Here is a 115343-nt window from a genome sequence, read left to right as displayed (position 1 = left end):
CGGCAAGCAGTATGTCGCGATCGTGGTCGGACGCACCGCGGCGCTGCCGGCCTTCCTCGGCGACATCGGCAAGAAGATGGTTGCGGCGGCCCCCGAAGGCGGCTCGCTGTTCGTGTTCGCCCTGCAGTAAACGATCCTCGAAAGGAGGCAGCATTGTCCGTGTCCTGCATCGTCCGAAACGAACTGCGCACCCCCTCGCGCAACACGCGGTTGGAACATGCGATCCGGACCGTGCTGCTCTCCGCCCTGCTGATGGCGCCGGCCCTCGCGGCCGGCGCCGGCGAGACAAAGCCGCCGCTGCGGCTCTGCGCCGACCCGACCAATCTGCCGTTCTCGAGCGACGATCCGGGCAAGCCCGGCCTTTATCTCGAGATCGGCCAGGCGGTGGCGCAAAAGCTCGGCCGCACGGTGAGCACCAATTGGTACAAGTCGTATTTCGGCAAGCGCACCGTCCGCGAGACGCTGCTGAGCAAGCAGTGCGACGCCATGGTCGGCCTGCCGCTGATCGACGATTTCATGGGACCGGCCGTGATCTTCTCGAAGCCGATCGCCCATGAAGGCTATGCGCTGGTCGGCGCCAGGGATCGCAAGCTCGCCGGCATCGACGACCTCAAGGGGTTGCGCGTTGCGGTGCAGTATCAGTCGACCCCGCAAAACCTGCTGGCGTCGCGCGATGAGATCCAGAAGGTCACCGTGCTCAGCCCGGACGAGGGCATGGCGGCGCTCGAACAGGGCAGGGTCGACGTGGCCTTCATCTGGGCGCCGGTGGCCGGCTGGCTCAACAAGACCGCCTATGGCGACAAGTATCAGGTCGTGTCGACCGCAGGCGACGGCCTGCTCTGGGCAACGGCGATCGGCTTCGCCAAGGCGTCCGGCGCGTTGCGCGATGAAGTCGATGCCGTGCTGCCGTCGCTTCAGTCGGATATTTCCGCCCTGTTTGCCAAATACGGGGTGCCGAACGGCGCCCCGGTGAAGTTCGGTGAGGCCGATCGGGCGACGACGTCATCCGTCGGAGCAAAGGAACCCGTCACGGTCGGTCAGGCGGCCGCAGCCGAGAAGCCGGTTCAGACCGCGGCCACCGCCGGGGATGCCACGACGGGGCGGGAGGTCTTCAACGGTACCTGCGCCCATTGCCATGGCCCGGACGCCGTGCAGGCCGAGCGCAAGATCGACCTCAGGCTGCTGAAGAAGCGCTATGCCGACGACATGGAGTCGACCTATTGGAAGACCGTCCACGACGGCCGGCCGGCCAAGGGCATGCCGGCCTGGAAGGACGTCTTCAGCGACGATGAGCTGCGAAACGTGTATGTCTATCTGCAGACCGTGCAGGACACGGGTGGATCGAACTAGCCGCGGCCGTCGGCAACCAGCTGTGCGAGGGTCCTGATGATGGGGTTCCTGATCATCGACGATCACCCTCTGTTCGGCGAGGCGCTTGGCAACGCCATCCGCATCTCGCATCCCGATGCACGCATCTATGAGGCCACCTCGATCAAGGGCGCGCTCGGCATCCTCGCCGCCGAGCCGAGCATTGACCTCGCGCTGCTCGACCTGTTGCTGCCCGATGTCGTCGGCTTCTCGGGCTTCCAGAAGATCAGGGATCGCTATCCGCGCCTGCCGATCGCCATCGTGTCGAGCGAAGAGGACAAGCACACGATCCGCGAAGCGCTGGAAATGGGCGCGGTCGGCTATCTGCCCAAGTCGACGTCGCTCGGCGAGCTCTCGCAGGCGATCGCGCGGGTGCTGAGCGGCTCGGTCTCGGCACCGCGGGATTTCGTCGCGGCCGGCGCCCTGGACCAGTCCGAGACGGCGCGAACGCTGCGCGAGCGGATCCAGAAGCTGACGCCGCAGCAGATCCGGGTGCTGCATTTGATCGTGCGCGGCCTGCAGAACCGCGAGATCGCCGCGGAGCTCAAGCTTGCGGAATCCACCGTGAAGGCGCACGTCACCGAGATCCTGCGTAAGTTAAAACTGTTCAGCCGCAACAAGGCGATCATCGAGCTTGGCAAGATCACGCTCCCGGTCGCGGAGACCTGTGCGGGCGCGAAGCAGGACAAGGGGCCTTAGGCGCGCGGCGCCGCGCGGCGCGCACAGAAGGCGCTGACCATGGGCTGCCGCTGTATTTTTGGATAACGGTGTCGCACAATGGCTGTCATCGGTGACCCCAAAGAGGACGGCGCAGCATTGACCACGACGATGCCCCCGGCAGACGAGCCGCCGCCCGGCAAGGCGGCCGTGCTTCGGCTGCTGATCGTCGAGGATCACCCGCTGTTCCGTGCCGCCCTGGTCGGCGTGATCGGCGCCGAGTTTCCCGATGCCGAAATGTTGCAAGCGACTTCGATCGATGGCGCGCTTGACGTGATTGCCGAGCGCGACGCTCTCGATCTCATCCTGCTCGATCTGTCGATGCCGGGGACCAAGGGCTTGCTCGGCGCCTATCGGGTGCGGGCCGCCGCACCGCGCAGTGCGCTCGTGATCGTGTCAGCGCATGACGATCCCCGAATCGTCGGCAGCGCGATCGCGCTCGGCATTTCCGGCTACATCCCGAAATCGACGCCGAAGGCCGAGCTGGCGCGCATGCTGCGCGGCATCCTCGAAGGCGAGGTATGCCTGCCGACCCGGTTCCGTGACCGCGCCGCTGCGCGGCAAGGCCAGGCCGACGCGCAGCAGCTGATGCAGCGCCTCGGCCAATTCACGGCGCAGCAGCTGCGCGTGCTCGACATGATCTGCCGCGGTCTGCAAAACAAGCACATCGCCTACGAGCTCAATATCTCGGTCACCACCGTGAAGGTCCACGTCTCGGAGATCCTGCGCAAGCTCGGCGTGCGGAGCCGGACCGAAGCCATCATCGCGCTGTCGAAGCTCGACTTCGGCAAGCACGACCACGCGGCGGTGACGGCCTCGCCGCCGCGCGGCGCCGGGTCATAGCCGGGCCGACTGCTCGGCCGCCAAAAGGAACGACAGCAGCGAGCGCATCTCGGCCGGCTTGATCGGCTTCTTCAACAGCTCGTGGCCATACGCCGAGACGTCGGAGGCGGCCTTGGCGGAGTAGTCGGCGGTGACGATGATCGCCGGAACCTTGGTGTTGATCGCGCCGCGGATGACGTCGACCGCCTGGATTCCGGTCTCGCCATTGTCGAGATGAAGGTCGGCGATGATGGCGTCGGGAATGCCGTCGAGCGCGTGGATGCGTTCGAGCGCCTCGCTCTTGGAGATCGTCACCGCGACGTCGCAGCCCCATTTTTCCAGCAGGTGTGCCAGCCCCTCGGCGCTCGACAGGTCGTTCTCGATCAGCAGGATCTTCGCACCTTCCATGCCGCCGTAGCGATAGTCGACGCTGGCCTGCTCGCGCATCGGGATCGCGACCGGGTCGAGCGTGCGCGGCACCGTGACCGAGAACACCGCGCCCTTGCCGGGCCGCGAGGTCAGCCTGATGTCGTGTTCGAGCAGGTCGGCAAACCGTCGCACGATCGAAAGCCCGAGTCCGATGCCGGCCTTGTCGCCGGCGCTGGTCTCGCCGCGCTGGAATTCGACGAAGATGGCTTCGCGCTGGGCTTCCGGAATGCCGGGCCCGGTGTCGTGCACCTCGATCCGGATATCGTCGCCGTGGCGCCGGCATCCCATCAGCACGCTGCCGCGATGGGTGTAGCGCAGTGCATTGGCCAAAAAGTTTTGCAGGATCCGGCGCAGCATCAGCGGATCCGAGCGGACCACCGCAGACGACGGCATGATCCGGAAGCCGAGGTTGCGCCTGGCGGCGGTCGCGGAAAATTCCTGCTCCAGCGCCTCGAACAGCGAGGCGATCGCGACCGGTCCGAATTCCGGCTTGAGCACGCCCGCATCGAGCTTGGAGATGTCGAGCAGCGTCCGCAGCATGTCCTCGAGCGTCGCCAGCGACCGGTCGATCTGCTCGGTCAGGGCGACGCCCTTCGGCTCGCTCGTCATTTCGGCCAGCGCGGACAGCGTCAGCCGCGCCGCATTCAGCGGCTGCAACAGGTCGTGGGTCACCGAGACCAGCACCGACGATTTCAGTGAGCTGGCCGCCTCGGCCTGCTGCTTGGCCTGCAGCAGCCGTCCGTTGGTTTTCTCAAGCGATTGCAGCGCCTGCTTGAGCTGCTGGGTGCGGTCGCGAACCTGCTGGTCGAGCGCAATCGCGGTCTCGAACAGGGAAAAGGCGTTGAGCTGCTGGTCGGTCGAGCGCTCGACGCGCGACATCAGCGCCGCGTTGATCTTGCGCAGCTTCTCGGCCTCGCGTTCGAGCGCCATCAATCGCGTGGTCTTGCTGTCAGTCATTGCGGCGCGACGCCCCGCTTGCCGATGGCGATCCCGGTCAGCGTCTGGTTGACATGCATGGAGCGGTACTGCTCGCCATAGGTCTGAAAGCCAATCACTTTGTTGCTGCGATAGAGCTCCGACATCTCCCGCGACAATTGGCGCTGCTCGACATCGAGCCGGCGCAGCACGCATTCGAAGCCGATGAACATCGAGACCTCGCCGAGATCGTCGGCGAGTTCCTTGAGCAGGCGGCTGGTCACGTCGATCGGATCGCGCTCGCGCGCCACCGTCAGCACCATCCCCTCGTCGATGGCGCAGAAGAATTGCAGCGATCCGTCCGGGTTGGTGCGCTGGATCGACCGCGCGTAATAGGCGCCGCCGACGCGGACGAGGACCGGGTGAGCCGCGAAGGAAAACAGTTCGAGCTTGCTCTCGCTGAGGCCGACGGCGCGGGAATATTCCAGCGCGGCCGGTTCGGCGTTCAACTCCTTGACGATGCGGCGCTCGATATCGGCCTCGGTCACCACCATCTTGGTCGAGGTCGGCTCGAAATGGTCGCACTTGAACAGGCGAAACGGCAGACGTGTCCGGATCAGGATCAGGACCGCGGCGTCAGTGTAGGCCTCGCCACCATGGAAGACCCAGGACCGCTCGAAGCGCAGGCCGTCGCCGGCGGAGCCGCCGACCACCGGGATATCTTCGAGCGATGCGTAGATCGCCGACATGATGGTTTCTTCGCGCTGGCACAAGCCGTCGATGAACAGTAGCCCGAACGATTCGTCGGTGTGATCGCAATGCTCGGTCCGCTCCGCGAATTCGTGCTGCAACTCGGTGCAGATCGAGCGGCCATGGTCGACCCGAAACGTCGCCAGATCGAACAGCGGCCGGGCCGCGATGACAAAATCGGCGGCACTGAAACCCATCGCGACGACGCTGTCTTCGTCCCAGCCGCCGGGCGACAGCTCGCCGGCCGTGGTGCAGCCGAAGATCGGAACGTCGGGCATCCGGCCGGACAGCTCCGCGATGAAGGTCTGGGGGTCGTAGAACGGCGAGACGAACACCACGAGCATGGCGAGATCGGCCGCCGCCAATTGGCGCACGATCTCGTCCGCGGCTTGCCGCGGTCCGTCGGTCTTTGCCTGCACCACGACGATGCTGTCGGTGGCGCTTGCCTGCTTCTCCGCCAAAGGCGTTCTCCCTGACCAGAATTTTTTTGCTTTTCTTGGTACGGTTTTCTTGGCGCGGCCGGTGCCCGCGCGGGTCGTGAGCGTGTTCAGGTCATGCCGCGATGGCTCGCGTTTCGGCCTGCATAGTCCAGATCGTGAGGGGAAATGTCATTGGCCCGGCTGCGCCGCCGGCGGCCATGCTCGCCGCAAGCACGAGCGGCGTCTTGCGACGCGATGACATGGGACTCCTCCCGATGTGTTCTCCCGGCCCGGGCAGGGACGGGTTTGATCGGTTCTAAACTATCGGGCCGGACCTGCGCGTCAATCGCCAAGCCCAGCCTCCTAGACCGACCAAGGTAGTAGCGTGCCGAACCCGTCGGCCGCTGCTCATTTACCGAGCCTTATCGATTCTGCCTTAGTTTTGCCCTCCGGGGTCTGGGGCGGGTTGCTGCCGGACCCCGCGTGGTTTTCAGAATGAAGACGGGGGTTGGAATGCCGGGACTCAAGCGATCGCTCTCGATCAGGATCCCAACCCTCAGATTCCGCGCCAAGATCATGCTCGGCTTTGCCGTGACGCTGGCGCTGTCGGCGGGCACCATGGCCTTCGCCTATCTGGGCTTCGAGCGGGTTTCGACCGGGGTCGGATCCTACCGCCAGAGCGTCGCCGAGGCCGACCTCGCCCGCAACATCGACCGCGAACTGATCTCCTACCGTTCGCTCGCACGTTACTTCGTGGTGACCGGCAAGGAGGATGACGCCAAGGCGGCGCAGGCCGCGGAGGCCAGCCTGAAGGAGGCCATCCTGGCCTCGATGAAGGGCACCACCAACCCGGCCCGGCTCGAGCAGATCACCAAGCTGGAGCGTGAATTCCGCGCCTTCACCAAGATCTTTGCCGAGATCGTCAAGATCAAGGACGACAGCGCGCAGACCGCGCAGAACCGGTTGATCCGCAGCGCCACCTCGATGCGCTACAAGCTCGACGATCTGCCGAGCAATGCCGATGATTCCGAGCTGCAGTCGATCCAGTTCGGCACCAAGAAGGTGTCCGATCAGCTGCAGTCGATCACCGGCGCCGTCAACACTTTCGTCGTCAATGGCGACAAGTCGGTTGCCGCCAGCGCGCTCGCCCGGCTCAAATTTGCCGACAATCTGGTCAAGGCGATCACCTCAAGCAACGAGCGCATCACACAGGGCGTGAAGGACGTGAGCGCGCTGCTCGACGAGTACCGCGCGGCGCTCGCCAAGCTGATCGAGAACGCCAAATCGATCGACGAACTGACCGTCGAGATGACGGAATCCGCGGCGGCCATCAGCCAGGGCGCGGCCGCGATGAAGTCCGACCTGCTCGCCGACCAGAAGCGGCTCGAGACCGAATCGCAGGCCACGATCGGCGACACCGAACGGCTGATCCTGATGCTGGCCGCTGGCAGCTTCGTGCTCGGGCTCTTCTGGGCATTCCTGCTCGGCAAGGGGATTTCGCGGCCGATCGCGGCGATGTGCGGCGCGATGCGCGAGCTCGCGGCGGGCAATTTCGACGTCGTGCTGCCCGGCCTCGGCCGCCACGACGAACTCGGCGAGATGGCCGGCGCGGTGGAGGAGTTCAAGCTCCAGGCGATCGCCAAGGCCGAACGCGATGCCGCGAGCCAGGAGGCGCAGAACAAGGCGAGCGCCGCGGCGCGGCGCGCCGAGCTGATCCGGTTCGCCGACGAATTCGAATCCGCCGTCGGCTCGATCGTCTCCAACGTCTCGGCCTCCGCCGTGCAGCTGGAATCCTCGGCCGGCACACTGACGCGGACCGCGGAGACCACCCAAAACCTCTCCAGCCAGGTCGCCGGTGCTTCCGAAGAGGCCTCCAGCAACATGCAGTCGGTGGCTTCCGCGACCGAGGAGCTGTCGGCCTCGGTCGACGAGATCGGCCGCCGCGCCAAGGAATCCAGCCAGATCGCCGACGCCGCCGTGCGTCAGGCCGAGCAGACCGACGCGCGGATCGGCAAGCTCTCGCGCGCCGCGCAGGAGATCGGCGACGTGGTAAAGCTGATCACGGCGATCGCCGAGCAGACCAATCTGCTGGCGCTGAACGCCACCATCGAGGCGGCGCGCGCCGGCGACGCCGGCCGCGGTTTTGCGGTGGTCGCATCCGAGGTCAAGTCGCTGGCGAGCCAGACCGCCAAGGCTACCGACGAGATTTCCAACCACATCGCGGGCATGCAGGCGGCGACCCAGGAATCGGTCGCCGCGATCAAAGAGATCGGCGGCACGATCGGCCAGATCTCCGGCATTGCGACCAACATCGCAAGCTCGGTCGAGCAGCAGAGCGCGGCGACGCAGGAGATCGCCCGCAGCGTGCAGAACGTCGCGATCGGCACCCAGGAAGCCGCCGCCAGCGTCACCCAGGTCAACCGCGGCGCGACCGAGACCGGCGCCGCCTCGGAAGAGGTGCTGAACTCGGCGCGCTCGCTGTCGGTCGAGAGCTCGCGGCTGCGCGAGGAGCTCGACCGTTTCATGGCCAACATCCGCGCGGCGTAACGTCACTCTCGTCGTCCCGGCGCAGGCCGGGACCGATACGCCGCGGCTCGTGAAACGGGCAAGCGGCCAATTATGCGCCCACCAACGAACAGTTGTGGTTATGGTCCCGGCCTGCGCCGGGACGACGCCGTTGGTTGGTGCGGCGCAATCAATCGCGGCCGAACTGGTGCCTTAATTCGACCTTGGCGCGTTCCAGCCGTGAGCGCTGGGTCTTCGGCAAGGTCTTGCCGGCGCGGTTGATGTAGAAGGTCAGCATCGACAGCGCGGAGCGATAGGCGCCGCTCTTGCGTCGCGTGCTGTGTTCGGCGGATGCCTTCAGCGACGCCGCGATCTTCTTGGCGCTGGTCAGCTTGAATACGCCGCGCTGAAGGTCGAGCGCATCGCTCTCCTTCGTCACGCGCTGCGACCAGCGCTTCGATGCCGCTTTCTTCGCTCCGCGCTTGCGGCGCGCTGTTCCCGACGTGGATTTTTTGCGTGCGCTGTTGCGCGCTGCCGTTTTGCGTGCCGCCATCATCGCCTCCATCGCTTTTGAGCCGAACCGCCTGCAGCTGGCGCAGTTCCTATCCTGCATTGCGGGAACCGCAGCGCAGCGCCGGCGTTAGCATGCGGTGGCGGGCAATCCGTTTGCCGCAATCCTGGGAACCAAGAACCTTGGAGCAATCCGTTCCGGGGTCTTTCCCATTGGTCCGATCTGATGAGCCTGCAGCAGACACAGCCGAACTCTGCGACGACCAACGACGTTACGGCTGCGGCCGCACCTAGCGATGAACGCATCATCGAGACCTCGATCCCGCTTCGCCTCGATGATCTGCACTGGAGCGGTTTTCACACCCGTGTCGTCTTGGCGCTCGGCATCACCTGGATTCTCGACGGGCTCGAAGTAACATTGGCCGGCGCCTTGTCGGGCGCGCTCAAGGACAGCCCGACGATGGGCTTCTCCAATGCCGATGTCGGCTTCGCCAGCAGCGCCTATCTCGCCGGCGCGGTGCTCGGCGCGCTCGGCTTCGGCTGGCTCACCGACCGGATCGGGCGCAAGAAGCTGTTCTTCATCACGCTCGCGCTCTATCTCTCGGCAACAGCCGCGACCGCGCTGTCGTGGAATGTCGCGAGCTATGCGCTGTTTCGTTTTCTCACCGGCGCCGGCATCGGCGGCGAATACACCGCGATCAATTCGACCATTCAAGAGCTGGTGCCGGCGCGCTATCGCGGCTGGACCGATCTCGTCATCAACGGCAGCTTCTGGCTCGGCGCCGCGATCGGCGCCGTCGGCGCGATCGTGCTGCTCGATCCCGCAGTGCTGGCGCCCGATCACGGTTGGCGGATCGCCTATTTCATCGGTGCCGCGCTCGGCCTCGTCGTGCTGTTCATGCGGATGTGGATCCCGGAAAGCCCGCGCTGGCTGATGATCCACGGCTACCCCGACCGCGCCCACCAGATCGTCGCCGACATCGAGCGATCGGTGCTCGGCCATGAACAATCCAGCGAAAATTTTCCCAAGGTCAAGCTGCGGATGCGCGACCACACGCCGCTGCGCGAGGTCGCGGCGACGCTGTTTTCGACCTATCGGCAGCGCTCGCTGGTCGGGCTGACGCTGATGGCGGCGCAGGCCTTCTTCTACAACGCGATCTTCTTCACCTTCGCGCTGATCCTGACCGATTTCTTCGGCATCCCCTCCAGCGATGTCGGCTGGTACATCCTGCCCTTTGCCGCCGGCAACTTCCTCGGTCCGCTGCTGCTCGGCCGCCTGTTCGATACGCTGGGCCGCCGCACCATGATCACGGTGACCTATGGTGTGTCCGGCGTGCTGCTGGCGCTGTCCGGCTATCTGTTCTCGATCGGCGTGCTCAGCGCGCAGACCCAGACCATCGCCTGGATGGTGATCTTCTTCTTTGCCTCGCCGGCCGCGAGTGCGGCCTATCTCACCGTCAGCGAGACGTTTCCGCTCGAGGTCCGCGCGCTCGCGATCGCCGCCTTCTACGCGATCGGCACCGGCATCGGCGGCGTGATCGGGCCGGCGCTGTTCGGCGTGCTGATCGACACCGGATCGCGCAACAGCGTGTTCGGCGGTTACCTGTTGGGAGCCGCACTGATGATCGCAGCGGCCGTGGTGGCGTGGCGCTACGCCGTCGCGGCCGAGCGCAAATCGCTCGAATCCGTGGCGCGGCCGCTGGCATTTCTGGAGTAGAATGACATGACACATGATGTGGCTGAGAAGCCCGGCACAATGGACAACGATATCGCCCCTGACGACGCGCCGGACAGTGCGGCCGCACTGGCCTCGCTGATTCCGCCGCTCGACCAGACCGCCATCCTGCTCGATATCGATGGCACCCTGCTCGATTTCGCGCCGACGCCGCGCGAGGTCTGGGTGCCGCCGGAGCTGGCGGTGACGCTGAAGCAGTTGCACGCGCGCTCCAATGGAGCACTGGCGCTGGTCAGCGGACGTTCCCTGAACGACATCGACCTGATCTTCGCGCCGGACCTGTTTCCCGCCATCGGCGGCCACGGCGCCGAGATGCGGCTGCAGCCGGACAGCGAGGCGGTCGCCACCCATTCGCCGCCGCTCGACAAGGAATTGAAGCGCCGGCTGGCCGCAATCGCAAAGCTCAGCCCGGGCATCCTGCTCGAGGACAAGGGCTACTCGCTGGCGCTGCACTATCGCCTCGCGCCCGCGGCGGAGAAGGCGATCTATGAGGCGGTGTCGCTGATCCGCGCCGAGCTGCCCAATGCGCCGATCGAGGTGCTGCCGGGCAAGAGCGTCTGCGAGATCAAGCATGCCGGCTTCACCAAGGCGAGCGGCGTGCGCGAATTGATGACGCAGGAGCCGTTCAAGGGCCGGCGTCCGTTCTTCATCGGCGACGACGTCACCGACGAAACCGTGTTCGCGATCATGCCCGACTACAATGGGCTCGCATTCTCCGTCGGCCGCCGCGCGCTTGGTGTGGCCGGACAATTCGGCACGCCGGACGACGTGCGCGAATTTCTCGCGCATCTGATCGACGGTAAGGGGACGTGAGACTGTCCTAATCGGGCCACTTTTCCTGCAGCCAAACTGAATGCGGTGCTTTTGCGTCGTGGCGTGTGCCTCGCGCGCATTTTTCTTTTCGCGAGTTCCCGCGAGTTCCGTGCGCAATTGCCAGAATTTGGTTTCAATTGGGAGATTCCTTGATCAGGAACCATCTTGATGAATGGTTGTTAATACGCGAATTGACCAACAGGAGGGGACCTGGTGAACCTCGTCGTCGTATCTAACCGCGTTTCGCGCGGAAAACCCAATGAACCCATGACGGGGGGGCTTGCAGCGGCATTGTTGCCGGTGGTGGAAAAGACAGGAGCGATCTGGGTTGGTTCCAGCGGACGGGTTCGCGACGGAAACCTGAAGGAACCCTTTGCGGAGGTTGAAGCGCTCGGCGCCGGTGCGCTGGCGATGCTCGACCTGCCGGCCGCGCATTACGGCGGCTACTATGAGGGCTTTGCCAATTCGGCGCTGTGGCCCGCGCTGCATTCGCGCGCCGATCTGATTCGTGCATCCGGCGAAGACTATGCGAGCTATCGCGAGGTCAACGCGTTCATGGCGCGTGCGTTGCTGCGATTCCGCAAGCCCGACTCGGTGTTCTGGATCCAGGACTACCATTTCCTCGCACTCGGCGCCGAGATGCGCGATCTCGGCGTGACCCAGCCGATCGGCTTCTTCCTGCACACGCCATGGCCGGCGCGCGCGCTGATCGCGGGCGTGCCGCATCATCGCGCGCTGATCGAGGCGATGCTGGCCTATGACCTGATCGGCTTTCAGACCGAAGAGGATTGCGAGAATTTTCTCGCCTATGTGAAATGCGATCTCGGACTCGGCGTGCAGGACGGCGTTATCATCTCGCCGTTCGGCCGCACCCGCGCCGCGGTGTTTCCGATCGGCATCGATCCGGATCGCTTCGCGCAGCAGGCCACCAAGGCGATGACGCATCCGGACGTGACGCGGCTGCGGCGCAGCCTCAACGGCGAGAAGCTCGCGATCGGCGTCGACCGGCTCGACTACTCCAAGGGCCTGGTCAACCGCATCAGGGCGTTCGACCGGATGTGGATGCTGCATCCGAGCCTGAAGCGCGCGGTGTCGCTGCTGCAGATCGCGACCCCCTCGCGCGGCGGCATCGAGGCCTACGGCAATCTCGCGAGCGAGGTCGCAAAGCTCGTCACCGACGTCAACGGCGTGCATGGCGAGGTCGACTGGACGCCGATCCGCTATCTCAACAAGGGCTTTGGCCAGGGTGTGCTCGCGGGTCTCTACCGCACCGCGCAGGTCGGCGTGGTGACGCCGCTGCAGGACGGCATGAACCTGGTCGCCAAGGAATACGTCGCGGCGCAGAATCCGGTCGATCCCGGCGTGCTGGTGCTGTCGAAATTCGCCGGCGCCGCCAACGAGCTCGACGCCGCGCTGCAGGTGAATCCGCATGACATCGACGGCATGGCGCGCGCGGTGGCGGCGGCGCTTGCGATGCCGCTGAGCGAGCGGCGGATGCGCTGGGAAGCGATGATGGACAAGCTCAACCGCGGCACCATCCAGCAATGGTTCGCCGACTTCATCGAGGCGCTGCAGGACACCCATGGTCCCGGCCATGCGACGCTGCCCGAGGCCGCAACACCGTGGCGGCGCCGAACCGCGGATCGCGCGGCGCGATATCACTGAGCCGGGTGGAATCGCGCAACAACACGATGTCGTCCTGGCGGAAAGCCAGGACCCATTACCCAAATATCAATTGCTGCGCGACGGTGGGCCGCGGTCCCGTTCACAACCAAATGCAGTGGTTATGGGTCTTGGCTTTGTCCTGGCTTTCGCCAGGACGACATCGAATGTGTTGCGCGGCCGGTGAGTCATAGATTCGGATACCCGTGAGCACTTGACCTACCCTAGGGGCAAATCAGTTCGTTCGTAGGATGGCCGCGCGGCGCGCCGCCGAAGACGCCGGGGATGGCGTGGAGAGGCGTCGCGCAGCACCGCGGACAGGCATAAATTTCATAATAATTTCAATGCATTGTGGAAATTTCGTACACAAGCCCCGCGCTCCCTTGCAAAATCCGCTTCCGCCCTTCAAGAGAGGGCCTCCCGGAGAGATGGCCGAGTGGCTTAAGGCGCACGCTTGGAAAGCGTGTGTGCGGGAAACCGTACCGTGGGTTCGAATCCCACTCTCTCCGCCATTGCGCGATTTTCTACGTCAACTGCAAGGAGCGCCGGCTTTCCGGCACTACGCCTCGAGCTTGCGCGCGGGTAGATGACGGACGCAGCGGACGCGGTTGGGTCGTCCCGCCAATGGAGCCACCAATCGTCCGCGCGCCACGGGGAACGCCTCCTCGCATTGGCGGGTTATCGCCTATGATACACGCTCTCAAAATCCTTGCGGTGATAGTCACATCCATTCCGATGGGGCTATCGTTGGCTCATGCGCTGGAGCTTCCCGGCAAATATCGCCTGGATCGCGATAGCTATCTGGCAATGCAGTCCGTCTACTATCCCGGCTTCACGGTCGGCGGCGCCGCAGAACCGTTGAGCATTCTTATCGTACTGGCAGTCGTGCTGATGCAGTCGCAGATCGCGGTACCTTGGCTGGCGGTCCTCGCGCTGATCTCGCTTATCGTCATGCACGCGATATTTTGGACCGTGACGCAGCCGGTGAACCGGTTCTGGCTGACTGGCGCAAATTTGAGCGGACTCGGTGCAAGCATTTTTGCCGGAGCTCCCGCAGCGGAGCGAGATTGGATGGTTCTGCGCGACCGCTGGGAGTATTCGCACCTTGCTCGGGCCGTTTGCGCCGCCATCGCTTTCGTCGCTCTGGTGATCGATTCGACGCTCTAGAGCATTTTCCGACCTGGCGGAATCGAAAGGGATTCCCTTCCGGGGCAAATCGTGATTCACCCTGAGGGCTGGTGATGGAGGCCAGCCCCCATGGCTAAACCCCTCTCGCCGGACCTTCGCCTTCGCATTGTTCGGGCCGTGGAAGATGAAGGCATGAGCTGTCGGGGCGCCGCCGGCCGGTTCGGCGTGGCGCCGTCGACAGCGATCGAACTGGTCAGCGAGTGGCGAAGCACCGGCGCCTGTGAGGCGGAAGCGCAGGGTGGCGACCGGCGTTCGGCTCGGATCGAGGGGCATGCTGCAGAGATCCTCTCCCTGGTCGAGGCTACGCCTGACATGACGCTGGCCGAGATCGCCGATCATCTCTTCAAAGTCCACGGCGAGCGTTTCGCGCCGAGCGTGGTCTGGCGGTTCTTCGATCGCCGCAACATCACGTTCAAAAAAAACATCGCACGCCAGCGAGCAGGATCGGCCGGACGTCGCCGCTGAACGCGCGGCGTGGAAGGCATCCCAGCCTGAGATCGACATCCACCGGTTGGTATTCATCGACGAGACCGGAGCCTCGACCAAGATGGCGCGGCTCTATGGCCGTTCGCCGTACGGCCAGCGCTGTGTTGCAGCGCTCCCGCATGGTCATTGGAAGACGACGACCTTCGTCGGCGCGCTCAGGGCGACTGGCATGACGGCGCCGATGGTCCTCGATGGCCCCATGGATGGTTCGGCGTTCGAGGCTTACGTGACGCAAGTCCTCGTGCCGACACTCAGGCCCGGCGACATCGTGGTGATGGACAATCTCGCAGCACACAAGCGGACCGAGGTCGGCATCGCAATCGATGCAGCGGGCGCTCGGCTCCTCTATCTGCCGCCTTATTCGCCCGACCTCAATCCGATCGAAATGGCCTTCGCCAAGCTCAAAGCCGCCCTTCGAAAGGCGGCCGCCAGATCTATCGAGGCTTTGGTCAACGCTATCGCCCTCGCCTTGGCCGCCTTCACCGCCCAAGAGTGTCTGAACTTCTTCGCCGCTGCCGGCTATGATCGCGTCTGATCAGAATCTGCTCTAGATGATCGCGGAGACCATGAAGCGGCCGCCATGGTCAGTGCGCTCGGTAGAGCGCTGATCGATCCAGCGTACAAGCCGCCTTCGCATTGACCGTGGATTTCCGCACGCTCAAGACGCATGGAGGGCGCCATCATGCGCGCAGTGTCCGCGCGGAAGTACAAGAGACCTTGAAAAGCAGCTGTTGAACAGGTCCGTGGGCGTTTCAAAGCGCCCGACGAGCTGATCTTATCGATCACATTGCAGCCAGAGCCGCGCTTCATCGCCTTCGTCACTTAGTTCGGGCCGCACGGCATTGCCAGACGAACCAACCTTCGGAATTGAAGAGATGATGCAACGCGTCAGCAATCACCCCTCCTTGGTAATCAGAACCTACGCCAGTGGCACCAATCGCCCGTGACGCTTCGCGGTCCGCAATTGGTTGCGGGTTGATCTGAACCTACCGGGCCAAGCAATTGGATTTGTTAATGCGCGGCTCAGACTGAAAAACGAAACCCAAGCAGTTAATTGATTGCTTGCTTTTTTCATTCTCTTCGTTGCGGGGAGGCGCAACCACCGATACCGACATTCGGTCCTGCGATCTGACTGAGGGATGCCATGCGTCCCGAACGTTATTCGATGTGGTACAGCATCTTCAACAAGCGGCAACAATCCCGAACTCATTTTTCGATCGAAGTGCAGCTCCTTCTGACCGAGCTCCGCTTGGCGGGCCCGAAAGCCCGCCTCTTCTCGTGGTTACGCTACAGCGCGTCATTAGCTAGGGATTTGCCATATGCGTTGCCTTTCTGTCGTGCAGTTGCGGCCAGCACCAGCATAAAGGAGGCCGCCGTCATTAACGTCGATATCGCTGCAATCGTGGGATCGATCTCGTCGCGAAGCGCAGTAAACATGCGCTTGGTCAACGGCTGGTACTGGCCGCCGGAGATGAACAGCGCGATGATAGTCTCGTCCATGGCCGAGATGAACGCGAAGATGCCCCCGGCGACCACGCTGGACTTGATCTGAGGCAGCGTTACCGCGAAGAAGCTGCGCAGGCGGTTCATGCCCAGGCTGCGCGCCACCATCTCCTGCGCGGGATCGAAGCTCTGCAGGCCGGCGAGCACGGAGATGACGACATAGGGCAGGCCCAGCATCACGTTCGCGAGTACGAGGCCGGGCATGGTCGCGACCAGGCCGACTTTGGCGTACACGAAGAAGATGCCGACCGCGGTGATGATGATCGGTACCACCAGCGGCAGCAGCAGCGCCATGTGGATCAGCCGCATGATCCGCAGCTTCGACTGGCTGATGGCGTAGGCCGCGGCCGCGCCGAACGGAGTCGCGATCACGACGGTCAGCAGCGCGACCGTGAGCGTCACCCGCGTCGCCTGCATCCAGGCGGAGTTCGAGAAATATTGCTGGTACCAGCGCAGCGAGAAGGACGGCGGCGGAAAGGTCAGGAAGCGCGCGCTGGAGAACGAGATCGGCGCGATGATCAGGACGGGGATGATCAGAAAGACCAGCACCAGCGCGCTGATCACGTAGAGGGCAATCCGTGCGGGTGAGGCGCGCATCATTTCTGCCCCAGCACGCGATCGAGCGAGATGAAGCGGCTGACGACGAAGAAGATCGCGAGCACGCAGAGGAGCAGCACCACGGCAACCGCGCTCGCAGCCCCAAACTGGTTGTAGAGCTCGACATTGCGGCTCACCAGCATGGACACCATGACGGTGCGGCCGCCGCCGAGCAGCTCCGGCGTGATGTAGAAGCCGAGGCAGAGCACGAACACCATGGTGCAGCCCGCAAGCACGCCCGGCAGCGACAGCGGCAGGAACACGCGCATGAAGGTCAGCGACGGGCTCGCGCCGAGGCTGGCGCCGGCCTGCATCAGATCGCTCGGAATCTTCTGCATGGTGGCGTAGAGCGGCAGCACCATGAACGGCAGCAAAATGTGCACGGTCGCGACCACCGTGCCGAAGGTGTTGTGGACCAGCGCAAGCGGCTCGGAGATCACATCGAGATAGCGCAGAAACTGGTTGATCACGCCGGTGCGCTGCAGCAGCGCCAACCAGGCATAGGCGCGGACAAGAACGCTGGTCCAGAACGGCAGCACCACGAGCGAGAGGATGAGGATGGTCCACCCTTTCGGCACCGAATTGGCAAGATAGGCCACGGGATAACCGAGCAGCAACGCGATTCCCGTGACCGCGAGGCTGATCTCGAAGGTCAGCACAAAGCTGCGCCAGTAGACGTCTTCTGTGAAGACGCGGCGATAGTTCTCAAGCGTGAAGCCGTCATGATAGATCGACTGCCAGGCGAGCCAGCCGACCGGCAGCACGATCAGAGCCAGGATCACCAGCAACGCCGGCGACACCAATGCCAGCATCAGGCCGTGCTCGCGGCGCTGATGCTTCTGGGCGGGATCTGGCACGGATGTCGTCAACGCTGCCTCGCCTTACTTCTGCATGAACGACGCCCAGCGCTTCTCGGCGGCTTCGCCGGCCGGAGAGGACCACCAGGTGTAGGACATCAGTGCCTGCTTCGCCGCATTGGCCGGCTCGCTCGGCAATTGCGCGGCGCGCTCGGGCTTGATCACGCCCGTCTCGAACGCTTTGGGGTTGCCCGGACCATAATCAATGTGCAGCGGCAGATTGGCCTGGTGCACGGGATCGACGGCCTCGTTGAGGAACTTCACCGCGGTTTCCAGATTCGGCGCGCCCTTGAGGATGCACAGCGAGGTGCTCTGCAAAATGCCCTGGTTGTAGGTGAAGGCGACCTTGGCGCCCTCCTTCGCGACCGCGCTGACGCGGCCGTTCCAGGCCATCTCCATGTCGACCTCGCCATCGTTGAGCAACTGAGCCGACTGCGCGCCCGAGGTCCACCACACCGTGATGTGCGGCTTGATCTCTTCCAGCTTCTTGAAGGCGCGGTCGACATCGAGCGGATAGAGCTTGTCCGGCGCGACGCCATCGGCCATCAGCGCCGCCTCGAGCGTCGCGAACGGATGGTTGCGCAGCGCGCGGCGGCCGGGGAACTTCTTGACGTCCCAGAAATCGGCCCAGCTGTTCGGCGCGTCCTTCGGGAAGGTCTTCTGGCTGTAGGACAGCACGCTTGAATAGAACTCGTAGGACACCGAATAGGGACTGCGATAGGCCTCCGGCATCGCCGCGCCGTTTGGAATCTTCGAAAAGTCGAGCTTCTCGATCAGCCCCTGCTCGCCGCCACGCAGGCAGTTGCCGGTCGGGGTGTCGACGACGTCCCAGATCGGCTTGCCGCTGCCGACTTGGGTCTTGATCGCGGGCCAGGCGTCGGGAATGGAGTCCTGGTTGATGGTGATGCCGAGCTTCTTGGCGGAGGGATCGAGGATCGCCACCGTCTGCGCCTGCTGATAGGCGCCGCCCTGCGAGACGAAGGTGATCTGCTCGGCGGCATCAGCCGCACTGATCAATCCGATCGCGCCCAGCAGCGCGCAACCCAATCCCAGACTCTGCTTCATCGTCGTCCTCGCCTCTCCAAATAGAGCTCACTGACCGATCGCATCGAGAAACTGGTACCAGCCGGCGACCATGCGCACGGCGGGCTCACGCAGCGGATAGAACGGAATCGCCTTCATGCGCCGCGCGTCGAGCAGGCCGACGTCGGGCGTCTCGCCGCGCGCGAAGGCGGCGAGATAGCAGCCCATCAGGCTCGACATCGCAACACCGGCACCGTTGTAGCCGACCGAGAACAGCGTGCGGTCGTCGAGCCGGCCGATATGCGGCACCGAGTCCAACGTCATCGCAACGAGGCCCGACCATTTATATTCGAGCGGGACATCGGCGAGATCGGGAAAGATGCCGACCATCGCCTTGCCCAGCGCATCGAAGGCGGCTTGCGAATCCTGCTTGCCGAAGGCGCCGCGGCCACCAAAGATCACGCGGTTGTCGACCATGCGGAACCAGCGCATCATGCGCTTGGTCTCGGTGTAGGTGCGCCCCGTCGGCATTAGTTTTCCCGCGAGATTGCCGGGGAGTCGCTCGGTTGCGACCATGGCGCTGCGGAACGGGATCAGCATACGCTGCAGATGCGCAGTGGCGCCGGTCAGATCCGAATAGCTGTTGGTGGCGATGATCGCCTGCTTGGCGCGCACCGTCCCTCGCGGTGTCTCCGCGATGATACCGTCCTTCTCGCGGCGAAGCTTGACGACCGGCGATTCCTGGAAGACAGGCACGCCGCGGCGCGCCACGCCGTCGGCGAGGCCGCGCAGATAGTTCAGCGGATGGATGCCGCCCGAGCCGGGATTGAGCACGCCGCCGACGAAGCTGTCACAGCCAGTCTCCTCGCGCACGCCGTTCTTGTCGAGGATGCGCACCTCGGCTGAGCCCATCTCGCGCGTCATCCAGTTGGCTTCGTCAATCGCGGCCTTCAGCGTCGTCTCGTTATGGGCAGCCTTGACCTGCCCGGTGCGGGTGAGGTTTGCGCTGGTGATGCCGAATTCCGAGACGAGCTCCTCGACCATGTCGGTCGATTCATGCGCGATCTCGTACATCCGCCGCGCCATGGCGCGGCCGTGCATGGCGGCGATCTCGCGGAATGAGAGGCGGAATTTTGCGGTGATCACTCCGCCATTGCGCCCGCTCGCGCCCCAACCGGGGCGGTTGGCCTCGAGCACGACGGGGCTGAGCCCGCTCCTGGCGATGTGGTGCGCGGCGGAAAGACCGGTATAGCCGGCTCCGACGATCACCACGTCCGCCTGTTGCTCGCCCGACAGCAGGGGAAAGTCGCGCGCCGGGACCGCCGTGGCTTCCCACAGCGAATTGACCGATGGCGGCGCGCTCCAGTCCCGTGTCATGCCACAGCTCTCCGTTACGCCGCCGACCCGATCGCAGCGTCGGCCAGCGCCTTCAGCGTCGGGAAATGGAAGTCCGGCTTGGTCAGCGTCTCCACCGCGGGCGTGCCGCCGAAGCCGGCGATGCCCTGGCGGCGCTCGATCCAGCACACCTTGTAGCCGAGCTTCCGCGCGATCCCGATGTCGTGATACTGGCTCTGCGCGACGTGCAAGATGTCGGACTGCTTGTAGCCGAAGGCGGACTGCCGGCCCTTGTTATAGGCGAAGAATTCCGGGTTCGGCTTGGCCACACTGGTGTCGTCGGCGCAGACGGTGTCGTCGAAGGGATTGCCGAGCGCATGCGCGTAGCACGACAGCGCGACGCGGTCGGCATTGGTCATCGCGACCAGGCGGAACTTTGTGCGCAGCCGCTTGAGCGCCTCGACCGAATCCGGGAACGGGCCCCAGCGCAGCACGGCGAGCTGGAACACGTTGCAGGAGGCATCGTCAGCCGGCAGCCCGAGCTCCTTGGCGAGATAGCGGTAGACGTGGAACATGACCTCGCTCGAACGCTCGTAGTGCTTGTCGCGGCCGCGCTTGTAGGATTCGAAGATCTGGTCGTCGCTGAGCTCGGCCGGCGTCTTGCCCGAAATCTTGCGCACCGCGGAGAGCACGCCGGTCTCGAAATCGATCAGGGTACCGACGACGTCGAAGGTGAGGACCTTGAAATTGCTGAACGCGGCTTCGGTCGACATTTTGGTTTCTTCTCTCGGGTTGGATGAGGCTTGAGTTCAGTCCCCCACCTGGGGCACGACGATGGTGTCCTCTGGGTGGAGAGTGACGGTGAGGCTGCCGCCGAGCGGCGGAATGCGGTGATAGGCCTGGTGGTAGCTCGGCTGGCGCAGGCTAAGCGCAATGCCATCGGCGAGCGCGAGAAAAATGCGCAGGCTCTCGCCCTGGTAGACGATGTCGGTGACGGTCCCGGTCATCCGGTTGCAGGCGGCATCCTGCGCGCCGTCATCGATCAGCAGCTTCTCGCTGTGCACGGCGAGCATGAGCGCATCGCCATCGGGAATGGCGCGCGCGCTGCGCAGCAAGGCATTGCCGAGCACGACGCTGGAGGCATCGACCCGACGGACCGGCAGCATCGTGGCTTCGCCGATGAAGCTCGCGACGAAGGAATCGGCGGGATGATCGTGCAGCCGCGCCGGCTCGTCGATCTGGACCAGCCGGCCATCCTTCATGACGGCGACGCGGTCGCTCATGGTCAGCGCCTCGCGCTGGTCATGGGTGACGTAGATGATGGTGGCCTGGATGCGCTTGTGCAGCGCCCGCAGCTCGATCTGCATGGATTCGCGGAGCTGCTTGTCGAGCGCGGAGAGCGGCTCGTCCATCAGGATCAGGCGCGGCTCGAAGATCATGGCGCGCGCCAGCGCCACGCGCTGGCGCTGGCCGCCGGAGAGCTGGGCAATGCCGCGCTCTTCATATCCGGCGAGGCCGACCATGCTCAGCGCCGCGCGCACCTTGTCCGGCCAGGAGGATTTCGACAGGCGCCGTGCACGCAGCGGAAAGGCGACGTTCTCGCCGACGCTCATATGCGGAAACAGCGCGTAGTTCTGGAAGACAACGCCGATCTCGCGCTTGTGCGGCGGCATCCACGTCACGTCGCGGCCGCCGAAGAGAATTGTGCCTGACGTCGGCAGGATGAAGCCGCCCAAGATACCGAGCAGCGTGGTCTTGCCGGAGCCGGAGGGGCCGAGCAGCGAGACGAATTCACCGGCGCCGACAGTAAGCGAAACGTCGTCGAGGGCGCGAACGGCACCATAGGCCTTGCTGGCGGACCTGATCTCGACGCTTTCCGCTCGCCTATCCAACGATCGACCTCGCCATGTCCCTAGCTGGCGTGCCTCGCTGCGCGCCATAAGCCAGCTTTATAGACAGGGGTTTGGAGCAATCACGGCTGAAGCGTGCGCTGCACCAAGTCTCCGCTCGGAGTCCCTGTCTTTGGGCTGTCATGTCGATGACACCAGACTTGCGAAAACTCGGCAATTGCCAAATTCTCACCGCGCCCATAACATCACGTTATGCCAGAGCTCCGCCGCATGCTGCCCTCCAGCAACGCCCTGTTCGTCTTCGACGCAGCGGCGCGCAATGGTAGCTTCACCGCAGCGGCGGCGGAATTGAACGTGACGCAGCCGGCGGTGAGCCGGATGCTCGGCCAGTTCGAGGAGCATCTCGGCGTCCGCCTGTTCGATCGCAAGGCGGGCCGTGCCGTGCTCACGGAGGAAGGTGAGCTCTTGTATCGCCGCGTGCTCGAAGGCTTCCGCAGCATCGAGAGCGGGCTCGTCGAGATCGAGCGGCGCCGCAAGGGCACCGAGACGGTGACGCTGTCAGTCTCCTCCGCCTTCACCACGCACTGGCTGATGCCGCGCATCGACAAGCTGCAGAAGCAGTTTCCGCAAGTGGATTTGCGTTTCCAGCTCATCTCCGGCGCGCTGCGCGGACCGGTGGAGAATGTCGACCTCGGCATGCGCTTTCGCGACCGCGACGAGCCGTCTTCCGGCGGCACGCTGATCATGAAGGAAGTGATGCTGCCGATGTGCAGCCCCGGTTATCTCGGCGAGACCGATCCTGCCGAAGGCAACACCATCATTCGCCTTGCCGAGACGCCCGGCGACTGGGCCGTGGATTACACATCGCTTCTCACTGGGCGCCGTGGGGCGGCGAAGGCACTCAGCTTCACCGATTATGCCGTCGTGGTGCAGGCAGCCCTGCTTGGCCAAGGCATTGCGCTCGGCTGGCTCACGGTGACCTCGCATTGGTTACTGACGGGCGCGCTGGTGCCAGCCTCCGATACTCTTGCCATCACGCGCCGCCTCTGCGAGTTCATGCCGCCGCGAAACCGTACCATGCGGCCTATTGCGGCCGAGATCCGGGATTGGATCATCGCACAGATGCGAAACGAACTGGCCGCAGTCGATCGGCTATATCCGCGACTTGGATTGATGCCTGCATGCTACTGAGGATCAGGAATGGAATGGTTTTCTTGGCGGCCGGCTCATCCTATCCGATTGAGAATTCGCTCACCAAGCGATACCGCACCTCAAAGGGATACGACTTTGAAACCGGCTTTGGCGGCGAGGATCAACTCAAGGTCCCGGCCGGGTCGAGCAAGGGGCCGATCTCTTCTCGTTGGCGGAAATCGAGATGCCGACACCGATTTCGACAATCGACCGCGCGATTTGCGCGTCAATCAGATCCTGCGCTCATCTCTGGTGCTTTGGTCATGTTCTCGCCTGACCTACTCACGGTCTCATATTGGGCGACGCAGGATTTTTCTTGATCTCCCGGTGCACACGTCGTGCACACCAGGCCTCCCAACCGATTGAAAAACTTGAACCCTCGCTCCAATCCACCATGGGCTAGTTTGAGCCAGTTCCAGCCAAACTACAGAAATTAGAATAATCTTCAGGAAAAAGCCGCTGCACAGATCGGGAGCATTGATACTCTGACAGCCTATCGGGGCGTCAAGTCTCGGATCCGCCACATCGCGAATTGCGGAAGCCCTGTTTCTTTGTCGAAGGACAGCTAGCTTGGAATTCGGTGTCCTGGCAGTAACTCGCCCTTTGTCCACTATCTCTCGCCGCCCAGCAGCAAGCCTTGTCCTCGAGGCGCAACATCCAGTTGATAGGATTGATTCAATCACGACACGCTGGCCGACCAGTACTCGGACCGGCGCGAAATATGTGGGGCCAACGATGGATGAAAAGCACGATACCGAACATCCCGCGATATGAATGGCGCGACGCGTCCTTAACGCAAAGGCATTAGCGCGCGGCTTCGAATCCGCCGAGCACCGCGGTCAGATTGGCGCCGAGGATGTCGGAAAGATAGCCGCCTTCCTGCACCAGCACCGTCGGCAGTCCAAACCGGGCCAGCCCCTCGCTGATCCGGCGAAAGCCGTCGGTGGTGACGGCGAGACCGGCGAGCGGATCCTTCTCGGAGGCGTCGAGGCCGAGCGCGACCACCAGCGCGGTCGGCGCGAAGGCGCGGATCGCCCTCTCCGCCGCCGCGAGCGCCTTCATGTAGTCGTCGTCGCCGGTACCCTTGGCCAGGGGAATGTTGAGATTGGCGCCCAGGCCGGGTCCGGCGCCGCGCTCATGCGCGTAGCCCCAGACGAACGGATAGAAGAACGACGGATCGGCGTGGATCGAGACGGTGAACACATCCGGCCGCTCGTAGAAGATGCCCTGGGTGCCGTTGCCGTGGTGCACGTCGACATCGAGGATGACGACGCGCTCGTGCTTCTGTCGCAGATGCTCGGCCGCGATCGCGCTGTTGTTGAGGAAGCAGAAGCCGCCGGCCATATCGCGATAGGCGTGGTGGCCGGGCGGACGGCACAGCGCGTAAACCGCATCCTCGCCGTCCAGCACCATCTGCGCGGCGGTGACCGCGACGTCGCTCGACGCGCAGGCGCCGGCCCAGGTGCCCTTGCCGATCGGCGCTGCGGTGTCCGCCGTGTGCCAGCCGAGCTTGCCTACGATATGGGTCGGATAGGTGGCGGCGTTGCGCACCGGGTGGATGTTCGCGATCATCTCCGGCCCGGCATCGCCGAGCGCGGTCCATGCATCCCAGGCCTCGGCGAGAAAGCTCAGATATTCCGGACTGTGCACGCGCGCCCGCGGCCCCTGCCCGAATTTGGTCGGCTCGATCAGCGTGTGCTTGCCGGCCTTCAGGCCTGCCAGCAGGCGATCGGCACGCTCGGGCTGCTCGGTGGTGCGCTGGACCACGCCGCGGACCAGGAAGAACTGCGGATCGTGGCTGCGGTGCAGATCACTGTAGACGGCCTTCACGGGACACTCCTGTTGGATGAACAAGTGAGATGGATCGCACGATTGCGCCTGAGCAAGATCACGCGCGTCTATTTCGCCGCCGCCGGCCACGGAGGAATCTCGCGCACCAGCCGTCCGACTTCGCGCCAGGCATGACCGATGTGGTAGTCGACATGCGCGACGATGCGTTCGGGATGACCGGCTTCGATCGCAGCGAGCACCGGCTCATGTGTACGCGCGATCTCGTGCGGATCGTCATAGAGGCGGCCGATCAGGCCGATCACCATGCGCAACTCCGAGGCGAGATCGTCAAACAGCCGCAGCATCCGCCGGTTACCGGCGATCTCGCAGATCAGGCGATGGAAGCGGTAGTCCTCCTCGACCTGCCGCGCCGGATCGTCGAGATCGGCGGTCTCGTGCAGCACGTCGATCTGCCGGCGCAGCTTGTCGCGTGTCTCCGGCGTCAGGTTGCGCGCGGCGAGCACCGCGGCATGACGCTCGACACAGAGACGCAAGTCGTAGATCTCGTCGATATCATCGGCGGCAAACTGCCGGACGAAGAAGCCGCGGCGCGGATTGGCGACGAGCAAGCCCTGTTGCTCGAGCAGCCGCGCGGCCTCGCGCACCGGCGCCCGGCTCACCCCCAGTTCGCGCGCGATTCCGGCTTCGACGACCTTTGATCCCGGCGGCAGCCGCCCTTGGACGATGGCTTCAGTCAGGCGACGGGCGACTTGGCCGACAAGGTCGGTCTCGTTGAGGGCCGGCAAGCCGACCGGAGGGGAAATCGTGCGCATCAAAAGGGTCCGTTTCGACCCTTGTACATTATTTAATCGCCGATTGTCGACAGTTTAGACTTGATCAACTCTTAGATTGTCGACAGTTTAGTGGCGCGGGCATTGCGACGCAACAAAAACGGCCCGCGGACAGGGACTAAGCAGCAACGATGACGACGCATGTGCGGCCCGACGCCGTGAAGGACCAGAACCAGCAATTCCGCATCGACCTCGCCGCGGCCTACCGGCTGGTCCACCGGCTCGGGCTCGATGACAGCATCTACACCCACATCTCGGTGCGGCTGCCCGGCAGCCACGACCGCTTCCTGATCAATCCCTACGGCATGCGCTTCGAGGAGGTGACGGCGTCCAACCTCGTCACCGTCGATCTCGACGGCGTCGTGATCGACGATCCGCTCGGGCTCGGCATCAATCCGGCCGGCTTCACCATCCACAGCGCGGTGCATGCGGCCCGGCCGGACGTCGCCTGCGTGCTGCACACCCACACCGTGGCCGGCGTTGCGGTGTCCTGCCAGAAGCAGGGACTATTGCCGCTCAATCAATGGTCGATGCAATTCACCGGCTGCCTCGCCTATCACGATTACGAAGGCATCGCGCTCGATCTCGATGAACGCGAGCGCCTGGTCGCGGACCTCGGCGACAAGTTCGTGATGGTGCTGCGCAATCACGGCATGCTGACCTGCGGCCGCTCAGTCGCCGAGGCCTTCAAGCTGATGCACAATCTGGAGCGCTCCTGCCGCGCGCAGCTCGCGATCCAATCCGCCGGCGCCGAGATCGCGCCGCTGTCGGATGCAGTCGCGCGCAAGACCGCCGGGCAATATGCAACCTTCTACGACAGCATCGAGACCAACGGCGTGCCCGACACCGAGTGGGCCGCCTTCAAGCGCATGCTCGCGCGGACCGATCCGGATTTCGTGAACTGAATCGTTTTCGAACAAGAGAGCCTGAACATGTTGAAGCGAGTTCTGTTGAGTCTTTTGGTGGCGAGTGCCCTGAGCACCGCGGCATTCGCCGAGGAGCCGAAATCCGGCGGCGTGATCAACGCGGTGATCCAGCCGGAGCCGCCCGGCCTGATGATGGGCCTGGTGCAGAACGGCCCGACCCAGATGGTCGCCGGTAACATCTATGAAGGCCTGCTGCGCTATTCACCGAAACTCGAGCCCCTGCCCGGTCTCGCCGAAAGCTGGAGCGTCAGCGAGGACGGCAAGACCTATACCTTCAAGCTGCGCAAGGGCGTCACCTGGCATGACGGCAAGCCGTTCACCTCGGCCGACGTCGTATTCTCGATCGAATTCCTCAAGCAGACCCATCCGCGCGCGCGCAGCAATTTCGCGCAGGTCGACAAGATCGAGACACCTGACGACAACACCGTGATCTTCAACCTAAAGCAGCCGTTCGGGCCGTTTCTGGGCGTCTTCGAAGTCGGATCGCTGCCGATGATCCCGAAGCACATCTATGAAGGCACCGATTTCAAGACCAACCCCGCCAACAATACGCCTGTTGGCACCGGCCCCTTCATGTTCAAGGAATGGCAGAAGGGCTCGTTCATACGCCTGGTCAAGAATCCGAGCTACTACATCAAGGGCAAGCCCCACCTCGACGAGATCTATTGGCACGTGATCCCCGACGCCGCCGCACGTGCGGTGGCGTTCGAGACCGGTAAGGTTGACGTGCTGCCAGGCGGCTCGGTCGAGAATTTCGACGTACCCCGCCTGTCCAAACTGAAGAATGTCTGCGTCACCGGCGCCGGCTGGGAGTTCTTCAGCCCACTGTCATGGCTGTGGCTCAACAACCGCTCCGGCCCGACCGCGAACAAGAAATTCCGCCAGGCGGTGATGTACGCGCTCGACCGCAATTTCGCGAAAGACGTGATCTGGAACGGCCTCGGCAAGGTCGCGACCGGCCCGTCGAGCTCGTCTATCAAGTACTACAGCAGCGACGTGGCGAAATACGACTACGACCCGGGCAAGGCCAAGGCGCTGCTCAAGGAAGCCGGCTACAACGGCGAGAAGGTCCGCCTGCTGCCGCTGCCCTATGGCGAAACCTGGCAGCGCTGGGCCGAGGCCGTGAAGCAGAACCTGCAGGATGTCGGCATCAACGTCGAAATGGTCTCGACCGATGTCGCAGGCTGGAACCAGAAGACCTCGGAATGGGACTACGATATCGCCTTCACCTATGTCTATCAGTACGGCGATCCCGCGCTTGGCGTCGGCCGCACCTATGTCTCCAGCCAGATCGTCAAGGGCAATCCGTTCAACAACGTCGAAGGCTATTCGAACCCGGAAATCGACAAGCTGTTTGCCGACGGCGCGGTCGCCTTCCCCGACTCGGCACGCAAACCATTTTATGACAAAGCGCAGAAAGTCCTTGTCGACGATGTGCCCGTGGCCTGGCTGCTTGAACTGCAATTCCCGACCATCACCCGCTGCAACGTCAAGAACCTGATCACGACCGCGATCGGCGTCAACGACGGCTTCCGCGACGCCTGGCTCGACAAGTAACGACGCTTCCCACCGCGGCGCCGTCCGGCGCCGCGGCTTCACCGTTTCCTCGAACGCAACGACCTCACCGATGCCCGCATTCATTGCCCAGAGACTTGCCAAGGCCGTCGTCGTGCTGCTCGCGATCGTGGTCTTCAACTTCATGCTGATCCGCATGGCACCGGGCGACCCGGCGATGGTGATGGCGGGCGAGGCCGGTGCCAGCGACCAGATCTTCGTCACCCAGTTGCGCGAGAAGTTCGGGCTCGACCAGCCGCTGCCGGTTCAGCTCTACCGCTACGTCAAGGGCATCGTGACGCTCGATCTCGGCTTCTCGTTCCGCCAGCAGATGCCGGTGGCCAAGCTGATCGCCGAGCGGCTGCCGGCGACGCTGCTGCTGACTGTCACGGCCTTCGTGATTTCGTTGCTGATCGGCGTTTTGTTCGGCACGCTGGCCGCGCGCTTTGCCGGCACCTGGGCCGACACCGCGATCACGATACTGGCGCTGATCTTCTACGCCACACCGCTGTTCTGGGTGGCGCTGATGGCGATCCTGCTGTTTTCGGTCTCGATGGATTGGCTACCGAGCTTCGGCTACGAGACCGTCGGCGCCAATTACACCGGCTTCGCCCATGTGCTCGACGTCGGCGCCCATCTGATCTTGCCGGCAACGACGATGGGCCTGTTCTTCATGGCGACCTATGCCCGCATGACCCGCGCCTCGATGCTCGAGGTGAAGCGGCATGACTTCGTCAAGACCGCGCGCGCCAAGGGCCTGCGCGACGCCGTGATCCAGCGCCGCCATGTGCTGCGCAATGCGCTGCTGCCGGTGGTGACGCTGGCGGGCTTGCAGGCCGGTACGCTGGTTGGCGGCGCCGTGCTCACCGAGACCGTGTTCGCCTGGCCCGGCATCGGCCGGCTGATGTACGAGGCGCTGCTGCAGCGCGACTACAATCTGCTGCTCGGCGTCTTCGTGGTGTGCTCGGCGATGGTACTCGCCTTCAACCTGATCACCGACCTGATCTACCGCGCGGTCGATCCCCGCATCGAGTTCGCCTCATGAGCAAGTTCTGGCGCACGATGCTGCGCAACCCCGGCGGCGTGATCGGTGTTACCATCCTGGTGCTTGCGATTGCGATCGCAATCTTCGGCCCGTTGCTGTTTCCGACCTCGCCGTGGCGCATGGTGCAGCGGCCGTTCCTGCCGCCGTTCACGGTGCCCGGCCTGCCACTCGGCACCGATGCGCTCGGCCGCGACGTGCTGGCCGGCATCATCTATGGCGCCCGCGTCTCGCTGCTGGTTGGCCTGGTCTCGACCATGGCCGCGCTCGCGGTCGGGATTCCCGTCGGCGCCCTCGCCGGCTATTTCGGCGGCAAGGTCGGCGACGCCCTGATGCGCTTCACCGAATTCTTCCAGACTGTGCCGAGCTTTGCGCTCGCCATCGTGCTGGTCGCGATCCTGCAGCCCTCGATCGTCTCGATCGTGCTGGCGATCGCGATCGTGAGTTGGCCGCCGGTCGCCCGGCTGGTGCGCGGCGAGGTGCTGTCGCTGCGGACGCGCGAATACGTCCAGGCCGCGATCGTCACCGGGCAGTCGCACAGCTGGATCATCTGGCGCGAGATCCTGCCCAATGCGCTGTCGCCGGTCATCGTGCTGGCCTCGCTGATGGTCGCGACCGCGATCCTCTTGGAATCCTCGCTCTCCTTTCTCGGCCTCGGCGATCCCAATTTGATGTCCTGGGGCTACATGGTCGGCGCCGGCCGCACCGTGATCCGCCAGGCCTGGTGGATCACGCTATTCCCCGGCATCGCGATCCTGCTCTCGGTGCTGGCGCTGAACCTGATCGGCGAAGGCCTCAACGACGCGTTCAATCCGCGCCTCCACAAGGAAGGACGTTGACGCATGTCGGCCTCACCCGTCGTCTCCATCAAGAACCTGAAGCTCGCGTTGCCGTCGGGCTCCGACCGCCCCTACGCCGTCGACGGCATCTCGTTCGATCTCGTGCCCGGCAAGATCCTCTGCGTGGTCGGCGAGTCCGGCTCCGGCAAGTCGATGTGCGCGCACGCGCTGCTGGGCCTGTTGCCGGACACCATCATCCGCGAGGCCGGCGAGATTGCGTATGACGGCAGGAACCTGCTCACCCTCGACGACACCGGCTGGCTTGCGCTGCGCGGCCGCCACATCGCGATCGTCTTCCAGGAACCGATGACTGCGCTCAACCCCTTGATGCGGATTGGCGACCAGATCGCCGAAATGTTCGAGGCGCACAATCTGTTGACGCCGCGGCAACGCAAGCAGAAGGCATTGCAGCTGCTGCACGAAGTTGGACTGCCCGAGCCCGAGCGTTCGGTGCGCGCCTATCCGCATCAGCTGTCCGGCGGCCAGCGCCAGCGCGCGATGATCGCGATGGCCCTGGCGCTCGAACCAACCATCCTGGTGGCGGACGAGCCGACCACCGCGCTCGACGTCACCACACAGGCGCAGATCCTCGAGCTGATCCGCGACTTGCAGCGCCGCCGCAACATGGCGGTCATGTTCATCACTCACGATTTCGGCGTCGTCTCCGATATCGCCGACCGCGTCGTCGTGCTCCAGCACGGCAAGGTGGTCGAACAGGGCGCGGCCGACGACGTGTTTTGGCGTCCGCAGCATCCTTACACCTGCGCGCTACTCGCGGCGGTGCCCTCGATGCAGCCGCCACCGCGGGCGCCACTTGCGGATCGCGCCAGGGCCGTCGAAGTCGTGGGCCTCGACAAGACCTATGTCAGCGGCGGCGGCTGGTTCCAGCCGGAACGCCGCGTCCAGGCCGCGAAGCAGGTCAATTTCGACATCCTGCAAGGCGAGACCGTCGGCCTGGTCGGCGAATCCGGCTCCGGCAAATCCTCTGTTGCCCGGCTGGTGATGCGGCTGATCGAGCCCGACCAGGGCACGGTGCGTCTCGGCGACACCGACTTCACCCGCATCGCCGGCAAGGCGCTGCGCCGGGAGCGCAGCCGCATTCAGATGATCTTTCAGGATCCGTTCGCCTCGCTCAACCCGCGCCGCAAGGTCGGCAACATCATCGCCGACGGGCCGATCGCCCACGGCACCGATCCGGCGGTTGCACGTCAGCGTGCCACCGAGTTGCTCGGCCTGGTCGGCCTCAATGCCAGCGCGATGGAACGCTATCCGCACGAATTCTCCGGTGGCCAGCGCCAGCGCATCGGCATTGCGCGCGCGCTTGCGCTCGAGCCGGAAATCATTGTCGCCGACGAAGCTGTCTCGGCGCTCGATGTCTCGGTGCAGGCACAGGTGCTGAACCTGCTGGAAGACCTCAAGGCTCGGCTTGGCCTGTCGATGCTGTTCATCACCCACGATCTGCGGGTGGCGGCGCAAATCTGCGACCGGATCGCGGTGATGCAGCGCGGCGCGATCGTCGAGCTGAAGCCGACCGCCGCCCTGTTCTCGGCCCCCGAACATCCCTACACCCGCGAGCTGCTCGCCGCGGTGCCCGGCAAGATTTCCTCTTCGCGTGCGGCCTGAGCGATGCGTTGCGTCCTGATCAGCAGCAGTCTCGATCTGCGCGACTATTTCGGTGCCGAATTGGCGCGCATTGCGCCACGCGTCGAGGTGGTCGATCACGCCGGCGGTGCCGCGGATGTCCGTCTCGCCTTGGCCTGGCATCCGCCCGACGACGCGTTCGAACGCTATCCCGATCTGCAGGCGGTATGCTCGATCGCTGCCGGCGTCGATAACATCGTGGCCTGCCCGAGCCTGCCACCCAGTGTCGACGTGGTGCGCGTGGTCGATCCCGGACAGGGGCAGATGATGTCGGGCTTCATCGCCTGGCATGCAATTGGGCATCAACGCGGCTTTGCCGCCTTCAGCGCCCAGCAGCGCGACCGGATCTGGCAACGCCGCGCGCAGCGGCGCGCAAAGGATGTTCCGGTCGGCATCCTCGGCAATGGCGAGATCGGACGGCGCGTCGCCGTCGACCTCGCACATCTCGGTTTCCCCGTGATGTCCTGGAGCCGGACCGCCAAGGCCATTTCATCGGCGAGCCGCAGCTTCCATGGGCCGGCCGGTCTTGCCATGATGGTTAGCGAGACCGAGGTGCTGGTCAATTTGCTGCCGCTGACGCCGGAGACGCGCAACATCCTCAATGGTGATCTGTTCGGCAGGATGCGCCGCGGCGGCTACCTGATCCAGGTTGGCCGCGGTGAACATCTGGTGGAGGCGGAACTGCTGGCGGCACTCGACAGCGGTCAGCTGGCCGGCGCGGCGCTCGACGTCTTCGCGACCGAACCGTTGCCCGCGGCGCATCCGTTCTGGCGCCACCCGCGGATCGCCATCACGCCGCATGACGCCAGCGACGTCAGCATCAGCGCCGTTGTGACCACGCTTGCCACGACGGCGGACGCGATCCGCGCCGGACGGCGTCCTCCGCATGCGATCGACCGCGCGCGCGGTTATTGATTGCGACACGGAGGAGGGTCAGATGCAGAACTCGCGTTGGTGCGCCGATGCCGCTCACCCGCTCGACGGGCTGCGCGCCGCCGGGCCGATTGCGGAGGCGCAGGCGCAGACGCTGGCCAGGGACTATTACGGCCTCGCGGCTGAGATCCGCCGGCTTGATAGCGAGCGGGACCAGAATTTCCGGCTGCGCACGCAGGACGAAGGCGAATACGTCCTCAAGATCGCCAATCCCACTGAGGATCGCGCCGTCACCAATCTGCAGACCGAAGCGCTGCGCCACATCGCGGACCGTGATCCGCTGCTGCCGATCCCACGCGTCATTCCCGCACAGGACGGCGCGGCCGAGCTCGAAATCGGCTTCGACGACGGCTCGATGAGGGTGGTGCGCCTGCTGTCGTTCCTTGCGGGGACACCCATGCATCAGGCGCCGCCGTCGGCGACGTTGCGCAGTGATGTCGGCCGCTGCGCGGCGCGGCTCGCCCTTGCGCTGCGCGACTTCGTTCATCCCGCTGCGGACCACAAATTGCTCTGGGACATCCAGCATGCCGCCGAGCTGCGGCCATTGCTCGGCGCGGTCCCGTCTGCCCAGCGCGAGCTGGTCGAACGCGTCCTCGATGATTTCGAAGCCGACGCCGTGCCTGTGCTGGCGCAGCTTCCAAAGCAACCTCTGCACAACGATCTCAATCCGCACAACATCCTCGTCGACACCACCTCGCAGGCCCGCGTCTGCGGGATCATCGATTTCGGCGACATGACCGCGACGGCCCGCATCAACGACCTGGCGATCGCAGCAGCCTATCAGGTGACCGACAGCGACGATCCGCTGGCGTCCGCGCTCGATCTGGTCGGGGCCTATCATGCGGTCTCGCCGCTCGAGGCGCGCGAGCGCGGCATCCTGTTCGACCTGATCGCGACCCGCATGGTCATGACGATCGTGATCAGCAATATCCGGGCCGCTCGCTATCCGGAGAACAGCGCGTATATTCTGCGCAACAACAAGCAGGCGTCGGCCCGGCTCGCCCGGATCGCGACGCTGACGCGAGCACAGGCCGCACAGCAGATCGAGCGTGCCTGCCAGGGGGAGTGATACAATGCCGGCCGAAGCCTCGACCCAGGAGCTGATCGCACGCCGAAACCGTTTGCTCGGGCCCGCCTACCGGCTGTTCTACGAGCAGCCGGTGCATGTGGTGCGTGGCGAAGATGTCTGGCTGTACGACGCCGCAGGCAACCGATATCTCGACGCCTACAACAACGTCGCCTGCGTCGGCCACTGCCATCCGCATGTCATCGAGGCCATCGCGCGGCAGGCCGCGGTGCTCAACACCCACACCCGCTATCTGCACGAGACCATCCTCGACTACGCCGAGCGGCTGCTCGCGACCTTTCCGGTCGACCTCGGCCAGGTGATGTTCACCTGCACCGGCAGCGAGGCCAACGATCTGGCGCTCCGCGTCGCCCGCACCTGCACCGGCGGGACCGGCGTCGTCGTCACCCGGACCGCCTATCACGGCGTCACCGGCGCGCTCGCCGACTTGTCGCCGTCGCTCGGCCTGCCCGAGCCGACCGCTCCCCATGTCCGGTTGGTGTCTGCGCCGCACTCCGCCGACGATGACACGGGCAAGATCTTTGCAAGCCACGTCCGTGCAGCATTCGAGGATATGGCACGCAGCGGCATTCGCCCGGCCGCCCTGCTGGTCGACACGATCTTCTCCAGCGACGGCGTATTCGCCGATCCGCCGGGCTTCCTGCGGCCGGCGGTGGATGCCGCGCGTGCGGCCGGCGCACTGTTCATCGCCGACGAGGTGCAGCCCGGTTTCGGCCGCTGTGGCGAGGGCATGTGGGGCTTTGCCCGCCACGGCGTGGTCCCCGACATGGTCACGATGGGCAAGCCGATGGGCAACGGCCATCCGATCGCGGCGATGGCGGCGCGACCGGACCTGCTCAAGGAATTCGGCGCGCGCTCACGCTATTTCAACACCTTTGGCGGCAATCCCGTGTCCGCCGCCGCCGGCATGGCCGTGCTCGACGTCATCGAGCGGCAACGCCTGGTCGAGAACGCCAGGCGCACCGGCACTTATTTGCGCGAGCGGCTCACCGCGCTGCGCGCGAGGCATGAGCTGGTGGCGGAGGTTCGGGGTGCCGGTCTCTTCATCGGTGTCGAGCTTCGCCGCGGCGCCTCGCCCGCCGCGGGTGAGACGACAAAACTGGTCAATGCAATGCGCAGACGGCATGTTCTGATCAGCGCGGCCGGTCCCGGCGCCAATGTGCTGAAGATTCGTCCGCCCCTGACATTCGGCATGGAGCACGGCGATCTACTGGTCGAGGCGCTCGATCAGGCGCTACAAGAAAATTCGATTAACTGACGATCTCGCGGATTGCTGGTCTTCGGCAGCAGCGGGCAATACCTTCATGCCGCCCTTCAGCCTTACCCCGCTGATACTGGTCGAAGCCGGCACTATCGGAGGGGACTTAGGACCAACATAGACCGAGCTACGCAATCCGACGCAGAGCTATGCCGCCTCCACGGGGCCTCAACGGAGGCGGACCTCCGAGTCCGGGAGAACCTCCTGCTGGCATCGGAGGCGCTCCCCCATCGACCGAGGCGGTGGGAATTGCGCAAACGCCGCGCCTGGTACCTGCGAAATCGCTGCGAACGTCGCAGCCAGCGTCATCGGTTTCTTTCGGGACATAGCGTTTCCTTTGCTAGAATTGCGGCTCAAGCGTCGGCGCTGACGCATCGCGTGCGCAACTTCGCCCGGGCTCGGGGATTTCGTGCACCGGAACATCGGCCCCATTCAGTTGATCGCCGCGATCAGGATGAATTCTAAACCACGCCACATACAGCGCCGGCAGAAACAGCAGCGTCAGCAGCGTGCCGACGATGATGCCGCCCATCATGGCAAACGCCATCGGGCCCCAGAAAATTTCCCGCGCGATTGGAATGAGCGCGAGACTCGCGGCGGCCGCGGTCAGCAGGATCGGCCGCATGCGGTGCTCGGTTGCTTCTACGACCGCAGCCCAGGCGGGCCTGCCTTCTTTCTTGAGGTCCTCGATCTGCACGATCAGGATCACGGAGTTCCGGACCAGGATGCCGATGAGGGCCAGCACGCCGAGGATAGCCACGAAGCCCAGCGGCGCGCCGCTTGGCAGCATGGCCATGACAACGCCGATCAGCGCGAGCGGGGCGACAGCGAACACGAGAAACAGGCGCGAAAAGCTCTGCAGCTGCACCATCAGCACGGTGGCCATGACGAACAGCATCAGCGGCACCACCGCGATGATCGGCCCCTGGCTCTTGGCACTCTCCTCCACCGAGCCGCCGATCTTCACCGAGTATCCCGCGGGCAGCTGCTTCGCAAACTCCGCCACCTCCGGCGCGAGCTGGTCGACGATCGTCTTCGGCTGAACGTTGCTGACGACGGCGGCTTTCAGAGTGATGGTCGGAATCCGCGCGCGGCGCCAGATCGTGGGCTGCTCCAGCTCATAGCGCAGATTGGCGACGGCGCCGAGCGGTACTGATTGGCCGCCGAGCCCTGTCAGTTGCAGGTCGCGCAGCGTGTCGATCGAGGCGCGCTCCGGCGCGGTCGCGCGTCCCGTGACATTGACGAGATAGATGCTGTCACGCACCTGCGTCACCTGCGAGCCCTGGAGGACCGAGTTCAGGGTGGTGGCGATGTCTTCCGAGGTCACGCCGAGCTGGCGCGCCTTGTCCTGGAGCACATCGACCTTGACGACGCGCGCCGGCTCCATCCAGTCGAACACCACGTTGCCGAGATCAGAACTGCTGCGGATGACGGCGGCAAGCTTCTGCGAGAGGTCGCGGACCTCAGCGATGTCAGGACCACTCAGGCGGTACTGCACCGGACGGCCCACGGGAGGACCGACCTCGAGCAGCTTGACGTAGGTGTCGGTGCCAGGGAACGTCTTCCTCAAATAATCCTCGAACCGCGACTTGAGCTTGTCGCGCGCGGCGATGCCGCCTTTGGTCACGATCACGTGCTGGCCGAACCAGGTGTTGGCGCTCTGCACGTCGAACGACAGCACGAAGCGCGGCGCGCCGGTGCCGACATAGGTGGACCAATGCTCGACGGAGTCATTGCCCCGCAACTGCTCGCGCTCGAAGCGCGCCATCTGGGTGTTGGTCTCGGTGATCGAGGCATTCTGCGGCAGGTTCCAATCGATCACGAGCTCGGCACGGTCCGACGAAGGAAAGAACTGCTGCTGCACGAACTGCAAGCCGAACAGGGCGAGCAGGAACGCGCCGGCCGTCACGGCGACAGTGCTCCAGCGGTGATGCATACAGAACAGCAGCAGGCGCGCGAACATCTGCGCGACACGCCCCTTCTGCTCGTGATGTCCCTTCATTTTCGCGGGCAGAATGGTGACGCCGAGCAACGGCGTGAACAAGACGGCCACGATCCAGGAGACGATCAGGGAAACCGCGATCACCACGAACAGGGTGAAGGTGAACTCGCCGGCATTGCTGCTGTTGAGCCCGATCGGGATGAAGCCGGCCACGGTGACCAGCGTTCCCGTCAGCATGGGAAATGCGGTCGACGTATAGACGTGGGTCGCCGCCTTCTCGAGGGGATCGCCGAGCTCGAGCCGCGCCACCATCATTTCGACCGCGATCATGGCGTCGTCGACCAAGAGGCCAAGCGCGATGATCAACGCCCCGAGCGAAATGCGCTGCAGCGAGATGCCGCAATAGGCCATCACGACGAAAGTGATCGCGAGCACGAGCGGAATGGCGATGGCGACGACGAGACCCGCCCGCATGCCCAGGCTCAGGAAGCTGATGCCAAGCACGATAATGACGGCCTCGAACAACGCCTCGGTGAAGCCGGAGACCGCATGTTCGACCACGACGGGCTGGTCGGCGACGAGGTGCACGCCAACGCCGATCGGCAGGTCGGCGATGATCCTGGTCATCTCCTTCTTCAGCGCCTCGCCGAACTGGAGCAGGTTGGCGCCGGACTTCATGCCGATCGCGAGCGCGATTGCCGGCTGACCGTTGTATCTGAACAGGGTTGATGGCGGATCCGCGTAGCCGCGCGTGATGGTCGCGACATCGGTCAACGGGAAGAAGCGATCGTTGATGCGCAGATTAACCGCCTTCAGGCTCGCCTCGGAGGTGAACTGGCCGTTGACGCGGACACTGATCCGCTCCGGCCCCTCCTGGAACACGCCGGAGGGCGCCACCGCGTTCTGGCCCTTCAGCGAATTCATGATGGCGTGAACGTCGAGGCCGAGGGCCGCGACCTTGCGGGTGGAGAATTCGAGGTAGATGACCTCGTCCTGCGCGCCGAGAATGTCGACCTTGCCGACATCGGGCACAGTCAGCACCTTGGCGCGGATGTCCTCGACCTGATCGCGAAGCTGCCGCTGGCTCAGGCCGTCGCTGGTGAAGGCATAGACATTGCCGAAGACGTCGCCGAAGCGGTCGTTGAAGCCGGGGCCGATCACCCCTTGCGGGAAATCGCCCTTGATGTCTGCGATCATGTTGCGGACGCGCACCCAGGTCGGCTTGACGTCTGCCGCCTTGGTCGAATCGCGCAAGTAGACGAAGACGGTGGTCTGGCCCGCGACCGTCACGCTCTTGGTGTAGTCGAGCGATTCCAGCTCCTCCAGCTTCTTTTCGATCCGGTCGGTGACCTGGCGCGTCATCTCCTCGGGCGAGGCGCCCGGCCACTGCGCCCCGATCACCATGGTCTTGATGGTGAAGTCAGGATCCTCCTGTCGTCCTAGCTGGAGATAGGCAAACAGGCCGGCCGCCATGAAGGCGATCATGAAATACCAGACGAGCGACCTGTGGCCGAGCGCCCAGTCGGAGAGGTTGAACGACTTCATGGCTCTTGATCCTGTTGGATGCGGACGTGCTGGCCCGGCTTGAGACTGTGAATTCCGGCGGTGACGACCCGAGTGCCTTCGGCAAGCCCGCCCGTGACACGGATGCCCGCCTGTTCGGCGACACCATCGATCTTCTGCAGCGAAACGGTGCCGGCGGACTGATCGACCACCCAGACGAAATCGGCGCCGTCCCGGGCGAGCACCGCGGATGCGGGCAGGCGCAAGACCTTGCTCTGGTCCTTCCCGAGCTTTGCCGTGACGGTCGCGCCAAGACGGAAGCTTTCGGGCGGGTTGTCGAGCGCAATCCGGACACGTCGCAGCCGCGTCACCGCATCGGCCTGCGGTGCGATTTCGCGGATGCTGCCCTCGACCTGAACCGCGGGAAGGAGCTGCAGGCTGACGGTGAACGGGAGACCGACTTCGAGCGGCGCAGGCAGGTCTTCCCCGATATCGACGACCGCCTCGCGAATGTCCGGCCGCGCGAGCGTCACTACGGTTTGACCGGGCGAGACCACCTGGCCGACTTCCGCGCCGACGGCGGTGACGACGCCCCCGAAGTCGGCCTTGATCTGGGCATAGCCGAGTTGCTCGATCGCCTTGGTCAGGTTCGTCTGCTCCTGCGCGACGCTTGCCTCGGCGCCGGCGCGTGCCTGCTCGGCATTGTCCAGCGTTTGCCTGGTGGTCGCATCGCTGGTGATGAGCGTGCGTTGCCGCTCCTCCGTGGCCTTGGCCGTCGCAAGCTGCGCCTCGGCCTTCGCAAGCTGAGCTTTGGCCGCGCGAACGGCGAGATCGAGTGCGGTGGTATCAATCGTCGCGATGATTTGTCCTTCGCTGACGATGTCGCCAACGTAGACCGGGCGCGAAGTCAGCCGTCCGAGCACGCGAAAACCAAGGTTGGTCTTGTAGCGCGGCTCGACGACGCCGACGGCAACCGTGCTGTCACCACTGTTCGGCTTGGCCACCATTGAGAGCACGGGGCGCACCGGCTCCGGCGCGTTCGTCTCCTGCTGACAGCCGGTGAGCAACGAAGCCGCCGCGAGCGTGCCAGCGATCATCATGACCTGTCGCTTCATGACTGACCTCCCTCCTCAGTGACCGCCTGGCCGACGCTCAGAAGCTTGCCGCCGTCGACGACGACGCGCTCGCCGGGCTCGAGGCCTGCCTTGATCAGCACCTGACCGGCTTCATAAGCGCCGACCGTGACGGGCTTCAGCGACGCTGTCTGCGTTTTCGGATCGACGGTCCAGACGGCAGGCTTCCTGCCCGCAGCCATCAGCGCGCTCCAGGGCAAGGTGATGTCCTTCTGAGCTTTCGTCTTGACAGTTCCGGCGACGGAGCTGCCCAGCGTCATCGCGCCCGGCGGATTTTCGATGGACACCTTGACGCGGATCGTGGAGCTCTTCGCGTCGATCGCCGGTGAGATCTCTCTCACCTCACCCGTCGCAGTCACGCCGGGATGGGAGACCAGCGCCAGCGTGACGCGGCGGCTGTCGGCCTCGCCAAGAAATACGGATTCATAGACCTCAAAGACGGCATCCCGCTCCCCATCTTGGGCAAGCGAGAACACAGGTTGGGCAGCCGGAACGATCTGGCCGACCTCGAGGTTTCGAGCGGTAATGACACCGTCGGCTTCAGCGCGCAGGACGGTATATCCGAGCGCATCCTTGGAGGTGCCCAGTTGGGCCTTGGCGGCTTCCAGCATGCCCTCCGCGGTTCGCAGACCTTCCCGGGCCTGGTCGTACACCGTCCGGGTGGTGAAGCCGCTTGCGATGAGCGCTTTCTGACGTTCGAACGTAGCCTTCGCCACGCGCAGCTGGGCTTCGGCCGAGGCCACTGCCGCGGTCGCGGCATCGACGTCGGCTTGTTGCTCCGCCGGATCGAGACGGGCGAGAACGTCGCCTTTGTTGACGTGAGCACCGACGTCCACGGTGCGGGCAACCACGCGTCCGTTGACGCGGAAAGATAGATCGGCACGGAAGCGCGCCTGGATTTCCCCGGTCAGCGTGAGGGAGGCTTGCCGGTCGCGCGGCTGCACGATCGTGGTCCGGACCAGCGTGGCGCGCGTGGCCGTCTGCGCCGCGCGGTCGTTGCAGCCGCTCAGCGCGACGCCGGCAAGCACGGCGGCCGCGACGAGGGCCTTGGCCGCAGGGAGCGTCCGAAGCGGATCGGTCGGATTGGAAGATTGGGTTGTCATGACGCGTCCGTAGGATGGGAAGGCGACAGCAGCACGCCAAGGACATCGGCGGACTGACAGGGCACGACCAGGTCGCGGTCGTGCTGGCACAGCAATCCCGCAAAGGGGTCAATCGCAGCGGTAGGCCCGCATTGATCGGCCGCTGCGCTGGCGTTGAACGCCGCTTTGTCTGGAGCGGCAGTTCTCGTGCGGCGCGGAATCCTCATCTGGCGCGTCGCGATTGACCGGTTTGGACCCTGTTCGCGCTCGCTGAGCGGAAACGAGAGGACAATCGAGGTGAATTCGGCGCCGAAGCCCTGCTCGATCCGGCCGCCGAGCGCCCTGGCGAGATCTCTCGCTGTTCGCAATTCGCGGTCAGAGACGTCGCGCGCTGGGCGCGAGCCGTTGTCCAGGACGACGCAATTCACCAGGGTGCCGACGCGCGTCAGCTTGACCTTGATCTGCCCGGCCCGCGCATCGAAGCAGGCGTGCTGTGCCGCGTGCATCACGAGTTCATGGACGATCAGCCCCAGGTGCCAGCAGCGCTCCGGCTGAAGCGCGAGACAGTGGGTCGCTAAGGCCAGTTGAATGTTCATCCGGTCCAGCAGCGCCCGGCGCATGCCACGTCCCAGTTTGCCAATGTAGGTGGCGGCGTGAATCAGCGTATCTCCCGCAGGCATCGCCAGAGCGCGATGCACGTCGGCATAACCGTGCAGCAGTTCCACGACATCGCTGAGTGCGCTTTTGGCTTCCTTCCCCTCAACCCGTATGGCGGCGGCGGAGACAAGATCGATGGCGAAGGCAACCCCGTTGGTGACCCTGTGGTGCAGTTCGCGCAACAGAACGCGCTCCGGCAAGCCGGACGGGTCTGGGCTCAAGACAGTCACGACACTCTCCTCATTTCGCTCGGACGATTGGGCTCGAACGCCCCACTCTGCGAGCCTGATCGCCGCAGGAGCATTGCCAGGCCCGCAAGCCGCTTTAATAAACTATACCGTATATTTTCTTTTTATTGCCTTTCTTCGCGGCCCGTGTCAAGTGGGAAAGCGACGCGCACAGACTCGTGATTTTGGAGGTTCGAGAATGAAGAAGACGAAGCGAGGCAGACCGCCCAAGGATCTTGCCGGCGACGCGCCGGCGCGAATTCTCGATGCAGCCCAGCAACTGTTTCTCGAAAAAGGCTTCCGCAGCGCAAGCATCGACGACATTTCCGAACTTGCTCCCGCGAGCAAGCCGACCATCTATGCTCATTTCCCCGGCAAAGAAGCACTGTTTGCGGCCGTGGTGGCTCGCAGCATCGACGGGCTGACGGATTTTGAAGGCTTCTCGCCCGAAGGCCGCACCATCGAGGACAAGTTGATGAGCCTTGGAACAGCCCTTATCGACAGGGTTATCGAGGAGTCGCTCGGCATGGTGCGCGCGACGATCGCCGAATCTCAGCGGTTTCCCGAACTAAGCCGCAACGTCCACGACGCCGCGCGCGATCGCGCCCTCGCTGCGGTGTCGCAGTTGCTGGATAACGCCACGCAGAAGCTCGCCCGTTCACCAAGGGGACCGTTCAGCGCCAAACGAAGCCGCGCCACGGCGCAGATCTTCCTCGACCTGATCCTGCTGCCGATGCTGTTTCGCTCCCTCATCGGCGAAACGCCGAAAGACCTGAAGAAGGAGCTTCCCGGGTTCGTGCGCGAACGGGTCGGCTTCTTCCTGGCGGCGTGCGAGTCGGATTGGTAGCACTAGTTGCAGGCTTGCCGTCTGATCGCGGGGCGCCGGAGCCGATCCGTCAGCGGCCTACCGTCAGTTCCAGCTGCGATGCCATATCGAGCGCTTGCACCGACGGCGTGCGGCGCAACGCACCCGTACAGAAACTCAACATTTCCTCGAAGCTTGGCCGAAGCCTCGTCACACCGGTCCGCGAGGGATTGAGGTAGATGTCCATGGCTTCCAGAAGGCAGCAGGTTAATACCATCGGACTGCCGCTCCGCAATTCCCCATTGTCTTGCCCGGTGCCGATAACTGGTCGGACCAGCCCTCTGATCTGGTCTTGGTAGACGAGGACGACGGACCAATTCTGCCGAAAGGCCAACGCCACAAGGTCCTGCAGTCTCCGGTCCTTTGCAGGTCGACCTTCGTTACATTCGGCAATCGCTTTCAGGATTGTGGTCAGGCGCCGCAGCGCCGACCCGCCGCTGCGCCCCGCCTCGGCTGCCGCGCTCAGGATGTCGTCGAGCACTTCTCCTACGACGGCCTCCTCGATCGCCCGCTTTGAGTGAAAGAAGCGATAGACGTTGGCTGAGGACATCGACAAGCTCCGCGCGATGTCGGCCACGGTGGTCTTGTTGTGACCGATCTGACAATAGAGAGCATTGGCTGCCTGCACGATTCTGCGGCGCCCGTCCGCATTCCTGGTCCGGTCGTCAATCTGCTGGCGCATCATGTTTCTTACCGCGTCGGAGGGTTCATCAGTTCGCAGCGGCAGGCCTCGCCGAAATCGCGCAATGGGTCTATTTCCTCAATGAAGTTTGGCAGATCGACAAACGTGCGATTTGGCGACAGGTAGGTTTCGATGATCAGACGCCCGGTGCGCTCGGCGGCCTGAACGACCTCGTTGCTCGAGAGAATCCGCATTCGTCCCACCAGCGTATAGAGACTCACGAGCTGCGGAATTTCTGCCTGATCATTGATCAGGGCCTCGGCGTAGAGCCGTGATGCCTCCTCGATGAAGCTGCGATACAGCCGCTCACGCTTCGAGAACGAGCGGGCGTGATGACGCTCACGCGATCTCCGTCGTCGGCTGAACCATCCACTCACGATGGTCGAGACCGATCCGAAGGCAGAGCCGCCGAAGGCGGCTAAAGCCGGTATGTACATGGTACTCATGATGTCGCTCCTGTTTCCAAAAAGTTTGATGCAATCAACGCGGATCTGATTTCGCCCATGCGAAGCTGCTTCTATTTGGCCCTGTCTGATCCGGTGCTCGCCTGCTCGAACAGTGTTTTGCACGCTTCGCTTAGATCCGACTTTCTGAGCCGCAGACACGCTTCTACTCCCGACGGATCGGGAATGTAGACACTGCACAGACGGAAGGCGTCGGGCGCACAGGCGGCCCTTTGCTCCGGAGTGCCGCGGTTCTCCTGGGCGGACGCGGCTGCGCTCGCAGCCGCGGCCCCTGCGCCGATGAACAGCGCCAGCGTCAATCTCATCATGTCGAATCCTTTCACCGCCTGAAGCTTCTGGTTCGCCGGAGCGGAGCCTCGCTTGCCGTAACGCGCTTGTGAGGCCCTTGCCTTGACATCAACCGTGAAGCATGGTTTATATGAAATATACGGTATAGTTTATTAATGAGGCCGAAAATGTCAACTCTTCTGTTCGCAGGGATGCGCGAAAACCCCTTACCAGGGCTCGCCGCGGCGTCGCTGAACGTTGTCCTCGCTTTGTGTCTCGTGGCCCTGAGCCTGGTGCTTGGCATCACGATCTCGATGGTCGCCTGGGTCCATACCCTCGGCGCCCGTCGGCTCGGTACCGTCAGGCTCCGCCAGGAACGGAGGACATCCGCATGACCCCGGCTCTGCTGATCGCCCGGAACAGCATCATTTACTGGGTCAATGTCTGGCTTGCGCCGCTTGAATGCATGTTCGACATGATCGAGTCCGAATTGGCGCGCAGAGGCGTTGCGCCCGACGAAATCGACTATGTCCCGCACACGGCGTGAGACAACGTCCGGGGACCTCGCGTGCTGAACTTCCCCGAAATCTCGAAACTGCAAACGGCATCGCGCCTTTTTGGAGTATCTGACAATGAGACCGACTCGTTCCGCTGCCAGGAGACCCTTGCCGTGAACCGACGATCCCTCGAGTTCACGCGCGCGAGCCGTTCGGCTGATCACGGCCTTCCCTTGCGCGGCTATTTTCTCACGGTCGGCAGCGTACTGGCGTACTTGCTTATGGCGACCGGCTGGGTGCTGCCGGCGCAGCTGCCGAACCGCTTTGCAGAACCGGATCCTGTACGGCCTTCAATTCGTATCCACTCCGGCCTCAAGGGACCGGAGCGCGTCGTGATCGATACCAATCAGCGCCTGCCGGCATCCGCTGACAAGGAGATCGCCGCAGCCACGTCGCGGCCGGACCATGCACCCGACGCGAGCACGGGCTCGGATGCGCCAACCGATGAAGACGAGGTTTCTCCCGTGACGTTGCCCCCAGGGGTGCGCAACAGTCTTGCACAGTCGGCGGTCGAGGACATCTCCCGAAATTTTATTGCATTGGCTTCGCCGGAGATAACCCACAAGCTTTCTCACCTCTCTGCTGAGAAACGACATCGAGCCGCGCGGCGCGCGACACCGCATGGCCGTTGCGACTCGGCACCCCACAGCTCTTGCAGCGATACGTTCGCTCTCACTCGCCTTTGGTAGGCGATCGACAATTTAAACGAGGTTCACCAATGTCGAAGAAGCATTTGTTTGCCCTGATTGTATGGTCCGCCGCGCTCACGGCGACCGGCGCCGTTGCCGACGTGGCACAAAATCCTGCGGACGCGGACAGGCCGAGCGCGGCGGCGCAAAGCGAAGCCGAGGACGCTGCGATCCGGCGCGTGCTCACCGAATTCCGCACCATACGAGTCCCGCTCAGCCGGGCAATGGAGATCGCCGAGCGCCTGCATGACGGCTCGAAGACTGCCGACATCAGCTTTGAACTCGCCAACCCGCCCGTCTACCGCGTTCGCACCATGAGAAATGGAAACGTGTGGGAGAACGCCATCGATGCAAATACCGGAAGCGTCACGGGCAAGGAGCTGGCGTCTTCCCTGAAGGAACTCGATCGGGACGATCTCGCCAAGATGACTGCCTTGAAATGGAGCAAGCAGGAAATGTCGGATGCGGTGCAGGTCGCCGAGAGAGCTGCGGCCGGCAGTGCGCTCGCCGGAGGTCTCGTGAGACAAGAAGGCAAACTGAATTTCGTGGTCGTCGTCGCCTCCGGGGACCATTTGAAAGAAGTGATGCTCGAGCCGCCCAAAGTCGGAAAGCAGAGCGCAAGCCAGCGCTGAAACATGTGTTCACATCGCAAAAACTCAAGAGCAACCGCACCATGAACTTCCAGCCTCGATCCGAGCTCTTTTCCGCGCAACGACGGCTTCCGTTTGATTGCATCGCGCTGCTGTTGCAAGGCGGCGGCGCGCTCGGCGCCTATCAGGCGGGCGTGTACGAAGCCTTGGCCGAAGCCAGCATTCATCCCGATTGGGTCGCCGGCATTTCGATCGGAGCCATCAACGCCGCCATCATCGCGGGCAACCCGCCTGAGTCCCGTGTCGAGCGCCTGCGCGACTTCTGGACCCAGGTCACTTCAACGGCGCCATGGGACTTATCCGGAACACCTTTCCTTGATTGGGCGAAGAGCGACAACACGCGCAACCTCATCAATCAAGTGAGCGCCGGCCTGGCGGCGACGTGCGGCGCAACCGGATTTTTCTCCGCCCGTCCCATCCCGCCCTGGCTGCAGCTCGGCGGAGCCAACGATGCAACCAGCATTTATGACACGCGCGCGCTCAAGACCACGCTGGAGCGCCTGGTCGACTTCGATCGTCTCAATGCCGGAACGACGCGCTTCAGCGCGGGCGCGGTCAACGTGCGAACCGGGAATTTCGTCTATTTCGACAACACCATCCATACGATCCGGCCCGAGCATATCATGGCGAGCGGCGCGCTGCCGCCGGGCTTCCCGGCCGTGGAAATCGAGGGGGAGCACTATTGGGACGGCGGTCTCGTCTCCAATACGCCGCTGCAATGGGTGATCGAATCAGATGCCCCGCAGGACATGCTTGCGTTCCAGGTCGACCTCTGGAGCGCACGCGGTCAACTTCCACGCAACATGGCTGAGGTCGTCACGCGGCACAAGGAGATCCAGTATTCCAGCCGCACCCGCGCCAGTACCGACCAATTCAAGCGCGTGCAGCGCCTGCGGCGGGCACTCACGGATCTGCTTGGCCGACTGCCTGACGATCTCAGCCAGCACGAGAACGTAAAAATCCTCAGCACGGCAGTGTCGCGCAACGTCTACAACATCGTCCATCTGATCTATCGCGCTCGCAATCACGAGGGGCATTCCAAGGATTACGAGTTCTCGCGCCTTTCGATGCAGGACCACTGGCAGGCTGGCTACCACGACGCGCTGCGCACACTGCGCCATCCCGAGGTGCTCGCGCGGCCTTCGAGCCCCGACGGGGTCTTCACGTTTGATCTCGAACAAGACGGCCGCGAGTAGGCCCACCCCCAACCGCCTGGAGAGCACAAATGCGCGAGATTGACGTGAAACAACGAGCCTTTGCGATGCCGCTGACCAACCCGGCCTATCCGCCCGGGCCGTACCGGTTCGTCGATCGCGAATACCTGATCATCACCTATCGCACCGATCCGGCCAAGCTCCAGGCCGTGGTCCCGGAGCCGCTTGAGGTCGACGTGCGAGAAGCTCTGGTCAAATATGAATTCATTCGCATGCCGGACTCGAACGGCTTTGGCGATTACACGGAAAGCGGACAGGTCATCCCCGTCTCCTTCCGCGGACGCAAGGGCGGCTATACGCATTGCATGTTCCTCAACGACGAAGGCCCCATTGCGGGCGGGCGCGAGCTATGGGGCTTTCCGAAGAAGCTCGCCCAGCCGACATTGCGGACCGAGATCGACACATTGATCGGCACGCTGGATTACGGCCCGCTCCGGGTTGCGACCGGGACGATGGGCTACAAGCACCGCGCGGCCGACCCGTCGAAAATCAAGGCGGCTCTGAACGAGCCCAACTTCCTGCTCAAGATCATCCCGCACGTCGACGGCAGTCCCCGCATCTGTGAGCTCGTCGAATACCATCTTGAGGACATCGTGCTGAAGGGTGCCTGGACCGGACCCGCAGCCCTCGCCTTGACACCGCATGCCTTGGCCCCCGTTGCCGACCTGCCGGTCCTGGAGATCGTCTCTGCCGTCCACATCCGCGCCGACCTTACGCTCGGCCTCGGGACAGTGCTGCACGATTATCTGCAACGGCCGGCTCGCGGCTCGATCCGAGCTGGTGAGAAAGCCCTGGTCTTGTAGATCCAACTGGGCGTCGCGATCTCCGGCCAGCACCCATCGCATTCGCATTTGTAAGAAGAAAATGTACGAGATGGGAATTCTCAACGGAAGGACAGCTGTCGTCACCGGCTCGACCAGCGGCATTGGCCGATGGGTGGGGGCTGGACCGTCGCCTAGCCAGCCCAATTGACGGCCCCGCGGATGTCGGCGCCGAGTTGAGCGCCCAATTGGTCCGACCCGTCACCGATCTCTGGGAGCGGCGCAATGGCTATGCTCTCTGCACGCGCCAGGGCCTGGACCTGATCACGGATCATCTGCGCGCCATGGGCCCCGGACTGGCTGATGCGCTTGCCGGCAAGCTGCGCATCGGCATTCATCGCGACGTCGAGGTGACGGATGCGCCGAGCGCACCAAGGCCTGTAGTGAGCCAGGCTTTCTGCTCAGCGTTGCCCGTCGCGTACGGCAGTGCGCCGCAGCAGCACTGGTCAGCATTCGCGCAGTTGGTACTCGATGCCGCCTATGAGGCAACGATGCTTGAGGCAGTGATCAACTGCCGGCGCGGGGCATCGAACATTCTGTTGCTCACTTCACTTGGCGGCGGGGCGTTCGGCAACGCGCCCGTGTGGATTCACAGTGCCATCAGGCGCGCTGTGATGAAGGTCCAGCGCTTCGATCTGGATGTGCGGCTGATAAGCTATGGACGGCCATCGGTTCAGACACGCGAGCTGGTGAAGGAACTGGCTTGGTGTGTTGGAGTGTACCTGGGATCGCCTCGACCAAGTGGTAGAGAGGGATGGATTCGCGGTAAACGCGAAATTGTGTATCAATTACTTACGAAATTCACTCTCGCTCCCGTTCGAGACTAGAGCGATCTAGCCTGGACGACGATTTCGTGCCGGCTACCAGTCAGTCGAACCAACGTCGTCGCTCGACCTTGGCAGAGCAAAACGATCTTGTCTCGAACGTTGATCTTGTTGGCTTAAGCAGCGACCTACGGTTTAGGAAACCGCTTTCGAACCATTGATATCAAGGCGCTAGGGCCGCCGTGTTGCAAATGTGTTGCGTGCACATCGGCAACAGGCGAGACGAACACCAGATTCGTAGTCTGGGCGGGTACATCGAAAGCGTTGAGGTTTGCTACCGTAAGTGGCCGTACGCTCATCTCGAGGCCCGAAAACGAAGACGTTTTTCAGGGGACACCGTTACCGGGAAAGCATAGGTCCATGTCGCCACTTTCATCTCTCGTCCGCGTCAACTGCCTCTGCCGGACCACATCACCGGCCGCGCAACCACAAGCGCTGCGAGTGCCGCTGGCAGCGACCAAGCCCATTCGCCCATCGTGGAAATCGCCATAGCGGCAATGATGCATCCCAACAGAAAGCCAAACAGAAGATACAGCGATCGTCTCAATCGACCGTCGTCGGCACTCATCAGCGGGTGGCCGAGCGATATCGCGTCCATGATCGAAAGAACGGTATTCGTAAGATTGCCGGTCATGACGGCCGTAGAGATTGCTTTGGGCAACGCCAGGCGGAGCAGTGCGTACTGACACGCCATGGCGGTGACTGCTATGAGGCCGGCGATAAGGGCAAGCATCCCGTGGGGATTGCTCGAGGGTTTGGCAGAGACGCAGAATACCAGCACCGCCGCAAGCAGCAGGGATTGCAAGACCAGCAGCAGCCGTACAAGGGAGGATCCCCTTCGCCTGGAGAATTCCGCAATGAGCCAAACCAGCGCCAGGGCGATCATGAAGACCGGGATCGCCAGCAATTGAGCCAGATTCACATGGCCTCCGCGCACCACTAGCGCGCTCGCGACCACGAGGTTGCCGGTGATGTGCGCCGTGAAGATATTGCCCAGCATGAAGAACCCGGTCAGATCGACCATGCCTGCGATGACGCTGAGCACCGGCGGCAATTGCTCCTCCATCCGGAGCAAGACGGCCTGTTCATCGGACGGCGCGATCGAATTACTCGCTACCTCCGAGTTTCGCGCGTATATGAGCATCTTCAACTCCTTCGAGCGCGCCAGTCCCCAAAACGGTCGATCGCCATTTTCGGCACGATCAAGCCGAGACTCATGGCCAGTATGACCGCGACCGCCGTGACACCGTCGGCGATTGTGGCGCCGACAAGCTCCGATGTCGCTTGCGCCGTGTCGGCGATCTGCATCAGCCCGCTCATCATCCTGAAGACGTAGACGCCAGGTATCATCGAGACCACGGAAGCGAAGCCGATGGCCGCGAACGGCAAGTGGTAACGACGCGATACCGGCGTGAGCAGCAAGCCCACGACGACGCAAGCCACCAGAGCCCCGGTTGCCGCGCCGGCCCCAAGGTCGGTCATGGCAACCCAGCGCGACGCATGCGCCAGCATGCCGACCGCGACGGGCCATGGCAGCATGCGCGGAGGTGTCGAGAAGAAGACGCTGTAACAAGCCACCGCCACCCCGGCCGCGATGACGTCGAGCCAGAGCGGCACCCCTTGACCGGGCGGATCGATGGGCAGCGATGCGCCCGTCAGCACGAGGCCCAAGAGCAATCCGGTCGAGATCGCGACCACGATGAGGCCGGCATATATCAGGCGTGCGCTCCCCAGATGAATCCGCCCGGCGACCAGGTCGAGCGTGCCGTTGAGAATGTGCGGCCCCGGAACCAGCACCATGCAGGGGCACACTACGACGAGCCGCAACGCGGTGCTCAACTGATAGCGGATTGCAAGCCCGCCGATCAGACCAGCAAGCAGCGCGGCGCAGAACGGCTGAAGGAGGATATTTGTGCTCACTCGGGCAATGGCTCGGCGAAGGAATGCGCCGGCACCGGAGCTCAGGAAGATCAATAGCGCGGTTAGTTCGTGCTGGATGCCGAAGATGATCGCGAGCGCGACTGCGCCAGCGGCTGCGGCCAGAGCGAAAAGCCAGGCGGGCGCGGGCGGCGCCTTGGCGACGGCCTCGATCCGTTTGCTCGCTTGCTCCGGCAAAAGCCGGCCTGTCTCGATGTCGGCGACCGTCTGCATCGTGGAAATGACGCGATCCATATCAACCCCGACCGGATCCGCCTCGACGGAGGTGATCTGCGGCGCCCCGTCGTTCTCCGAACTCAATTGGAGTTCGCCCCAACGTGGTAGCAGTTCCGCTTTCAGACCGAGCTTGCTGGTGAGCCGTCGGATAGCGGCGACGATCTGATCGGTTGCCTGGCCGTTCACGAAGAGAACTCTCGCGAAGGCAAGGCTCAGTTCGGAACGCTCTTCGGTCATGGCCCCAGCTCCAGAGGGCTGGCATACGGGACCGCGAGGGCCGAGGTCGAGACCCGGCCCTCGCAGCAGAACAGGCGTTTACGCGGCCGTGGAGGTCGCGGCGCTGGCTACATAGGGCTCAACCATCTTGGCCGGATCCACGACGCGGTTGAACTCGTCCTCGCTGACGAAACCGAGCTCGAGCGCGGCTTCCTTGAGCGTGAGATCGTTGTCCATCGCGTAGTGCGCAATCTTCGAGGCCTTGTCGTAGCCGATCACGGGTGACAGCGCCGTTACCAGCATCAAAGAGCGGTCGACATACTCGTTGATCCTCTTCAGGTTTGGCTTGGTCCCTTCCACCAGGAACTTGCGGAAATTGACGCAGCCGTCGCTCAGGATCGTGATCGAATGCGTGATGTTGAAGATCATCAGCGGCTTGTAGACGTTCATTTCGAGGTAACCGCCCGCCCCACCGAATCCGACCGCCACATCGTTGGCCATCACCTGGACGGAGATCATGGTCAGCGCCTCGCACTGGGTGGGATTGACCTTGCCAGGCATGATCGAGGAGCCCGGCTCATTTTCCGGTATCGACAGCTCGGCGAAGCCCGCGCGAGGCCCGCAGGACATCAGCCGAATATCGTTGGCAATCTTGTAGAGCGAGACCGCAAGCGTGCGCATCGTACCCGACAATTGCACCAGCGCGTCGTGAGCGCCTTGGACGGTGAATTTGTTCGGCGCGGTCACGAATGGCAGGCCGGTGAGCTTGGCGATTTCGGCCGCGGCCGCTTCGGCGAAGCCCGGCGCCGAGTTGATGCCGGTGCCGACCGCAGTGCCGCCGAGCGCCAGCCGATAGACGCCCTGCAGCGCCGCTTCTATCCGTTCCAGGTCGTCCGACAGCATGCCGGCGTAGCCCGACCATTCCTGGCCCAGCGTCAGCGGGGTCGCGTCCTGCATATGCGTGCGGCCGATCTTGACGATGTTGTCCCATTCTTTCGATTTGGCGGCGATGGCATCGCGCAATTCCCTTACCGCCGGAATCAACCGTTGTTTGACGTTCACCCCGGCCGCGATGTTCATCGTCGAGGGAAACGAGTCATTCGACGATTGTGCCATATTCACGTGATCGTTGGGATGAACCGGCCTATGGCTGCCGAGGGCCGTGCCGGCCAACTGGCTGCAGCGGTTCGAAATCACCTCGTTGACGTTCATGTTGAATTGCGTACCGCTGCCCGTCATCCACACATGCAGCGGGAACATGTCATGGTGCTGACCGGCCAGGATTTCGTCGCAGGTCTGGACGATCAGTTTATATCGCGTATCGTCCAGCCGCCCGCTCGCAAGGTTTGCCGCCGCCGCGCCCTTCTTCAGGATCGCGTATCCCGTGATCATTTCGCGGGGTATCAGATCGGTACCGATGCTGAAATGCTCGAGAGAGCGCTGGGTTTGCGCTCCCCACAGTTTGTCTGCAGCCACCTCGACCACGCCGAGGCTGTCACTTTCCTTGCGAGAATCGGTCATGTGCGCTCCTTGCTTCTGATTTGCTACAGATGTAGAGGGCCAATTGACTGCCCATCAGGTCCACCGATGTCCATGACCGGTCGGCGAAGGCTTGCGAACTTCCTGCGTCAGTTTTCGTGTCCGATCCCGCCCTTGATCAGACGGTGTTCTATCGAGACGCTGGGCTTAAGGTGCGACGCGCCGTTCAAGGATCAATTCGGACAGGGTTGCCCGGCGGCTCCCCACAGGGCCATGTCTTTGACGTGATCCTCGAAGGTGCCCGGAGGCGTCGTGCGGCCTGCTCCGGGCTCCCACCCCCGAGGGATGAAGCCGCTCAACGACGCATCGTGCCGTAGGTGATTCAGGAGGCCGACTGCGTCGCGTCCGCCGTTACGTTTGGGATCCTTCAGCTGCGCGCAGATTTCGGCGCCGCTCTTGCCGAACCAGATGAAGTCGACCGGAGCAAGCTGCCAATCGATGCCAGCGCGCGGCGGTTCCGGTGCCGGATCGTTCGCCTGTGTGGACGTCATGTGACAGGTCGAGCAGCGGATCGCCTCGGCCCCGATGCGACTCTCTCCGCCATGAATGTTCATGCCATGCACCCGAGGCTTGGTTTCGCCCGCCGGCGTCCATATCGGGATCGCCTTGGCGTCGACGTGGCAGTTGGCGCAGCGTGGATGCGTCACGACGGCCTCAATCCGCTTCCAGGCCTCCAACCCCTCGGCGTGGCTGACGCTGCCCGGCGGCAGCGCGTCCTTGGCGGCCTCGTCCTTGGCCGCGACGATCCCCGCAAAGGTCGCAATCGACGAAGCCGCGATCACCGCCGCGATCAAAGAACTCTTCATGGATCGGCCCTCACACGAAATCGATGAACTTGTTGAAGGGCATTTCGCGGATCCGCATTCCAGTCGCCGCGAAGATCGCGTTGGCGAGCGCGGGCGCGGCGGGCGGAACGGGCGGCTCGCCGACGCCTCTCACTTTGGGATCATTCTCGAGTCCGCGAACTTCGATGACCGGACATTGATAGATCCGCATAGCTTCGTGGTGGTTGTAGTTGGTCTGCTGCACCGCGCCCTTTGCGTAAGTGAGTTCGCAATTGATGGCGTGGCCGAGCCCCCAGACCACACCTCCCTGTACCTGGTTCTCGAAATTGATTGGATCGACGACCTTACCTACGTCGACCGCGACCCAGACCTTGTCGATCCTAACGCCTTTGTCCGTCATCGTGACTTCGACGACTTCGGCCGTCGGCGTGCCGAACGCCTCCACGAACGCGACGCCCCGTCCTTTGCCGTTGCCGAGCGGTCCCTTCCAGTCCGAGATCTCCGCGAGCGTCTCCAGCAACTTGCGGTAGGTCGGAACCGCGCACATCTCGATGCGCGCCTTCAATGGATCGAGACCGGCCGCATGGATCAGTTCGTCGATGAAGCTTTCGGTGAAGAAGCCGGCAGTCGAGGCTCCGACGGACCGCCACGTGGTGCACGGCGATAGCCCTTTCGCCTCATAGGTTGTGGCCCGAAAGTTCGGGATGTCGTAGTAGACGTTCCACAGGCCGGAGGCCAATTGAGCATCGGGTTCCTTCGAGGGTATGCCCGAACGCTCGAGCAGCTCCTTCAACGGAGCCGTCGAAGCCAATTGCAGGTCGGCCGCGACGATCTTCCCCTTGTCGACGCTCCCCTTATGTCGGGCGATCGCAATCTGTCGCGGAATATCCTGGAGAAAATCCTCCTCGCGCGAAAACACGAGCTTGATCGGCGTCCCGCGCATTTGGTTTGCGATTTCGGCCAGGACACGCACGTTCTCGTATTCGAGACGGTGCCCGAAACTTCCGCCGGTCCATTGATTGTGAAAGGTCACCTGTTCCGGCTTGAGGTCGATCGCCGCCGCCGCAATGGACTGCACGAATTGAGGGCTCTGATGGCCGACCCAGATTTCCATCCCGGCTTCGGATACAATGCCGATCCCGTTGAGCGGCTCCAGAGGCTGATGTGCCACATAAGGCGCGCGGTACTCGGCCTCGATCAGCCTGCCACTCTTCAACCCGGCGTCGACATCGCCGATTTTCCGCCACTCCTTGCCCAGGAATTCAGGCTTGAACGACGCTTCCAGAATCTTCCAATGGTCGGCTTGTTCCGCGGGATAGGTCGATGGCGCCCACTCGCAATCGATCGCTTCGACCGCCTTCATTGCGTACCAGCTATTCGTGGCGATCACCGCAACGCCATTTTTTACTTCGAGGATCCTTTTGACCCCGGGCATCGACCGCGCCTTGCTTGCGTCGTACGATTTCAGGGGCTGACCCTTGTTGGGGTTCAGCTTGACCGAGGCGTACATCATGCCGTCCATCTTCAGATCGATGCCGAACTTCAGCTCCCCCATGACCTTCGATCGAACATCGAGGCGCGTCATGGGCTTTCCCAGCATTCGCCATTTGGACGGATCGCGCAGCTTGACATCGAGCACCGGCGGAATCTTCGCGGCTTCCGCCGAGAGTTCGACATAGGGAATTTTGGTTCCGTCGGGCAGGATCACATGACCGGATTGGGTACGAATGTCAGCTACGGGGACGCCTGAACGTTTGGCCGCCGCGACCTTCAGTGTCTCGCGCGCGACCGCGCCAGCAATGCGCAACTTTTTGTACGTGTCCGGCACCGCGCTTGACCCGCCCGTCTGCTGCAGGCCGGACTTTCTAAGAGATTCGAGCTCGGCGGCGCGTGCTGCTTCGGCGGCCGGGCTTTGGTCCGCGGCAAGGAACGGCACAAAGTCATCCGCGAAGCCGCTATTAAAGTAGGCGGGACTGGGCCCTGCGAATCGAATTTCGAATTGGCCGGGATCGAGGTCCATCTCTTCGGCAATCATGATCGGCTGCACCGAACCGACGCCCTGACCGATGTCGACGTGTTGAGCGATGAGCGTTATTTTTTCAGGGCTGATCTCGACCCAGGGATTGAAGCTTACGGAGTTAGGCCCGAGGCCGGCGGCCAATGGATTGCCATTGCCGGACGTAACAGCCGGTTCGGCACTGCTGTAGGAGCCAAACGCGATGCCGCCGGCTAGGGCGGCGGAGCCGAAAACGAAGGCCCGACGGGATATGCTGTGTATGTCGCCCATCTCACTTCTCCGCCATCTTTGCAGCTGCCGCGTGGATTGCAGTGCGAATGCGTGGATAGGTTCCGCAACGGCATAGATTGCCGGACATCACCTCGTTGATGTCCTGGTCTGTCGGCTTGGGATGAAGCTCAAGAAGCGAAATGGCCTGCATGATCTGGCCGGTCTGGCAATATCCGCACTGCGGAACCTGGTGTTCGATCCAGGCCTGCAGAACAGGGTGCTGGGCTCCATTCTCGAGTCCTTCGATCGTGACGACAGATTTGCCGGCGAGGTCGCCGATATGCGCCTGGCAGGAACGGACAGCCGCTCCATCTATTTGGACGGTGCAGGCGCCGCATTGCGCGACCCCGCAGCCGTACTTCGGACTGGTGATGCCGAGTTCGTCGCGCAACACCCAAAGCAAGGGCATCTCGGGGATTACGTCAACTTGGTGTTTGATCCCATTGACCGTGAGCTCGATCATGTCGGTATCCCTTCGCGACGTTGTCTCCTCACTTCCGAAATCTCCGGTCCAAGCGCGGCTAGGCCGTCAGACCGACCCTATGAGACCACATCCAAAGGGCGCGACGTGACGGCCGTGCGGGTAGCGAGTTCGTTGATCCTGGATGTATAATTTCGGAAGTGCGGCGTTGCCCTGTGGGCCTGCACGGAATCGATATCGCTGTAGAGCTCATCGATGATGAAGGTTGTCTCGTCGTGCTGATCTTGCCAAAGGTCCCATCGAAGGTTGCCCGGCTCAGACCGGCTGTTGCTGGCCAAGCTGCGCAACAGAGCGATCAATTCGCCTTCCTTACCGGGCCGGGCCTTCAGTAACGCCGTCGTTTTCATGTGAGTCGCCATAACACTTCTCCTCCCTGGGCTCTCAATTCCGAACGATGAACGCTTCGACCATCCGGCACTTCGCCTCTTGATCGACGGATCAGCTAGTCAGGCGTGAGTCGCCACATTGGGCCGACGTTGAGAGTTTGTCTCATCAAGCGCCTTGACCAACGCTTCACCGACCGAATGATCGGAGCGCGGGTTTTGGCCTGTGATGAGCTCGCGATCGACGATCACATGGGGTTCGAAGTCGCGCTTCGCCGTGGCCACGTCGCCTCCAGCTGCGCTGAGCGCCTGCGGCATGGTGAAGTACATCTTTCCGTGCAGGATTTCCTTTTCGACCCACTTCTCCTCCGAAGCGGAAAAGATGGTCATCCGATAGCCGACATACGGCCAACCCTCGGCTAACTCCTTCGCGCTCGACTCGTCTCCGGCGATCAAGGCCGCGCGAAATTCGCGCGCACGCGGCATGGCCGAAACGAGCGCGATCGGACCATGACAGAGCAGCGCCGTCGGTTTTGCTCGACCGTGGAAGTGACGAAGGATCTCACCCATCTGCGGGTCCTGCATCAAATCGACGACCGGCGCCTGGCCACCCGGCACGAATACTCCGGCGTAGTCATCCAGTCCTTTCTCGATCACCGCACCCAGGGGCAGGACCTGGTTCATCACGGGATCATCGGTCCAGAAGGACCTCGCGCGGCTATAGGCGGCCGTGTCACCGCCAAAGTGCATGGCCGAGTCCGAGGCTTTGTCCATATGAGGCTTCGTGCCGTCGGGCGTGGCGAGCTGAACGTCGTAAGTGGCTCGGATCAACGCCATGACCGGGACGACGGTTTCGTTGAGATAATTTCCGGTGGGCCCCCATTTGCCGCCCTGCACTTCGATCTGGGTCGCATTGGATCCGACGACAAGCACCTTTGCCTTGCTCATGTTATCAGCCTTCCGTTCGTTCCTGGAGTGCCGCAACAACTCCGCGCCGAAGTGCCAATGAGCACCGGCAGCCGATGCTTCATTGCGAATGAGCTCGACCACGCGGGTACCGTTCTCGCCGTCAAACCTAGTCGGAAGCTCGCGCCGAAGCCCGTAAAGAGATGTAAAACATCGGACAGCGGGAGTGTCCTGTAGACCCCCACGTCACGGCCTCCCGTTGCGTTCGCGACAATCCGATTTTCCTCAATTTACAAATCACTATTAGTCAGCCGCGACTCCGCAACATACGATCGTGGGTGTGGCGCTCTTGCCGCGCGAATCCGCGCACCAGCGGCAACGCGAACATCATCGTCACCGGAGGTTCATATGAGAATCAGGGAATCACTCTTGGCCGGTCCACTAGGGTTTGGTACGGCGCCGCTCGGCAACATGTTTCGAGATATTCCCGAGGATGAGGCGCTCGCAACTGTCGATGCAGCCTGGGACGCGGGCACGCGCTTTTTCGATACTGCGCCGTTCTACGGAGCCGGGCTCGCGGAGATCCGCCTCGGCGAAGCACTCTCCAGGCGACCGCGCAGCGACTACGTTCTCAGTTCGAAAGTCGGCCGGCTCATCCTCGACGAGATCGAGGATCCGAGCGGGCGAGACCATGGCGAGAAAGGCGAAATCTTCAAACATGGTCGCCCCAACAAGATCGTCCCCGATTATACGGCCGACGGCACCATGAAATCGATCGAAGACAGCCTCAAGCGCATGAAGGTTGACCATATCGACTTCGTATGGGTCCACGATATCGCCCAGGATTTCTACGGCGATCGCTGGCTTGCGATGTTCGAAACCGCGCGAACGGGGGCTTTCCGAGCTTTGTCGAAACTACGCGACCAGGGCGTAATCAAGGGCTGGGGCCTCGGCGTGAACAAGGTCGAACCCGTGGAGCTTCTGCTCGGGCTTTCCGAGGCAGACCCGGACGCCACCTTGCTCGCCGGCCGGTATACGCTCCTCGATCACGAGATGGCACTGCAGCGGCTGATGCCCGCCGCACAGCGCAAGAAAGTCGATATCGTGATCGGCGGCCCCTATAGCTCCGGCGTGCTCGCAGGCGGACGTCACTTCGAATACGGGGCGGTGCCGCCGGCTATCGCCGCCAAGGTCGAGAAACTCTCCGCCCTCTGCACAGAATACAAGATCCCCATCAAGGCGGCGGCGTTGCACTTCTCGCTGGCGCATCCGGCCTCGGCCGCGGTCATTCCCGGGGCCAGCAGGCCCGCACGCATTCTCGAAGACCATGCGGCGCTCAAGACCAAGATTCCCGCTGCGTTTTGGCAGGAGCTGCGAAAGAGAGGGCTTGTGGCCGAGGCGGCGCCGCTGCCAATCGACAGATAGACCGTCTGGATTCACGATACTGATCCACGCCGGATAAATTTGACACCATGCGAGATTTTACACGCCCTTATGCCGGGTTAATCGAGCCCCCTGTGCGGTTATATCGTCGCAGCCAGTTCAGAAATGCCTGACGACTTTGGCTTCGAGAAAGTCTGTCCTATCAGCGCACGTCTTTCCAAAGCCAAATGCCATACGGATGGCAGTGCGCCATGCGCAGGTCGGGGCGCGCGCCGCCCGAGTCCTCCCCCGGGGCGCCCCGATCGTCCTTTTTCACTACATTCCATTACGGCCCGCCGCATGAAAGTCAGGAGATGACAATGATTCCAGCTCGCATACCAACGCCTGATTCCCTATCAGCCGTGGCTGCCATTGTCTCTGGCTTCTTCGACAAGCACTTTCGCTTCCCGGAACGCAGAACCAGCGCGAAAATTGTCTTCACGGAGCTCGGCGAGCATGTCGTCGGCGGGTACAAATTCGGCATCATTGTCTTTGATAGTCTGCCGGCGAGCGAAGTCTCCGATCGATCGTAGGGTGGTATTGCCCGTCTTGCGAAGCCGTTCGGCGATGTCGTCGACAACCGAGAAGATCTCCGTCGCCTGCTCGTCCAGCAATAGGTGGTAATCGCGGAAGTGCGGCCCGGCCATGTGCCAATGAAAATTCTTGGTCTTGAAATAGAGGGCGAGCATATCCGCCAGGATCGTGTTGAGCGCGTCGGCGGCCGTAGTGGTGTTGCGCACACTTCGGGACTGCTCGACGGCTGGACTGACCAGGCAGAGGGGCGGGCCTGGTTCCTCTTCGAAGCCACGCCTCGAAGGCCAAGAAATGGTACAGGGCAAGCGCCGTTTCCTCCTACACAACCTCGGCTAGGCCAAGGAGCCGACCTGCGCACGGTCATCGCCGCGAGCATCAGGCAGATCGGCAGGACGCGTGGTTCTCCAGTCCCGCCCCTTCATCGACCCCGCCGGCAAAATCCGTTGTGCGTCAGCGCAGTCGAAAAACAATCTCCTCAAGCCTGAGATCTGCGATCTGAAGAGTCGGCATTGACCGGAGCCGCGCGCAGCTTGACGCATTCCAACAGCATCAAGCCGCGCCAAGCGAGCGCGGCTCCGTTCGTGCATTTTGGCAGAAGGCCCACTGGTTCTTAGAACGGCGTTTCATTACTGCGCCGCCTTGATGATCAGCTCGGAGACTTCCTTCGGGAACGCCAACATCGCGACGTGGCTCGATGGCACCTCGATCGCGGTAGCCTTGGCCGCCTTCACCTGGTCCATCTCCATTTGCGGCGGAATGATCGCGTCCTTGGTCGCAACGACCATGAAGGTCGGCTTCTCCCGCCACGCGGCCCGGCTTATCGGAGCGCTAAGCGTCCTGATGTGGAAGGGTCCCTGCGTCGCGGCTACCACGGCCTGCTCCTTGGGCGAAAGGTCGGCCGCGAAATATTTCTTGATGCCCTCCTCGCTGATCGTGAGATAGCCGTCCGGGTCCTTGACGAACGTTTTCAGACTTTCGGGATCCGGATATTTCGAAGTGGCGCTCTTTACCGATTCGCCCCTATCCGGCGCGTAAGCCGCCACATACACCAGCGATTTGACCTTTTCGTCGTTTCCCGCTTCCGTAATGACGGCGCCGGCCCATGAATGGCCGACCAGGACGACAGGACCTTCCGCGTTCCGGATCGCGCGCTTGGTGGCGGCGACGTCGTTGTCGAGGGAGTCGAGCGGGTTCTGGACTGCAACGACCTTGAGCCCGGCCTGTTCGAGATAGGGAATGACTTTCTCCCAGCTCGACCCGTCCGCGAACGCACCATGGACAAGGACTGCGGTCTTGGCTTTCGGCTCCGCAGCCAGGACTGGCTGGCCGAGCGCAACCATCGCGGTCAAGAAGCTCAGGCCCAAAACGTCTTTGTACGATTTCATAGCTACGTTCCTTCATTGGTCGGGATCTTGGTGTTGCCAGTTCACAGTCGACACGAATCAATCGAACGCTGCGGGCAGCAGCCCGAACCGCGGTCCCCTACAGTTCTTCGATGAGGACCGTCTTGATGTTGCAGAACTCTCGAATGCCGAACTCCGACACCTCTCGTCCGTAGCCACTGTTCTTGACGCCGCCGAATGGCAGCCGGGGATCCGACCGGACGTTTTGATTTACGAACGCTGCTCCTGCATCCAACTCCTCGCTCGCGATGCGCTCGCCACGTGCCGTATCGGCGGTTATCACGGCCGATCCCAGTCCAAACTCGCTCGCATTCACGATACGAATCGCGTCCTGCTCATCTTTGGCAGAAATGACCGCAGCAACGGGCCCAAACAGTTCCTCATCATGCGCCGCTTGGCCTGGGAGAACATTCGTCAGAATCGTTGCCGGAAACCATGCACCCGCGCGCTTGGGTGCCTCGCCGCCCAAAAGCACTTGAGCACCATTTTCGATGCTTTGCCTGACCTGATTCGCGATCTGATCTCGCGAATGCACGCTTTCCATCGGCCCAAGAACGGTTTTCGGATCGTTTGGATCACCCATCTCGAAACGCCGCATCTCCTCGACCAGAGCGCGCTCGAACGCCTGCCTTGCGCCCTCGACCACAACAAACCGCTTGGCAGCGATGCAGCTCTGGCCGCCGTTCACCATGCGCCCTCGAACACAGATCTTGGCGGCAGAGACGGGATCGGCATCTTCGAGCACGATATAACCGTCTGAGCCGCCGAGCTCGTACACGCCCTTCTTCATTACTGCGCCGGCGATCGCGGCGACCGACTTTCCGGCTGCAACGCTGCCGGTCAACGTTACCGCGGCGATATGCGGATCTTCGATAAGCGGTCTCAGATCCTTGGATGAAAGCAGCACAGTTCGGAAGAGCTCAAAAGGGAATCCCGCCAGCCTAAAGATCTCCTCCAGAGCCAATGCACATCCCGGCACGTTGGAAGCGTGCTTCAAAACGCCGCCGTTCCCCGCCATCAGATGCGGCGCTGCGAACCGGATGACCTGCCAGAAGGGAAAATTCCATGGCATTACCGCGAGGATGACGCCGAGGGGATTGAAAGCTGCAAAAGCCTTAGGTGGCGCGCCGGATCCCGAATAGCCAACGCTCACATCGAGCGGTATCGGCTTCAGAAATTCGTCCGACATCTCGGCGAAATACTCACAACACGACGCACATTTCTCAAGCTCGGCAAGGCCGTCGGTAATCGGCTTTCCCATTTCATCTGTCATGAGCTTCGCGTACCGCAAGCAATTGTCGCGAATGACCTTAGCTGCGTTCTTCATCAAGGGAGCGCGCTCCTTAAAGCCCGTGCGACGCCAGGCACTCTGCGCCCGATGAACATCGGCCGCAATCGACAACGCCTGATCGACAGAATGTCCTTGATACGCCGCCCCCTTCTCGCCAGTCGCGGGATTGACCGTCTGAAAGAGATTTGGTGTGGCTACTGCAAGCGCCGCTGCTTCCGCCATCTCTCGCGCTCCTACCATCTCGATTGAGTGAGCCGCTCAATCCGCCAAAGTTGGCCAACCCTTGTGGATGAGCAAGTAAAGAGAGGTAAAAAATTGACGTCAGGCGGCCGCAAGCAATTCGCAGCGCGCTTTATCCCAATCCTGATAAGCCAGGCCACCGCCTCAATTCCTGGCCTACGAGCGCGGTTTACCGCACGGTTTCGCTTGCATTGATAAGCACCGCCGAGACAATCACGTTTGTATCATAGAATTCGAGACCAAGTCCGAGGAGAGCCCTGTCTTCATTTTTACAACCTTTAATTTCCGCTTGCCGACGTCGTCGCGCATGGTTGCCTCGCTCGGCGCGAGTGTCCGGTCGCACGCCATTTCTTGCGTCCCAAACATCTGGCACGCAGCGTCCGAACATCGGACACAGGTAATCTCGTTTTTCGCATTCACCGGCTTCGTACCAGTCATACTGGCCTATGTCAGCTTCAGCTACTGGATGTTTCGAGGAAAGGTCGGCGCCCCATGGACCAGGGAAGCCTTCGGCGTCGTCGCTCTGAATGAAATCCCTCGCGCTTAGGCCGGTACCGGCCCCGTGAGCAGCAACCGCGCCTGGCTGTTCAGTCGGAACAACGCTTACCACCGAGGAAAATTCCAATGAAGCATCGCCCTGCCCTCTTTGAACCTATTCGGGTCGGCTCGCTCGAATTGTCAAACCGGATCGTTATCGCACCAATGTGCCAATATTCAGCAGAGAATGGCTGCATGAACGACTGGCACCTAATCCACCTAGGTCACCTCTCCATCTCCGGAGCGGCTCTGCTGACGATCGAGGCGACAGCCGTGCTCCCGGATGGTCGCATTACCTGGGCTGATGTGGGCCTGTGGAGCGATGAGACCGAAGTGGCGATGAGTTCTACGCTGGATCGAATCCGACGGTGGTCCGGCATACCAATCGGCATTCAATTGAACCACGCTGGCCGCAAGGCTTCCACTGAAGTGCCCTGGGTTGGAGGGGCTCAGATCGCATCAAGCGCGCCAAATGGCTGGCAGACGGAAGCACCTTCGTCCATACCTTACTCCGAAGGTCAGATGTCGCCGCAGACGCTCAGCCGCGATAGACTTCGAGACATACGAGATGCATTCGTATCATCGGCTCAGCGCGCCCGGCGTATCGGCGTCGACCTGATACAGCTCCACTGCGCGCATGGCTACCTTCTGCATCAATTCCTATCACCGCTTTCCAATCAACGTGACGACACGTATGGCGGATCTTTGGAAAATCGCATGCGTTTTCCACTTGAGGTATTCGAGGCAGTGCGGCAGTCGATCCCCGACAGGCCTGTCACCGTACGCTTATCCGGCACCGACTGGGTGGACGGAGGCTGGGACATCGAACAGACTTGCGCCTTCGCCGCGATGCTCGAAGCCGCCGGCTGCGACGCCTTCCATATTTCAAGCGGCGGTCTCCATCCCGCTCAGCGAATTCCCGTGGGGCCAAGCTATCAGGTGCCGTTGGCTCGGGCCGTCAAAATAGCCGTTGGAATTCCCGTCGTTGCCGTCGGGCTGATCACCGGCTTTGACCAGGCCGAGGCGATCGTGGCGACTCGAGACGCCGACATGATCGCGCTGGCACGGACGATCCTTTATGATCCTAGATGGCCTTGGCACGCCGCGGCCGAATTAGGCGCCCAGGTCCAGGCGCCGCATCAATACCTTCGGTCGCAGCCTCGACGATTTAGGGATCTTTTGGTGGCTAGTAGTAGCCCGAAGACTTCCGAGCCGTCTTCGGTTCGCAGTTTACGAGCTCTTACATCGTAACGGACGCTGAGCTTGGCGGCTGCTCAAGTGCGAGGTCTTACATGTCGATCAGTCACGGCTCCGCGCCTACTGTCGCAGGTTTTCTCACGCACAAGCCGCCAATTCGCGGCATGGAGGCGCCCAGTGTCAGACTCCTGCTCTCATCATGACCTAATCAGGACCGTTACGCCGAGCGCGCTAGGGTGCGAGGAATGCCTGAAGAGCGGGAGTTGGTGGGTACACCTGCGTATCTGCCGTTCATGTGGCCACGTCGGTTGTTGCGACCAATCGCCCGGCAAACACGCCACCAAGCATTTTCAGGCGAGCGGACACCCGATCATCGAGGGTTACGACCCGCCAGAGGGTTGGGGCTGGTGCTATGTCGACGAGACATTCATCGAGCTTGATCACCCCACGCCACAGCTCGGTCCGATACCGCGGTTCGCACCATGAAGGCGGAGCTCGCTCGATCGCGAATTCTCCGAAAACACCATACGTTTGTCCCACGACTCATCGATGCCCAGCAAGATGCTTTCTCGATCTGTGGATGCTCCGAGTACGGCGCACTGCCAGTACGGCAACGAGGCTCCCGGCCGCAGAACCGATCGCGGTTCATCTGCTCTGGAGAAATAAAAAGATGTAAAATTTTGGCCCGCGCACGGGCTCCACAAACAGGGCGTTGCGGCATTTGCTAAATTTTACCAGCCTTAACTTCGCCCCGGCAGGGAACGGGTTATCGTTGGCTTAGGCTAGGCAGGCTTTGAGCTCACGTGAGCTGTTCGACCTGCTGCGGGACAGACTTGACGCGCTGCCCCACGACCGATCGAGTTGGCGAGTCATTCCACAACGCGGCGAACAGAGTTCCGTCGCACGGCGGCACCGAAAATGGAGACGTAGGGATGAGCACCGCACTGGAGCGTCGCAATTCACCGCTCGCAACTCCGTCCAATCTCGGCGCAAACGCAGTCCGTGACGTCAGCGGCGCCCTCACCATGCTGCTGGCCGACGTTTTTTCGCTCTACCTCAAAACCAAAAACTTTCACTGGCATATGTGGGGCCTGCACTTCCGAGACTATCATTTAATGCTAGACGAACAGGGTGACCAGATTTTTGCGATGACGGATGCAATCGCCGAGCGCGCACGCAAAATCGGAGGCCGCACCATCCATTCGATCGGCGACATAGGCCGCCGGCAACGCCTTATGGACAATGATGCCGACTACGTCACGCCGGATGACATGCTGGCCGAGCTGCGCGACGACAATCTACGCCTTGTCGAGTTCATGCGCGAAACCCATTCGCTCTGCGATGAGCATGGTGATGTTGCAACTGCCGGCTTGTTGGAAAACTGGATCGATGAGACGGAACGCCGGGTCTGGTTCTTGTACGAGACCGCCCGCGACTAGACGTCGGGCATCGAAAGCGCCTTCGTTAAGCCTCTATCATCAAGTCTACGCCGGGGTTTTGCGGAGATCCTCGATCACCGCGCGAGCAGACTTCAAATCAACAGTCTCGAACCCCTCGCTGAACCGACCGTAGACCGAAGAGAGAAGTTCATCAGCTCCAGCGGTCCTGCCTTGTTGGTGCCAGAGCTGGGCCAGGCTCGTCGCGGCACGCAGCTCCCATGACAATGCTTGCTGCCGGCGCGCCCATTCGAGTGCCTGCAGATACTGTTCCTCGGCCGTCTGGGCCGCAGAAGCCGTTCCCTCCAATCGAACGAGCTCGCCATTGATGCGCAGCAATTCTGCCAAATACCAGCGCTCTTCGCTGCGTTCTGACCAGTCGAGCGCTTCCTCGATCGCGGCGCGGGCTTCCTTCATGCGCCCAGCAGCACCCAACCCCTGGGCGAACGTGCCGAGATAAGCCGAGTATCGCAGCCCGAACCTCATCTCGCGAAGGTCGTCCAGAGCACTTCGGAGAAGCGGCAAACCGGTCATATCGCCCTGCTTGACGAGCAGGGTGCCCTGCAAACAAAGTCCCAACGCGTTCCAGACGGTTAGCCCGTGCTTCTCCAAATGATCCAGGAGCATCGCGAGCAAGCGTCGCGCCCCCACCCAATCGCCAACGTACAGAGCAATTGGACACGCCGCGTGGCCCAGCGCATTATACAGAGAGAGAGCATGGTCAGTGGCTCTGGCGGCCTCGAGAGCGCTTTGCGCCATGCGGACCGCCTGATCCGGGAATCCCTGCAGCCAAAGGATGTGCGAGAGCGTACTCCGCGCCGCCACACGCTGATCGAATTGGAAGCGGGCGACATGTGATCGGTGAGGGGGCGAAACGTATTGACTGAGCATCCGCTCGAGACGCCGTCGCGCGCCCGTCTGATCCCCAGTATAGTGTAGCGCGGTCGCCATTAGTCTATCACAGCTCAGCCGATCGGCCGCGTCGCCGTTCTCGTTCGCGACGGTTTGAAACCTTTTCGCGAACCAAAGTGCTGCTCGATAATCGCCGATATAGACGCGATAGATGGATAGACCCCAGAGCACCCGCAACTGATACTTGCTGTCGGCGAGGTGTTCTGCAATTCGAAGCGCTTTCGTCCAGGCAACGTCTGTTTCGGGCAGCGGACCTCTCGCATACAGAAGCGCCGCCCCAAGTGCGGCATAAAGCTTCATCTCGTCATAATCGTCACGTACTCGTTCGGTGGAACCGCTTGCGAGCGCGCGTTCGACGCATGCGCAACATTCGTCCATCAGCGATAAGTGCATCCACAACGGAATTGCAGCAACTGTGAGCGCCACGCCAATCGAGGCATCGCCGCTCGCGGAATACGTCCAGCTCAGAGCACTGCGGACCTCGTCGATCTTGTGCCCATAGTTGGCCTGCCACTCGGCGGTAGGGCGCACCTCCCACTCGGCTTCCGCCTGCTTGAACAGATCCCTGTGGTGTTCGGCATGACGTCGTAGAAGCGCTTCCAGCTCGCCACTCTCGGCGAGCTTCTGCAAGGCATAAGTGCGCGTAGTGTCGAGCAGCCGGTATTGCACCGCGGCGCCACCTACGTCCGCCAAGACCAGCGACTTCGCGACCAAATTCGCCACGCCATCGATGACCTTCGGATCATCGATCGCGTTGCTGGCAGCTACGGCACACGCTGACTCGAGCGTGAATGCGCCGGCGAACACGGAAAGGCGGCGCAAAATGACGCGCTCGTCCTCACGCAGCAGCTCATAACTCCAATCGAGTGCCGCGGCCATGGTTCGATGACGCGGCAAAGCGCTTCGCCTCCCCTGCTTCAGCAATTGAAATCGATCGTTGAGAAGGTCTGATAACTTTCGTATTCCGAAGGCGTCCACGCGGGTAGCCGCAAGTTCGATTGCAAGGGGGATGCCTTCCAATTTGCGACAAATATTGGCGACGATCGGGACATCTGCGTTGGTAAGTTCGAAGCCCTCCAGGCTTGCAGCCGCGCGCTCGACAAAGAGTTGGACGGCGGGAAATGCTAGTGCTTCCGCCACGGTCAGCTTGAAGGAGCTGGGCGGGCCTTCCAGTGGCGATAGACGGTGCACGTGCTCACCTGTCACGCATAAGGGCTCACGACTAGTCACCAGGACCTGCAAGCCGGGCGCACCGCCGATGATCTGCTCCACGAAAGCGGCGGCCGCCTCAACAAGGTGCTCGCAACTATCGAGCAAAATCAGCATCTGTTTGTCGCGTAGGTGGGCTACCAGCGCGGGCGTCGGATCCCCAGAATGGATCGTCAGGTCGAGCGCGGAAGCGAGGGCGCCCGGAAGAAAATTCGGATCACGCAATGGCGCCAAGTTGATAAACCACACACCGTGCTTGTAAGTGCCTAACAGGGACTCGGCCGCGGCGAGAGCAACTGTCGTCTTTCCGATGCCACCAGGGCCCACGACCGTGACGAACCGGTGCTTTGGCAACTGCCTCAGGAGCGCATCGACTGCGTCGGCACGGCCGATCAATCGGGTCGATGCGGCCGGCAGATTGTGGGCGCGCACTGCCGCATTCGCCCGGAGAACTGGCTCTTTCGACTCAGATAGTTTGACGGCGGCCACGAAGCGGTAGCCCCGACCGGGAACAGTCGCAACGTATCGGTTGCCAGGTTGGCCTTCTCCCAGCGCTCTTCGAAGCGCCCCGATATGCACATTGAGGTTGGCCTCCTCGACGAAGGTGTTGGGCCAGGCGCGAGCGATAAGGTCGCCCCTGCTTACCAGTTGGCCCGCATGCTCAACCAATGCCGTCAGAATCTCTAACGCGCGGCTGCCGATGCGCACAGGTGCTCCTCCCTCCAGCAAAATCTGCTGTGCCGGAAGGAGACGGAATGGGCCGAACAAAAATTCGGGCTCGGCCAAGGTCGCGGGCCGATCGGCCATTTCCATTGACCTCGTCTTACCGTGCGAGGTTACCTACAGCTTGCGCCCTCTGTCTAGACTGACCAGATGCCCACCGGCGATGCCCTCTAGTGCCTCACTGGCTGCCCGGCCGAGTGCGAAGGACCGCAGTTAGCCCCACCCTCCGTTGAATCTACAGGGCGTGCGCCTAGAGGTATCCCTTGGGCGAGACGTTCCGAGGAACAAGACTCCTCGACCCGCGACAGCGCGTTTTTTTTGACGGCCGCCGGCGGCTGGGCGCTATCGCCTCACTCCTTTCAAAACAAACCAGACCAGCTTGCATTCAGGTCTGTTCTGCTTCGGACGCCCTGATCTGTACCAACACTTTCCCGTCTTCAACCTTCACAGGATAGCTCGTCAACCGACAGTTCTTCGGGTTAACTCCGATCCCGTCGTTCACGATGTCGAATTGCCAAAGATGGCTCGAACAGGTCAGCACTCTGTCTTCCAAAAGGCCCTGGCTCAGTGGCGTTCCCGCATGAGGACACTTGTCCCGATAAGCGTATACCTCGCCGCTAATGTTGATGAACAGAACATCGATGCCATCGACCTTGCAGGTTACAAGGTCTCCCTCCCAAATCTCATCCAATTCGATCACGGCCCTCCAACCGCTCATCTCTTTTTGCTCTTTGCTCTCGATCCTACAGAATTCCGGCGAGCCGTAGCAACGACTCGCGCTTGCTTCTCGCTCCCGACACAATCTCGCTCTGGGGTACCGCATTCCTCGCTAGTCCGCCAATGAGAATGGCGAGGCCGGCGACGGCCGATTCGGCTCGAGGAACCCACTTCGCTATCCACCGCTCAAAGACATCGCGGTTACCAGGACGTTCGTCGATGGCGAATTTGGCAAGTGCGGCACTCCAGCGACTACACCGCTCAGAATCGAGAGACAGGCTTGAGAGGAGCAGCCAGGCTTGCTCATCGCCATTGCGGCGCGCAAGGTCTCCAAGCTGGCGATTGAGAACCTCCTCGATCGAGGGCCGCAGGACCAAATTGATCGCGCAGAAGGATTCTGCCCAGTCATACGCGACGAGAGACAGTTCAAGAGCCCTGCGCGTCTCCTGCCAATCGGGATCTTTTTCCCAAATGGCGCGCTCAGCCATCCCAAACCCCTCCATCGGCCATGTCTTTTGAAGTTCGCGCGTACGATAGGCTACCAGTGAAACGCGTCGCAGCATGTCAGCGGCTGCGAAGGCTGCGCAGTTCGAGATGTAGGACGACGGCGCCATATGTGCCAAATAGGAGTAAGCCATTTGCATTGCATGCGACGAGTATCGGGTCGGCGCGAACAGCTTTGCGAGACATGCGCGCCACTCAGGTGAGTGCGTCGTGTCGTGACCGGCGTTGGCGTATTCATCCAGCAGGCTTGCCACAACTGTCTCCTGCTCATCCTGCATGGTCACGTACCGACGGTATGTAACTTCGTCCGGATCACGAAAGCGGTTCCAATCCCCAACCTGCAGCGGGGACCGATCACGAAAGGTTAGAAACCATAGATTCGCCGGCGAGGTCGGATTGACCTCCAGAGCGCTGACGCGGTCCTTGCGGACCGTCCAGTTCGTAGCGTGCGTGACGATCTCGTATTCACTCGGCATCCGCCGCACGTCGCCGAAATTGCTCCAGGTGCGGCGCCGCGGAATTGTTCCTGAGGAGGTGCTCATCGCGGCTTCTCCTTGGACGAACTGCTTGCGCTTTGAAGATACCACACGATCTCATCAGATGAGGTTCGAATCCGCCCCGCAAATGCCGACATGATCGACTCAAGCCGTGACATTCGAAAGCCGGTGCCCAAATGACGCTCGAGCGACCCACGAGTGACTCTCAAGAAGCCTCGACGCTGCACGCGCACATAGGCTCCCCGATCCACTATCTCGAGATCGGCGGGATTATCATCCTGAATCGCGCGAACTACAGATTCTACCTCGTCACACATCCTAAGGACTGGTCCAACTGCATCTTCCACGATCATCTCCCTTTCCGAGAGTCCGACGCGTAATCGACGAAGATCTGCTGGAACGGTCCGATGCCGACTTGGCTCACACTTTCGTTGTCGGCGACTGCACGCCCTTCGTAATACACAACCATGTCACGATCCTGGGATCGAACGCGCTTTCCGACTGAATGGTAAGCGACCCTTTGCGCAACTTCGGCCATCGTGTCGCTCGTGTTGACGACGACCACATGCATCACAAAGTCGTCGCCGAATTTGGCATTGATCGGGATGGAGAGCGCTTCGCTCGGAATGCCTTCCCCGCCGCCTACGCTATTTGGTCGGGGTTGGCTCGACTCGGGGCCTAGCAGCTCGCGATAATCCGTGGCCCATTTGTAGCCATAGGCGTCATCACCCATGACCTCAGGGGTGAGCCCCATGTACTGGAGGACCCCGGAAAGATCGCTAGGCTGAATTTCGCCGGCAAGAAGGCGTTCTCCGATTGTCCTCACGTGGAGCATATCGCGATCTTCCCACCAGATCTGGCGACATACCTTCGAGCAGAAGTGATACGTGTAGTTGTTGTGCGTGAGCGGAAAGTCCCGCACTCGGTACTTCCCATCGGGCGAAGAGGTATAGGTGCACAGCGGAAGGTGGCAGGCATTGCACAGCCAGGGCACGGTGTCGGGACGTGTGGCTTGCATATTGCCACAGTTCACGTTGGCAATGATCTGATCCCAGATCGGCCCGTAGATATCTTCCCATTTCGGGTACTTCGTATTGAGCCAATTCCGTTCGGCCTTGGAGACGCCCGCCTGAGGCTTCCACCACACTGTCTGCCGCCAGAACCACACTCCAAGATGCAAGGAGTGATGCCAGATATCCAGACCCTCGATGAACTCATCCCAGTACCAGGGCTTCTTGAGCCCGTGGTCCTGGAGCGTTCTGATGAACTGGCCGATAATCCATTCCTCCATAAATTCCTTGTACGACTGCTTTCGGTGATCGAGCGGCGTGTAATAATCCATTGCTGGACCCGTAAGGACCGCGAACACACGCGCTGACAGCCAGAACATCTTGTCCACGATCCACTGCGCCCGCACAGGGTCATGCTTCATCAGAAGCTCCAAGGTCGGCCCACCCTGCTGAGCATGCCGCGCTTCATCCGTCTGAACGGAGGAGATCATGTTGGCGAAATTGATGTCTCCCGACGCGAGCGCATCCGAAGCAAGACCCACGAACTGGAGATTTGTGAAGCCCGTCTCGAATACGAGCGGCAATTGGATTGCGGTGTCCACGACGTTTCCAGCGACCATCATGGCATCAAATAGACTGCGTGCCGAGACGATCGCCCAATCGTTCGTGTGGAACGCTTTCAACGCCCAATCGTACTGAGGATCCTTGGACACAAACTCGTGAGCGAAAAAGAGGCTTAGCTGACAGTGGCGGATCTCATCCAGCGCGCCCAAAACGGCCATGTTGCGCCACGGACCCGCAAGGCCAAACCGCGCCATTCGAGCTTCCGCCATGAAAGCCGTGTATTCGGCCAAAGATACCGCACCGAAATGGAGCTTTGCGCACGATTTCCATCCCTCATCCAAGCTGCTGAAGATGGTCGAGCGCTGAAGCGCCGCCTTTACTGCGAAGGCTGCGGCTTCCTTCTCGGCTTGAACGGACACGTACTCTGGATAGCTGATCTTGTAGCTTTCCTCCCAAGCGCTCCAGGCTCCGCGAGGAATCTTGCCAGTTCCCGATTGCCATTCGGGAAATACGGCATCGTCATCGGCGTACGACAGCGTCCAGTCGACGTCACGTACCAGGCCTTCCCATTCTTCTCGCTTCATCAAAGCCATTGGGTGGGTTCATCCTAGTCGACATCCAAACAGCCTAGTTGGGTACGAACGGCGGCGTTGTCCGAGTACGATCTGATGTTGTCGATCTTACCGTCGGCGTTAACGTGAAATACAAAGAGGTGCGGCGACTGGAAGCTTCGCCCCAGAGATCCGACCGAGGACCACGGCTTTGCCTGTGTGCCGCTGATCACGACTTCCGCAGCTATATTGCCGTGTTTGTCCGATATGATTTTCGTGACCCTGTTGGTGAGGTCTGGAAAGGATTCGATTAGACCCCTCCACAGGATCTTCCCGACCGTGTTTGCTTTGCCGTCGCCCCTGATGACACGCTGCTTTCGCCACACCTCGAACGGCATGGACCGAAAGCGCGCCATCTCGTCACACAAGTCAACCATTCGTTCGACGTCGTGATTACGGTAGGCATCGAAGAAGGAGTTTACGACCTCCGTTGCATTGACCCTCGACATGGCCGTCACCCCGTGATTGAGATCTGGTCGAGACGCTTGACCCCCAATCGTCGATAGAGCTGCGTCTGGCACCAATAGGCTCGGATGCTCGTTATCCTTCCACGAGCGGCCGTGATCACCCACGCCTGATCAACATCAATATGCTTTTCCTGGTTGTGGATGCCCAGAAAGTCCGCGCCCTGAGTGCCTTCCACGGTAATTTCAATGACAGCCGTTTCGGAATCGGCCACGACCGAATGCACAGTCAGGCGCAAATCAGGAAACGCAGAAATCAGGTCCCGGAAGAACTTAGCGCCTTCTTCAGAGAAACTCCCGCAGACGCCTGCAGGAGCGAAGTCGATCGCGGCATCCGCCAAAATCAGAGCATTCGCGCCTTCGGAGTCACGGTCACTGAGTCGTTCACACAATCTCAGAGCCAGTCCCTGAGCATCTTGGTGGCCATCGGGCAGCGCACCTGGTACGTGAGCCAACGACGTGACTTGTACCCGTGTGCTCATGCCAGTTCCCTCACGCGAACGGCCACTCGCTTGAGTACCGCGTCCGCAACCGCAACCGCCGAAGCAGGGTTCTGGCCTGTGATAAGGATGCGATCGACGACGACATGCGAGGTCCATGCGGCTGGCGCATGATCGAAAACCGCACCTCGGTTCTTTAGGGCTGCCTCCAGGGACCAAGGCATCCCACGCTTACCGACGGGAGTTTGGTCCTCCTCATCGTTGGTAAACGCCGTCATCCTATACCCGTCGAAGAGCCATAAACCGTCAGGTCGCTCGCCGGCGGACAGCAGCGCTGCAGGCCCCCGGCAGACTGCTGCAATTGTGCGTGATCGATTGTGCATTACTTGCACGAGACGGCGAACATCAGCGTTGGCCGCCAGATCGATCATCGGCCCGTATCCGCCGGGCGCAAAGATCGCATCGTATCCAATCATATCGTCGTCGCTCAGATCACCTAATTTGATTGGCTTCTGAAACCCCGGCATTGTCGAAAGACGTTGGCGTATTTCGTCCGAACGTCTCTTCGCATCAGCCTGAACCGCGTCTGCGATTTCTCGAAGCTCGGCGGCGCTCATCTTCGCTGTGACCTGCGGGTCGGCCGAAAGGAGATCCACAAAATTGGCAGTTTCAGACCACGCCTTGCGCGCTGACCGCTCTATCGGAATGCGGGCCTCGTCGGGCTTTGCACCAGCACGCTTCAGCGCTTCAAAAATTCGCCGGGCCGCAACCAAATCGAATTCAGTCAGATGCTGGAGGGTAATCCTAATATCATTGATATGCCGCATGAACGTCCGCGTAATCGACGCTAAAAAGGCCTGGTCCTCTTCAGCATGCTGGAAGATCGGCTCAAGGCTATACGGATCAAGTTGTGGCGGCCGGCCGTCCACGGTCGCAACCGCAACCTTTATCCCTGCGGTCGCGAAGCGATCATATGGCTTCAAGGCCTCTGCGCAAAAAACGCCCACATCGTGGCTGGACCCATCCGCCAGCACGATCTCACGCGCACTCGATACAACGAACAGGATCCGCGTCATCGCTTATTCCAGTGCGAGACTCTTCTTAAGTATACGGCGGTTATGTCCCCGAAGCCAGCGACTAGCGCTAGAGGGAGCCTTCGTGGCACGGGTGATGCTCGCAGTGTATCTCTGCCGGCGACATGCGTGGGCCCCATTCCGCCCGTGGGTGCCCAACCGTTGTGCAAACCCCGACCGCCCCGGTGCCGCTGCTGTCCTGCCGAAGAGGACTCTGCTCTCGAAAAAACCGCTGCGCATGGGAAGGCATCTTACGTTCAGGTCCCCGCCCTCGCGATCGGACTGATCACCGCCTTCTGGTAAGCGGAACAAATCCTTGAGAAGCCGATCCGATCGCACCGACCTCGGCGGCTGTACGCAGCAGCGGTTTTTACGTGGTGCACCTAAGAACGTTAGATCTCTTTCTTGAGGACGATTTACTAATATTTACACGCTAACTGGCGGGGCACCCGTTAAGCTCGGTGCAACTCCCAGCCTTCTTCGATATTGGGAGCAGTCAATGTGAACGAACCATTGCGCGGCCAGGCGAGATCAGATTGACCACGCGCCTAGTCCCGCAACGCTGTAGCCAGGAGCACACAGTCCGGCTTTACCCCGTCGAACGTGCCCCAGCTTGACGTACAGTATAGCGCTATGGCGAGTTAGGACGCCATCATGGACCTCCGAGGATGGCTGCGCGCCTTGGGCCTCGAACGGTATGAGGCGGCATTCCGTGAGAACGCTATCGACTACTCAGTCCTGCTCAACTTGACGGCTGAGGACCTGAAGGATTTGGGTGTCAGTCTTGTCGGCCACCGCCGCAAGCTACTCGACGCCATTTCGAAGCTGCGTACGGCGCCATCGGACGTTCTTTCGACAACCGATGAGTCCCTTAGCGATGGCGCCGAGCGTCGACAAGTCACCGTGATGTTTTCTGACTTGGTCGGCTCGACGGCGCTCTCCGCCCGCATGGACCCCGAGGACCTGCGTGAGCTCATTTCGTCCTATCAGAACTGTGTCGCCGAGACCGTGCGCAGGTTCGGCGGTTTCGTCGCCAAATTTATGGGCGATGGCGTGCTAGTCTATTTCGGCTATCCGCAGGCCCACGAGGATGACGCTGAGCGGGCAGTGCGGGCGGGGCTCGAGCTAATCGGTGCAGTGGCGGGGCTCAAGATGCGCGTTCCTCTGCAAACCCGTGTCGGCATTGCGACGGGATTGGTAGTTGTCGGCGACTTGATTGGATCGGGGGAGGCGCAGGAGCGAGGCATCGTCGGCGAGACGCCTAACCTCGCGGCACGGCTGCAGGGGACCGCCGAACCGAACACGGTCGTTGTTGCCGAGAGCACGAGAAGACTACTCGGGATCCTCTTCGAGCTACATGACCTCGGACAGAGGGACCTCAAGGGCATTACCGGGCCTTCGCGAGCCTGGGCTGTACTGCGACCGAGCTCAGTGGCAAGCCGCTTCGAGGCGCTACACGCGACGGGTCTGACAGCCCTCGTCGGGCGCGAAGAGGAGCTCGATTTGCTGCTTCGGCGCTGGTCCAAGGCAAAAGCCTGCGAGGGCCAAGTGGTTTTGGTCTCAGGCGAGGCCGGAATCGGAAAATCGCGGCTCACGGCAGCGTTGCTGGAACGCCTCGCGGCCGAGCCGCATAGGCGAATGCGGTCCTTCTGCTCGCCGCAACGAATGGATAGCTCGCTCTATCCAATTGTCGGCCAAATCGAACGAGCGGCCGGCCTCGCACACAACGACACGCAACAAGCGAGGCTCGACAAGCTTGACGCGCTTCTCAAGCGCACCGCAACGTCGATTGAGGACACGGCGCTTTTTGCTGAGATGCTTTCGCTCTCCAATGATGGACGCTATCCCGCGCTCGACCTAACTCCGCAGCAGCGCAGGCAGAGGACGCTGCAGGCGCTCATTTCGCAAATAGAGACAATGTCACGCCAAAGCCCGGTGCTCATCATTTTTGAGGATGCGCACTGGTCCGACCCCACCAGCCTGGAGTTGTTCGGCCTCGTCGTAGATCGGATCCAGAATCTCCGTGGATTGTTGATCGTTACTTTCCGGCCGGAATTCAATCCGCCTTGGGTAGGACGGCCACACGTGACAGCGCTGACCATCAATCGGCTTACCAAGCGGGACGTCGACGTGATGATCGACCGCGTCGTCGGCAAACACCTGCTGTCGACAACGATTCGGCAAGACATCATCGAGCGCTCCGACGGTATCCCCCTTTTCACCGAGGAGATAACGAAGGCGGTCATGGAGGCGGAGAGCGAGGACGCTGCGGAGCGTAGGCTTGCGGCAGTTCCGTCTCCGGCGCTGGCGGTCCCTGCAAGCCTACATGCGTCGTTGATAGCACGGCTCGACCGTCTTGGCGTGGCCAGGGAGGTCGCGCAGATCGGAGCAACGATTGGGCGCGTATTCTCGTATACCCTCCTGGCTTCCGTGGCGCGTAAGACGGAGGCGGAACTAGGGTTCGCGCTCGACCGGCTCATTGAAGCTGGTCTGCTGTTCCGTCAGGGAGTGCCGCCATATGCAAGCTATCTGTTCAAGCATGCGCTCGTCCAGGACGCCGCTTATGGCACGCTGTTGCGCGAGCCGAGGCGTGCCCTTCACGTCCGCATTGCCCAAGCGATCGAGAATCAGTTCGCGGAAATCGCCAAGACCAGTCCAGAGCTGGTGGCGCATCACTACAGCGAGGCCGGACGGCCCGCGCCTGCGGTCACCTATTGGTATCGAGCCGGCGAGAATGCGGTCCGGGGGTCGGCTAATCAGGAGGCGATCGGACACTTGACGGCCGGTCTTGCTCAATTGGCGCTACTCCCCGACACAATCGAGCGGGCGAAGCAGGAACTGACGGTTTATCGGCTGCTCGGCCAAGCCAGCTCCGCTATGAGAGGCTATGCCTCTCCCGAAACAAAGGCTGCGTTCAGCCGCGCGCACGAGCTGTGCGTGACTGTCGGCGACGATGTAAACGTTTGTCCCGTTTTGTTTGGTGTTTGGCTATTCGAGCTTGCCGGGGGGTACCACGCTGAAGCAATGAAGACCGCAACGGAGGTGCTCGCCCAGGCACAGCGAAAACCAAGCAAGGGAGCCCGCACTGCGGCAAGCATTTGTTTGGCGTGCAGCCACTTGCATGCTGGAACCGTGGCGCACGCCCGGCCCTACTTTCTCGACGGTCTTGACTGCTATCGCGGCATCGACGAGGTGAAGGCCGCGAGCATCGCGTACGAGTATGGCATGGAGGTGGGCGCGCCTGGCTATGCCTATAGTTCCTGGTGTTTTTGGCTGCTCGGCTATCCAGATGAGGCGTTGCGGATGGCCGATGAGGCTCTCGAAATTGCCAAACGGATCAAGCATAGCGTTAGTTACTCGCGCGGTCCCTATTTGGCCAGTGGCCTGCATGCCTTCCGACGCGAATGGCCAGTCGTCGAGGCGCGAGCAACCGCGGCGATTGCCGCTGGACAACACTACGGGCTCGCCATGGTGGTCGCGGTAGGAAGGATCATGCGAGCGTCGGCGCAGGCAATGCTTAAGCCTAATGATGAATCTCTAACCGAGATCCGGGATGCGTTGGCTGCCTATCGTGCGACCGGCGCGCGTTTCCAGGGCACCTATCACCTCGTCCTGCTGGCGCAGGCGCTGGCTGCCCGGGTCGGCGTGACGAGGGCTTTGCCGCCCTGCGAGATGCGATGACGCTGGCCGAGGAAACTGGTGAAAGGTTCGTGGAAGCCGAGATCCACCGCGTCGAAGGCAATTTATGGCTGTTTAGAAACGGCTCTGCTGAGGCGGAGACCTGTTATATGCGATCGCTGGACGTGGCACGCGCTCAGGGAGCGCGCTCGCTCGAATTGCGTGCCGCCGCCGACCTCGCCCGGTTGTGGGCTGGACGCGGCGACCGCGCCCGCGCGGCGGATCTCCTCGGGCCGATCTACGGCAGGTTCACAGAAGGACTCGATACCGTCGACCTCAAAGAAGCAAAGGCGCTGCTTGACGAGCTGGCGCACTGACGGCGCTCGTGATCGAGCTAGGGGCCGGAATGGAAGGTCAGCTACTGCGGCAGCTATCGGGTCGTTCGTGAAGAATGCGGAATGGCCTGATAAATAAGCAGAGGCGGTGTTGATATAGTGTTGGATTTTGCAGGTAAGCGGTGTGTTGGACCACGCTTTCCTGCGTTTTGGGATTTTGCTTTTGAGCGATTCGTGATTCCCTGACCGCGGGTCATCGGCATTGGGGAAGGCGATGAGCAAACCGCAGGATGATCGCCAGAAAGACCTGCTGCTTCCGGCCCTCGATCAAATCATCGACATGGTCACCCGCTGTTGCGGTTGGCGACGCTGATTGTGAATCGGCGCCCAACATTGACCCCACACTTGAGAGATCAATCAATCGCTTAAGACGCCGATCGGCACTCGGACCCCACGCCGAATAACAGTAGGACGGAGCCGCGGGGCGGCCGACATCCATGGCAAGGAAGCTCAAGACATTTCAGACGTCAGTGGAATTCTACGATCTCGCAATTGCGGCGCCGTCGATGAAGGTTGCGCTCGAGCTTGCGACGTCGGATTGAGATGGATCATTAGCGATCGGCACCCCTAGAACACAGCCTCGTTCAGACGTAAGAAAAAAGCTCGTTGCTCACGTGATCGGAAGTATGGGCCAGGGTATGGGCCGCCAAACAGCTACTTTCGTGAGGCAATGAAATTTAACGACTTTTCGGGCTGTATGGCGGAGAGAGTGGGAGTCAAGCACGAGTCGTGATCATTCGACTTCGAACAATTGAGACCGCGTCAGCACTGGTCCGCCGCCTACCCTCCGAAATTCAGGTCCAGCACATGCGCCACAAGCCTGCGCACATTGGCGGTGACGAGATTTTTCTTGATCTTCCGGTGCACACGTCGTGCACACGCCGCCTCCTAACCACCTGAAAATATTGAGCTCTCGCCCCAATCGAGCATCGGGGCGACGGAGAATTTCCATTCCATCTCAATTGCTTAACCGCAATGCCGGCCCAATGCAACATGACGTTTTTTAACCCCTGCCGGTCCGCGGAGCATGCTGGAACCCAACAGATTATCGAAAACAACCCCATGCACAGTAACTTTGCAGGTAACCGGGTCCGTCAGTCGTATTCCGGCGAGTGCGAGCTTCCCCGTCTCGGCGCACTTTCCGCAACCGTCCGGCTGATTGCCACTGCGGCCTCGGCTTGGGTTGGGAAATTCAAGGTCTCGCTGCGCTCGCCGTACGCCATGATCGCCTCGCGGCCATGCACTGAACGAAGCCGCCAGCCCTGATAATCCTCGCCGATCTTCAGACGCAGGGTGGCCTTGCTGGTCTTGTCGACGAATATCCCGAAGCTGAGGTCGCCGCCGCTGATGGTGCCGACCAGCGAAAGCGGCAGCTCGACCGGCGGCAGACTCGGCGGTGGCGGTGGCAGCTTCGGCTCGGATGCCAAAGCGGCGGCAGGTGGCGGCGGCCGGCGCGACGGCGAAAAAATCGGACGCTGGCGCGTGTCCGGCAGGACCGCCAGTGGGATCGTCCAGAGTGGATTGCCGTTCATGGCCCCCTGCCCGCCGATGGGCGACGGCGAAGCCGGAGCAGCGTCGACTGCCGGTGCCGAAGTTGCCGGAGCATCCCAAAGCAGCCGGCTTGATGTCGACCCAACCGGGCCCGGCACATCGAGATCGGAGATATCGGCACACAGCGCGGAGGTTGCGGCGGAAACGCCGAGCAATGGCGCCAGCACAACCGCCCGCCGCACCGATGTCCGCAGAATCGCTCTATGCCTTCGCATGTCCCTCGTCACCGACCCAACGCGAGCTAAACGCACAAGCCCTTCAGCCAAGACGAGCTGGTAACCCGCCCGCGCGAGACAAGCGACGCGCGGCCAAGCATAGGTCGCCGGGGAAGCTAGGCTTATCGGTTGCCAATGTGACAACTGTACAACGGGATAACTCGACAGCCTATTTGATCGCACGATCGGCAGTGACATCCGAGGCTCGCGTCGCGCTGGCACCGCGACGGTGATCCACGACCATTCGGTCGCAGCGGCAGGTATGAAATTGTTGTTGCATCGTCATCTGGGCCTGTTAGCGGGATTTGTTGCAGTTGCTTGCAGGCTGCTGCTGTGATCGTGCGGGGGACGTCGTGGCGGTGCGTGGAGTCGTGTTGCGGGCAGTATCCGCCGCCGCGTCGGCTGCTCTGTGCGGGCTTCCAGCCGCGGCCCGCGACTTCCGCGGGGTGGCGCACACCGAACTTCCGCCGGTTACCGTTGCGTCGCCGGATCACCATCACCCTCACGAGCGGCACGCGCACAAAAAACCGCCGAAAAGCCATGGGATGCGTAACCGGACTGCCGCTCGCTCGGGCAGCGCGGCCGCGGGCGACGGCGCAACCGGTGCATCGCGCGATGGCCCCTCCACCTCGCAGCCCACCGCCGCCAGTGCGATCCGCATCAGCGGCGCGGAGGTCAACGCGGTGCCATTCTCGCGGCCCGGCGAGGCGCTGGAAGTCGTGCCGGGCCTGATCGTCACCCAGCACTCCGGCGAGGGCAAGGCCAACCAGTATTTCCTGCGTGGCTTCAATCTTGATCACGGCACCGATCTGGCGATCTCCGTCGACGGCATGCCCGTCAACATGCCGACCCATGGGCACGGGCAAGGCTACGCCGATATCAATTTCCTGGTGCCCGAGCTGATCCAGTCGGTCAATGTCCGCAAGGGACCGTACTTTGCGGATCAGGGCGACTTCGCCTCTGCCGGCGCGGTGGCGATCGACTACGTCAACAAGCTGCCGAAGAACATCGCGGAGATGACCTTCGGCAGCTTCGGCTATCGCCGGGCGTTGGCGGCGGGATCGACCGCCGTGGGCGCCGGCACGCTGCTGACGGCGATCGAAGCTGTAAAATATGATGGACCGTGGCAGGTGCCGGACGACGTCCGCAAGCTGAACGGCGTCATGCGCTACAGCCAGGGCACCGCGACCGACGGCCTGACGCTGACGGCGATGGCCTATTCCAACGGCTGGAATTCGACCGATCAGGTTCCGCAGCGCGCGATCGACCAGGGCCTGATCAGCCGCCTCGGCACGCTCGATCCGACCGACGGCGGCACGTCGAGCCGCTTCAGCCTCTCCGGCAATTGGACGCAATCGGGCGACTACGGACAGACCAATGTCAGCGCCTATGTGCTGCGCTCCGACCTGCAGCTGTTCAACGATTTCACCTACTTCCTCGACAATCCCGTCAATGGCGACCAGTTCAGCCAGCTCGATCGCCGGACCGTCGGCGGCTTTGACGCGCGGCATGCGTTCGATTGGCGCTTCGCCGGCCTCGAAACGCAGACCCGTGTCGGCGTGCAGAGCCGCTACGACGATATTCATGTCGGCCTGTTCAAGACCGAGCAGCGTGAATGGCTCTCGACCGTGCGCGATGACCGCGTGCAGGAGGGCAATGTCGGCCTCTGGACCGATACGACGACGCGCTGGACCAACTGGCTGCGCACCACGGTCGGCATCCGCGAGGACTTCTTCGCCGGACACGTCTTCAGCGATACGCCGCAGAATTCGGGCAACGCCCAGGCCGCGATGACGAGCCCGAAGGCCGGTATCGTGCTCGGCCCCTGGTACAAGACCGAGTTCTACGGCAACGCCGGTTACGGCCTGCACAGCAACGATATCCGCGGCGCGACCATCACGGTCGATCCCAACGACAAGACGACCCCGCTTGAACGCGTGCCGCTGCTGGTGCGCTCGCGCGGCGCCGAGCTCGGCATCCGCACCAAGGCTGTCGAGGGCGTCACCAGCTCGCTTGCGGTATTCGTGCTGGACTTCGACTCCGAACTGTTGTTCGTCGGCGACGCCGGCACCACCGAGCCGAGCCGGCCGAGCCGCCGCGTCGGTGTCGAGTGGACCAACCAGTACAAGCCGTTGCCGTGGCTGACGGTCGATCTCGACGTCGCCTATACCCGGGCGCGCTTCACGGATTTCGACCCGGCCGGTGACCGCATCCCCGGCGCACCGTCATGGGTGGCAAGCGGCGCGGTCACCCTTGGCGGCGACACCGGCTGGTTCGGCGCGCTGAAGGCGCGCTATTTCGGTCCGCGCCCCCTGATCGAAGACGACAGCGTCCGCTCGCTACAATCCCTGATCTTCAACGCGCGCGCCGGCTACAGATTCGACAACGGCCTGCGGGTGCAGCTCGACGTGCTCAACCTCTTCAACGCCCAGACCAACCAGATCGAGTATTACTATTTGTCGCGATTGCCGGGGGAGCCGATCGACGGCGTCGCCGATCGTCACGTCCATCCGGCCGAGCCGCGCGCGGTGCGGCTGACGGTGGCGGGAAGATTCTGATCGGATCGAGCCGCCGCTTTGGCTGTCACAAATCCTGAAAGAAACTGACATAGAGCCGATGCTTTGATCGGCCGAGAGCGCGGCGTTCGGGCCGTTCGCCGCGTGCGAGACAGGAGTGAGTGAATGCAATCCGACCCGGACAGCGCCGCGATCGCTTCGGCAGACCGGCTCGCGAACGCGGTCCAGCTCGAGACCGGATCGGCGCGCTCCTGGCCAACGGCCAGCCTTGGCTGGGCGCTGATACCGATCGTGACGGCGTCCGGCTTCGCGGGCCTCGGCTACGAGATCGTGTGGACGCGACAGCTGAGCCTTGCGCTGGGGACCGAGATGATGGCGGTGCTTGGCGCCATCGCCGGGTTTTTCGGCGGTCTGGCGCTTGGTGCGTTCGCGCTCGATGAGCTGATCAGGCGTGCGCGGTCGGCGTGGCACGTCTATGCGATGCTTGAGGGCGTCATCGCTGTCTGGGGTCTGGTCAACATCTGGCTTCTGCCTGCCGCCGGCCGGGCGCTGCCGCCCCTGCTTGGCAGCGAACCGTCGCCAGCCTTGCTTTGGACCGGCAGCTTTGCGCTGCCGACGCTGGTGCTGCTTCCCGCGACGATGGCAATGGGCGGAACCCTTGCCGCACTGGAGCGGATGACACGCGAGGCCCGCCGCGAGGCGCGCGTCACCGCCGGCGTGTATGGAGCGAACACGGCCGGGGCGTTGGCCGGCACGCTGGTGTCCACATTCCTGCTGATTCCGACGCTTGGCTTCTCCGGGACATTGCTCTGCCTTGCCGGCGTCAACCTGCTCTGCGCCGCCGGCGCGCTCGCGGTTGAAGCGGCGTTCGGCACGGCGCGAGCTGCGACCGAGGCGGCTCGGCCCGAGCCGGTTCGCGAGCTGCGCCTCACGATCACCTTGTTCGCCACGGGCCTGCTCGGAATCGCATTCGAGGTTCTGGTCGTCCGCCTTGCGGCGCAGGTGATGCAGGACACCGTCTACACCTTCGCGGGGCTGCTGGCGGCGTACCTGCTCGGCACGGCGGCCGGCGGCCTGCTCTGGCAGCGCAGCGGACGTGCTGCGCAGGATGGCGATCTCCGCGGCCTGCTGGCCGCCACCGCGCTTGCGTGTCTTGCGACCGCATTGCTTGCGCCCTATGTCGACCGCCTCGTCGAGGTCGCCTCCCCCGCCGGCGTGGTCGGTGAGCTGGCAGTGGCGATTGCCCTGTTCCTGGCACCGTCGACCGCGATGGGTGCATTGTTCGGCCTGCTGGCGCAGCGGGTGCGCGACCAGCGCGGCTCTGTTGGCTGGGCGGTTGGCGTCAACAGTCTCGGCGCCTCCATCGCGCCACTCGTCGCCGCACAATTGCTGATTCCGGCCTTCGGGACGTGGAAAGCCCTGCTTCCGGTCACGCTGGGCTACCTGCTCCTGCTCCCGGCCGGCTGGCCGGCGCTGGCGTGGTCCGCCGCGCCGGCCGTCCTCGCGCTGGTGCTGTGGTTTTATCCCGTGCCCTCGTTGACGAGGGTGCCGTCCGGCGGCGCCCTGCTCGCGGTCCGTGAAGGGCCGATGGCGACCGCCAGCGTTGTCGATGAAGCGTCAGGTACGCGCTATCTCGATGTGAACGGCCATTTCCGGATGGGCGGCACGAGTTCGGTTCGATCCGACTACCGCCAGGCGATGCTGCCGCTGCTGCTTCATCAAGCTCCGCACCGGGCCCTGTTCCTCGGCATCGGGACCGGCGCCACCGTGGTCGGCGGATCGCAGATGCCGGGCGTGAGCGTGCATGGCGTCGAGCTTTCGCGCGAGGTCGTGGACCTGCTTCCCTGGTTCATCAACCCGGCGGCGGCTCCGGCGCTTCGGGTGACCGTCGCCGATGCCCGCCGCTACGTCGCCGCGGATACCAGCCTGCATGACGTGATCGTCGCCGACCTGTTTCATCCGGCGCTGGATGGCAGCGGCACGCTCTACACGGTCGAGCATTTCGGCGCCGTGAAGCGCAGGCTCGCGCCCCAAGGCATCTTCTGCCAATGGCTTCCGCTTTATCAGCTTGATCTGCCCTCGCTCCGCGCCATTGTCCGCAGCTTTCTCGACGTCTATCCGGACGGCGCGGCCTGGCTCAACCACTACAGCGTCCGCACGCCCATGCTCGCGCTCATCGGCACAAGGGATGGCGGTGATCTCGACACCAACGCGCTCGCCGACCGGCTGCGCGATCCCGCGATCGGGCCAGTCGTGCGGCCGCTCGGGTTCGCGGCGCCGATCGATCTGCTCGGCCAATACCTCGCAGGCCCGCGCGCCCTCGCCGCATTCGCCGGCGAAGGTCCGCGCAACACGGATGATTTTCCGTTCGTGACCTTCGATGCGCGGCGCAACGTCCACGCATTGACCGCGGCGCCCTGGTCGCTCCTGCTTGCATTGACGCGAGGCGTGCAACCGGATCCGGCTGAACTCCTGGCCGTCGGGCCGGAGCGCGATGCGTTGAGCGCCCGGCTCAGCGCCTACTGGCGCGCGCGTAACCGGTTTCTCGAAGCGGGCGCAGCGCTTCCGGGCGATCCGCGCGGCGCAGCGCTGATCGAAGCGGCTTCGCTGGGCCTCCTCGAGGCGCTTCGCTTGAGCCCCGAATTCGACCCGGCCTACGGGCCGCTGATGAGCATGGCGAAATCCCTGATCGGTTCGGACCGGACAGCCGCCGCTGGCCTGCTGCGCCAGATTGTCGACGCGGCCCCATCGCGCGGCGAGGCCAGGGAGCTGCTGCTGCGCGAATTCGGATTACGAAAGCAGTGACCTGCTTGGCCTCGCTCAGGGCGCAAAGTTGATGCGATAGCCCCAGCAGTCGAGATGATCGGGAATGGCGTTGAAAGCGATCGTGATCCGCTGCCCGCCCGGATTCCTCGGCACCTCGTGGTAGAGATAGCTTGGAAAAAGCACGAGATCGCCCGGTTCGGCTTCCGGCAGGACGTACTTGCCCGCGTTGAAAGGCCCGATGGCGGCGTCTCGCGTATGATGGCGGAAGGAGAAGTCGAAACCGCCGGGCGGCCGCACGAAAACCGTCTTGCAGGCCGCGTGCGAGGGCGTCAGATAGATAATGCCCGAGACGAAACTGTTGGCGTGCGAATGCAGGGTCTGGTTTCCGCCGGTCTCGAGCATGTTGGTCCACATCTCCTTGACGGTCCAGCGCAGCTGTTCGCCGAACAGCAAGACGCCGAAATCGACCAGCTTTGGCACCGCCAGTTCAGCGATCTGGCGAAACAGCTCGTTGTCGCGCGGATCGGCGACCTCGGTGTGGAACAGCTGTCCCGATCGGAGATTGCTTTCGATGCGCGCATTCCGGATCGCGGTCACGGCGGCTTCGTTCAGCGACGGAGGAAGCAGCTGGGGCGAGCGCATGAGGGGGATCGGGAAAAGCGGTTCGATCTGATCCATGTGGTCAATTTTGCCTGTTTTGGGAACGCAGCCAACCATGCGCGAGCAAAGATGACACCGCGATGACAGCGGGCAGCGTGCCGCAGTCTGCCGAGGTGATCTACTCGTCGGCCCGAAGCACGCGCAGCCTTTCGCCGGGCGGCAGCTCGTGGCGCCGTTCGCGCACCTCCTGAGAGGCGCGCGCGGCCATCTCCAGACACTCGTCGAATTCGCCGTTCCCGGCTTCGACCATGGCCTGGTGCAGATGACGATCGGCGAAGTAGCGGGAGAGATGGTCCGGCGGCAGTTGTGCCGTCAAGGTGCGCGCCTCCCCGACTGCCGACTGGCAATCCTCCCACGTGGGTTCGCTGGAAGGCAACGCAGCAGCCCCTTGAGTCCCTTGGGCGGCCGCACCGCAACTGCCGCAAACGAGCAGGCACAGCGCAAAGAGAGAAGCTCGCAGGCAAAACTGGTCCATCGCACGCCCAAAAACGAGTCCGGCGGGACGCTGAGCGTCCCGCCGGATAGTTTCATGAATGGTTAGTCGTTGTCGTGGTGGTGATGGTCGTGCTCGGCCCGCTGCCCAAGCCGCCGCGCCAGATCCGCATTGGTTTCGACCAGCAGCTTCGGCGAGCCTTCCGGCCGCACGAAGATCGGATTGGCGTAGAACCAGGCGTTCGAATAGGCCTGAACGTCGTGGGTGACCTTCTTGACGCCGGCGATCGCCTCCAGATGCGGCGGGCACGCCGGGTCCGTGCAGCTCACCAGCGCATTGTTGGCGTCGAGCAGCGGATTGCCGGCGCTATCCGAGACGTTCGGGGTGCCGACCGGAATGTTCGTTCCGCGGGCGCGGATATAGAACGGGCTGTTGCCGGCGGTGAACGTCGTCGTGAAGCGCAACCGGACGGCATCGCCGTCACGATGCTCGCGATGCATCTTGGTCGCCGGAATCTGCTGCGCGATGGTGGCCGTGGGGTTGTACACGATCGACGCGCCGGCAGTGCCGGCGGCGTTCGGCACCGCATAGCCGGCCGCGCCCGGCGCAATCACGCCGGTGATCTTGCCGGTGATCAGATCGACATGGTCGAGCGACGGCTTGTTCAGCGGCTGCTTGGTCCCGATCGGCACGAGCAGCGGATTGTTGAAGCTGTACGGGCTGTTGTTCTTCGCCGGGACCGTCATTTCCATCTCGACGGTCACCCGATCACCCGGCCTCACGACCAGCGTCTCGCCCATCGTCTTCCAGTCGTCGCCGCGCGCCTTGGCGCGGAACACCAGATCGGGACCGATCAGATCGGCGTTGACCGAGTACGAGTTACCCGAACGCATGCCGTCGATGACCGAGTGCGCCGAGAACTTTCCGGCGTTCGGAACATACAGCTTGGTGTACTCGCCGGGAATGAAATCGGCCGTCGTGAACGAGTCGCGCGCGCCGCCGGCGCCGCGGCTGTGCCAGTCGGAGCTGACATAGATGAAGAAGTTGCGGCCTTCGCCGAGCATGCCATCCCACAGGCCGCCGACCTTCGCGGTGTAGATCCCGCTCATGCCGTAGGTGCCGCCGCCGACCGCACCGGTCCCGTAGGAGCCGGAGCCGCCGCTGAGGCCGCCTTCCGCGAAGTGACCGGGCGACTCGATGCCGAACGCGACGGTCGGTCCGGCATTGTTGAAATCGCGGAAGTGCTCGATGTTGTAGCCCTTGCTGCCCGACGGATCGAACGGCCCCTGGCGCTCGGTGTGCGTGGGAATGACATAGGATTGCAGCGGATGATGCGACTGCAACCATGCGATGGCCGCGAGCGATTTCTGGTGTCCCGCCGTGCCGCTGTTGTTGACATTGTCCTTGCCCGGCCAGACCTGGTTTTGGCCGCTGCCGAAGACGGGGCCGATCGCATCGGTGTCGGTGCGATCGAAGCGGTATTCGAATTCCGCCATCTTGTCGGCATTGCCGCCCTCGTGGCGCGGGTTCTGCCCGGTGATCACCGCGACGTCGACATGCTCATGACCGGGAGCGATCCACTCGAGGCCTTCGATCAACACCTTCTTGTACACCGGCGTGCGGTTGGCGATGATCGGATACTCGATCTCCTGGATCGACTGCCAGCGCCACATCTTGGCGCTGCTGCCGGTGCCGTTCGGGGTGCCCTTCAGGCTGGTGATCGTGATGCCGTCGATGGTCTTGCCAAGCGTCTGATCCCAGGTGGTGGTGGTTTGCCCGGGAAGATTGGCGCTGGTGTCGCTGAAGCGGCAGTCGCGATTGCCCGAACCGCCGTGATTGCCGAGCGTGAACCAGTCCAGGTCGAAATTGTTGCCGCCGGCGGGCGCGACGCCGCGTCCGACCGCGCGGTCGATCGAATAGCCAGCGGCCACCGAACCGTCCGTACAGGTGTTGTGGTTGTGCATGTCACCGGCGACATAAGGATTGCCCTTATGCCGATCCTTGCCCCACTCCTCGGCCACGGCGCTCTGCGTCAGCGCCAACGTTGCGGACGCTGCAGTCAACAGGATGGTCTTGCTGGTTGGAAACATCTATCGCCCCTCTTTCGGATAAACTGCGGGAAATTCGGCAAGAACGGCAGGAATCGAAAACCCCAGATCCCCGCCGCGGTGAGCGGACTCGCTGCGTCTTTGCAATGACCAGAGTTCGAATACAGCTTCGTGAAGGATTTGTGCTGCGCCTCGCAGCTTCTGATTTATCCGTGCGACATCTTGTCTCTTGCAACTTTTCTGCGCGGCACTCGCGTTTGCAGATGACAGATGAAATGTCGTGTCGCATAAAGCGCGCGGCCACGCGTGCTGTGGGAATTTGTGACAGTAAGATGTCAATGCCAGCGACACCGACTCCAGCGACACCATCTAAAGTGCGAACCTTTCCGACGTTGCACACGCAACGCTCGGAGCAGAGTCCCGATGCTGCACCGGGCGCGGCGCAGCCTTCGCGGTCCTTCGTCGCATTTGCTAAACGCCTGTCGCGTGAGCCGCTGCTGCACTTCACATTGCTTGGGGCGCTGATCTTCGGCGGCGACGCCGTGCTGCATCCCCCCGCCAAAGACGAAAAGGTGATCACCGTCGCCAAGACGATGCGCCAGTCCTTCATCGAGAACTTCGACGAGGACAAGGTACGTGCTCCGTCCGACGACCAGCTCCAGAAGATGATCGACAGCTGGGTGGCGAGCGAAATCCTGTACCGCGAGGGCAAGGCGCTCGGCGTCGACCGCGGCGACGAGATGATCCGCGATCGAATTGCCTTCAAGATGCAATTGCTGATCTTCGATCAGATCAAGGTCCCGCGACCGACGGAAGAACAGCTGCGGGCGTGGTTTGCGGAAAATCACGCCAACTTCGACGAGCCGGAGCGCGTTTCGTTCTACATCACCCCGCCGACCGATCAGGCCACGGCGCAGCGCCAGTTCGAGGACATCGCGCAACAGCACGAATCCGAGGAGCTGCAGCAGCAGACCCGTGCGATCCTCGGCCGGACCGTCGCGAGCCTTGCGGCCTCCTTCGGCCAGGAATTCCGCGATGCGCTGCTGGCGATGCCGCCGGGGCAATGGAAGGTCCTGCGCTCCAGGGATGGCTGGCACGTCGCGCGTCTCGATTCCCGGATTCAGGGAACGCTCGCCAATCTCGAGACGGTTCGGGATGAGGCCGCCCGGATTTGGCATACCGAAGAAACCCGCAAGCTGGCCTGGGAAGCGGTCAAGCGGCTCAAGACCTCCTATCAAGTGCGGTACGAGCAGTGACCGCGATCCGATACCTGCGATTGGCACTGCTCGTCCTCGCCGCGCTGATGCAGCCCGCATTGCTGCGTGCGCATGAAGCGTCGATGGGTGTGCTCGAATTCCACGAGGTCCGGCACGGCGTGTACATCGGCCGCTGGACCATGGAGCCGTCGATCGGCGCCGCGCGGGTCGATCTGCGGGTGCCATCCCACTGCCTGCTGCGGCTGCCCGAAGTGAACTGCGGCGAGAGAGGGCTGGTCGGCCCGATCACCATCGCCAACCTCGGCGCCAACATGGCGGTCGTCCTGATCAAGCTCGTTCCGCTCGCGGGTGAGCCGCGCAGCTACACGATCTCGACGGCCAATCCCGTCGCCTCGATTCTCGGCACCGGCGCGCCCACGCTGCAGACCTGGATCGAGCTGGCCAAGACTTATGTCAATTACGGGATCGATCACATCCTTCTGGGCGCCGATCATCTGCTGTTCGTGCTGGGCCTGATCTGGATCGTCGGCGGCGGCTGGCGTCTGGTGAAAACCATCACCGCCTTCACGATCGGACACAGCGCCTCGCTGGCGGCGGCCGCCTTCGGCCTGATCGGCGTGCCGGAACGCCCGCTCAATGCCTGCATCGCATTGAGTATCGCGTTCGTCGGCGTCGAAATCGTCAAGCAGCAGCGCGGCGAGATCGGCCTCACGGCACGCCATCCCTGGGCCGTCGCCTTTACGTTCGGCCTGGTTCACGGCATCGGCTTCGCAAGCGCGCTGGCGGGCCTCGGGCTCGAACGCCGTCTGCTTCCCGCAGCGCTGCTGTTCTTCAACATCGGCGTCGAGATCGGGCAGCTTGCCTTTGTGCTGCTCGTGCTCGCGCTGATCTGGGCGCATCGGCGACTTGATGCCGTGTTGCCGCGCTGGGGCGAGGCTCTTCCGGCCTACGCCATCGGGTCGGTGTCGATGTTCTGGTTCTTCGGCCGCCTTGTGCGCGTGCTCGCTCCGATCTGACCGAGAGACGCCCACCCCATGTGTTCACGCATCCTCCGAACCCTGCCAACCGCGATTGTCGCTTTGGCGCTGACCCAGCCGGCGTTCGCGCACGACCAGGTCGGCGTGGCCGGCGGTCTGCTCAGCGGCCTGCTGCATCCGGCCACCGGCATCGACCATCTGATTGCGATGGTCGCCGTCGGAATCTGGGGAGCGCAACTCGGCGCGCCCGCCATCTGGGTCCTGCCCATCACGTTCCCGCTGGTCATGGCGGTCGGCGGAGTTTTGGGCGTGCTGCGCATTCCGCTGCCGATGCCGGAGGTGGTGATCGCAATGTCGGCTCTGATCCTCGGCCTCGCCGTCGCCATCCGCCTGCGCTTGCCATTTCCCGCGGCGGCGGCGGTGGTTGCGGTGTTTGCGATCTTTCACGGTCATGCGCACGGGGCCGAGCTGCCGGGCTCCGCAAACCCGCTGGCTTACGGGGTCGGCTTCGTCACTGCGACCGGCCTGCTGCACCTGTGCGGCATCGCGATCGGCACCCTGACGCGCTGGCCCGCCGGCGAACGCGTCATCCAGGGGCTCGGGGCCGGCATCGCCGGGCTCGGTTGCTACTTCCTGGCGCAGGGCCTCGGAGCATTTGCATGACGCTGAAATATGCACGCGGGTGGATCGCCGCGGCGCTGCTCCTGTTGCCGAGCGCCGCCGACGCACACATCATCGCAGCGCGCCTCGGCGATTTCTATATGGGCGCTTTGCATCCCTTCACCGACCTTCAGGATGTCATCCTCTGGACCGCGATGGGCGTGCTGGCCGGGTCGCTCGGCGCCTCGAAAGGACGCTGGCTCATCCTGGTGTTTCCGCTCGGACTGCTGGCCGGCCTGGCGGTCGGGCGCATGTTCGGCCCTGTTACGGGCGGCCTTGCGGACGCCTCGATGCTGCTGGTGATCGGCGTCCTGCTGGCGGCAGCGGCGCGCATTCCGACAGTCTTGTTGTGCGCAATTGCATTCGGATTGGCCGCACTGCGCGGTGCTGCGAACGGAAGCGACCTCGCGCCCGACACCGACCGGCTGCTGTTCGCGGCGGGATTGGCCTGCGCGGGCTACACCGTCGTCACACTGACGATGGCGCTGACCGTCATGTTCAGACCGACCGCGGCGGACCCGACATCCTGGCAAGCGATCGCGGTTCGCGCACTCGGAGGCTGGATCGCAGCCATCGGTCTCATGATGGCGAGCTTTGCTCTCGCTTCTTGAAGCATTGCTGACATTGCTACCCGGATGTGTCGCAGTGGCCGACGCGGGCGGCTACAGTTCCTTCTCGGCGAGCTCGCGAAACGCATCGGGCACCGAACGGGATACGCCCAAGACCGCCGAACCGTCCCCGATCGCATCCCATCCGAACCGGTCGCGGATCTTGTCGACGGCGCAATCGGCCGCCCAGCGGGCGCTGCCCAGCCTGCTTCCGGGACGGAGCGCTTCATCCGCAAGTCCAAGCGGCAGGTCCAGCTCCAGATCCCTGTGCTCCTCGAGATGCGACACCGAAATGGCCAGCAGCGAGATGACTGTCTCGCCCGGATGATCGGCAAGGATTGCGCGGACCAATTTTTCCGCACGCTGGGCGAGGATCAAGGTTGCGTCGACCGGAGCATCGAGCGTGATCGAGCGCGTCACCGCTCGCATGTCGGCGAAGCGAACCCGCACCGTCACCGTCCGTCCCGGCCGCGACTTTCTCCGCAGCCTGGTGGCGATGCGATCGGCAAGATGCAGCAGGGTCGGGCGAATGACCCGCTCGATGGCGGGCCGTTTCCCCAGCGCCGATTGCGCCCCCGCGGAGTGGGCGCGACGGTGCGGCCTGAGTTCGCGCGGGTCGCGATTCCAGGCCAGCGCCGCCAGCTTCTCCCCGGCCGCCGGCCCCAGCGACCGCATCAGCGACGTTTCGGGCGATTTGGCAAGTTGCCCGATCGTCGAGACGCCCATCGCGGCGAGCCGCGCCTTGGTGACCGGTCCGACGCCCCACATCAATTCGACCGGCAAGCCGTGAAGGAATTTCAGCTCGCTGTCGGGATCGACCACGACGAGCCCGTCGGGCTTGGCAACCTGCGAGGCGATCTTCGCCAGATGCTTGGTGCGCGCGACTCCAACCGAGATCGGCAGGCCGAGCTCGCTGCGCACGCGCCGGCGGATCGCCGCCGCGATGTCGGCAGGCGAGCCGAACAGATGGGTGCAGCCGGCAACGTCGGCAAAGGCCTCGTCGATCGAGATGCGCTCAACGAGCGGCGTAAAATCGCCGAGCACCCCGATCGCCGCGTCACCCAGCCGCTGATAATCCTTGAAATGACCGCCGACGAACATCAGCTGCGGACACAGCTCGCGCGCCTGTCGTCCCGACATGCCGCCGCGGACGCCGAATGCCTTGGCCTCGTAGGAGGCCGCAAGCACAACTCCGCCACCGACCGCGATCGGCTTGCCGCGCAGCGACGGGTCCAACAATTGTTCGACCGACGCGTAAAACGCATCCAGATCGGCATGAAGGATCGTGGCTGCAGTGACCATTCCAGCCGTTCATCCGCGATCGGAGCGTCCACGCGCAAAAGAACAAAATAGGAACATTCGCAAGGCAAGTCAACCCGGCGAGGGCCCTGCCACCGCGACCGGTGATCCGCCCTAACCTTTCGCCCGTCTCGCCACGATCTGCTGAAGCGCCCAGCGCGCGTTCTTTCTGACATCCGGATCGAGATCATCCGCAATGATCGCCAGAAACGCCTCGCCATCGGGATGCCCGATCTCACCCAGCGCTGCGGCAGCCTCCTTGCGCAGATTGGCCTGCTCGTGATTGACGCAATTGCCGATCGGGCGCACCGCGCGCTCGATCTTCATCTTGCCGAGGCTGCGGATCGCCTTGAGCCGGACCTGCCAGAACCCGTCCGCGAGCGCCGCAATCAATTGATCCGCGGCCAGCGCGCCGTTGATGTTGAGTCCGAGCGTGTCGGCCGCCATCTCGCGCACCATCCAGTCGCCGTCCTTCAGCGCGCGCGTGATCGTTTCCGCAGCCGGCTTCATCTGCGAGAAGGCCAGCGCGCTGATCGCGGCGCGGCGCACATGGGCGTCCGGATCCTGGATCAGCGCCGTCAGCGCCGGGATCGCCTCCTCGAGTTTCAGGAAGCCGATCACGCCGATCGCCTGCGCGCGCACGGCCGCGTCCGGGTCCTGCAATGCCTCCAGCGCCGGCTTCATCGCATCCTTGCGGCGCAGCTCCTTCAGCGCGCGCAGCGCGCCGGTGCGGACGAAGGCATGGGCATGCTTGACCAGCGGGAGGATGATATCAGCGCAGGCCGGATCCTTGAACTCGGCCATGCTGTCGGCCGCCGCCGACGCCACGATGCGCTCGGGGTCGACCAGCAATTTCGCCAGCGCGCCCGCCGCCTCCGGCCCGTCGAATTCGCCGAGCGCCATCGCAACCTGCTGGCGCACGCCGGCATCGGGATCGGACACCATGTTGGCGAGATGGCCGACCGCGGCCGGATCGCCGGAATGGCCGAGCGAAATGATGGCGACGCGGCGTTCGGCGGGATCGGCGGCCTGCAGCCGCTCGTCGGCGTCCTCGAGGTCGTCGTAGGATTCGAACGGGCTCGACATGATCACCTCAACAGATACGGAATGTTGACGGTGACGGCGCCGGTCGGGCAGTCCGCCTCGCACGGCATGCAGTACCAGCACTCGTCATAGGCCATGTAGGCCTTGCCGGTCATGTCGCTGATCCGCAGCACGTCGAGCGGGCAGACGTCGACGCACACCGTGCAGCCCTTGTCCGCGATGCATTTGGCGTCGTCGACCACCACCGGGACCTGTGTCTGGTAGGAAGCGAGGGGCATCGTCCAATCTCCTGTTGTTAATCACGCGCTGGCGCGGATGCGCTGCTTGTCGTAGAGGTCCTTCTCGTCGTCGGCGATAGGCACGACATAGGGCTCCACGGCGCGCTTCGTGCTCGTCATCCTGCCGTCCTGCTTGGACAGCAGCGTGTGGCAGAACCAGTTCTCGTTGTCCTTGTCCGGAAAATCGGTGCGCCAGTGGTAGAGGCCCCAGCGGCTCTCTTCGCGGAACAACGAGGCGTGCGCCGCCATGTCGGCGCAATCCATGATCGACTGCACTTCGAGCGCGCGGAGCAGCTCGTGCGCATTGCGCGCGATCATCCGCTGCTCCATGTCCTCGCGGACCTCGGCGAGACGGCGCATGCCGAGCTCGTACTTGCGGGTCACCTTCGGCGGCTGCAGATAGTCATTCACCAGGCGGCGGGTCTTGTATTCGACCTGGTTCGGCGGAATGCCGTCCTCGCGCCTGGTCGGGGCCAGCACACGCTCCCGCTCGAGGGCAACCTCGGCGGAATCGAACGCCGCGAAATCGTGGCTGTCGGCGAACTCCATCGCATCGATGCCGGCGACCGAGCCGTTGGTGAAGGCACCCAGCATGTAATTGTGCGGCACGCTCGCCATGTCGCCGGCGGCATAGAGGCCCGGCACGGTGGTGCGCGCGTTGTCGTCGACGAAGACGCCGGAGGCGCTGTGGCCGGAGCAGAGGCCGATCTCGGAGATGTGCATCTCGATCGACTCCGAGCGGTAGTCGACCCCCCGCCCCTGCTGGAACAGGCCGCGCGTCGGCCGCTCCACCTTGTGCAAGGTGGATTCGATCTCCTCGATCGTCTTCTCGTGAAGGTGCTTGAGTTGGAGGAAGACCGGGCCCTTGCCCGAAAGCAGCTCATTGTAGAACTCGAGCATCATCTGGCCCGACCAGTAGTCGCACTCGATGAAGCGCGAGCCCTCATTGTTGGCGGTATAGGCGCCGAACGGACCGGCGACATAGGCGCAGGCCGGGCCGTTGTAATCCTTGATCAGCGGATTGATCTGGTAGCATTCGAGGTTCGCGAGCGCGGCGCCGGCGTGATAGGCCATGGCATAGCCGTCGCCGGAATTGGCGGCGTTCTCGTAGGTGCCGAACATGTAGCCGGAGGTGGGAAGCCCGAGCCGGCCGGCGGCGCCCATGCACAGGATCACCGCCTTCGCCTTGATCACCAGGATCTCGGCGGTGCGGGTGTTGACGCTGATCGCGCCGGCGACGCGGCCGTCGGCGGACTTCAACAGCCGCGTCGCCATGTAGCGGTTCGAGATCAGGATGCGGGCGCGGCGAAGCTGCCGATACAGCGCCTTCTTGACCGTCTCGCCGTTCGGCATCGGCAGAACATAGGTGCCGATATGGTGCACCTTCTTGACGGCGAAGTCGCCGTTCTCGTTCTTCAGGAAACGGATGCCGAAACTGTCGAGCTCCTCGATGATCTTGTAGCAGTTCTGGGCGTATTTATAGACCGCCTTCTGGTCGACGATGCCGTCATTGGCGATCGTGATCTCCTTGGTGTACTGCTCGGGCGTCGCATAGCCGGGAATGACGGCGTTGTTGAGCCCGTCCATGCCCATCGAGATCGCGCCGGAGCGCTTGACGTTGGCCTTTTCCAGCAGCACGACGTCGGCCTTTGGATTCTTCAGCTTCGCTTTCAGCGCCGCCATCGGGCCGGCCGTGCCGCCGCCGATCACCAGCACGTCGCAGGAAACCTCCGACAATCCGTCGACGATCTGATCTAGTGCCATCGCTTGCTCCTGGTTCGCCGGCGCAACCGGCGCCTCGGCATGAGATTTGTTCAGACGGTCCCGCGGCGATAGCAATTAGTTGTCACCGGCGGACAATTGGGAGACCTATCGCTCGACGAAGGCCTTCTCGATCACGAAGTGGCCGGGCTCGCTGTGGTTGCCCTCGGCAAAGCTGCGCGCGGTGAACATCGCGTGCAGCTCTTCGAGCATCGCGGGACTGCCGCACAGCATGATGCGGTCGGTCTCGCGGTCGAGCGGCGGCTGGCCGATGTCGTCGAACAGCTGGTTGGAGGCGATTAGGTCGGTGATGCGGCCGCGGTTTCTGAACGGCTCGCGCGTGACGGTCGGGTAATAGACCAGCTTGTCCCTGATCAGGGGACCGAGGAATTCGTGGTCGCACAGGCTCTCGACCAGCTGCTCGCCATAGGCCAGTTCCGAGACCTGGCGGCAGCCATGGGCGAGCACGATGGTCTCGTAGCTCTCGTAGACCTCCGGATCCTTGATCAGGCTCGCGAACGGCGCCAGCCCGGTGCCGGTCGACAGCAGCACCAGGCGTTTGCCCGGGATGAGATTGCCGGTGATCAGCGTGCCGGTCGCCTTGCGGCCGACCAGGATGATGTCGCCTTCCCTGATCTTCTGCAACCGCGAGGTCAGCGGACCGTGCGGCACCTTGATGCTGAAGAACTCCAGCGCCTCCTCGTGATTAGCGCTCGCCATGCTGTAGGCCCGCATCAACGGCCGGCCATCGACCTCGAGCCCGATCATGGCGAACTGGCCATTCTGGAAGCGAAAGCCTGGATCGCGCGTCGCGGTGAAGCTGAACAGGGATTCGGTCCAGTGCCTGACCGAGAGGACCGTTTCCTTCTGAAATGCGCTCATCGCTCGTCTCTCCTTGCTTGCGCGATGCCGGGCAAGGTTTCGGAGAGCGCCAGATCCCGCAACGGCGAACTGCCGTTCTCGGTCGATTAGTTTCACATTTTGCGTGTGATCGACGGCGAGCGGGCGATACGCATCGGTGATTGCAGCAGCGTCGCGCCGGATCCGGCAATTAATTGCTATCGCGTCCGCCGCCTCGATGTCAGGAGGAAGGGTGGAGGATCGTCATGACCATGACCGCATCGGTGGCGCCGACGGTGACCGACTACGAGGCCAGCGCCGATCTCGCGACACTCGTGGTGCGCACCGCGCAGGATGATGAAGTGAAGTTCGCGGCCGAGCAGCTTCGTCTCGCTTGCAAATGCGCCCACTGCACCCGCGCCCGGATTGACGGCCGCTTCCCCGAGCGGTTTCCCGGCATCGCGATCACCGGGATCGGCGATTTGGGCTACGGGCTCAATATTTCGTTCTCCGACGGGCACAATCGCGGCATCTATCCAAAAATTTATCTGCTGAGCCTCGCAGGACACTAACCGGTCTCCCCTTCTATGCGAGGCCCCGGCGGGCGAACCGCCATTCCATCAATCCCTCATTTTCGGTGATGATTTTCCGGGCCGGCGCGCCGCGCGCGGTCCCGTAGCGATGCAGGCGTCAGCGGCCAGCCGTCCCCCACTTGCCAACCCGTTCTGGCATGGACATTGCTCTTTCTAGAACGATTTGAATGTCTAGAACGGCTTGAACAATCCGGAGGCGGCTCGATGTTGTTGCAGGCGGCCAATGCGGTTCGCGGGACCGTTCCCGCAACAATCCGGCCTGCCGGCAGTTCCTCGCTGCTGCTCACCGAGAACCAGCAATGGATCGGCGGCCCGCCGCCGTTGATGGACAAGCTGACGCCGCGCGAGCGGGAACTGGTGCTGAAGCAAGGGCGCCGCAAGGTGCTCAATCGCGGCCAAACGCTGTTCAGCCAGGGCGGCAAGCATGACGGCATCTGGCTGATCGAGAGCGGTCGCATCCGGGTTTTCTACATCTCGCCGCTGGGGCGCGAGATCACGCTAGCCTACTGGCACGTCGGCAACTTCGTCGGCGGGCCCGAAGTGTTCGAGGGCACCGTCCATCAGTGGTCCGGCGTTGCCTCCAGCAATTGCAGCGTCGTGCACCTTCCCGGCAAGGAACTGCGGGTGCTGGCCGCGGAGATCCCGAACCTCGCCATCGGTCTGATCGAGGGACTGACCTTCAAGGGCAAATGCTACTCCGCGCTCGCCCAGATGCTGGGAACGCGGTCGATCAGCCAGCGTCTGGCGCACCTGTTGCTGCACCTCGTCGAACTCTATGGCGTGAAGGATTCCGACGGCACCGTGATCGCCGCGGCCTTCACCCATGCCGACATCGCCCACATGGTCGGCGCCACCAGGCAATGGGTGACGATCAGCCTGAAGCGCATGCAGGAGAAGGGGATCGTCGTGACCAAGCGCTCCCAGATCGTGGTCTGCCAGACCGAGACTTTGGAAGAGATGCGGGGCCAGGCGGCCGATTAGAGGCCGATGCCCATGCAATCGGCTGTCATTGGCAAAACTGCCCAAGGAGTAAGCAACGGGCATTTTCCCGGCAACTAATCGACAGCGGCGATGACTCCGGATTTGCCCAGCCTGCCCCCTCGCCCAATCATGGCAGCCATAGCACATCCAACCGAAGGAGGATGAGAATGGTCCGCCACCTTCCCACGCTCTCGCTCGCGACGTCGCTGGCGCTTCTGTTTGCGCAGCCGGTCGCGGCGGAGACGGTGACGATCGGCATCGGCACGCAGGACACCACCACCAACACGGTCACCGCGGGCGTCGTCATCCGGCAGTTGCACCTCCTGGAAAAATACCTGCCGACCGACGGCAAATACGCCAACATCAAGTTCGAGCTGGAGTGGCAGAACTTCACCTCCGGCCCGCCCGTCACCAACGCGATGATGGCGAACAAGCTGCAGATCGGCATGATGGGCGACTATCCGCTGATCGTGAACGGCTTCACTTTCGAGAACAATCCCGAGAGCAAGAGCCGGCTGATCGCGGTCGCCGCCTACAGCCTGTCCGGCTCCGGCAACGGCATTGTCGTCCACAAGGACTCGCCCTACTACGATCTCGCCGATCTCAAGGGCAAGCTGGTCAGCGTGCCGTTCGGCTCGGCCGCGCACGGCATGGTGCTGAAGGCGATGCAGGATCGCGGCTACGCATCCGACTTCTTCCAGCTGGTGAGCCAGAGCCCGGAGGTCGGCTCGACCAACCTCCAGGAAAAGAAGATCGACGCCCACGCCGACTTCGTGCCGTTCGCCGAACTGCTGCCGTTCCGCGGCTTCGCCCGCAAGATCTTCGACGGCGTCGAGACCAATCTGCCGACCTTTCACGGCGTCGTAGTGCGCACCGACTTCGCCGAAAAATATCCCGAGATCGTGGTCGCCTATGTCAAGGCGATCGTCGCCGCCAACCAGTGGCTGCGCGACAATCCGAAACTCGCCGCCGAGAAGATCCAGGAGTGGACCGGCATCAACAAGGAGGTGGTCTACATCTTCCTCGGGCCCGGCGGCAACATGACCACCGATCCCACCATCAAGCCGGCGCTGATCGAGGCCGCCGCCACCGACGTCACGGTGCTGCAGAAGCTCGGGCGCATGAAGGAATTCGATCCGAAAAAGTGGGTCGACGATTCCTACATCCGCAAGGCTTACGCCGATCTGAAGCTCGACTATGACGCGCAGCTCGCCGGCACGAAGAATTACGAGATTTCGGGCGACGACGGCTTCTGCAAGAAGCCGATCGCCGATCCGCGCAAGGCCGGCGAAGTCTGGATCGACGATGCCGGCATCCTGCCGTTTGCGAACGCCTCCTGCACGCTGGGCGCCTACGCCGACTTCAGGGCCAAGGGCAAGAAGATCAACGTCGCCTACGTCTTCGACAGCATCAGAGGCATCAAGCTGTTCGCGGACCAGGCGTTCTATGCCGTCGGCGACGGCGAGGTGGCACCGTTCCTGCTGAAGAAGGATGCGGAGGCGTATGCGGCGAAGATTGGCGGCAAAGTCCTCGGCTTCGAGGACGCGGTGAAATCGGCGGTCGGCGGAGGCAAGACATGAGCAGCAGCCCGGCCATCCTGCGGCCCCAGGAGGACGCCATGCCGGCTGCCACGGCCGTGACCGAGACTGAAGCGGCGCCCGCCGCGGCCTCCACACCGTCATTCGCCGCGCGCGCGGGACGATGGTACCGGCTCAATCGGGACCGGCTGCGTGCCATCGCGATCGGCGCGATTTCGCTCGCCGCCTTCCTGGTCGTCTGGCACCTGCTCACGACCTATCGCATCGTCTTTTTCGTGCGCTTCACCAACGTGCCCTCGCCGCTCGCGGTCTATGCGAGTTTTGCCAAGGCGATCCACGATCCAAAATTCCTGATGCATCTGCTGTTGAGCTGCCGTCGCATCTTGTTCGGCTTCTCGCTGGCCGCAATCGTCGGCGTGCCGCTGGGACTCATCATGGGCCGCTTCAAGCTGGTCCATGAGATGATCTTCCCGGTCGCGGAAGTGCTGCGGCCGATCCCGGCGATCGCCTGGGTGCCGATGGCGATCATGCTGTGGCCGACCAACGAGCAGAGCATCGTCTTCATCACGTTCCTCGGCTCCTTCTTCCCGATCCTGATCAACACCCTGCACGGCATGTCGCTGGTCGACCCGGTGCTGGTGCGCGCAGCCCAGTGTCTCGGCGCGCGCGAGCGCTCGATCTTCCGCGAGGTCTACTTTCCGGCCTCGCTGCCGCACATCTTCACCGGCCTCACCGTCGGCATGGGCGTGGCATGGGTGTCGCTGATCGCCGCCGAGATGATCTCCGGCCAGTACGGCATCGGCTATTTCACCTGGGAGGCCTACTCGCTGGTGCAGTACGCCGACATCGCGCTCGGCATGATCGCGATCGGCGTGCTCGGGCTCGGATCCAGCCTGCTGATCCGGAGCGCCGGCCGGCTGGTCATGCCATGGAGGCCGACATGAACGACGTTCGTACCAATGCAGCGAAGGGCCACATCGAGGTCAAAAACTTCTCGCTCAGCTACGAGAGCCTCGACGGCGCGGTGCAGGCCGTTACCGACACCCAGATCCACGTCAATCCCGGCGAATTCGTCTCGATCGTCGGTCCGTCCGGCTGCGGAAAATCGACCCTGCTCAATGCGGTTGCCGGCTTTCTCAAGCCCACCACCGGTGTGGTCACCGTCGATGGCGAGCCTGTCAACGGCCCCAGCGCCGAACGCGGCATGGTGTTCCAGCAATACTCGCTGTTTCCCTGGAAGACCGTGCGCGAAAACGTCGAATTCGGCCTGAAGGTGCGCGGCATGCCGCGTTCGCAGCGCGAGCGCGCGGCGCGCACGCTGCTCGGCCTTGCCGGCCTCGAGGCGTTCGAGAAGCATTATCCGGAGCGACTATCCGGCGGCATGAAGCAGCGCGTCGGCATCGTGCGCGCGCTGGCGACCGGCCCGAAGGTACTGCTGCTCGACGAGCCGTTCGGCGCACTGGACGCCCAGACCCGCGTCATCATGCAGCAGATCCTCACCAATATGTGGCAGCGGCTGAAGATCTCCGTGCTGTTCGTCACCCACGACATCGACGAGGCGATCTTCCTGTCCGACCGCGTCTATTGCATGACCGCCCGCCCCGGCTCGATCAAGGCGGAAATCCCGATTCCGCTCGAGCGCCCGCGGCAACAGTCGATGATGATGTCCTCGGAATTTCTCGCATTGCGCCGCGGATTGATGTCGCTGATCCGCGAGGAAAGCCTGAAAGCGATGGGCGGCGAGATCAACGATCTCGGCCTGCAGGGGCTGACCATCGAGCTGCAGGGGCATTCGCTCGCAGAGGTGCTTTGACGCCGGCGGCCATCGCCACCTGGTTGGACTAATCCGCTCGGAGTGTCGCTATGCCTGGCTCCCGCGGTCCTGTCTGACCTCGGAGCCGGAATCTGGCCGCAAGACTCCGCGCTGCAGCTATCGCTGCGACATCGCGAGCGCGGCGAGCGCCGTTCGGTTGTTGATCTCGAGCTTCTGGTAGATGTGATGCAGGTGGACCTTGATGGTCCCCTGCGAGAGGTTCAAACGGCGCGCAATGGCCTTGTTCGACAATCCCTCGGACACCAGCCGCATGATTTCGCGCTCACGGTCGGTCAGGACCGCCAACACGTTGTCGACGACGGCGCCATCCGCCTCCTTGGCCGCGGGCACGAGGCCCGGCGCCAGCCCCACCAGCACGGTGCCGCCCTCCGCGACCACCCTGAGCGATTGCACCAGCGTCTCCGGGCTGGCGTGCTTGGAAATCACATTGCAGGCGCCGGCCGCGAGCGGCGGGGCGAGTTCGCCCTGTTGAGCCTCTGCGGCAAAAAAGACCACGCGGGTGGAAAGCCTCTCACCATCGATCATGGCGAGGATCTCGGCGCTGGTCACATCGGGGAAGGCGTCTTCGAGCAGAGCAATGTCGGAGCCCGAATTCCGGATCGCCTCCACGCAACTCGCTCCATCGCTGCACGACGCGACGATCTCGAAGTCACGCACTGCAGCGAAAACTGACGCCAAGCCTTGCAGAACGATCGGATGCCGATCTGCGATTACCAACCGCGTTCGACGCATGGGTGTTCCTCTGTCCGCCGACATAAACCCCTGCGGATATTAACATATTCCACGGATTTTTAGTCTCAATTGACCCAGTACTAGTACTGCCTTGGGGCTATCCGGTCGGCCCCTCGGATCCGCAATTACAGTGTGTGGCAGCGGCCGCCCGCAATTACGCCGCGCGATCGAAGTGCCGATTTGCCTGCGTCAATTGGCGTCATCCGGCATGCTCCGCACGCGCGGCCTATATAACCAATGATATATAGGGTTATTGAAAATTCGAAACTAAGCTTACCATTTCTACACGACGGGATCGCGGCCCGACGGAGCCCGGTTCGGTCGTATATTTCGATACAAGATTTTGCATCACGTAAGAAAGTTATTGTTCAGGGCTCGTCCCACGTCGCCAAGTGCCATAAGAGGTCGCGTTCCTGCGGCCACTGCGTGTGTTTTTGTGTTTACGCTGGAGCATCATCATGCGAAGGCACCGCTTATTGCCGGTTGTCATTATTGGAAAGAGTATTCTGCTTAGGGAAGGACTCGCCAGGATTTTGCGTACGGCGCACTTTCGAGTCCTGTCGTCGGCATCGTCCGCCGGCGATCTGCACCCTGCCACCCTCAAGCATCATCCCTCGCTCGTTCTGATCGTCCACACCGGCGAAACCTTCGACACGGTGCTCGAGCAGATCGAGGGCTGCAAGAACCGGCACGCCAACGGCCGCATCGCGGTCGTGGTCGATCGTTACCGGCTAAGCGATTTGATCTCGGCATTTCGCGCCGGCGCCAGCGGATATTTCGTCAACGTCGTCACCTGCGACCGGTTCGTCAAATCGCTCGAGCTTGTGATGCTGGGCGAAACCATCTTCCCACCGGCATTCCTGTCGTTCCTGCTCAATCCCGGCCTGCACCAGGCAGAAGCCGCGAGCGACGATCACTGCATCGATCAAGCCGCGGACCCATGTCCTGCTGCGGCAGACGATCCGACTGCGCCACTGTTTTCGCCGCGCGAGCGGCTGATCCTGAACTGCCTGATCGAGGGCGACTCCAACAAATTCATCGCCCGCAAGCTGGAGATCGCCGAGGCGACCGTGAAGGTCCACGTCAAGGCGATCCTGCGCAAGATCCGGGTTCAGAACCGGACGCAGGCGGCGATCTGGGGCATGAACCATCAGCCCCGGAGGCAATTGGAGAACGGCAACTATCCGCTCGCAATCACCAGCGCCGGCCGGGCACTCGCAAATCATGCCAAGGCGGCCTCCGACGCGACGCAACTCGAGCCGCGGCCGCCGGCCCTGATCGACGCTGCCCGCATCCGGCCGCTGAACGGCAAGGACGGAAGGATCTCCGGCACGGCGCGCTATGGCAAGCAACCCTAGCCTTGCGTTCTCCTAGGAAGCGGTAGCCCGGCTCGGGACCGGCTCGCGCGTCTTCTTCGCGGCAGATCGCGGACGCGAGACGCGCTTTCGCTGCTTCGCATGCAGCTCCTCGAAATACGCGATCGTGCGCTGCAGGCCTTCCGCAAGCGGAATAACCGGCTGCCAGTTCAGCAATTCCTGGGCCTGGCTGATATCGGGACGCCGCTGCCTTGGATCGTCCTGCGGCAGCGGACGATGGACGAGCCGCGAACGCGACCCGGTCATCGCGATCACCTGGGCTGCCAAGTCACGGATGGTAAACTCGTTGGGATTTCCGCAATTGACCGGTCCGGTGACCTCGTCCGGCGTATTCATCAGCGCCATCATTCCCCTGATCGTGTCGTCGACGAAACAGAATGAGCGGGTCTGCAGGCCGTCGCCATAGATGGTGATGGGCTGATTGTTGAGGGCCTGAATGATGAAGTTGGAGACGACGCGGCCATCGTTCGGCTGCATGCGCGGCCCGTAGGTATTGAAGATCCGCAGCACCTTGATGCGCAAATGGTGCTGGCGGCCATAGTCGAAGAACAGCGTTTCGGCGCAGCGCTTGCCCTCGTCATAGCAGGACCGCGGACCGATCGGATTGACGTGCCCCCAATAGGCCTCCTGCTGCGGATGGACCTCGGGATCGCCGTAAATCTCGGATGTCGAGGCCTGGAGGATCTTGCCGCGCAACCGTTTGGCCAGGCCCAGCATGTTGATGGCGCCGAGCACGCTGGTCTTGGTCGTCTGCACCGGGTCCCACTGATAGTGAATCGGCGAGGCCGGACAGGCGAGATTGTAGATCTCGTCGACTTCGACATAGAGCGGGAACGTGACGTCGTGACGCAACAGCTCGAACCGCGGATGGTCGAGCAGGTGCTCGACGTTGCGCCTAGTGCCGGTGAAGAAGTTATCGGCACAGAGCACCTCGCAGCCCTCCTCCAGCAGACGTTCGCAGAGGTGCGATCCAATGAAGCCTGCGCCGCCGGTCACCAGCACCCGGCGTGGCGGCTGAATCGTGACCGAGCGCGATGCGGTGCCGGCGGTGGGCGCAATGCTCTGACCCGAGGCAAATGAATGGTCCATGATGTGTTGCTCCAAAAATGGGGTACGGCCGCCGTCACCTTGCGCCGCTGGCGCCGAGCACCGCGGGCAAGGTTGCGATCAAGATGTAGAGGTCGAGCAGCAGCGAACGGTTCTCGATATAGAAGCTGTCCTCCGCGCGCTGCGCATCGAGATCGCCGTTGCTGCGCGAGGAGATCTGCCAAAGGCCGGTCAATCCCGGCGGCACGGTCGCCCGGAGCGCGCGGAATTCGGGATCGAAGGCATCCATGTGATAGGCGGGAAACGGCCGCGGTCCGACCAGGCTCATGTCGCCGCGAACCACGTTCCAGAGCTGCGGCAATTCATCGAGGCTGGCTCGACGCATCAGATTGCCCAGCCGCGGCAGGATACGTGGATCCTCGGTCAGCTTGAAATGGCGCTGCCAATGCGCACGCAGCGCGGGATCACTCGCGAGCACACGCTGCAGCCGAAGCTCGGCATCCCTGTACATCGTGCGCAGCTTCAATATCCGGACCGGCTTGCCGAACTGGCCGACGCGCCATTGCCCGTAAAAGGCGGGGCCGGGATCGACGAGCTTGATCGCCAGCGCGAGCAACGCGATGATCGGGAGGGCAACAAGGAGAAGCAGAGGTGCAACGATGAGGTCGACGGCGCGCTTCAGCTCCTTGCTGTACTCGCCGGACCTCCGGCTCAGCTCGAGGGCGACGAAGCAGTCCGCATTGCGAAGCTGAAGGTTGAACATCGGAAAGTCGCCCAGCCGGGTGATGACCAGCACCTGCCGGGCCCCTAGCCTATTCAGTGTAAGGAGGCTCCGCTGGACGCGGCCGTAATCCGGCACGACGATTACCTCGGTCCCGTCCTCGGCGTGCCAGCCATCGAGTGCGCCGAGCACCGGCAACGCGCCGGCCGCGGCGCCGAACTCCTCGCGCGGCAGGCCCGGCTCGGCATCGGCACCATCATCGATGTATCCCGTCGGTCGAAGTCCGCAGCCAGGGCGATGAAGCAGCAGACGCGCAAGGGCGCGGCTCTCCGCGCCGGTGCCGAGCACAGCGACCGGCGTGCTGTAGCTGCCATACTTCGCCAGGAGCATGCGGACCAGATGTTCGATCCATAATCCGGTCACCGGCGCCACCAGGCCGACGATCGGCACGATGACCAGATCGACCGTTGAGGCGGTGCGGATCCACGTCAGCACCCCCGCTAGGACGAACAGCGCGGCGCCGATCAGCCGCAAGCGAAACCGCTCGATCGGGTTCGCGATATTGGAGCGATAGAGGCCAAGCGAGCCGTTGATGCCGAGCAACAGCAGGAGCAGCAGTCCGGCGTGGGCATGCCCGGCGGTTTCGGCGTTGCCGCTCGCCGCGGCGACGCCGGCTACGGCCACCAGGATGGACAGCGCGCCGGATGCGAGATCGCTCCCGACCAGCGCGGCCCCGAGCGGAAGCCGTCGTGTCGCGGATCGACGTGCTTCCCGGCCACCCCCGAACGGCTTGTCGTGGGGTGGCAGTGTGCGGACCAGGCGTGCATCGGCGTTTGACATGAGCCGCTAACTGTTCGATGACCTTGCCGCCTATTCGGCCGCGACTGCAGCGCCAGGCATTCGCTGCGCCGCGGCCTCCAGCTCGATCTGCTCCGCGATCCAGTTGTAGGTCGGCACAAGGCCCTCGCGCAGGGTGATGCGCGGCTCCCACTGCAACACTTTCCGGAGCCGGGTGTTGTCGCTGTTGCGGCCGCGCACGCCCTGCGGCTTGGTCAGATCGTGCACCAGCGCGACGTCCTTGCCGGAGATGTCGATCACGAGCTTGGCAAGCTCATCGACGGTGACCAACTCGTCGGTTCCGAGGTTGAGAGGCATCCCGTACTCGGACTGCATGATGCGATGAATGCCTTCCACGCAATCGTCGACATACATGAACGAGCGGGTCTGCTTGCCATCCCCCCACACTTCGATCTGCCCGGGATCCGGCGCGCGCGCGATCTTGCGGCACATCGCGGCCGGCGCCTTCTCGCGCCCGCCATCATAGGTGCCCAGCGGCCCATAGACATTGTGGAAGCGCACGATCCGCGTCGGCAGGCCGTAGTCCTCGGTATAGTACTGGCATAGCTTCTCGGCGTAGAGCTTCTCGAGGCCGTAGCCCTCCTCGGGCTGCGCCGGAAATGCGTCGTCCTCGCGGAGCGGGGCCACGTCCGGAGAGGTCTGCAGGCCGTGCGGATAGACGCAGGCGGATGACGAGAACAGGAAGCGCTCGACATTGCTGGCGCGCGCCGCCTCGAGCATGAACAGATTGATCAGCGAATTGTTGTGAGCGATTCCGGCATGGGACGCCGTGATATACCCGATCCCTCCCATGTCGGCCGCAAGATGATAGACCAGGGACATTCCGTCGGTGCACATCTCGCAGTGCTTGCGCTCGCGAAGGTCGAGCAGCATGAATTCGTCGGCGTCAGTTCCACCGTATTCGGGTTGCTTGATATCGACGCCGCGCACGCGGTAGCCCGCCGCCTTCAGATACGACACCAGATGATGACCGATGAAGCCGCCTGCTCCCGTGACCAATGCCCAAGGCTTCAACGTTCCCGACATTCGATCCCTCCATCGTTGACGCTCGAATTTGCAGCGATCCCTACGACGGAAGTTACGGCGAGGAACTGCACGCTCAAGCACCAAGGAGGAGTAGCCCGAAAAGACATCGGCCTGTGCGCTGAGCTTGTGGTAACAGGGTGGCGCGCTGCCACTCGCAGCGGGGTGCTCGATATCCTGGCAATCGTTAATGCCGTCAACGGAATCCAATCTTGATTTCGTTGCCACCGTGATTTTGCTATCACGGGCAAACGGGTGTTTCGGAATGTTGCCGGCAAGGCGTGGCAACTAGCGAGAGGCGCTCTCCAAATGTACCTGCCATATGACCCACTGCGCGAAGCGATCCTGTTGGAGCTCAACAGGGCGATTGGTATCCGCCGGGCTCAGGGAGCTTCGCTGGAAGCACTCAGTATGGAATACGGTCTGTCGAAGGACGTGTTGCAACGGATCGCCGAGGCCGACGACCGGACGACTGAGAGGCAGGCCGAAGGCCAAGGCTCGTAGCTGCGTCAGGCGGCTGGCCTGATGGCTTGACCGGCGAGAACTGCGGTACCGCTCAATTGGTCTCCGCGGCAGGTTGGGACGCCACTCCCGCGGCCGTGCTTCCCTTTCGCGAACGGAGAGCAGCATCGGGGGCCTGTTCCGCGGTCCCTTCCGGCGACAGTTCCGAGGTCGTCGGAAACAGCGAACCGATCTGGACGATGTCCCCCGGCTGAAGCAGGAAGTCGAGTGCCGCTTCATGCTTCACATTGGTCGTGCCGCTGGCGCGGATCACCGTGATGGCCGCCTGCGGGGTCTGATCGGCGGTCAGCATCCCCGCCTGGCGGGCATAGGCTGCGCGCAGTCGATGCGCGGCCGGAAGGCTGACGGTCAGTTCGAGCAGCGATTTCTCGGTGTCTCGCAGTTCGGTCTGCACCCGGCGATGATAGACATTGCGCAGCTCGACGATCTTGAACTGCACTTCGCCGATCTGAAGTTCGGCCTTGAGCGTGTCCGTTTCGAGGCGCCCGACGTTGCCCTCGATCCGCGCTTCCTCGCGCCGGACCTCGATGTAGGTCGATTTGCGCGCCAACCCGCTCTTCGCCAGCTGCTCGTAGTCCGCCATCATTTCGCGGTTCAGGCCGCGTTGCTTCTGCTCGAGCTCGGTCTGCCGCTTGAGCGAGGCGATTTCGGCTTCCAGTCGCGGAAGCTGCTGCTCCAGGGCGCTGGTCTCCTGGCGAAGCGCCTGGCGCTCCGCCGCGAATGCGAGTTGTTCACTATCCTGAATTTGGGCGATACGGGCCGGATCGAACGTGATCGCCGACATCTCGCGGAAATCGATCTGCTCCTGGTCGTTTTGCAAGGCCGTCAGCCGCGCCCGCCTGGCAAGCAGAACGATGCGGCTCACCTCGAGCAAGCGAAGCTTTTCCTCAGCCTGCAACAGCGCACCGAGCGCGGCACCTTGCTGGGCCTCGGACGCGCCGATTCCTCCGGCACGCGCGATCGCGCCCAGGACCGACAGACCCTCGCGATAGGGATAGAGGCCGGGCGTGCGGACAAGGCCCAGCACGTAGATCGGAGCGTATTCCGCTATTCTGGCGTTGACCGTCGGATTGCGAATGTAATCCGGGGCCAGGGCCTTGGTAATGCTTGCCTCGATCTCGGTCAGCGTCAGGTTGGCGGCTTGCAGGTCGCCAATCAGCGGAAGCCGGATTTTGCCGCTCTGGTCGACCGTTGCTTCACCCGACAGATCGGGCTGACCGAACACGTTGACCGCGATCTTGTCGCCGGTGTTGATGCGATATGCTTTCGGCGCGGCCGGCTGAGCCGCGGCAAGATCAATCGACGAGATGTGGAGGGCGAACACCAGGAGCATGCAGGCACAAGCGATCGAGGCGCATGTTCTGTCTTGTCTCCGCCGCCACTTGCACAACAATGCGGTCATACTTACCAACCGGGTCGGGTTGCCAACATAACTTGCCGGTCAAAATAGGCAAAACCGGCAGGGTATGCCGGGCCCTTAGTAGGTAATCCTTCTGAGACCGCCAATCCCCGAAATCCCAATGCCGGGCCGACGGCGGCAAATCCTATGCTGTTCGCTCGTGCCGAAAATCGGGGCCGGCCGTCGAAGGCATCAACAAATCCCGGCGCATGCGAACCGCCTACCACTGATACTCTACCCCAATCGTTCCCGACCGGGATGATTGGGCCACAGCGGAGGAACGACCCAGTTAGCTATCGCGCGTTTTCTTAAACCCGCCAGGGGCGCGCCCCGCAGCAAACATTGTCAGCAGCACCCGAGGGATCGTGATGGCGAAAAAAACGGTGACAGTAATCATGGAGCCTCGTTTGCTGGTTCGCGAGGCGCTGGAGTCATTGATCAAGAACTACTCCTATCGGGTCGTCTGCAGCATCGGGTCTGCCGCGGACATCGACAATGCGACGGCACCTGACGATCCAAAGCTCGTCATCCTCGGCGGCGAGTCCATCGACCACGCGATTGCGGAAGCCGTCAGCGTTCGCAAGCGGTGGCCCGGCAGCAAGATCGTGGCACTGTTCGAGCACGCGACCATCGCAGATTTCCAAAGACTTCTGACGTCGGATGTCGACGGCTGTGTGCCGCTGTTCGCATCTCCCGAGACGCTGATCAGGACCCTCGATCTCGTCAAGATCGAAGACGCCCGCGTCGTGGTGATGGCCAGCATGAGGAGCCCGACCGTATGGCCGTCGTCAACCAGCAAGGTGCGCCCGCCGCCAGGTGCAAACGGCGAGGTTTCGTCGGGCCATGCCGAACACCATGCCAACCCCGTCAACGTGGTCAGCCTGTCTGCGAAATCCACCATCACCGGGTACAGCCCGGCACAATCGAACGGTCCTGAGGACCGCGTGCAGGCCGCGGGATCCCCGCTCAGCGGCCCCAAACTGTCCGAGCGCGAGGCTCAAATCCTCGACGGCCTGGTGCAAGGGCATGCCAACAAGGTCATCGCTCGCACCTGCGACATCACCGAAGCGACGGTGAAGGTGCACATGAAGTCGATCCTGCGCAAGATCCAGGTCGCCAACCGTACGCAAGCGGCGGTCTGGGCGCTGGAGCACGGCCACTCCGTTCACCAGGTCAAGGACGCTTGCTGACGCGCAATGCTGCGACTATCGCAGGATGCAGATCTTCGCAATCACCCGACGAGTTACCCCCTGAGAGCGGCATTGCGCCACCTTCGGAACTGCGACTGGTCGCATTCGCTGTCTTAATATTGAAGGACCGATTTTGAAGTCCAATCCATTTTTTAGTTCTATTTCCGAGACCGACACAGCCAAGGAATTCTCATCGTCGACACTCGGCCCGCACGGGCATTACCAGAGAAACCACTAACACCACACGGGACGCGGAGAATGGCAGTTCACGCTGGCGACTGGGTCGAGGTGTTGAGCAAGGAAGAGATCCTGAGAACGCTCGACCAGAATGGACGCCTCGACGAACTCCCCTTCATGCCGCAGATGTTCAAGTATTGCGGTCAGCGGTTTCGCATTTACAAGACCGCATCCAAGACCTGCGACACGGTCAGCGGGCACTACGTCGGCCGACGTCTGCAGGACGGATACCATCTGAACCTGCGTTGCGATGGACTTGCCTACGGTGGATGTCAGGCCGGCTGCCTCATTTTCTGGAAGGGCGCCTGGCTCAAGCGCGTCGACGGTCCAACGCAAATCCAATACGTGCCGGAGCGCGTCCCTATGCAGGGCGGTACAACGACCGCTTCGGCCCGCTGCACGGAGAGCGACGTTGAAGCCGCCACGAGACGGCAGGACGCCGGCGGAGACGTCAGATATCATTGTCAGGCCACCGAGCTCTTGAAGTATACAAAGCCACTCGCCTGGTGGGATGTCAGCCAGTACATCGACTCCTACAGATCGGGCAACAGAACCCTGGCCGAGATAGCCCGCGGCCTTCTCTTTCTGCTCTACTACTATGGAGCGCTGGCTTTCAGCGACAGATGGGGACGCCCCGCCCGCTGGCTGTACAATCGAATTCAGGCAATTGCGGGCGGCGTGCCGTTTCCCCGACTGAAGGGAAAGATTCCACGCGGCCAGCCCACGCCGAGATGCGATCTCGACCTTCGGCCGGGCGACCTAGTCCGGGTCAAATCCTATGAAGAGATTCTTGCGACGCTGGACGTTGGACTTTCCAACAGGGGCCTCTCGTTCGACGCCGAGCTCGTGCCGTTCTGCGGCAAGACCTTTCACGTCAGCACCCGCGTCGAACGCTTCGTGAACGAAAAGACCGGAAAGATGCAGCGAATGAATACGCCCGCAGTCATCCTGGAAGGGGTGACCTGCAAGGCACTCTATTGCGGTCAACGCATGTTCTGCCCCCGCAGCATTAACTTGTGGTGGCGCGAAATCTGGCTTGAGCGCGCCTCCACCCCCCATCGAGCAGCTCCGGCAATCCAAGCCGCCCCGCGCACGACGGCAAAACTAGCAGGGTGAGAGAACGCCTATGGATGCCCACGTCAGAACTGTGCCCGGATCGGCCGGCAAATGGTCACCTGCACAAGGCGCCGGCGACACCGGCCCCCGTCCAGAACAGCATGATGACGGCACGCCAAGGCGCGCGCCGCACATCACCTCAATCAAGACAACCTCGGTTTGCGGTCTGGGAAAGCTGGGATCGTGCATAGCCGCGACACTGGCAGCCAGAGGCTTCGAGGTTGTGGGAGTGGACATTGATCCGCAGAAAGTGGGCAAGATCAACGAAGGTCTCGCGCCGGTGGACGAGCCACTACTTGCCGAGGCAATCCAAACTGGACGTTCACGGCTTCGTGCCACGATCGATGCCAGAGAAGCCGTCGCCACGGATGCTACCTTCTTCATTCCTCCCTCCCCGAGCCTGCCGGACGGAAGCTTTTCCAACGAATTCCTGTTGAAGGCCATGCAGCCGGTGGCGCGCGCGGTGAAAGAGGCGGGCAAGAAAAACCATCTCTTTGTCTGCAGTTCGACCACCACGCCCGGCGCCATGGATGCGGTCTTGATTCCCATGCTGGAGCGCGAACTCGGTGGCGTTTGTGGTGAGGACTTTGGCGTCTGCTACAATCCCGAGTTCATCGCTCTCGGCGACGTCATCAATGGTTTGCTGGATCCCGATCTGGTGCTGATCGGCGAATCAGATCCGGAAAGCGGCGCTGCCCTCGAAGAGCTCTACAGGAAGTTCAACCGCAACTCGCCGCGGATCGCGCGCATGTCCATCATCAGCGCGGAGCTGACCAAGATCTCGCTGAACAGCTACATCACCATGAAGATCAGTTTCACCAATCAGCTGCGGATGATTGCAGCGCGCCACAAGCTGGCCGATATCCATGCCATCCTCGACGCGCTCGGCAACGACAGCCGGATCGGGAAGAAATACCTGCGCGCCGGCTTGAGTTATGGCGGCCCGTGCTTTCCGCGCGACAACCGTCTGCTGGCCTACACCGCACGCCAGGTCGGCCTTGAAGCGCCGCTGGCCGAGGCTTCGGACCGGGTGAATGAGCGAACCAAGCAGGAGCTGGTCGAGACCGTCGACGAGATGGCCCAGCCGGGCGACACGGTTGCGGTCCTGGGCGTCACCTACAAGCCGAACACCTACATCACCGAGGAGGCGGCCGGGCTCTTTCTGGCGCAGCAGCTCAAGCGGCGCGGCTACCGCGTTCTCGTCCACGACTTCGCGGCCACCCCCGTCAATTCGCCGAGCCTGCACGAATTCGAGCAGATTTCCGACTGGGAGGAATTCAAGACCAACCCCGGTGTGGCGCTCGCAGTCATTTGCTGTCCCTGGCCCCAGTATCGGGAATTGGCCGCGACCACGGGAACGAGGGTATTCACGCCATGGCACTTGTGAGCAGTAAGCCGATGGACGCGGCTCCCTCGTCCTCGCGATCCGGCATTGCATATCCAGCCGATGGGTCGATGGAGTCCGTCCAGGTGCTGGGAACGCCCGTCGCTTGTGCCACTTACGACACAGCACTGCAGCGCATCAAGAAGCTCGCCCGCGAACCACGGGCTACGGCGGTCTGCCCTTCCAACACCCACATCCTTGGCGAAGCCCGGCACAATCGCGAATTCGCCCGGGTTCTTGCCCGGTTCGATCTCGTGCTGCCGGACGGGATGCCTGTGGTTTGGGCGCTGAACTTTCGCGGAGCCGGCCTCAAGGATCGCGTCTATGGCCCTTATTTCATGCAGCACGCATTGCGGAATACGCCGAAGCCGTGGCGCCATTTCTTCTTTGGCGATTCCGAGGCGTGCCTCGCCGAGCTGCGACGCGTCCTGGTCCAATTGCAGCCGGACATCGAGATTGTCGGCATGCTAAGCCCGCCCTTCCGCCCCTTCACCGAAGCTGACGAAACCGCGTTTGCCGATACCATCAACCGCGCCGACCCGGATTTCGTCTGGGTGGCATTGCCCGGCGTGCGGATGGAGCAATGGATCATCGACAATCAGGCGCGATATCGCAGGGGCGTGTTCCTCGCAGTGGGCGATGCGTTTACGCTACTAAGCGGCCGCCGCTCGTTCGCGCCGGCGTGGATGCAACGAATGGGCCTTACCTGGCTGTACCGGCTGAGCAAGGAGCCGCTGCGGCTGGGTCCGCGCTACCTGCGATATCACTCCATGTTCGTGGCCTATTGGCTGTGGGAGGTCCTGCGCGAGCGGACCTAGGCAGAAAGGGCCGTCACGCAAGTTGAACCTGACGGGAAAAAGGTTGGGAGCCTTGGAGGAAAGGGGCCCATGAACGAAGTACAGGTCCAAGCATTCTGGCAGGCCCATCCTTGCGGTGACCAGCAGGTCGGCGGCCTCGATCAGGCTTTCCGTGGCGACTACGACGCGTTCTTTCGCCAGTACGACGCCTTCCGCTACAGCCACGAGGGCCACATCCTGGACTGCCTCGATGGCATCGACTTCCGCGGCGCGAAGGTGCTCGAGATCGGCCTCGGCCAAGGCGCGGATTCGGAGCAGATCATTCGCCGAGGAGCGCGCTGGTCCGGGTTGGATCTCACCGCTGAGTCCGTGACCCGACTGCGCACCCGGCTGCAGCTGCGCGGGCTGCCCTATGACGAGGTGAAGCAAGGCAGCGCGCTGGCCATTCCCTATCCCGACAACAATTTTGACAAGGTGTTCAGCCACGGGGTGCTGCACCATATCCCCGACATTCGGCTCGCCCAACGCGAGATTGCTCGCGTGCTCAAGCCCGATGGCGAGCTGATCATCATGGTCTACGCCAAATGGTCCTTCAACTATCTGGTCGCGATCGGTCTGCTCCGCCGTCTCGGCCTGATGGCCCTTTGTGGTCTCAATCTCGATCCCGCCGGCATCTATGGAGATCATGTTGCCAACGCCCGCCGAATGGGATTGAGGAACTACCTGAAGATGAGCAACTTCATCCACCGCAACACCGATGGGCCCAACAACCCCTATTCGAAGGTCTATGGCCTGCGGGAAGTGCATGAGGACTTCCCTTCATTCCAGGTGATCCGCGCCTATAAGCGTTGGATGCATGGCCCGCCGCTGCCCGTATCTTGGCTGCCGCTCGGCCGTCTCCTTGGCTGGCATCTCTGGGTCCATCTAAGGCCGACCAGGTCGCCGCGCTGAGGACCGAGCTAGCACTCGGGGCAGACAGTCGGCATCTAATCGTGTGGCTTCCGCCGTTCCCCCGCGGTAAGCACTCCCTGCCACCCATAGCCATGGGCCGCCATGCGCGGGTCACCCTGGCCCAGCGACTGGACCGTGATTTTGGCGCTATGTGCGGCCACCAACAGGAGGCACGCCAACTTGCTCATGATGCCGATCGGCTTGCCGATTGGCGCACCGAAGTACGCCTGGATTTGCCGCAGTCGCCGTGAATAGCGCTTACCGTCAGTGCTCAGGAAACCTCTCAGCTCCTTGAGATCAAGAGCAGCCGAGACGTTGGGATGGAAGCGCTTCAGGAACAATCGCTCGTTTGCACATCGGAAACGGCCGAGCAGCGCCAGTTCTGCCAGCATCGCACGGTCGCTGCCGACGAAATTTGGCAGGAGAGACGTACGCTGCAGGATCTCGCGGCGGACAACCCCGAACATATGAGTCCCCCAGCGGGCACGCGTGAGCACTTGCCAAAATCGGCTGATAGCAACGGGATGATC

At 62.8% G+C, this 115343-nt stretch carries 103 protein-coding genes, 1 tRNA gene and 2 pseudogenes (2 of these 106 only partly in view); 52 read left to right on the top strand and 54 right to left on the bottom strand.

Annotated elements, in window-relative coordinates:
- The 4 genes from CI41S_RS01930 to CI41S_RS01915 all read left to right on the top strand — a co-directional run.
- Positions 1 to 130, top strand: the end of a protein-coding gene (locus tag CI41S_RS01930) for a PQQ-dependent dehydrogenase, methanol/ethanol family (protein ID WP_139857176.1). Its footprint begins 1586 nt before the window's first position; only the last 130 of its 1716 coding nucleotides appear in the window; the start codon falls outside the window, past its left edge; the stop codon is at positions 128 to 130.
- Positions 131 to 159: 29 nt separating this feature from the next.
- Positions 160 to 1350: a c-type cytochrome gene (locus CI41S_RS01925; RefSeq protein WP_347339242.1), complete on the top strand. Its 1191-nt coding sequence runs from the start codon at positions 160 to 162 to the stop codon at positions 1348 to 1350.
- A gap of 36 nt (positions 1351 to 1386) precedes the next feature.
- Complete coding sequence (locus CI41S_RS01920) at positions 1387 to 2067, top strand: response regulator (protein WP_139857174.1); 681 nt, start codon at positions 1387 to 1389, stop codon at positions 2065 to 2067.
- A 78-nt stretch (positions 2068 to 2145) separates the two neighbouring features.
- Positions 2146 to 2928 (top strand): LuxR C-terminal-related transcriptional regulator, encoded by a 783-nt coding sequence (locus CI41S_RS01915; RefSeq protein ID WP_244626384.1) that lies wholly within the window; start codon positions 2146 to 2148, stop codon positions 2926 to 2928.
- Here the strand turns inward: CI41S_RS01915 and CI41S_RS01910 are convergent.
- From CI41S_RS01910 to CI41S_RS44910, 3 genes are all read right to left on the bottom strand, one after another.
- Positions 2923 to 4293 (bottom strand): ATP-binding response regulator, encoded by a 1371-nt coding sequence (locus CI41S_RS01910; protein ID WP_139857173.1) that lies wholly within the window; start codon positions 4291 to 4293, stop codon positions 2923 to 2925. The two genes, CI41S_RS01915 and CI41S_RS01910, sit on opposite strands and share 6 nt — an antisense overlap.
- Complete coding sequence (locus CI41S_RS01905) at positions 4290 to 5462, bottom strand: FIST N-terminal domain-containing protein (protein ID WP_139857172.1); 1173 nt, start codon at positions 5460 to 5462, stop codon at positions 4290 to 4292. Before CI41S_RS01905 ends, CI41S_RS01910 begins: the two co-directional genes overlap by 4 nt.
- A gap of 91 nt (positions 5463 to 5553) precedes the next feature.
- Positions 5554 to 5682, bottom strand: a complete 129-nt coding sequence (locus CI41S_RS44910; RefSeq protein WP_283813058.1) for a hypothetical protein — start codon at positions 5680 to 5682, stop codon at positions 5554 to 5556.
- A gap of 251 nt (positions 5683 to 5933) precedes the next feature.
- Here CI41S_RS44910 and CI41S_RS01900 point away from each other — a divergent pair, with 251 nt between their 5' ends.
- Entirely contained in the window at positions 5934 to 7967 is a 2034-nt protein-coding gene (locus CI41S_RS01900) for a methyl-accepting chemotaxis protein (RefSeq protein ID WP_139857171.1), read from the top strand.
- A 148-nt stretch (positions 7968 to 8115) separates the two neighbouring features.
- On the opposite strand, the gene CI41S_RS01895 is transcribed toward CI41S_RS01900, so the two are convergent.
- Positions 8116 to 8478, bottom strand: coding sequence for a DUF3175 domain-containing protein (locus CI41S_RS01895; RefSeq protein WP_430649988.1), 363 nt, complete (start codon positions 8476 to 8478; stop codon positions 8116 to 8118).
- Between the two features lie 183 nt (positions 8479 to 8661).
- On the opposite strand from CI41S_RS01895, the gene CI41S_RS01890 reads away from it, so the two are divergent.
- The 6 genes from CI41S_RS01890 to CI41S_RS01865 all read left to right on the top strand — a co-directional run bounded on the left by CI41S_RS01890 (position 8662) and on the right by CI41S_RS01865 (position 14854).
- Complete coding sequence (locus CI41S_RS01890; RefSeq protein ID WP_139857169.1) at positions 8662 to 10152, top strand: MFS transporter; 1491 nt, start codon at positions 8662 to 8664, stop codon at positions 10150 to 10152.
- 39 nt (positions 10153 to 10191) lie between these two features.
- Positions 10192 to 10983, top strand: coding sequence for a trehalose-phosphatase (otsB, locus tag CI41S_RS01885; protein ID WP_430650004.1), 792 nt, complete (start codon positions 10192 to 10194; stop codon positions 10981 to 10983).
- Positions 10984 to 11196: 213 nt separating this feature from the next.
- Complete coding sequence (locus CI41S_RS01880; protein ID WP_172627884.1) at positions 11197 to 12648, top strand: trehalose-6-phosphate synthase; 1452 nt, start codon at positions 11197 to 11199, stop codon at positions 12646 to 12648.
- 419 nt (positions 12649 to 13067) lie between these two features.
- A tRNA-Ser gene (locus CI41S_RS01875) sits at positions 13068 to 13157 on the top strand.
- A 175-nt stretch (positions 13158 to 13332) separates the two neighbouring features.
- Complete coding sequence (locus tag CI41S_RS01870; protein WP_139857166.1) at positions 13333 to 13812, top strand: DUF1772 domain-containing protein; 480 nt, start codon at positions 13333 to 13335, stop codon at positions 13810 to 13812.
- Positions 13813 to 13902: 90 nt separating this feature from the next.
- Positions 13903 to 14854, top strand: a protein-coding gene (locus CI41S_RS01865; protein WP_430649987.1) for an IS630 family transposase whose coding sequence is annotated in 2 segments (ribosomal slippage) — positions 13903 to 14249 and positions 14248 to 14854 — 954 coding nt in all. Because the reading frame shifts where the segments join, the coding sequence is not laid out codon by codon here.
- Between the two features lie 752 nt (positions 14855 to 15606).
- Here the strand turns inward: CI41S_RS01865 and CI41S_RS01860 are convergent.
- The 6 genes from CI41S_RS01860 to CI41S_RS01835 form a co-directional block, all read right to left on the bottom strand.
- Complete coding sequence (locus tag CI41S_RS01860) at positions 15607 to 16422, bottom strand: ABC transporter permease (protein ID WP_139857164.1); 816 nt, start codon at positions 16420 to 16422, stop codon at positions 15607 to 15609.
- On the bottom strand, positions 16419 to 17231 hold the full coding sequence (locus CI41S_RS01855) for an ABC transporter permease (RefSeq protein ID WP_139858530.1): 813 nt from the start codon (positions 17229 to 17231) through the stop codon (positions 16419 to 16421). Before CI41S_RS01855 ends, CI41S_RS01860 begins: the two co-directional genes overlap by 4 nt.
- A gap of 69 nt (positions 17232 to 17300) precedes the next feature.
- Positions 17301 to 18341: an ABC transporter substrate-binding protein gene (locus tag CI41S_RS01850; protein ID WP_139857163.1), complete on the bottom strand. Its 1041-nt coding sequence runs from the start codon at positions 18339 to 18341 to the stop codon at positions 17301 to 17303.
- A gap of 27 nt (positions 18342 to 18368) precedes the next feature.
- Positions 18369 to 19676 carry an NAD(P)/FAD-dependent oxidoreductase gene (locus CI41S_RS01845; RefSeq protein WP_139857162.1) on the bottom strand — a complete coding sequence of 436 codons (1308 nt, stop codon included), beginning with the start codon at positions 19674 to 19676 and terminating at the stop codon, positions 18369 to 18371.
- A 14-nt stretch (positions 19677 to 19690) separates the two neighbouring features.
- The gene (locus CI41S_RS01840) at positions 19691 to 20407 is read right to left on the bottom strand and encodes an HAD family hydrolase (protein WP_139857161.1); all 717 of its coding nucleotides are present in this window, start codon (positions 20405 to 20407) and stop codon (positions 19691 to 19693) included.
- Between the two features lie 36 nt (positions 20408 to 20443).
- Positions 20444 to 21526: an ABC transporter ATP-binding protein gene (locus tag CI41S_RS01835; RefSeq protein ID WP_172627883.1), complete on the bottom strand. Its 1083-nt coding sequence runs from the start codon at positions 21524 to 21526 to the stop codon at positions 20444 to 20446.
- A gap of 210 nt (positions 21527 to 21736) precedes the next feature.
- Here CI41S_RS01835 and CI41S_RS01830 point away from each other — a divergent pair, with 210 nt between their 5' ends.
- Positions 21737 to 22675, top strand: coding sequence for a LysR family transcriptional regulator (locus tag CI41S_RS01830; protein WP_139857159.1), 939 nt, complete (start codon positions 21737 to 21739; stop codon positions 22673 to 22675).
- An 804-nt stretch (positions 22676 to 23479) separates the two neighbouring features.
- On the opposite strand, the gene CI41S_RS01825 is transcribed toward CI41S_RS01830, so the two are convergent.
- Both CI41S_RS01825 and CI41S_RS01820 read right to left on the bottom strand, forming a co-directional pair.
- Positions 23480 to 24505 carry a histone deacetylase family protein gene (locus CI41S_RS01825; protein WP_139857158.1) on the bottom strand — a complete coding sequence of 342 codons (1026 nt, stop codon included), beginning with the start codon at positions 24503 to 24505 and terminating at the stop codon, positions 23480 to 23482.
- 68 nt (positions 24506 to 24573) lie between these two features.
- Positions 24574 to 25278 (bottom strand): GntR family transcriptional regulator, encoded by a 705-nt coding sequence (locus CI41S_RS01820; RefSeq protein ID WP_050628972.1) that lies wholly within the window; start codon positions 25276 to 25278, stop codon positions 24574 to 24576.
- Between the two features lie 149 nt (positions 25279 to 25427).
- On the opposite strand from CI41S_RS01820, the gene CI41S_RS01815 reads away from it, so the two are divergent.
- The 8 genes from CI41S_RS01815 to CI41S_RS01780 all read left to right on the top strand — a co-directional run bounded on the left by CI41S_RS01815 (position 25428) and on the right by CI41S_RS01780 (position 34576).
- Entirely contained in the window at positions 25428 to 26201 is a 774-nt protein-coding gene (locus CI41S_RS01815) for a class II aldolase/adducin family protein (RefSeq protein WP_139857157.1), read from the top strand.
- A 27-nt stretch (positions 26202 to 26228) separates the two neighbouring features.
- Positions 26229 to 27779 carry an ABC transporter substrate-binding protein gene (locus tag CI41S_RS01810; protein ID WP_139857156.1) on the top strand — a complete coding sequence of 517 codons (1551 nt, stop codon included), beginning with the start codon at positions 26229 to 26231 and terminating at the stop codon, positions 27777 to 27779.
- A 70-nt stretch (positions 27780 to 27849) separates the two neighbouring features.
- The gene (locus tag CI41S_RS01805; RefSeq protein ID WP_139857155.1) at positions 27850 to 28821 is read left to right on the top strand and encodes an ABC transporter permease; all 972 of its coding nucleotides are present in this window, start codon (positions 27850 to 27852) and stop codon (positions 28819 to 28821) included.
- Positions 28818 to 29657, top strand: coding sequence for an ABC transporter permease (locus tag CI41S_RS01800; RefSeq protein ID WP_139857154.1), 840 nt, complete (start codon positions 28818 to 28820; stop codon positions 29655 to 29657). Before CI41S_RS01805 ends, CI41S_RS01800 begins: the two co-directional genes overlap by 4 nt.
- A gap of 3 nt (positions 29658 to 29660) precedes the next feature.
- Entirely contained in the window at positions 29661 to 31280 is a 1620-nt protein-coding gene (locus CI41S_RS01795; protein WP_139857153.1) for an ABC transporter ATP-binding protein, read from the top strand.
- A gap of 3 nt (positions 31281 to 31283) precedes the next feature.
- Positions 31284 to 32213: a 2-hydroxyacid dehydrogenase gene (locus CI41S_RS01790; protein ID WP_139857152.1), complete on the top strand. Its 930-nt coding sequence runs from the start codon at positions 31284 to 31286 to the stop codon at positions 32211 to 32213.
- A 22-nt stretch (positions 32214 to 32235) separates the two neighbouring features.
- Positions 32236 to 33300: a phosphotransferase gene (locus tag CI41S_RS01785; RefSeq protein ID WP_139857151.1), complete on the top strand. Its 1065-nt coding sequence runs from the start codon at positions 32236 to 32238 to the stop codon at positions 33298 to 33300.
- 4 nt (positions 33301 to 33304) lie between these two features.
- Positions 33305 to 34576 carry an aspartate aminotransferase family protein gene (locus CI41S_RS01780; protein WP_139857150.1) on the top strand — a complete coding sequence of 424 codons (1272 nt, stop codon included), beginning with the start codon at positions 33305 to 33307 and terminating at the stop codon, positions 34574 to 34576.
- 340 nt (positions 34577 to 34916) lie between these two features.
- Here the strand turns inward: CI41S_RS01780 and CI41S_RS01775 are convergent, their stop codons facing one another.
- Genes CI41S_RS01775 through CI41S_RS01760 form a run of 4 tightly spaced genes read right to left on the bottom strand, consistent with a single transcriptional unit; the run spans position 34917 to position 41123 of the window.
- Positions 34917 to 38063, bottom strand: coding sequence for an efflux RND transporter permease subunit (locus tag CI41S_RS01775; RefSeq protein ID WP_172627882.1), 3147 nt, complete (start codon positions 38061 to 38063; stop codon positions 34917 to 34919).
- Positions 38060 to 39136, bottom strand: a complete 1077-nt coding sequence (locus tag CI41S_RS01770) for an efflux RND transporter periplasmic adaptor subunit (protein WP_139857149.1) — start codon at positions 39134 to 39136, stop codon at positions 38060 to 38062. Before CI41S_RS01770 ends, CI41S_RS01775 begins: the two co-directional genes overlap by 4 nt.
- The gene (locus tag CI41S_RS01765; protein WP_139857148.1) at positions 39133 to 40257 is read right to left on the bottom strand and encodes an efflux RND transporter periplasmic adaptor subunit; all 1125 of its coding nucleotides are present in this window, start codon (positions 40255 to 40257) and stop codon (positions 39133 to 39135) included. Before CI41S_RS01765 ends, CI41S_RS01770 begins: the two co-directional genes overlap by 4 nt.
- A complete protein-coding gene (locus CI41S_RS01760; RefSeq protein ID WP_244626383.1) occupies positions 40254 to 41123 on the bottom strand; it encodes a histidine kinase dimerization/phosphoacceptor domain -containing protein in 870 nt (289 codons plus the stop codon). Before CI41S_RS01760 ends, CI41S_RS01765 begins: the two co-directional genes overlap by 4 nt.
- Positions 41124 to 41319: 196 nt before the next feature.
- Here CI41S_RS01760 and CI41S_RS01755 point away from each other — a divergent pair, with 196 nt between their 5' ends.
- Positions 41320 to 41967 carry a TetR/AcrR family transcriptional regulator gene (locus tag CI41S_RS01755; RefSeq protein WP_139857147.1) on the top strand — a complete coding sequence of 216 codons (648 nt, stop codon included), beginning with the start codon at positions 41320 to 41322 and terminating at the stop codon, positions 41965 to 41967.
- 49 nt (positions 41968 to 42016) lie between these two features.
- Here CI41S_RS01755 and CI41S_RS01750 read toward each other — a convergent pair whose 3' ends face one another.
- The 3 genes from CI41S_RS01750 to CI41S_RS01740 all read right to left on the bottom strand — a co-directional run bounded on the left by CI41S_RS01750 (position 42017) and on the right by CI41S_RS01740 (position 43436).
- The gene (locus CI41S_RS01750; protein ID WP_139858528.1) at positions 42017 to 42667 is read right to left on the bottom strand and encodes a TetR/AcrR family transcriptional regulator; all 651 of its coding nucleotides are present in this window, start codon (positions 42665 to 42667) and stop codon (positions 42017 to 42019) included.
- A gap of 8 nt (positions 42668 to 42675) precedes the next feature.
- Positions 42676 to 43113, bottom strand: coding sequence for a hypothetical protein (locus tag CI41S_RS01745; RefSeq protein WP_172627881.1), 438 nt, complete (start codon positions 43111 to 43113; stop codon positions 42676 to 42678).
- Positions 43114 to 43184: 71 nt separating this feature from the next.
- The gene (locus CI41S_RS01740; protein ID WP_244626382.1) at positions 43185 to 43436 is read right to left on the bottom strand and encodes a hypothetical protein; all 252 of its coding nucleotides are present in this window, start codon (positions 43434 to 43436) and stop codon (positions 43185 to 43187) included.
- A 353-nt stretch (positions 43437 to 43789) separates the two neighbouring features.
- Between CI41S_RS01740 and CI41S_RS43250 the strand changes: the two genes are divergently transcribed.
- The 6 genes from CI41S_RS43250 (at position 43790) to CI41S_RS01710 (ending at position 48156) form a co-directional block, all read left to right on the top strand.
- Entirely contained in the window at positions 43790 to 43945 is a 156-nt protein-coding gene (locus tag CI41S_RS43250; RefSeq protein ID WP_172627880.1) for a hypothetical protein, read from the top strand.
- A 21-nt stretch (positions 43946 to 43966) separates the two neighbouring features.
- The gene (locus CI41S_RS01730; protein WP_139857145.1) at positions 43967 to 44644 is read left to right on the top strand and encodes a hypothetical protein; all 678 of its coding nucleotides are present in this window, start codon (positions 43967 to 43969) and stop codon (positions 44642 to 44644) included.
- Positions 44645 to 44673: 29 nt separating this feature from the next.
- On the top strand, positions 44674 to 45276 hold the full coding sequence (locus CI41S_RS01725) for a PepSY domain-containing protein (protein ID WP_139857144.1): 603 nt from the start codon (positions 44674 to 44676) through the stop codon (positions 45274 to 45276).
- A 41-nt stretch (positions 45277 to 45317) separates the two neighbouring features.
- On the top strand, positions 45318 to 46490 hold the full coding sequence (locus CI41S_RS01720) for a DUF3734 domain-containing protein (protein ID WP_139857143.1): 1173 nt from the start codon (positions 45318 to 45320) through the stop codon (positions 46488 to 46490).
- A gap of 29 nt (positions 46491 to 46519) precedes the next feature.
- On the top strand, positions 46520 to 47311 hold the full coding sequence (locus tag CI41S_RS01715) for an acetoacetate decarboxylase (protein WP_139857142.1): 792 nt from the start codon (positions 46520 to 46522) through the stop codon (positions 47309 to 47311).
- A 206-nt stretch (positions 47312 to 47517) separates the two neighbouring features.
- Positions 47518 to 48156, top strand: a complete 639-nt coding sequence (locus CI41S_RS01710) for a hypothetical protein (RefSeq protein WP_139857141.1) — start codon at positions 47518 to 47520, stop codon at positions 48154 to 48156.
- 385 nt (positions 48157 to 48541) lie between these two features.
- Here CI41S_RS01710 and CI41S_RS01705 read toward each other — a convergent pair whose 3' ends face one another.
- The 8 genes from CI41S_RS01705 to CI41S_RS01670 all read right to left on the bottom strand — a co-directional run bounded on the left by CI41S_RS01705 (position 48542) and on the right by CI41S_RS01670 (position 56988).
- Entirely contained in the window at positions 48542 to 49297 is a 756-nt protein-coding gene (locus tag CI41S_RS01705; RefSeq protein ID WP_139857140.1) for a DUF1275 family protein, read from the bottom strand.
- Positions 49298 to 49299: 2 nt separating this feature from the next.
- Positions 49300 to 50544 carry a threonine/serine exporter family protein gene (locus tag CI41S_RS01700; protein ID WP_139857139.1) on the bottom strand — a complete coding sequence of 415 codons (1245 nt, stop codon included), beginning with the start codon at positions 50542 to 50544 and terminating at the stop codon, positions 49300 to 49302.
- 78 nt (positions 50545 to 50622) lie between these two features.
- Positions 50623 to 52044: a class II fumarate hydratase gene (gene fumC, locus CI41S_RS01695; RefSeq protein ID WP_139857138.1), complete on the bottom strand. Its 1422-nt coding sequence runs from the start codon at positions 52042 to 52044 to the stop codon at positions 50623 to 50625.
- Between the two features lie 191 nt (positions 52045 to 52235).
- Positions 52236 to 52856 (bottom strand): hypothetical protein, encoded by a 621-nt coding sequence (locus CI41S_RS01690; protein WP_244626381.1) that lies wholly within the window; start codon positions 52854 to 52856, stop codon positions 52236 to 52238.
- Between the two features lie 22 nt (positions 52857 to 52878).
- The gene (locus CI41S_RS01685; RefSeq protein WP_139857136.1) at positions 52879 to 55134 is read right to left on the bottom strand and encodes a xanthine dehydrogenase family protein molybdopterin-binding subunit; all 2256 of its coding nucleotides are present in this window, start codon (positions 55132 to 55134) and stop codon (positions 52879 to 52881) included.
- Position 55135: 1 nt separating this feature from the next.
- Positions 55136 to 55597 (bottom strand): (2Fe-2S)-binding protein, encoded by a 462-nt coding sequence (locus CI41S_RS01680; protein ID WP_172627879.1) that lies wholly within the window; start codon positions 55595 to 55597, stop codon positions 55136 to 55138.
- Between the two features lie 77 nt (positions 55598 to 55674).
- On the bottom strand, positions 55675 to 55974 hold the full coding sequence (locus CI41S_RS01675) for a putative quinol monooxygenase (protein ID WP_139857135.1): 300 nt from the start codon (positions 55972 to 55974) through the stop codon (positions 55675 to 55677).
- 87 nt (positions 55975 to 56061) lie between these two features.
- The gene (locus CI41S_RS01670; protein ID WP_244626380.1) at positions 56062 to 56988 is read right to left on the bottom strand and encodes a type 1 glutamine amidotransferase domain-containing protein; all 927 of its coding nucleotides are present in this window, start codon (positions 56986 to 56988) and stop codon (positions 56062 to 56064) included.
- Positions 56989 to 57252: 264 nt separating this feature from the next.
- On the opposite strand from CI41S_RS01670, the gene CI41S_RS01665 reads away from it, so the two are divergent.
- On the top strand, positions 57253 to 58269 hold the full coding sequence (locus tag CI41S_RS01665; protein WP_139857134.1) for an aldo/keto reductase: 1017 nt from the start codon (positions 57253 to 57255) through the stop codon (positions 58267 to 58269).
- A gap of 371 nt (positions 58270 to 58640) precedes the next feature.
- Here the strand turns inward: CI41S_RS01665 and CI41S_RS01660 are convergent.
- The 4 genes and pseudogenes from CI41S_RS01660 to CI41S_RS01640 form a co-directional block, all read right to left on the bottom strand.
- Positions 58641 to 59039: pseudogene (locus CI41S_RS01660) on the bottom strand (Dps family protein); the annotation flags it as partial.
- 387 nt (positions 59040 to 59426) lie between these two features.
- Positions 59427 to 60185 (bottom strand): alpha/beta fold hydrolase, encoded by a 759-nt coding sequence (locus CI41S_RS01650; protein WP_172627878.1) that lies wholly within the window; start codon positions 60183 to 60185, stop codon positions 59427 to 59429.
- Positions 60186 to 60282: 97 nt separating this feature from the next.
- Positions 60283 to 61716: an NAD-dependent succinate-semialdehyde dehydrogenase gene (locus tag CI41S_RS01645; protein WP_139857131.1), complete on the bottom strand. Its 1434-nt coding sequence runs from the start codon at positions 61714 to 61716 to the stop codon at positions 60283 to 60285.
- Positions 61717 to 61903: 187 nt separating this feature from the next.
- Complete coding sequence (locus tag CI41S_RS01640) at positions 61904 to 62359, bottom strand: hypothetical protein (RefSeq protein ID WP_139857130.1); 456 nt, start codon at positions 62357 to 62359, stop codon at positions 61904 to 61906.
- Between CI41S_RS01640 and CI41S_RS01635 the strand changes: the two genes are divergently transcribed.
- The 3 genes from CI41S_RS01635 (at position 62359) to CI41S_RS01625 (ending at position 64907) form a co-directional block, all read left to right on the top strand.
- Positions 62359 to 63522, top strand: coding sequence for an NADH:flavin oxidoreductase/NADH oxidase (locus tag CI41S_RS01635; protein ID WP_139857129.1), 1164 nt, complete (start codon positions 62359 to 62361; stop codon positions 63520 to 63522). The genes CI41S_RS01640 and CI41S_RS01635 overlap by 1 nt on opposite strands.
- Positions 63523 to 63645: 123 nt before the next feature.
- Entirely contained in the window at positions 63646 to 63954 is a 309-nt protein-coding gene (locus CI41S_RS01630; protein WP_139857128.1) for a UBP-type zinc finger domain-containing protein, read from the top strand.
- Positions 63955 to 64400: 446 nt separating this feature from the next.
- Positions 64401 to 64907 (top strand): Dps family protein, encoded by a 507-nt coding sequence (locus CI41S_RS01625; RefSeq protein ID WP_139857127.1) that lies wholly within the window; start codon positions 64401 to 64403, stop codon positions 64905 to 64907.
- A 45-nt stretch (positions 64908 to 64952) separates the two neighbouring features.
- Here CI41S_RS01625 and CI41S_RS01620 read toward each other — a convergent pair whose 3' ends face one another.
- The 8 genes from CI41S_RS01620 to CI41S_RS01585 all read right to left on the bottom strand — a co-directional run bounded on the left by CI41S_RS01620 (position 64953) and on the right by CI41S_RS01585 (position 73631).
- Positions 64953 to 67838 carry an ATP-binding protein gene (locus CI41S_RS01620; protein ID WP_139857126.1) on the bottom strand — a complete coding sequence of 962 codons (2886 nt, stop codon included), beginning with the start codon at positions 67836 to 67838 and terminating at the stop codon, positions 64953 to 64955.
- A gap of 295 nt (positions 67839 to 68133) precedes the next feature.
- A complete protein-coding gene (locus CI41S_RS01615) occupies positions 68134 to 68448 on the bottom strand; it encodes a Rieske (2Fe-2S) protein (protein WP_210242621.1) in 315 nt (104 codons plus the stop codon).
- Between the two features lie 43 nt (positions 68449 to 68491).
- Positions 68492 to 69511, bottom strand: coding sequence for a ferritin family protein (locus CI41S_RS01610; RefSeq protein WP_139857124.1), 1020 nt, complete (start codon positions 69509 to 69511; stop codon positions 68492 to 68494).
- Entirely contained in the window at positions 69508 to 69819 is a 312-nt protein-coding gene (locus tag CI41S_RS45245) for an MmoB/DmpM family protein (protein WP_210242620.1), read from the bottom strand. The genes CI41S_RS01610 and CI41S_RS45245 overlap by 4 nt, the downstream gene beginning before the upstream one ends.
- Entirely contained in the window at positions 69816 to 71633 is a 1818-nt protein-coding gene (locus tag CI41S_RS01600) for a toluene-4-monooxygenase system B family protein (protein WP_172627877.1), read from the bottom strand. Before CI41S_RS01600 ends, CI41S_RS45245 begins: the two co-directional genes overlap by 4 nt.
- 14 nt (positions 71634 to 71647) lie before the next feature.
- Entirely contained in the window at positions 71648 to 72100 is a 453-nt protein-coding gene (locus CI41S_RS01595; RefSeq protein WP_139857123.1) for a nuclear transport factor 2 family protein, read from the bottom strand.
- 5 nt (positions 72101 to 72105) lie between these two features.
- The gene (locus CI41S_RS01590; protein WP_172627876.1) at positions 72106 to 72597 is read right to left on the bottom strand and encodes a nuclear transport factor 2 family protein; all 492 of its coding nucleotides are present in this window, start codon (positions 72595 to 72597) and stop codon (positions 72106 to 72108) included.
- Entirely contained in the window at positions 72594 to 73631 is a 1038-nt protein-coding gene (locus CI41S_RS01585) for a DJ-1/PfpI family protein (protein WP_139857121.1), read from the bottom strand. Before CI41S_RS01585 ends, CI41S_RS01590 begins: the two co-directional genes overlap by 4 nt.
- Before the next feature lie 651 nt (positions 73632 to 74282).
- Here CI41S_RS01585 and CI41S_RS01580 point away from each other — a divergent pair.
- The 3 genes and pseudogenes from CI41S_RS01580 to CI41S_RS01570 form a co-directional block, all read left to right on the top strand.
- Positions 74283 to 77309, top strand: a complete 3027-nt coding sequence (locus tag CI41S_RS01580) for an AAA family ATPase (protein ID WP_139857120.1) — start codon at positions 74283 to 74285, stop codon at positions 77307 to 77309.
- Complete coding sequence (locus tag CI41S_RS01575) at positions 77306 to 77623, top strand: hypothetical protein (RefSeq protein WP_139857119.1); 318 nt, start codon at positions 77306 to 77308, stop codon at positions 77621 to 77623. The genes CI41S_RS01580 and CI41S_RS01575 overlap by 4 nt, the downstream gene beginning before the upstream one ends.
- Positions 77624 to 78078: 455 nt before the next feature.
- Positions 78079 to 78165 (top strand): annotated as a pseudogene (locus tag CI41S_RS01570) (cell envelope biogenesis protein TolA); the annotation flags it as partial.
- A gap of 570 nt (positions 78166 to 78735) precedes the next feature.
- On the opposite strand, the gene CI41S_RS01565 reads toward CI41S_RS01570, so the two are convergent.
- A complete protein-coding gene (locus CI41S_RS01565; RefSeq protein WP_139857118.1) occupies positions 78736 to 79359 on the bottom strand; it encodes a hypothetical protein in 624 nt (207 codons plus the stop codon).
- Positions 79360 to 79952: 593 nt separating this feature from the next.
- Between CI41S_RS01565 and CI41S_RS01560 the strand changes: the two genes are divergently transcribed.
- Together CI41S_RS01560 and CI41S_RS01555 are read left to right on the top strand one after the other, a co-directional pair.
- Positions 79953 to 81965 (top strand): TonB-dependent receptor, encoded by a 2013-nt coding sequence (locus CI41S_RS01560; protein WP_139857117.1) that lies wholly within the window; start codon positions 79953 to 79955, stop codon positions 81963 to 81965.
- Positions 81966 to 82088: 123 nt separating this feature from the next.
- A complete protein-coding gene (locus CI41S_RS01555) occupies positions 82089 to 84728 on the top strand; it encodes a spermidine synthase family protein (protein WP_244626379.1) in 2640 nt (879 codons plus the stop codon).
- A gap of 15 nt (positions 84729 to 84743) precedes the next feature.
- Here the strand turns inward: CI41S_RS01555 and CI41S_RS01550 are convergent, their stop codons facing one another.
- The 3 genes from CI41S_RS01550 to CI41S_RS01540 form a co-directional block, all read right to left on the bottom strand.
- Positions 84744 to 85367 (bottom strand): putative 2OG-Fe(II) oxygenase, encoded by a 624-nt coding sequence (locus tag CI41S_RS01550; RefSeq protein WP_139857116.1) that lies wholly within the window; start codon positions 85365 to 85367, stop codon positions 84744 to 84746.
- A 100-nt stretch (positions 85368 to 85467) separates the two neighbouring features.
- Complete coding sequence (locus tag CI41S_RS45125) at positions 85468 to 85665, bottom strand: hypothetical protein (RefSeq protein WP_347339227.1); 198 nt, start codon at positions 85663 to 85665, stop codon at positions 85468 to 85470.
- A 221-nt stretch (positions 85666 to 85886) separates the two neighbouring features.
- Positions 85887 to 87872: a CehA/McbA family metallohydrolase domain-containing protein gene (locus CI41S_RS01540; RefSeq protein WP_139857115.1), complete on the bottom strand. Its 1986-nt coding sequence runs from the start codon at positions 87870 to 87872 to the stop codon at positions 85887 to 85889.
- Positions 87873 to 88093: 221 nt separating this feature from the next.
- Between CI41S_RS01540 and CI41S_RS01535 the strand changes: the two genes are divergently transcribed.
- Genes CI41S_RS01535 through CI41S_RS01520 form a run of 4 tightly spaced genes read left to right on the top strand, consistent with a single transcriptional unit; the run spans position 88094 to position 91295 of the window.
- Entirely contained in the window at positions 88094 to 89086 is a 993-nt protein-coding gene (locus CI41S_RS01535; RefSeq protein WP_244626377.1) for a peptidyl-prolyl cis-trans isomerase, read from the top strand.
- 47 nt (positions 89087 to 89133) lie between these two features.
- Positions 89134 to 90063 (top strand): HupE/UreJ family protein, encoded by a 930-nt coding sequence (locus CI41S_RS01530; RefSeq protein WP_172627955.1) that lies wholly within the window; start codon positions 89134 to 89136, stop codon positions 90061 to 90063.
- 18 nt (positions 90064 to 90081) lie between these two features.
- Entirely contained in the window at positions 90082 to 90687 is a 606-nt protein-coding gene (locus tag CI41S_RS01525) for a HupE/UreJ family protein (protein WP_139857113.1), read from the top strand.
- On the top strand, positions 90684 to 91295 hold the full coding sequence (locus tag CI41S_RS01520; protein ID WP_139857112.1) for a HupE/UreJ family protein: 612 nt from the start codon (positions 90684 to 90686) through the stop codon (positions 91293 to 91295). The genes CI41S_RS01525 and CI41S_RS01520 overlap by 4 nt, the downstream gene beginning before the upstream one ends.
- 51 nt (positions 91296 to 91346) lie before the next feature.
- On the opposite strand, the gene dinB is transcribed toward CI41S_RS01520, so the two are convergent.
- The 5 genes from dinB to CI41S_RS01495 form a co-directional block, all read right to left on the bottom strand.
- The gene (gene dinB / locus CI41S_RS01515; protein ID WP_139857111.1) at positions 91347 to 92594 is read right to left on the bottom strand and encodes a DNA polymerase IV; all 1248 of its coding nucleotides are present in this window, start codon (positions 92592 to 92594) and stop codon (positions 91347 to 91349) included.
- A 111-nt stretch (positions 92595 to 92705) separates the two neighbouring features.
- Positions 92706 to 93677, bottom strand: coding sequence for a HEAT repeat domain-containing protein (locus CI41S_RS01510; RefSeq protein ID WP_172627875.1), 972 nt, complete (start codon positions 93675 to 93677; stop codon positions 92706 to 92708).
- Positions 93678 to 93679: 2 nt separating this feature from the next.
- On the bottom strand, positions 93680 to 93913 hold the full coding sequence (locus tag CI41S_RS01505; protein WP_139482645.1) for a 4Fe-4S dicluster domain-containing protein: 234 nt from the start codon (positions 93911 to 93913) through the stop codon (positions 93680 to 93682).
- Positions 93914 to 93934: 21 nt separating this feature from the next.
- Positions 93935 to 95677: a fumarate reductase/succinate dehydrogenase flavoprotein subunit gene (locus CI41S_RS01500; RefSeq protein WP_139857109.1), complete on the bottom strand. Its 1743-nt coding sequence runs from the start codon at positions 95675 to 95677 to the stop codon at positions 93935 to 93937.
- Positions 95678 to 95782: 105 nt separating this feature from the next.
- Positions 95783 to 96556, bottom strand: a complete 774-nt coding sequence (locus CI41S_RS01495; RefSeq protein WP_139857108.1) for a ferredoxin--NADP reductase — start codon at positions 96554 to 96556, stop codon at positions 95783 to 95785.
- A 224-nt stretch (positions 96557 to 96780) separates the two neighbouring features.
- Here CI41S_RS01495 and CI41S_RS01490 point away from each other — a divergent pair, with 224 nt between their 5' ends.
- The 5 genes from CI41S_RS01490 to CI41S_RS01470 all read left to right on the top strand — a co-directional run bounded on the left by CI41S_RS01490 (position 96781) and on the right by CI41S_RS01470 (position 101439).
- The gene (locus tag CI41S_RS01490; protein ID WP_139857107.1) at positions 96781 to 97086 is read left to right on the top strand and encodes a gamma-butyrobetaine hydroxylase-like domain-containing protein; all 306 of its coding nucleotides are present in this window, start codon (positions 96781 to 96783) and stop codon (positions 97084 to 97086) included.
- A 225-nt stretch (positions 97087 to 97311) separates the two neighbouring features.
- Positions 97312 to 98088 (top strand): Crp/Fnr family transcriptional regulator, encoded by a 777-nt coding sequence (locus CI41S_RS01485; RefSeq protein WP_139857106.1) that lies wholly within the window; start codon positions 97312 to 97314, stop codon positions 98086 to 98088.
- Positions 98089 to 98255: 167 nt separating this feature from the next.
- Entirely contained in the window at positions 98256 to 99668 is a 1413-nt protein-coding gene (locus tag CI41S_RS01480; RefSeq protein ID WP_139857105.1) for an ABC transporter substrate-binding protein, read from the top strand.
- Between the two features lie 38 nt (positions 99669 to 99706).
- Complete coding sequence (locus CI41S_RS01475; protein WP_172627954.1) at positions 99707 to 100570, top strand: ABC transporter permease; 864 nt, start codon at positions 99707 to 99709, stop codon at positions 100568 to 100570.
- Positions 100567 to 101439 carry an ABC transporter ATP-binding protein gene (locus CI41S_RS01470; protein WP_172627874.1) on the top strand — a complete coding sequence of 291 codons (873 nt, stop codon included), beginning with the start codon at positions 100567 to 100569 and terminating at the stop codon, positions 101437 to 101439. Before CI41S_RS01475 ends, CI41S_RS01470 begins: the two co-directional genes overlap by 4 nt.
- Before the next feature lie 117 nt (positions 101440 to 101556).
- On the opposite strand, the gene CI41S_RS01465 is transcribed toward CI41S_RS01470, so the two are convergent.
- A complete protein-coding gene (locus tag CI41S_RS01465) occupies positions 101557 to 102192 on the bottom strand; it encodes a LuxR C-terminal-related transcriptional regulator (RefSeq protein ID WP_139482637.1) in 636 nt (211 codons plus the stop codon).
- A gap of 533 nt (positions 102193 to 102725) precedes the next feature.
- Here CI41S_RS01465 and CI41S_RS01460 point away from each other — a divergent pair.
- A complete protein-coding gene (locus CI41S_RS01460; RefSeq protein WP_229173095.1) occupies positions 102726 to 103550 on the top strand; it encodes a LuxR C-terminal-related transcriptional regulator in 825 nt (274 codons plus the stop codon).
- Between the two features lie 12 nt (positions 103551 to 103562).
- Here the strand turns inward: CI41S_RS01460 and CI41S_RS01455 are convergent, their stop codons facing one another.
- The 3 genes from CI41S_RS01455 to CI41S_RS01445 all read right to left on the bottom strand — a co-directional run bounded on the left by CI41S_RS01455 (position 103563) and on the right by CI41S_RS01445 (position 107220).
- Positions 103563 to 104588, bottom strand: coding sequence for a UDP-glucuronic acid decarboxylase family protein (locus CI41S_RS01455; RefSeq protein WP_210242626.1), 1026 nt, complete (start codon positions 104586 to 104588; stop codon positions 103563 to 103565).
- 103 nt (positions 104589 to 104691) lie between these two features.
- Entirely contained in the window at positions 104692 to 106176 is a 1485-nt protein-coding gene (locus tag CI41S_RS01450) for a sugar transferase (protein ID WP_139857100.1), read from the bottom strand.
- A gap of 30 nt (positions 106177 to 106206) precedes the next feature.
- On the bottom strand, positions 106207 to 107220 hold the full coding sequence (locus CI41S_RS01445) for an NAD-dependent epimerase/dehydratase family protein (RefSeq protein ID WP_172627873.1): 1014 nt from the start codon (positions 107218 to 107220) through the stop codon (positions 106207 to 106209).
- A 306-nt stretch (positions 107221 to 107526) separates the two neighbouring features.
- Between CI41S_RS01445 and CI41S_RS01440 the strand changes: the two genes are divergently transcribed.
- Positions 107527 to 107721, top strand: a complete 195-nt coding sequence (locus tag CI41S_RS01440; protein WP_139857099.1) for a hypothetical protein — start codon at positions 107527 to 107529, stop codon at positions 107719 to 107721.
- 52 nt (positions 107722 to 107773) lie between these two features.
- Here the strand turns inward: CI41S_RS01440 and CI41S_RS01435 are convergent, their stop codons facing one another.
- Entirely contained in the window at positions 107774 to 109072 is a 1299-nt protein-coding gene (locus CI41S_RS01435) for a polysaccharide biosynthesis/export family protein (RefSeq protein ID WP_172627872.1), read from the bottom strand.
- A gap of 461 nt (positions 109073 to 109533) precedes the next feature.
- Here CI41S_RS01435 and CI41S_RS44145 point away from each other — a divergent pair, with 461 nt between their 5' ends.
- The 5 genes from CI41S_RS44145 (at position 109534) to CI41S_RS01410 (ending at position 114813) form a co-directional block, all read left to right on the top strand.
- Positions 109534 to 110328 (top strand): response regulator transcription factor, encoded by a 795-nt coding sequence (locus tag CI41S_RS44145; protein ID WP_229173092.1) that lies wholly within the window; start codon positions 109534 to 109536, stop codon positions 110326 to 110328.
- A gap of 258 nt (positions 110329 to 110586) precedes the next feature.
- Positions 110587 to 111681: a hypothetical protein gene (locus CI41S_RS01425; protein ID WP_244626376.1), complete on the top strand. Its 1095-nt coding sequence runs from the start codon at positions 110587 to 110589 to the stop codon at positions 111679 to 111681.
- 10 nt (positions 111682 to 111691) lie between these two features.
- Positions 111692 to 113068, top strand: coding sequence for a nucleotide sugar dehydrogenase (locus CI41S_RS01420; protein WP_139857097.1), 1377 nt, complete (start codon positions 111692 to 111694; stop codon positions 113066 to 113068).
- A 68-nt stretch (positions 113069 to 113136) separates the two neighbouring features.
- Complete coding sequence (locus CI41S_RS01415; protein WP_172627871.1) at positions 113137 to 113883, top strand: WecB/TagA/CpsF family glycosyltransferase; 747 nt, start codon at positions 113137 to 113139, stop codon at positions 113881 to 113883.
- A 69-nt stretch (positions 113884 to 113952) separates the two neighbouring features.
- Positions 113953 to 114813, top strand: a complete 861-nt coding sequence (locus CI41S_RS01410) for a class I SAM-dependent methyltransferase (RefSeq protein ID WP_139482629.1) — start codon at positions 113953 to 113955, stop codon at positions 114811 to 114813.
- A gap of 35 nt (positions 114814 to 114848) precedes the next feature.
- Here the strand turns inward: CI41S_RS01410 and CI41S_RS01405 are convergent, their stop codons facing one another.
- A protein-coding gene (locus CI41S_RS01405; protein ID WP_139482628.1) for a glycosyltransferase family 2 protein crosses the window boundary here: on the bottom strand, positions 114849 to 115343 show its 3' portion. It continues 468 nt past the right edge of the window; 495 of the gene's 963 nt are visible here — the last part of the coding sequence; its start codon lies off the right edge, out of view; its stop codon occupies positions 114849 to 114851.

The organism is Bradyrhizobium ivorense (assembly GCF_900696085.1).
GTDB classification, from domain to species: Bacteria; Pseudomonadota; Alphaproteobacteria; order Rhizobiales; family Xanthobacteraceae; genus Bradyrhizobium; species Bradyrhizobium ivorense.
The sequence above is the reverse complement of the archived record's forward strand: the minus strand, read 5'-3'. Positions and strand labels throughout refer to the sequence as shown.

Excerpts from the sequence above, each read along its gene's own strand:
- CI41S_RS01920 (WP_139857174.1), top strand. The coding sequence starts at position 1,387 with ATGATGGGGTTCCTGATCATCGACGATCACCCTCTGTTCGGCGAGGCG.
- CI41S_RS01915 (WP_244626384.1), top strand. The coding sequence starts at position 2,146 with ATGGCTGTCATCGGTGACCCCAAAGAGGACGGCGCAGCATTGACCACG.
- CI41S_RS01910 (WP_139857173.1), bottom strand. The coding sequence starts at position 4,293 with ATGACTGACAGCAAGACCACGCGATTGATGGCGCTCGAACGCGAGGCC.
- CI41S_RS44910 (WP_283813058.1), bottom strand. The coding sequence starts at position 5,682 with ATGTCATCGCGTCGCAAGACGCCGCTCGTGCTTGCGGCGAGCATGGCC.
- CI41S_RS01900 (WP_139857171.1), top strand. The coding sequence starts at position 5,934 with ATGCCGGGACTCAAGCGATCGCTCTCGATCAGGATCCCAACCCTCAGA.
- CI41S_RS01895 (WP_430649988.1), bottom strand. The coding sequence starts at position 8,478 with ATGGCGGCACGCAAAACGGCAGCGCGCAACAGCGCACGCAAAAAATCC.
- CI41S_RS01890 (WP_139857169.1), top strand. The coding sequence starts at position 8,662 with ATGAGCCTGCAGCAGACACAGCCGAACTCTGCGACGACCAACGACGTT.
- otsB (WP_430650004.1), top strand. The coding sequence starts at position 10,192 with ATGGACAACGATATCGCCCCTGACGACGCGCCGGACAGTGCGGCCGCA.
- CI41S_RS01870 (WP_139857166.1), top strand. The coding sequence starts at position 13,333 with ATGATACACGCTCTCAAAATCCTTGCGGTGATAGTCACATCCATTCCG.
- CI41S_RS01860 (WP_139857164.1), bottom strand. The coding sequence starts at position 16,422 with ATGATGCGCGCCTCACCCGCACGGATTGCCCTCTACGTGATCAGCGCG.
- CI41S_RS01855 (WP_139858530.1), bottom strand. The coding sequence starts at position 17,231 with ATGCTGGCATTGGTGTCGCCGGCGTTGCTGGTGATCCTGGCTCTGATC.
- CI41S_RS01850 (WP_139857163.1), bottom strand. The coding sequence starts at position 18,341 with ATGAAGCAGAGTCTGGGATTGGGTTGCGCGCTGCTGGGCGCGATCGGA.
- CI41S_RS01845 (WP_139857162.1), bottom strand. The coding sequence starts at position 19,676 with ATGACACGGGACTGGAGCGCGCCGCCATCGGTCAATTCGCTGTGGGAA.
- CI41S_RS01840 (WP_139857161.1), bottom strand. The coding sequence starts at position 20,407 with ATGTCGACCGAAGCCGCGTTCAGCAATTTCAAGGTCCTCACCTTCGAC.
- CI41S_RS01830 (WP_139857159.1), top strand. The coding sequence starts at position 21,737 with ATGCCAGAGCTCCGCCGCATGCTGCCCTCCAGCAACGCCCTGTTCGTC.
- CI41S_RS01820 (WP_050628972.1), bottom strand. The coding sequence starts at position 25,278 with ATGCGCACGATTTCCCCTCCGGTCGGCTTGCCGGCCCTCAACGAGACC.
- CI41S_RS01815 (WP_139857157.1), top strand. The coding sequence starts at position 25,428 with ATGACGACGCATGTGCGGCCCGACGCCGTGAAGGACCAGAACCAGCAA.
- CI41S_RS01810 (WP_139857156.1), top strand. The coding sequence starts at position 26,229 with ATGTTGAAGCGAGTTCTGTTGAGTCTTTTGGTGGCGAGTGCCCTGAGC.
- CI41S_RS01805 (WP_139857155.1), top strand. The coding sequence starts at position 27,850 with ATGCCCGCATTCATTGCCCAGAGACTTGCCAAGGCCGTCGTCGTGCTG.
- CI41S_RS01800 (WP_139857154.1), top strand. The coding sequence starts at position 28,818 with ATGAGCAAGTTCTGGCGCACGATGCTGCGCAACCCCGGCGGCGTGATC.
- CI41S_RS01795 (WP_139857153.1), top strand. The coding sequence starts at position 29,661 with ATGTCGGCCTCACCCGTCGTCTCCATCAAGAACCTGAAGCTCGCGTTG.
- CI41S_RS01790 (WP_139857152.1), top strand. The coding sequence starts at position 31,284 with ATGCGTTGCGTCCTGATCAGCAGCAGTCTCGATCTGCGCGACTATTTC.
- CI41S_RS01785 (WP_139857151.1), top strand. The coding sequence starts at position 32,236 with ATGCAGAACTCGCGTTGGTGCGCCGATGCCGCTCACCCGCTCGACGGG.
- CI41S_RS01780 (WP_139857150.1), top strand. The coding sequence starts at position 33,305 with ATGCCGGCCGAAGCCTCGACCCAGGAGCTGATCGCACGCCGAAACCGT.
- CI41S_RS01775 (WP_172627882.1), bottom strand. The coding sequence starts at position 38,063 with ATGAAGTCGTTCAACCTCTCCGACTGGGCGCTCGGCCACAGGTCGCTC.
- CI41S_RS01770 (WP_139857149.1), bottom strand. The coding sequence starts at position 39,136 with ATGAAGCGACAGGTCATGATGATCGCTGGCACGCTCGCGGCGGCTTCG.
- CI41S_RS01765 (WP_139857148.1), bottom strand. The coding sequence starts at position 40,257 with ATGACAACCCAATCTTCCAATCCGACCGATCCGCTTCGGACGCTCCCT.
- CI41S_RS01755 (WP_139857147.1), top strand. The coding sequence starts at position 41,320 with ATGAAGAAGACGAAGCGAGGCAGACCGCCCAAGGATCTTGCCGGCGAC.
- CI41S_RS01750 (WP_139858528.1), bottom strand. The coding sequence starts at position 42,667 with ATGCGCCAGCAGATTGACGACCGGACCAGGAATGCGGACGGGCGCCGC.
- CI41S_RS01745 (WP_172627881.1), bottom strand. The coding sequence starts at position 43,113 with ATGAGTACCATGTACATACCGGCTTTAGCCGCCTTCGGCGGCTCTGCC.
- CI41S_RS01740 (WP_244626382.1), bottom strand. The coding sequence starts at position 43,436 with ATGAGATTGACGCTGGCGCTGTTCATCGGCGCAGGGGCCGCGGCTGCG.
- CI41S_RS43250 (WP_172627880.1), top strand. The coding sequence starts at position 43,790 with ATGACCCCGGCTCTGCTGATCGCCCGGAACAGCATCATTTACTGGGTC.
- CI41S_RS01725 (WP_139857144.1), top strand. The coding sequence starts at position 44,674 with ATGTCGAAGAAGCATTTGTTTGCCCTGATTGTATGGTCCGCCGCGCTC.
- CI41S_RS01720 (WP_139857143.1), top strand. The coding sequence starts at position 45,318 with ATGAACTTCCAGCCTCGATCCGAGCTCTTTTCCGCGCAACGACGGCTT.
- CI41S_RS01715 (WP_139857142.1), top strand. The coding sequence starts at position 46,520 with ATGCGCGAGATTGACGTGAAACAACGAGCCTTTGCGATGCCGCTGACC.
- CI41S_RS01705 (WP_139857140.1), bottom strand. The coding sequence starts at position 49,297 with ATGCTCATATACGCGCGAAACTCGGAGGTAGCGAGTAATTCGATCGCG.
- CI41S_RS01700 (WP_139857139.1), bottom strand. The coding sequence starts at position 50,544 with ATGACCGAAGAGCGTTCCGAACTGAGCCTTGCCTTCGCGAGAGTTCTC.
- fumC (WP_139857138.1), bottom strand. The coding sequence starts at position 52,044 with ATGACCGATTCTCGCAAGGAAAGTGACAGCCTCGGCGTGGTCGAGGTG.
- CI41S_RS01685 (WP_139857136.1), bottom strand. The coding sequence starts at position 55,134 with ATGGGCGACATACACAGCATATCCCGTCGGGCCTTCGTTTTCGGCTCC.
- CI41S_RS01680 (WP_172627879.1), bottom strand. The coding sequence starts at position 55,597 with ATGATCGAGCTCACGGTCAATGGGATCAAACACCAAGTTGACGTAATC.
- CI41S_RS01675 (WP_139857135.1), bottom strand. The coding sequence starts at position 55,974 with ATGGCGACTCACATGAAAACGACGGCGTTACTGAAGGCCCGGCCCGGT.
- CI41S_RS01665 (WP_139857134.1), top strand. The coding sequence starts at position 57,253 with ATGAGAATCAGGGAATCACTCTTGGCCGGTCCACTAGGGTTTGGTACG.
- CI41S_RS01650 (WP_172627878.1), bottom strand. The coding sequence starts at position 60,185 with ATGAAATCGTACAAAGACGTTTTGGGCCTGAGCTTCTTGACCGCGATG.
- CI41S_RS01645 (WP_139857131.1), bottom strand. The coding sequence starts at position 61,716 with ATGGCGGAAGCAGCGGCGCTTGCAGTAGCCACACCAAATCTCTTTCAG.
- CI41S_RS01635 (WP_139857129.1), top strand. The coding sequence starts at position 62,359 with ATGAAGCATCGCCCTGCCCTCTTTGAACCTATTCGGGTCGGCTCGCTC.
- CI41S_RS01625 (WP_139857127.1), top strand. The coding sequence starts at position 64,401 with ATGAGCACCGCACTGGAGCGTCGCAATTCACCGCTCGCAACTCCGTCC.
- CI41S_RS01620 (WP_139857126.1), bottom strand. The coding sequence starts at position 67,838 with ATGGAAATGGCCGATCGGCCCGCGACCTTGGCCGAGCCCGAATTTTTG.
- CI41S_RS01610 (WP_139857124.1), bottom strand. The coding sequence starts at position 69,511 with ATGAGCACCTCCTCAGGAACAATTCCGCGGCGCCGCACCTGGAGCAAT.
- CI41S_RS45245 (WP_210242620.1), bottom strand. The coding sequence starts at position 69,819 with ATGATCGTGGAAGATGCAGTTGGACCAGTCCTTAGGATGTGTGACGAG.
- CI41S_RS01600 (WP_172627877.1), bottom strand. The coding sequence starts at position 71,633 with ATGGCTTTGATGAAGCGAGAAGAATGGGAAGGCCTGGTACGTGACGTC.
- CI41S_RS01595 (WP_139857123.1), bottom strand. The coding sequence starts at position 72,100 with ATGTCGAGGGTCAATGCAACGGAGGTCGTAAACTCCTTCTTCGATGCC.
- CI41S_RS01590 (WP_172627876.1), bottom strand. The coding sequence starts at position 72,597 with ATGAGCACACGGGTACAAGTCACGTCGTTGGCTCACGTACCAGGTGCG.
- CI41S_RS01585 (WP_139857121.1), bottom strand. The coding sequence starts at position 73,631 with ATGACGCGGATCCTGTTCGTTGTATCGAGTGCGCGTGAGATCGTGCTG.
- CI41S_RS01580 (WP_139857120.1), top strand. The coding sequence starts at position 74,283 with ATGGACCTCCGAGGATGGCTGCGCGCCTTGGGCCTCGAACGGTATGAG.
- CI41S_RS01575 (WP_139857119.1), top strand. The coding sequence starts at position 77,306 with ATGACGCTGGCCGAGGAAACTGGTGAAAGGTTCGTGGAAGCCGAGATC.
- CI41S_RS01560 (WP_139857117.1), top strand. The coding sequence starts at position 79,953 with ATGCGTAACCGGACTGCCGCTCGCTCGGGCAGCGCGGCCGCGGGCGAC.
- CI41S_RS01555 (WP_244626379.1), top strand. The coding sequence starts at position 82,089 with ATGCAATCCGACCCGGACAGCGCCGCGATCGCTTCGGCAGACCGGCTC.
- CI41S_RS01550 (WP_139857116.1), bottom strand. The coding sequence starts at position 85,367 with ATGGATCAGATCGAACCGCTTTTCCCGATCCCCCTCATGCGCTCGCCC.
- CI41S_RS01540 (WP_139857115.1), bottom strand. The coding sequence starts at position 87,872 with ATGTTTCCAACCAGCAAGACCATCCTGTTGACTGCAGCGTCCGCAACG.
- CI41S_RS01535 (WP_244626377.1), top strand. The coding sequence starts at position 88,094 with ATGACAGATGAAATGTCGTGTCGCATAAAGCGCGCGGCCACGCGTGCT.
- CI41S_RS01530 (WP_172627955.1), top strand. The coding sequence starts at position 89,134 with ATGCAGCCCGCATTGCTGCGTGCGCATGAAGCGTCGATGGGTGTGCTC.
- CI41S_RS01525 (WP_139857113.1), top strand. The coding sequence starts at position 90,082 with ATGTGTTCACGCATCCTCCGAACCCTGCCAACCGCGATTGTCGCTTTG.
- CI41S_RS01520 (WP_139857112.1), top strand. The coding sequence starts at position 90,684 with ATGACGCTGAAATATGCACGCGGGTGGATCGCCGCGGCGCTGCTCCTG.
- dinB (WP_139857111.1), bottom strand. The coding sequence starts at position 92,594 with ATGGTCACTGCAGCCACGATCCTTCATGCCGATCTGGATGCGTTTTAC.
- CI41S_RS01510 (WP_172627875.1), bottom strand. The coding sequence starts at position 93,677 with ATGTCGAGCCCGTTCGAATCCTACGACGACCTCGAGGACGCCGACGAG.
- CI41S_RS01505 (WP_139482645.1), bottom strand. The coding sequence starts at position 93,913 with ATGCCCCTCGCTTCCTACCAGACACAGGTCCCGGTGGTGGTCGACGAC.
- CI41S_RS01500 (WP_139857109.1), bottom strand. The coding sequence starts at position 95,677 with ATGGCACTAGATCAGATCGTCGACGGATTGTCGGAGGTTTCCTGCGAC.
- CI41S_RS01495 (WP_139857108.1), bottom strand. The coding sequence starts at position 96,556 with ATGAGCGCATTTCAGAAGGAAACGGTCCTCTCGGTCAGGCACTGGACC.
- CI41S_RS01490 (WP_139857107.1), top strand. The coding sequence starts at position 96,781 with ATGACCATGACCGCATCGGTGGCGCCGACGGTGACCGACTACGAGGCC.
- CI41S_RS01485 (WP_139857106.1), top strand. The coding sequence starts at position 97,312 with ATGTTGTTGCAGGCGGCCAATGCGGTTCGCGGGACCGTTCCCGCAACA.
- CI41S_RS01480 (WP_139857105.1), top strand. The coding sequence starts at position 98,256 with ATGGTCCGCCACCTTCCCACGCTCTCGCTCGCGACGTCGCTGGCGCTT.
- CI41S_RS01475 (WP_172627954.1), top strand. The coding sequence starts at position 99,707 with ATGCCGGCTGCCACGGCCGTGACCGAGACTGAAGCGGCGCCCGCCGCG.
- CI41S_RS01470 (WP_172627874.1), top strand. The coding sequence starts at position 100,567 with ATGAACGACGTTCGTACCAATGCAGCGAAGGGCCACATCGAGGTCAAA.
- CI41S_RS01465 (WP_139482637.1), bottom strand. The coding sequence starts at position 102,192 with ATGCGTCGAACGCGGTTGGTAATCGCAGATCGGCATCCGATCGTTCTG.
- CI41S_RS01450 (WP_139857100.1), bottom strand. The coding sequence starts at position 106,176 with ATGTCAAACGCCGATGCACGCCTGGTCCGCACACTGCCACCCCACGAC.
- CI41S_RS01445 (WP_172627873.1), bottom strand. The coding sequence starts at position 107,220 with ATGTCGGGAACGTTGAAGCCTTGGGCATTGGTCACGGGAGCAGGCGGC.
- CI41S_RS01440 (WP_139857099.1), top strand. The coding sequence starts at position 107,527 with ATGTACCTGCCATATGACCCACTGCGCGAAGCGATCCTGTTGGAGCTC.
- CI41S_RS01435 (WP_172627872.1), bottom strand. The coding sequence starts at position 109,072 with ATGCTCCTGGTGTTCGCCCTCCACATCTCGTCGATTGATCTTGCCGCG.
- CI41S_RS44145 (WP_229173092.1), top strand. The coding sequence starts at position 109,534 with ATGGAGCCTCGTTTGCTGGTTCGCGAGGCGCTGGAGTCATTGATCAAG.
- CI41S_RS01425 (WP_244626376.1), top strand. The coding sequence starts at position 110,587 with ATGGCAGTTCACGCTGGCGACTGGGTCGAGGTGTTGAGCAAGGAAGAG.
- CI41S_RS01420 (WP_139857097.1), top strand. The coding sequence starts at position 111,692 with ATGGATGCCCACGTCAGAACTGTGCCCGGATCGGCCGGCAAATGGTCA.
- CI41S_RS01415 (WP_172627871.1), top strand. The coding sequence starts at position 113,137 with ATGGAGTCCGTCCAGGTGCTGGGAACGCCCGTCGCTTGTGCCACTTAC.
- CI41S_RS01410 (WP_139482629.1), top strand. The coding sequence starts at position 113,953 with ATGAACGAAGTACAGGTCCAAGCATTCTGGCAGGCCCATCCTTGCGGT.